Origin of the sequence: Microbacterium sp. SA156, from assembly GCF_049065455.1 — a bacterium.
In the GTDB taxonomy this organism is placed as follows: domain Bacteria; phylum Actinomycetota; class Actinomycetes; order Actinomycetales; family Microbacteriaceae; genus Microbacterium; species Microbacterium barkeri.
This window is the reverse complement of the sequence record NZ_JBAKGU010000011.1, coordinates 1-112,511: the sequence shown is the minus strand read 5'-3', so window position 1 is coordinate 112,511 and position 112,511 is coordinate 1. Positions and strand designations below refer to the sequence as shown.

Sequence of the window (112,511 nt, the reverse complement as noted above, 5' to 3'; positions counted from 1 at the left end):
TCGGTCTCCGCCGAGGAACTCGCGGCCACGTGCGGGATCTCGCGCGCGACGGCTCGCCGGTACCTCGAGCACCTCGTCGCCGAGGGGCGGATCGACATCGCCCACAGCTACGGGCGACGGGGCCGCCCGCGCGTGCTCTATCGGCTGGCCCCGGCGCCGTCAGGCTGACGGCACGCGCGCGTCAGCGGCTGTCGAGGGCGGGCCGCGGAGTCAGCATCAGGGCGGTGGCGATCGCCGCCGCGGTGAGACCGAGGACACCGGTGGCGAGCAGCGCGAGGCCGGCGGGCCAGACCGTATGGTGTTCGGCCTCGTAGGTGTATCCGTCGTACGTCCGGGTGAACTCGAGCGTTCCGCTGCTCGTCAGCACGATCCCGACGACGAGCGCGACGACCGGGATGCTCCATGCCAGCCCCCACGCCAGGCGTCGTCGGGCCGACCATGGGTCGTCGATCTGTTCGGCCGAGGCTGCATCGAGATCGAGTCGGTGCTGTTCGTGCTCGGGCGCGTCTGAATCCACGTCTGCACCCTATCGGCGAAGAGCGGCCTGAGGCATGGACACGACGGGCGGCGGCGCCTGCCGTCTGCCTCGGGTGCTTGCGGTCAGAAGGGTGGTGGTTCGTCGTCGGGTGGGGTGAAGCGGGCGACCGGTGGCGGGGTGTCGGTGTAGACGCGCCCGTTGGGGGAGGTCCATTCGAGCACGCCGCCTTCTGTCTGGGTGACGGTCCATTCGGTCATCTGCTCGAGCATGTGATGCGTTTCACAGAGGTACTCGAGATTGGCCACGTTCGTGGGCCCTCCCCGGGAGTGGGGGTGGGTGTGGTCGACGTCGACGTAGTGCTTCCGGATGGCCTGCCGGCATCCCGGGAACCGGCACCGCTCGTCCCGCGCCTTCAGGAACCGCCGCTGCGCGGTGGTGGGGAATCTCTGATCCACGGTGAGGAGGACGCCGGTGTTCGCGTCGGTGAACGCCCGGTTCCAGATGGTCGCGTCCGCGGCGATCTGCTTGGCGTCGATGATCGGGATCGGTCCTGCCCCGGCAAGGGTGGCGCCTTCGGTGCGGTGGGTGGGGTCGGCGAGCGCTTCGGCGGGGATGGTGATGTGCACGCTCCCGCGGATCGCGCCGAGCCCGACGGGCCTCATGGCCGACTTCCGTGCGGGCTCCGCGGCCGGGCCGAACGCCGAACCCGCGCCAGACGCAGAGCCCGTACCGTCCGCGGAGCCCGTGCCGGATGCTGAGCCCGTGACGTCCGTTGGGCTCGCGCCGAGTCCGACGTCCCCGGCTTTCGCATCGGCCGCGCCGCCCGTGCCGTCCCTGGTGGCGCCGAGTCCGGTGTCGGTGTCCTTGTCCTTCGCGTCCGCGCTGTTGCTCGGTTCGGGGAAGGTGGCGCCGTAGAGGTGGTCGTGGCCGGTGGGGGTGCCGGTGAGGGTGAGGTCGGTGAAGATGTCCGCCCGGATCTCATCCAAGGTGCGGTCATCCGCGAGGGCTATGGGGTCGCCGGCGCGGCGGGCGGCGGCGCGGGCGGCGAGGACGGTCTTGGCCATCTGGTCGATGCGGTCCATCATCCCGACCCCGAGCACGTTCGCGACCTCCGCGTCGAACGCGCCCATCGCGTCCTCCCCGGGACGGAACCCCACCCGCCGCCTCTTCCTGGCGGCCTTGTGGCGGTCGCTGATCGAGACCGGGTCCAGCTCCTGCGCGATCTTCCGCGCCACCTCCGCCAACGCGGCCGCGGTCATCGGCACCCGGTCCAACCGCTCCAGCACCCGCACCTCATACGTCGCCCGCACGGCAGGGTCATCGATCCGGTCCCCGCACAGCACGATCGTGCGCGCATGCGGGAGCGACACCGTCCCTTCCGCGAGCCGGTCCCGCACGACCGGGAACCGGGAGACGAGGTTCGCGGCGTCGTTCATCTGCCGCTCCACCGACCGGCCCGGGGTGTGCGTGGCCGCGGCGATCTCCTCCGCGATCGCCCGATGCGCCCACGCCCGCGACGAACCCCCGGCCGCGACCTGCCGCTCATGCTGCGCCCACGCCACCTGCGACGCCGACGCCAACGCCATCTGACGCGCCGCCTGCGCATGAGCGATCACCCGGTCCGCCGCCCGGATCGCCTCGATCGCCGACTCCACCGCCGCACGCTCCGAAGCCGTCGGGCACGGACCATCCCCTTCACCCCACACAGCCCCATCGCTCATGGAACCAGTGTCCCGCCCACCACGGACATTCGAAGACTCCTACGAGCCAGAACGAAGCACAAAAGGTCACAGAACGATAACGAAGCGAAGGGCCTCGGAGCCTCCGACAGGGGGGCGTGCACCGCGCAGCGCCAACCGAGATGTGGCTGACGGTGCGGATTCCTGGACCCGGGTCAGCTCAATGGATCCCGCCTCACACCGTCCGCTCGGCCCATCCCCATGCCTCGAGGGCGACCTCGATCTCGCGGCCATCGACCTCGACGACCGCCGTGCGCGCCGAGTCAGACAGATTCGCCGCGAGCACCACCTCGCGACCGTCGCGTCGCCCTCCGACCGCCCAGAGCAGACCGTCCGGACTCGCGCCGGACAGCAGCTCCGCGCCAGAGAGCGCCGCCAGGGCACGCATCGCCGATACTGCGGGAAGCACCGCACCGTCGGCGGTGTATAGACCGCGCGGCCCCCACTCCTCGAAGTAGGCGATGCTCGAAACGCCCGGAACGGCGAACGCCGCCGCGCTCGCGATGACCCACGCCGCGAGCTCCGAAGCGGTCTGACGGTCGCCGACACCGCCCGTGAACGCGGCGCCATACCCCTCCGCGAGGTCGTCGCGCGACGGCATCGGCGCGGGAGCGGTCGCGACGTTGTTGTACCGGGGTCGCAAGGTCACCGGACCGACGTGCACCGGCAAGCCGCGTGCGATCCGGACAGCCTGCTCGGCCGTGAGCCGCTGCATCGCGACCGACTCCACGAGCTGCTCGGTTCCGAGGGCGTGGAACAGCGGGGTCGACGCGAACACGACGCCGTCGGCATCCGCAGGGAGAGCGGCCTGCTCGCGGTTCAGCTCGGTGAAGTGCGAGCGAGCGCCGACGACAACGTGCGCCGACACACCCACACGCGAAAGAGCGCACCGCAGCGCGGACACATGGACCGACCGGGCCGTGTGCACCTGACGCGAGAACGCGGCGATCCGACGGATCTCGCGATCGGCGAGCGCGTCGACCGCGGCGTCGAGCGCGCGGACGGACACAGGGGAGAGGTCTTCGTCGTCCTGCGGGAGCACGAGGCGCACGTCGAGCGGTCGCTGTGGCACGCGATGAAGCGCCGCACGCCAGTTCGGGGCGGCGAGATCGAGCTCGACGAGGAGCGTCTCGCCGATCGGCGGGATGGCCGGTGCCGGGTCTGGTGCGGATGATGCGCACGTGAGGATCTCGGGGAACGCACCGGATGGCACGAGCCCGATCCGCGAGGACACCGCGTGATCCGGCTCAGGCTCGCCCGCGACCGAGATCTCGATCGACTGCCGCAGCTCCTGTCCCGCCGCGACCGGGTACGGGAACGGCAGGTCGAGCGGTCGGCTGTAGGTCTTGAAGGAGGCGTCCGTCCAGTTGCGCTGATCCTCCATCTCGAACACGTCGCCCGAGAACGCGACCGCCACATCCATCCCCGCATCGCGCCATCCGAGCCGGGTGATGTCGCGGACGGGCTGATGCGGGCTGATCGCGGTCGGGAACGCCGTGCGCTCGGAGGACCCGTCGGCGTGGACGACATCGAGGCCCGCGCCGGCGAGGTGCGGCGGATGGAGCGCGACGAGCCCCGTGCGATTCGTGAGCCAGTCGACAGCGGAGACGCCGCGCCATCCGATCGTCAGCCGGTCGCCGTCCGCCCGGACGCGGACCGCGCCCGAGATCGCCGCGCCGAAGTCATCGGCGTGCACGGAGATCTCGAGGGCGCCGGGCGACGCTGCGACCGCATCCACGTGCATGGCCGGCGTGTTCCAGTCGCGGTCGCGCGCCACGGCCCGGACGCTGCGGAGCACGACCCGGCCCCGCCATCGCACGTCCGCGAGCTCGTCGCCGCGTCGTTCGAGCGACCAGGGGCCGCTGCGCCAGGCCTCGGAGGGCGTGCGCCAGGAATCGTCGTGGGTCACGGAGCGTCGTCTCTCGAGAGCCGGTCAGAGGGTGGTCATGCCGCCGTCGACCGCGAACAGCGCTCCGGTCGCGAAGGCGCCGTCGTCGCTCGCGAGGAAGACCATGATCCCCTCGACGTCCGATGGGGCCCCCGCGCGGCCGAGCGGGATCCGGCCGATGATCGCGGCGCGCGCCTCGGGGTCGCTTGTGATCGTCGTCACGAGCGACGTCTCGGTGTACGCGGGGACGACCGTGTTCACGCGGATGCTGCGGTCGGCGTACGCGGCCGCGACCGTCCGGGCGAGACCGTGGATGCCCGCCTTCGACGCGCTGTAGGCGGTGAAGTCCCTGCCCTCGCCGTTGATGCCCGTCGGGCTCCCGGTGAGGATGATCGACCCGCCGCCCCGGGGAAGCATCGACCGGACCGCGTGCTTGACCGTCAGGAAGGTGCCCGTCAGGTTGACGTCGATCGTGCGCCGCCATACATCGAGGTCGAGGTCGGCCGCCGGCGCATCCTGGCCGAAGAGCTGCACGCCCGCGTTGGCGACGACGACGTCGGGCGACCACCCCGCGCCATCCAGTTCCGCGAACGCGGCCTCGACGCTCTGCTCCTGCGCGATGTCGACGGCGACGGCGCGTGCGCGATCCGCGCCGATCTGCGCAGCAGCGGCGGAACCGGCCTCCGCGTCGCGGTCGGCGATGACGACGCGCGCACCCTCAGCGGCGAAGCGGGCGGCCACGGCGAAGCCGATTCCCGTCGCCGATCCGGTGATGAGGGCGGTCTTTCCCTGGAGCCTGGTCATCGTCGTCCTATCGCTTGATCTCGTCGAGGTGCAGCATGCGCGCGAGGTTCTTGTCGAGCTCGTCGTCGCGGAAGATCTTCTTCCAGTCCTCCTTGATGATGCTCTCGCGTCCGTAGTCCATCGCGATGAGGCACGCGTCGCTGAAGGGGTTGTCGCCGCGCAGGCCGTTGGCGAGCGCGACCTGCGTGTGCCCGTAGAGGATGCTGCGCGCGGCCGCCTCGGGCACGCCCATCGTGTGCACGGCCTCCTGCAGCGCCTCGTTCAGCAGGTCCCCGATCATGCAGGCGACCGTCTCGACGAGGGTCGGCTCGAGCTGCGCGAGCTGCTTGACCGTCACCCAGTGCACGTCGATCACGGGAGCGTAGATCGCGCGGACGGTCGCCTCGACGATCTCCTTCTTCGCGGGGTCGTCCGACTCCACGGCGGCGATGGCGTCCTGCGGCGCCGCGATGCCGCCGAACGTGTCGGCCCACTGCTCGGGGGTCTCACGCTGGAGGAAGATCGACGGATGGCACGGGTGCGCGACCGCCTGGACGATATCCTCGCGCGTGGTGAGAAGGCCCGCATAGGCGGCGGCGGGGTCGAGGGTGAGGACGATCGTGCCGGGCCGGAGCTGCGGCACGAGCTCGGCGGTGACGGGGCCGAGCGCGAGGTCGGGGACGGCGAGGACGACGATCTCCGCGTCGGCGACGGCGGTCGCGGCGTCCGAGAGCGCACGCCCGGCCGCCCTCACGCGGTCCTGCCCGGCGGGCGAGTTCTCGACGTACCAGACCACGTGGTCGGTCTGCGCGAGGTTGTTCGAGACGCGGGTCCCCATCTTCCCCCCGGCGCCGAAGACGGCGATCCGATAGGTGCTCTGCGCTGTCGCGGTGTCGGTCATGACGTGCTCCTCAGATAGTCGAGGGCTCGACGGGTCCACGCCCGCTCGGCCCGGATGGTGGTGTCGGGATCGCCCTGCCAGGGCAGCCAGTGCTCGACGATCTCGTTGATGCCGCGCTCGCGCGGACGCACGACGCGCAGCAGGTGCTCGTAGTCGTGGAGACCGTCGCCGAGCGGGGAGCCGGAGTAGGTGAATCCCACCCAGCCCTCCTGCCGTGCGAAGGCGAAGTCCTTCACGTGGACGCTCTTCACATGAGCCGCGGCCGCCTCGATGCACTCCGTCGGCGATTCGAGGCGAGCGACGACGTTCGCCGGATCGAGGCAGATCCCGAGTGCGGGGCTGTCGATCCGCTCGATCAGTGCGACGAGCTGCCGCGTGGCGACCTGCTCGTACGTCTCGAGGGCGAGGACGAGTCCGGCCGCGCGGTAGGCGGGGAGGGCCGCCCTCAGCCAGGCCTCTGCCTCGGCCGGAGACGGGCGACTCTCGGGAGCATGCACCATGCTGCGCACGAGGTGCGCTTCGAAGAGCTCCGCGATGCGCGCGAACCGCTCGAGATGATCGGGCGCCACCCCCTTCGTGCCGAGCTCGATCGCCACCCCGAGCTCGCGCGCGACGCGGGCGGTCTCGCGGAGCTCGCGGTCGGACATCCGCTCGAGGGGTGCGTAGTCGCAGATCTGGAACAGGCCGACATCGAGATCGCGCGTCGCCTCGAGCGCGGCGCGGAGCGAGAGCGGCTCCGGCGCGCGCTCGGAGTGCTGCCAGAAGAAGGCGTAGGTTCCGAGCCCGATCACGACCGCGACCTCCCGAGCGCGTCTGCCTCGTCGATGACGGCGAGGAGGGCGTCGGGGTCGTGCGCGAAGCGGCCGAGGAAGAGCCCGTCGATGTCATCGCCGAGCCGAGTGAGGAGACCGGGGCCCGCCGAGCCGCCGTACACGACCGTCGAGCCGTCGCGGTCGGGGAGCTCGGCGAGTGTCGCCGTGAGTGCGCGGCCCACCGCGCGGGTGTGCTCCGCGGGCGCGGGCTCGGGCGCTCCGATCGCCCACACGGGCTCGTAGGCGGCGATGACCGGCCCCGCCGGGGCGTCCGCGAGGGCGGCGCGGAGCTGCGCGACCGTGGATTCGGCCGCGACGCCGGGGGCGACCGGCTCGGTCTCTCCGAGGCAGAGGACGGGTGTGAGTCCGTTCCGGAGAGCGGCGGCCGTCTTGCGTGCGACGACGCCGTCGTCCTCGCCGAACAGGCGCCTCCGCTCGGCGTGGCCGACCTCCGCGATCGACGCGCCGATCTCGGCGAGTTCGACCGGAGAGACCTCGCCCGTGTACGGCCCCGCGTCGTGCTCGGCGACATCCTGGGCGCCGATGCGGACCGGGGTCCCTGCGAACGCGGTGACGGCGGGGATGATCTGCGGGAAGGTCGGGATCACGAAGAGCTCGACGCGCCCGGAGCGGATGGCCTCATGCCGGCGCACGCGCTCGGCGACCGCGGCGAACCACGCGGTCGCCTGACGGTGACCGAAGTACATCTTCAGGCTCACCCCCACCCGGACACGCGCCATCAGCAGGAGCCCGTGTGCTCGAACTCGTCGATGACCGCGACCTTCGCCGCGGACGCGCTCGCGGTGTCGAAGCGGTAGGTGAGCCACTCCCGCACGAGGCGGCGGGCGAGCTCGATGCCCACGACGCGCTGGCCCATGGTGAGCACCTGGGCGTTGTTGGACAGCACGCCGCGCTCGACGCTGAAGCTGTCGTGGGCGGTGACGGCGCGGATGCCGGGAACCTTGTTCGCCGCGATCGCGACGCCCAGACCGGTTCCGCAGATGAGCAGGGCGCGGTCGGCGGAGCCGTCGGCGACGCGCTGCGCCGCCTCGATCGCGACGCGGGGGTACGGCGTGTGACCGTCTGCGCCCACGCCGACATCGACCACCGACGCGACGCCCGGGTTCTGCTCGAGGTCGCGCTTGAGGATCTCCTTGTAGTCGTAGCCGGCGTCATCGCAGCCGATCACGATCCGCAGCTGGTCGCTCATGAGCTCTCCTTCATCACGTCTGCATGTCTCGCTTCGCGCGGGTCTGGTGGGGCGATTCCGGCCGGATTCGAGACATGGTGGGTGGGGACCGGCCGATCGAGGACGTCGGCGACGGCCGTGACGATGAGCGCGAGCGAGTGTGCGCCCGGGTCCGGGGTGCCGATCGCCTTCTCCGCGTGCGTGCGCGAGCGGCCCATGCGGGGGAGGAGGTCGGCGGTGGCGGCGGCCGACTCGGTCGCGGCCTGCGCGGCGATGCGCCAGGCAGCGGCGAGCGCGGTGTCCCGGGCCACCGCGGCGGACAGCGCCTCGGCGAACGGGACCAGTGCGTCGACGAGCGTCTTGTCGCCGACCTGCGCCTTGCCGTACGCCATCACGCGGTCCGCCGCCTCCACGACGCCCTGCGCGATGGCGTCGGGGGACGGACGGTCGCTGTCTCCGAGGCGGTCGGCGACCGTCGAGAGGATGACACCCCACAGGGCGCCGGATGTCCCTCCCGCGCGATCCGACCAGGCATCGGCCGCACGCGCGAGCGTCGTGCCGGCGCCGGTTCCCTCCGCGAATGCCTGACGCGCGGCGTCGCGCGCAGCGCGGGAGCCCCGCTGCATCCCGATGCCGTGGTCGCCGTCGCCCGCGACCGCGTCCATCCGGCCGAGCTCGTCGACGTGGGCGTCCACGGTGTCCGCGATGGCCTCGATGATCGAGAGCACGCGCTGCGCGGCCCGTCGGGAGTCGGCACCCGCGACGAGGGGAGACGGTGCGGACGGGGCGGCGCCGCGATCGGCCGGGGCTGCGTCCTCCTCCGCGGTCGCGGGTGCGAGCGCTCCGCGGCGGTACGCGGGCGTGTCGACGGGCGTCTCCCAGAGGGCCGCGAGCTCGTCGTCGAGCCAGAAGAGCGTGAGGGATGTCCCGGCCATGTCGAAGGATGTGCAGTACTCGCCCACGTGCGGATCGACGACGTCGAGCCCCGCGCTCTCGAGCAGCTGCGCGATGCGGCGATAGACGACGAACATCTCCTCGTACTTGAGTGCGCCGAGCCCATTGAGGATGGGGATGACGCGCGCACCTCGGGGCGACTCGACGCCCTCCGGCAGCTCCGCGAGGAGACGCGCCACGAGCAGCTCGGCGAGGGCGTCGGCGGACGGCACGTCCGTCTCGTCGATGCCCGGCTCGCCGTGGATTCCGAGACCCACCGCCATCCGGTTCTCGGCGACCTCGAACAGCGGCTCGTCCGCGCCGGGGAGGGTGCAGCCCGTGAAGGCGACGCCGAACGATCGGGTGCGCTCGTTCGCCAGGCGGGCCGCCCGGGCGACCTCGGCGAGCGGGTACCCCGCCTCGGCGGCCGCGGCCGCGATCCGGAAGACGGTGAGGTCGCCCGCGATGCCGCGCCGGCGATGCCTTTCGGCCGGCGGCGCGGAGGAGATGTCGTCGGTGACCGTCACCGTCTCGCAGGGAATGCCCGCTTCGCGCAGCCGTTCCTGCGCCGCGTCGAAGTTCAGCACGTCGCCGGCGTAGTTGCCGTACGAGAAGAGGACGCCGCCGCCGCGGTGGGCGGCTCTCGCCACAGCCAGCACCTGCTGCGTCGAGGGCGATGCGAACAGGTTGCCCATCGCGGCGCCGTGTGCGAGGCCTCGGCCGACCAGACCCCCGAAGGCGGGGTAGTGGCCAGAGCCGCCGCCCACGACGACCGCGACCTCGCCCTGCGGCGAGGCGGTCGCCCGAACCACTCCGCCGGACACGCGGCGGACGCTGCGGCTGTTGGCCGCGACGAAGCCGTCGATCATCTCGTCCGCGAAATCGGCCGGGTCGTTCCAGAGGCGGGTCATCTTCGAGCTCCTTCGGAGAGGCGTTCTCTCATTGTGCACAACCGGTTGACCAATCACAAGTCCGCCGTGCCGTGATCCGAGCCTGGGCCGGAGGGTCGGTAAGTTGGGGACATGCCCGCCTATCCGGATGCCGCGTCGGACGACATCGCGTCTGCTCTGGGCACCCTGCCTTCGGGGAGCCCGGTGTCGGAGGTCGCACGGCGGTTGCTCGACCTCTTCACGAGCGGATCCATCGCGCCGGGCACGCGGCTTCCGCCCGAGCGCCAGCTCGCGGCGTCGCTCGGGGTCGGCCGCTCGGCCGTGCGCGAGGCGCTCGCCGCGCTCGAGATCCTCGGGATCGTCGACGTGCGCCCCGGGTCGGGGACGTACCTTCGCGGAGAGACGAGCGAGCTCCTCCCGCAGACCCTGCGCTGGGGGCTGCTCATCGGAGAGCGCAACACGGTGCAGCTGCTCGAGCTGCGCGCCGGGCTGGAGATCTACGTGGCTCGGCTCGCCGCGGGCCGGATGAAGCCGGAGCAGCACGCTGAGCTGGCCCAGCACGTGCGCTCCATGGCCGAGAGCCTCGACGATCTCGGCGCGTTCGCGCGCGCCGACCGCGAGTTCCACCAGACGCTCGCCGAGGAGGCCGGCAACGCCCTCCTCGTCGACCTGCTGCACGTCGTGCGATCTCTCCTGCAGGTCTACGCCGATCGCGCCGTCGACGATCGCGAGGCGGCGGCGGTCGCGCTCCGCGAGCACGAGGCGATCCTTCAGGCCATCCACGCGGCCGATGAGGATGCCGCAGCCTCGTCGATGGCCGTCCATATGGCGACGGCGAGCGACAGGCTCCGCGCCGAGCTCTGACCGGCGCGGAGCCGTCTCTCACTCCGCCACGAGACGGACGGCCATGAAGGGGCGGCCCGGCAGGTCGACGCGGAAGGCGCCCGTATGGGCGCCCGGCACCCGCTCGACAGTCATGTTCCATGTGTCGATGACGTCGATGCGCCAGGGTCGATCACCCGGGAGCACCAGGTTCCGGAACCGCGGGCGGTTGAAGCCGAAGTACCCGACCAGGTAGCGATCGGCGGCACCGCCCCACGGGACGTCCCAGTCGCTCGGCAGCGGATCGACGACGCCGCCGGGTGCCTCGCCGACGATCCGGTCGAGGAAGGCCATGCGCGCGGGCGCATGGCCCTTCAGGACCCCGCCCTTCGACCACCAGAGGACCTCATCGTCGGCGAGGTAGGTCTCGCCGTGCGCGACGTACCCGCCGCGGACGGCACCCTCCCAGCATCGGCGGATCAGCTCCTCTGCGGTGAGGTTTCCCCACCCCTGGTCGATGTCCCCCTCGTAGCCGACCTCGTCGATGACGACGGGCTTGCCCCAGCGGATGCGCCATTCGTCCGTGAACTCGGCTGTCCGGTAGACGTCCTGGCGCTGGACGCTCGCATGGGTGATCCACGGCCTCGAGTGGTCGTAGAAGGGACGGCAGTTGTGGATCGAGAGGAGATGCCCGTGCGGGTCCTCCTCGACGACGATCGCGGCGAGCCGCTCCCAGTCCTCCTCGCTCTTCGACCAGAGCAGGTCGTACTCGTTCGCCATCGACCACCACACGTTCGCGAACGCGGAGAGGCGGCGCACGACGTAGCGCACGACGCGGTCGTCGACGGCCGGGCCGAGATCGGCGAAGCCCCAGCGATCGTACGCGTGGAAGAGGATCAGGTCGGCCTCGATCCCGAGTTCGCCGAGCTGGCGGATGCGCGCCTCGAGCCGACGGAAGTGCGCGGGGTCGAAGCGCTCGAGATCGAACCCCGCCTGGAGCGATCCCGGGAACGGGAAGTCGTCAGGCTCGTTCTCGTTGTAGAGATACGACTTCGGGAACAGGCACATCCGCACCTTGTTGAAGGGGGAATCGGCGAGGGTGCGCAGGGTCTCCTCCTGCAGCTGCTCCGGCTGATGCGTCCAGGCGTACGCCGTCGTGCCGACCGGCCGGTAGCGGTCGCCATTCGCGTGGCGGAAGTGGAAGCCGTCGACGACGACCGGCCCCGGCGCACCGGACGCGACGACCGTGAAGCCCCCTGTCACCCCGTCGAGCGAGCGCGCGGTCGAGCGCGTCTCGAACGTCCAGTCGCCCTCCTCGTCGGCGAGGAGGCGGATGATCCAGACGCCCTCGCCGTCGTAGAAGCCGCCCGCGCGGAGTTCGCGGTCGCCGTGTCGGAACACCGCCTCGAGCTCGACGTCGAGGAACGGGTTGCCGTGCCGCGGGCCCTCGAGCCGGACTTCCGCGACTCCCCAGCGCGGAACGGGGGACGCGACCGATGCGGGCGCCGACGTGCGGGGAGCCGAGTCGTAGTCGGGGTCGGGCGCGACCGCGGGCAGGTACTCGCGCGTCGCGTCATCGCCATCCTCGATCGATGCAAGCGCGGCCCAGAGCCGATCCCGCTCCGCGGGGTCCTCGAGCTGCGGGACGAACCCCACGAGCTGCCCGAGCCGGGCGCCTCGGTACTGGGTCGCCATGGGCGATGCGGCGATCCCCGGCAGGAACGTCTCGAGCACCGCGCGAGCGGCTGGGCTGTCGAGTGCGTCTCCGAAGGCGGACGAACGGTGGAAGGGCATCAGGCCTCCTGTCCTGCGGCCAGCAGGGCGCGCCGCTGAGCGCGGCGCTCCTCCTGGCGGTCTGGGTCGGGAACGGGCGCGGCCATGAAGAGGCGCTGCGTGTACGGATGGACCGGCGCCGACGTCACCTGCTCGCCGCCTCCCTGCTCGACGATCTCACCCCGGTACATGACCGCGACGCGATGACTGATGTGACGGACCACGGCGAGGTCGTGGGTGACGAAGAGATAGGCGACGCCCGTGCGCTCCTGGATCTCGATGAAGAGATCGAGCACGCGCGCCTGCGTCGAGAGGTCGAGCGCCGAGACGGGTTCGTCGCACACGATGAGGCGCGGGGACAGCGCGAGGGCGCGGGCGATCGCGATGCGCTGCCGCTGACCTCCCGAGAACTCCCTCGGGAGCCGCGTGCGGGCGTCCGTCGGCAGACCGACCTGGTCGAGGAGGTCGCGGACGCGTGCCTTCGCCTCGCCTGCGCTGACGCCCTGGACGCCCAGCGGCTCGGCGAGGATCTGCTCGATCGTCATCGAGGGATTGAGCGACGAGTACGGATCCTGGAACACCACCTGGATCTCGCTCGCGAGCCCGCGTCGCTCCGCACGTGAGAGGTGCGAGATGTCACGGCCGTCGTAGACGACCGCGCCCTCCGTCACCGGCGCGAGGCCGAGCACGGCGCGGCCGAGGGTCGTCTTGCCCGAGCCGGACTCCCCGACGAGTCCGACGCACTCCCCGGGGCGGATGTCGAGGGAGACGCCCTTGAGCGCCCGGAACGGCTGGCCGCGCAGCCCCTTGCCCGGATACTCGACGACGAGGTCCGTGATCTCGAGGAGGGGAGCATCGTGGATCGGGGCGCTCATCGCGCACCTCCTGCCATCTGAAGCGGACCGCGGGCAGGACCCTCGTCGAGGATCGCCTCCAGCAGTGTCCTGGTGTACGGATGCTGAGCGTCCCGGAAGATCGCGCGCACGGGACCCTGCTCGACGAAGCGGCCGTCCTGCATGACCGAGACCCGGTCGCACAGGTCGGCCACCACCCCGAAGTTGTGGGTCACGAGCAGCATCGCCATGTGGCGCTCCTCCTGAAGACCGCGCAGCAGATCGAGCACCTCGGCCTGGACCGTGACGTCGAGTGCCGTCGTCGGCTCGTCTGCGATGATCAGCTCGGGATCGGTGGAGACCGCGCCGGCGATGAGGACCCGCTGCGCCATCCCGCCCGAGACCTGGAACGGATAGGCGGCGAACGTGCGCTTCGGGTCGGGGATCCCGACCCGGTCGAGCAGCGAGAGCGCCTTGTCCGTCGCGTCCTTCGAAGACATCCCGAGTCCGACGCGGAGCGGCTCGATGAGCTGGGAGCCGATCGTGAACGAGGGGTCGAGGTTCGACATCGGCTCCTGCGGGATGTAGCCGATGCGCCGCCCGCGGACATCCGTGTAGGCGCGCTCGCCGAGCTGCGTGAGCTCGATGCCGTCGAAGGCGATCGTGCCCGCCGTGACGCGCCCGCCACGCGGCAGCAGCCCGAGCACGGAGAACGCCGTCTGGGTCTTGCCCGAGCCGGATTCCCCGATGAGCCCGTGCACCTCGCCCTTCCGCACGTCGAGCGAGACGCCGTGCACGACCTCGATGGTCGAGCCGTTCGGCTGGTCGTATCCGACGCGCAGGTCGCGGATGCTGAGGAGCACGTCGTGCGTGCGGAGGGCCGATCGCGCGTCCTCCTCGTGCACGACGACCGGGGCGGTCTCGAACACCGGCGGCTCGTCGAGGTCGACGGGCGCATCGGCGCCGCTCATGGCGAACGATGTCGTGACCGCCGCGACCGATCCGGTCGCTCCCGACACGGCGCGGCGGCGCCGGCGTCGGACGGACACCGTGCGCTCGAGCTCGTCTCGCATCGCGTTCGCGAGGAGCGTCAGCGCGATGCACGTGAGCGCGATCGCGAGCGACGGCCAGAGCATGAGGATCGGCTGGGTGTAGATCTTCGTGAAGGCGTCATTGAGCATGGAGCCCCACGTGGGCACGGCAAGGTCGCCGAGCCCGAGGAACTCCAGGCCCGACTGGATGGCGATCGCGATGCCCGCGATGATCGCCGACTGGATGAGGATGGGTGCGCGAACGACGTTGAGGATGTGCCGGCCGATGATGCGGCCGTCGCCGAGTCCCGAGACGCGCGCGGCGTCGACGTAGAGCTCGCCGCGCACGGAGGTGACGCTCGCGTAGACCAGGCGGAAGAACGCGGGCGCCATGAGCACGCCGAACACGAGCATCGCGATCCACACGCTGGGACCGAGGACAGCGCGGGCCGCGAGGAGCACGACGATTCCGGGCATCGCCATGACGAGTGACGTGACCCAGGACGAGACGGCGTCGAACCAGCCCTGATAGTAGCCGGCGACCAGTCCCGACAGCACGCCGATGACGAGAGCCGTGACCAGTGCGACGAGCGCCGACGCGATCGAGATCTGCGTCGCGGCGAGAAGGCGCGACAGGACGTCGCGCCCTGCGGAGTCCGTGCCGAGCAGATGCGCGGCGCTCGGGGCCTGCAGGATGGCGGCGATGTCGGAGTAGTGCGGGTCCTGCGGGGCGATCGCCGGCCCCAGCACCGCGGCAAGCGCGATCACCGTGAGCACGGCGAGCGACACGACGGCGAGAGGCCGGCGGAGCAGGCGCCGGAGGAGAGCGGGGGTCGGGGTGGCGTTCATGAGAGTCGCACCTTCGGGTTGAGCGCTGCCTGCGCGAGGTCGATCGCGAGATTCACGACGACGACGATGATGGCCGTGATGACGACGATGCCCATCACGACGGGGATGTCGCCCTGGGTCGTGGCCGACACCGCGAGCTGGCCGATGCCGGGCAGGGCGAACACCTGCTCCACGATCACCGCGCCGCCGAGCATGCCGATGAACTGCACCGCGAGCACGGCGAGCGCGGGCCCCGCGGCGTTCCTCAGCACGTGCCGGTACACGACACGGTTCTCCGGCAGTCCGCGGCTGCGGAGCGTCCGGACATAGTCGCGACTGAGGGCGTCGAGGACCGACCCGCGGATCTGCTGGGCGACGGTCGCGATCGCGCCGATGGCGAGGGCGATCACCGGCAGCGTGATGGACGCCAGCCAGCCGCCGAGCGATGTGGCGATGGGCGTGTACCCCGTCGCCCGGAACCACCCCAGGTTGATCGCGAACAGCAGGACGAGCCCGAGCGCGATGAGGAACCCCGGAACGGCGAAGCCGACGACGGCGAGGAACTGCACGAGCCCGTCGACCAAGCCTCCCCTCCTCGCGGCGAGGACGCCGAGCACGACCGAGAGCACGGCGGCGATGAGCGTCGAGCCGATCACGATCGAGAGCGTGACCGGGAGACGGGTCTCCATGCTCACGGTGACGTACTGGCTGCTGAACCACGAGCGTCCGAGGTCGCCGGTGAGCGCGCGGGTGAACCAGTCCGCGAACTGCTCGACCAGCGGGCGATCGAGGCCGAGCTGCGCGGCCTTGGCTGCGACCGTCTCGGCCGTCGCACTCTGGCCGAGGATGCGGCGCGCGATGTCGCCGCCCCCGAGATAGAGCAGCGTGAACGCGACGACCGAGATGACGACGAGCATGATGGCGCCGGAGAGCAGGCGCCGGGCGATGAAGGTGGGCATCTTCGCTCCTGTCAGGAGCCCGGGCCGCCGCAGGAGGCGGCCCGGGCGGAGATCATTCGGCGGGGCGGATGTCGAAGATCGACGGGTACGCGTTGGTCGGGACCATCTCCACCGAGGTGCCAGGAGCAGACGCCATCACGCCATGGACGCGGTAGAAGGGGGCGAACCATGCCTGCTCGACGATGTACCGGTTGAGCTCGGCGGCCCCGGCCTCCTGTTCGGCCTCGTCGCCGAACTGGATGCGCTCCATGAGCGCGCTCGCCGTCTCGTCCTCGTAGTGGTACGGGTTGAAGATCGCGTTCGGCGCGAGCATGAACTGGATGAGCTGCCAGTCGGGGTTCTGCTCGAGGGCCATGTACGAGGCGGGGAACTTCGGTGCGAGCAGGTCTGCGATGAAGTTGTTGCCCGGGTCGGTGTACTCGATGGTGATTCCGATCTCGGAGAGCTGCTGGTCGATGAGAGAGTACGTCGACGCTCCGAGGAGAGCCGAGCTCGGCATCGAGATCGTGAAGCCGTCGGCATAGCCGGCCTCCGCCATGAGCTCGCGGGCCTTCTCGGGGTCGTAGGTGTAGTACTCGTCGAGCGCCTCGTCGTACGCCGCGCTGGTCGCGGGGAAGACCTGGGTCGTGACGGTGCCGTTGCCCTTCTGCACCGCCTCGAGCATCGCCTCGCGGTCGATCGCGTAGTTGATGGCCTGACGCACGCGGACGTCTCCGAGCGGCTCGCTGACCTCCCCTGCGCGGTCCAGCAGAAGCAGGCCCTGGAAGTCCAGCTCGTTGTAGTTGATGGTCCACCCCGCGCCCTCGACCTCGGCGAGGTTGTCGTTGGTCGAGAGGCGCACGGCGTCGGCCTCGTTCGCCTTGATGGCGTTCAATGCGGCCGTGGGGTCCTGGAAGACATTGATCGTGAGCGAGTCGTAGTACTGGACGTCCTTGTTCCAGTAGTCGGGGTTCGCGGTGTAGGCGTAGCTGGTGCCCGTGACGGTCGCCGCGGCGTCGAGCATGTAGGGGCCGGAGCCGACCGGCTCCGTCGTCAGGTCGCCCGACGCGATCGCCTCGCTGGACGCGATGAGGCCGGGATCGCGCGTGAGGTAGTCCAGGAACGCGGGATTCGGCGCGTTCATCGTGATGACGACGGTCTTCTCATCGGGTGCCTCGAAGGAGGCGACATCGGCGAAGTAGCCGGCGTCGGGGGAGGTGCCGTCCTTGAAGCGCTGGAGGTTCTCGACGACGACCTCCGCCGTGAGGGCGCTGCCGTCGGTGAACGTGACGTCGTCCCGCAGGGTCAGCGTGAGGACGGTGTTGTCGGCGTTGTAGGACCACTCGGTCGCAAGCCAGGGCTGGATCTCGCCCTCGGTGTCTGCGTAGAGCAGGGTGTCGTAGACCGCCTGGTAGTAGGGCGCGCGGTTGCCCCATTCGGCTCCTGCGGGGTCGAGCGTGACGGGCGGGGCGATCGCACCCAGCGTGAGTGATGTGTCGGTCTCGCCGCCGGCGCCGCCTCCGCTGCCGGAGCAGGCGGTCAGAGCGAGCGCGGACACGGCGAGGGTGGCTGCTGCGGCCTTCCAACGGATCATCATCGGTCCTTCGGGTAAGGGGCGAGCCTCCATCGGATCGCCGTTGCGGAGTACGCTAGCGCGAAACACAAGGGGTCGCTAGGTTTTGATCACGTTCAGTCGACCGGTTGACCAAATTGTGATCCATTCCGCCGCAGCGCCGCGGCGGGCTAGCGTGGGGAAGACGATGAAGACACCTGCACAGACCAGGCCTCGCGAGCGCCGACGGGGACCGTACGCGAAGACGGCCGCCGTCCGCACCGCCATCCTCGATGCAGCACTCGATGTGTTCGCGGAGTCCGGCTACCGCTCAGGATCCCTGCGCGAGGTCGCAGACCGGGTCGGAATGAGCGAGGCGGGGGTGCTGCACCATTTCCCCTCGAAGAGCGCTCTGCTCGCGGATGTCCTCGACCGGCGCGACGTGCGCGCCATGGAGGTCGTTCCGTTCGATCCGGATGACGGCGCGACCACGCTGCGCGGCCTCGTGCGCCTCGCAGAGTACAACGCGACGATCCCGGGGATCGTCAAGCTCTTCGCCGTCCTCTCCACAGAGGCCACGTCGCCGGAGCACCCGGCGCACGGCTATTTCATCGCTCGGTACGCCCGTACGCGGGAGAACCTGCGCAACGCGTTCGGAGCGCTCGAGCGGCAGGGCCGGCTTCGCGACGGCGTCTCTCCGGAGCGCGCGGCGATCGCGACGATCGCCATGATGGACGGCCTGCAGGTGCAGTGGCTGCTCGAGCCGGGACTCCTCGACATGGCAGCGCATCTCCGGCGCTTCTTCGAGGGATTCGTCGACGTCGACTTCGACGCGCCCCGCGGAGCACGTGCATGAGCGCGTTCCCGTTCAACGGGGGGTGTCCGCGTGATCGCCCCGGTCAGGTCGCGGCGCGCCCGCGCTCCGCGTCCTCTCCGATGAACCCGTCCGCGAGCGCCTCCGATGCGCGTGCGAGCAGCGCGACATCCGCTCCCACGAGCAGGAAGCGCGCGCCGGCCTCGGCGTAGGCGCGCGCAGCCGCGGGGTCGAACGCGTTTACGCCGCACGGCCGACCCACGGCCGCGGCCGCCTCGAAGACGCGCTTCACCGCGGCGACCACGTCGGGGTGCGTCTGCTGCCCGAGCAACCCCATCGACGCCGCGAGGTCGGCCGGGCCGACGAACACGCCGTCGATGCCCGGCGTCGCCGCGATGTCGGCGGCGTTGTCGACGCCCTCCGCGGTCTCGATCTGCACGTACACGGCGACATGCTCGGCCGCGTCGCGGAGGTAGCCGTCGACCCGGTTCCAGCGCGCCGAGCGCGCGAGGGCGCTGCCGACGCCGCGTCGCCCTGCGGGCGGGTACTGAGCGGCCTCGGCGACCGCACGCGCCTCGTCGGCGGTCGAGATCATCGGCACGAGGAGCGTCTGCACGCCGAGGTCGAGCACCTGCTTGATGACGACGGGGTCGGCCGACGGGATGCGCACGCCCGCGGTCACGGGGTACGCCGACACGGCGTGCAGCTGCGCGAGCACCGACTCGAGCCCGTTCGGGGCGTGCTCCATGTCGATGAGCACCCAGTCGAGTCCCGATCCCGCCATGATCTCGGCGGCGACGGGAGAGCCCGAGCACACCCATCCGCCGTACAGCGGCCGCGTCGCCTCCGCGAGCCGGTGCCGAAGGGTCGGATTCAGACGAAGCGGCATGAGATGGCTCCCATCGGGCCGTAATCGGCGAGCACGGAGTCGCCCCTGTCGATCCAGATGGGGCGCGTGAACGAGCCCGCGAGCACGATCTCGCCCGCCTCGAGACGCGCTCCGTGCTGGTGCAGCTTGTTCGCGAGCCACGCGACGCCCGTGCCGGGGTGATTGAGCACTCCGGCGGCGACGCCCGTCTCCTCGATCGTCTCGTTGCGGTAGAGCAGCGCCGACACCCAGCGCAGGTCGACGTCGTCGGGCCGAGTCGGGCTGCCGCCGAGCACGAGGCCGCCGTACGCCGCGTTGTCGCTGATCGTGTCGACGATCGTCCGCCCCTCCAGCTCGACGTGCGAGTTCAGGATCTCGAGTGCGGGCGTGACGTACTCGGTGGCCCGCAACACGTCGAAGAGGGTGCAGTGCGGGCCCTCGAGCGGCGCGCTCAGCACGAACGCGAGCTCGACCTCGATCCGCACGTTCGAGAAGCGGTCGTGCGGGATGCGCGCGCCGCTCTCCCAGACCGTGTCATCGAACATGACCCCGTAGTCCGGCTCGGAGATGCCCGTCGCCTGCTGCATCGCGCGCGACGTGAGCCCGATCTTCCGGCCGACGAGGCGCCGCCCTGCGGCGATCCGGCCGTCGCGCCAGATGCCCTGGATCGCGTACGCGTCGTCGACGGTCGCCTCCGGATGGCGCGCGGTGATGCGCGGGATGAGCGTCCGGTCGCGGTCGGCCGCGGCCAGCTCGTCGGCGATCGCCCGGATCGCCTCGGCCGAGAGGCTCACAGCTGGTGCCCCAGCTTGTACTCGCCCTGCTTCCACTCGGGCATCGCCTCGTCGTCGTCTCGTCGCGTGTACGAGAAGCCGTCGGCGCCGATCGTCACCGCCATCTCGCTCGCGTCGGTGCGGGCGCGCACGGGCTGCGGGTTGCCGTCGAGATCGAGCACGAGCGACGCATCGGTGTACCAGCTCGGCACGACCGGATTGCCCCACCAGTCGCGGCGCTGGTTGTCGTGCACGTCCCACGTGATGACGGGGTTGTCGGGGTCGCCGGTGTAGTAGTCCTGCGTGTACACCTCGACGCGATGGCCATCGGGGTCGCGGAGGTAGAGGTAGAACGCGTTCGAGACGCCGTGTCGCCCCGGTCCGCGCTCGATCGCGTCGGAGCGGCGCAGCGCCCCGAGCTTGTCGCAGATCGCGAGGATGTTGTGCTTCTCGTGCGTCGCGAAGCACACGTGGTGCATGCGCGGGCCGTCGCCGCCGGTCATCGCGGTGTCGTGCACGGTCGGCTTCCGGCGCATCCACGCCGCGTACACCGTGCCCTCCTCGTCCTGGATGTCCTCCGTGACGCGGAATCCGAGGCTCTGCATGTACGACACCGCCCGCGGGACGTCGGGCGTGACCTGGTTGAAGTGGTCCAGGCGCACGAGCTCGCCGGGGACATGCAGGTCGTACCGCCACGACATCCGCTCGACGTGGTCGGCCTGGTGGAAGAACTCGTACGGGAAGCCGAGCGGATCCTCGACGCGGACCGCGTCGCCGATGCCCTTCACGAAGCCCTCGGGTCGGCGCTCGACGCGGCACCCGAGCTCGGTGAAGAAGGCGACGGCGCGGTCGAGGTCCTCGGGTGAGCGCACGCGGTACGAGAACGCCGCGACCGCCGCGACCGGGCCCGTGCGGAGCACGAGGTTGTGGTGGATGAACTCCTCGGTCGAGCGCAGGTAGATCGTCGTGTCGTCCTCCTCGGTCACGTAGAGGCCGAGCACGTCGACGTAGAACGCGCGGGATGCCGCGAGATCGGTCACCACGAGCTCCATGTAGGCGCACCGGAGGATGTCCGGGGGAGCGGCAGCGGGGCGGGGGATCGGGTTCGCCGCGGCGATCGGCGCCTCCTGCGAGACGAAGTAGCCGGAGGAGGTGAGGGTCATGTCCTCGCGTCGGGTCATGTCATGCGTCCTTGCGTGAGCGGATGGCCGGGAGTCAGTTCCTGCCGAAGGTCGGGTTGTGCACCTCGCCGAGGGTGATGTGCACGGCCTGCTGGTCGGTGTAGAAGTCGATGGAGCGGTAGCCGCCCTCGTGGCCGAGCCCCGACGCCTTGACGCCGCCGAACGGCGTGCGCAGGTCGCGCACGTTGTTCGAGTTCAGCCACACCATGCCGGCCTCGACCGCCTGCGCGACGTTGTGGGCGCGCTTGAGGTCGTTCGTCCAGATGTACGCCGCGAGCCCGTACTTCGTGCCGTTCGCGAGCGCGAGCGCCTCCTCATCGGTGTCGAACGGCGTGATCGCGACGACGGGCCCGAAGATCTCCTCCTGGAAGATGCGCGCGTCGCGCGGGACGTCGGCGAACACGGTCGGCGCGACGAAGTTGCCGAACGCGAAGCCGTCGGGCTGCCCGCCGCCGGCGACGAGCCGACCCTCGCTCTTGCCGATCTCGACGTACGACATCACCTTCGCGTAGTGCTCAGGGTGCACGAGCGCGCCCACCTCGGTCGCGGGGTCGTGCGGGTAGCCGACCTTCACGCGCTTCGCCTGGGCCGCATACCGCTCGACGAACTCGTCGTACACGGCGCGCTGGACGAGGATGCGGCTGCCGGCCGTGCAGCGCTCGCCGTTGAGCGAGAAGACGCCGAAGATCGTCGCGTCGATCGCGGCGTCGAGGTCGGCGTCGGCGAATACGATCGCCGGGCTCTTGCCGCCGAGCTCCATCGAGAGCCCCTTGAGGTGCGGGGCCGCGTTCGCGAAGATGATCTGCCCCGTCCGGCTCTCGCCCGTGAAAGAGATGAGCGGCACGTCGGGGTGCTTCACGAGCGCGTCGCCCGCCTCCTCGCCCAGGCCGTTGACGAGGTTGAACACGCCGCGCGGCAGGCCCGCCTCCTCGAAGATGCCCGCCCACAGCGACGCCGAGAGGGGCGTGAACTCCGCCGGCTTCAGCACGACGGTGTTGCCCGTCGCGAGCGCGGGGGCGAGCTTCCAGGATTCGAGCATGAACGGCGTGTTCCAGGGCGTGATGAGCCCCGCGACGCCGATCGGCTTGCGGTTGACGTAGTTGATCTGGCGGCCGGGCACCTTGAAGGTGTCGTCCGCCTGCGCGACGACGAGGTCGGCGAAGAAGCGGAAGTTCTCGGCCGCGCGCCGCGCCTGGCCGAGAGCCTGCGTGATCGGCAGGCCCGAGTCGAAGGACTCCAGCTCCGCGAGCCGCGCATCGCGCGACTCGACGATGTCGGCGATGCGGTGGAGCACGCGGGAGCGCTCGCGCGGCAGCATGCGCGGCCAGGGGCCATCCGCGAACGCGCGGCGCGCAGCCGCGACCGCGCGGTCGACATCCGCCCTCTGCCCGGCGGCCGCCTGCAGGTACACGTCGTTCGAGACGGGCTCGAGAACGTCGAACGTGCCGCCGTCGACGGAGTCGACGAACTCCCCGTCGATGTAGTGCTGGATGCGCTCGGGCAGGTCCGCGGGCACGTGCCGGCGGTCGAGGGCGATGTCGGTCATGTCTCCTCCTCGGTGAGGGGCTTCGTTCGGTCGGTCTGCGTCTCGGCGGCGTGGCGCTGCGCGAGGAAGGCGTTCATGGTCGCCCAGCGGTGCTCCCGCGCCGCGAGCTCGATCTCGAGGGGCTCGGCGCCCGAGCGGATGAGCTCGAGGATGCGGTCGTGCTCGGCGACGGACTCGTGCGCACGGCCGGGGACGAAGGCGAAGCTCGAATCCCGCAGCCCGGCCATCCGCGTCCATCCGCGGTGCACGAGGTCGAGGATGTGCGGGTTGGGGCAGGGCTCGAAGAGCACCGCGTGGAACTCCTGGTTGATCACCGTGAAGCGGTGCGGGTCGAAGTCGTCGAGCAGCCGGCGCAGCCGCTCGTTGATCGCGCTCGCGCGGTCGAGGTCGGCGGCGTCGAGGAGCGGAGCCGAGAGCGAGGTCGCGACGCCCTCGACCACCCCGAGCGTCTGCATGGAGTGGAGGTACTCCGTCTCGTCGACGAGCGTCACGCGGGCTCCCACGTTGCGCTCGAACTCCACGATGCCCTCGGCCTCGAGGCGGCGCACGGCCTCGCGCACGGGGACGACGCTCATGTCGAGCGCGGCGGCGATCGAGCCGAGCACGAGACGGTAGCCGGGGCCGAACTCGTGCCGCTGGATCCGCTCGCGGATCCACTCGTACGCGCGCTGCGACTTGCTGAGGCCGGTGAGGGTGTCGGTCATGCTCTCATCCTCCCGTCCCGCGGGCGGCGTCGAAGCGCGCGCGCCACTCGGCGTTCATGGGGAAGAGGCCCTCGACCGGGTGCCCCGCGGCGACCTGCTCCGCGATCCAGGCGTCCTCGGCCTCCTGCGCGAGCGCCGCGTCGGCCACCTCCTCGGCGAGAGCGGGCGGGATGACGATCACCCCGTCGTCGTCGCCGACCACGATGTCTCCCGGGACGACGGTCGCGCCGCCGCACGCGATCGCGATGTCGGCGTCCCACGGCACGTGGCGTCGGCCGAGGACCGCCGGGTGCGGCCCCTGGCTGAAGACGGGCAGGTCCATCTCCGCGACGGCCGCGTAGTCGCGCACGCCTCCGTCGGTGACGACGCCGGCGGCCCCGCGCGCGAGGGCGCGCAGAGCGAGGATGTCGCCGAGCGTGCCCGAGCCGCGCTCGCCGCGGGCCTCGATCACGATGACCTCTCCCTCGCCGACGGCATCGAAGGCGCGCTTCTGCGCGTTGTAGCCGCCGCCGTGGCTGCGGAAGAGGTCTTCGCGGTGGGGCACGAAGCGCAGCGTCCGCGCGACCCCGACGAGCTTGACGCCCGGGCGGGTCGGCCGCACGCCGTCGATCGACACGCTGTCGAGACCGCGCTTGCGCAGCTGCTGCGAGAGCCCCGCGACGGGAGCCTCGAGGAGCTTGGCGCGCAGCGCGGGGTCGAGGGCGGGAGCAGGGGCGTCGAGCCCGGCGGCGGCGCGCGAGCCCCACGCCTCCTCGCGCTGGCGGTCGTCGACGGAGGGGAGGGATCCCAGCGCGGGATCGAACCGGGCGGAGCCCTCGACGACACGCGACACGAGTCGGCCGCTCGTCGGGGCACCCGGCGCGTCGTGCGCGTCGACCTCGACCTCGACGACATCGCCGGGGAGGGCGACCGACGAGCCCGCGGGGGTGCCGGTCAGGATGACGTCGCCCGGCTCGAGCGTGAGGTGCTGCGCGAGGTCGGCGACGAGCTGCCGGAAGGGGAAGAGGAGGTCGGCGGTCGTGTCGTCCTGCACGAGCTCGCGGTTGCGCCAGGTGCGCACGCGCAGGCGCGCCGGATCGACCGCGCGCGCGTCGATGAGGTCGGGGCCGATCGGCGTGTACCCGTCGCGGCCCTTGTTCCGCAGGTTCGAGCCCCTGTCGTTCGCGCGGAGATCGTAGAGCCCCCAGTCGTTGGCGGCCGTGACCCACGCGACGTGGTCCCACGCGTCGTCGATGCCGATCCCGCGCGCGGCCGTGCCGATCACGAGTGCGATCTCGCCCTCGAACGCGAGCAGCTCGGTCCCGGCGGGCCGTTCGACGGTCGCGCCGCTCTCGGCGAGCGAGCTCGACGGCTTGAGGAAGTACGAGGGTGCGGCAGGGCGCCGCCCGCGCTGGTCGGCGCGCGAGGGGTAGCTCAGGTGCACCGCGATGATCTTCCCGGGTCGGGGGAGGCGGCGGTCTTCGAGGCCCACGGGAGCTCCTTCGCTCGTCGAACGGATGTCGTGTACGAGATCATATACGATCCGATGCTCCGCGCAAGGGTGTTGTCGGAACGTATTCGAAATCGTATATTGTCCAGATCGACGGCGCGCAGACGCGCCATCCGACCTCGTCACATTGGAGTGCCAGATGTCCGCGCATCACCCGAACGGCGGGCCGCTCACGCCCACCGGCACCATCGCCTCGTCGGCCGACCGCCGCCGCGTCGCCATCGCGACCGTCGTCGGCACGACCGTCGAGTGGTACGACTACTTCATCTACGCCTCGGCCGCCGGCCTCGTGTTCGCGCAGCTCTACTTCGAGCCGGCGGGCCCGGGGCTCGGCACGATCCTGTCGTTCCTCACGGTCGGCATCAGCTTCCTCTTCCGCCCGCTCGGCGCGTTCCTCGCTGGCCACTTCGGCGACCGCTTCGGCCGCCGCATCGTCCTCGTCGTGACGCTCATCCTCATGGGAGCCGCGACTGTCCTCATCGGGCTCCTGCCGACCTACGCGCAGATCGGCGCGGCCGCGCCGATCCTCCTCATCGTCCTGCGCATCCTGCAGGGCGTCTCGGCGGGCGGCGAGTGGGGCGGCGCCGTGCTCATGGCCGTCGAGCACGCGCCGCGCGACCGGCGCGGCCTCTACGGCGCGATGCCGCAGATCGGCGTCCCGATCGGCCTCCTCCTCGCGAGCGCCATGCTCGCGATCATGAACGCCGTGTTCCCCGGCGACGCCTTCCTCGAATGGGGCTGGCGCATCCCGTTCCTCTTCTCGATCGTCCTCATCGTCGTGGGCTACTGGGTGCGCCGCCGCGTCGAGGAGAGCCCGGTCTTCACCGAGATCGCCGAGCGCAAGGAGCGCACGAGCGCGCCCGTCGTGAGGCTCTTCGCGCGCTTCGCGCCGCTCGTGGTGCTCGCGGCGCTCGTCTTCGCGGGCAACAACGCGGTGGGCTACATGACGACCGGCGGCTACGTGCAGAACTACGCGACGAACCCCGACGGGCCCGTCGGACTCGATCGCGGCGCGGTGCTGTGGGCGGTCACAGCCTCGTCGGTGACGTGGCTCGTCTCCACGTTCATCGCCGGCTGGCTGAGCGACGTGCTCGGTCGGCGCACGACGTACATCATCGGCTGGGTCGCGCAGGGCGCCGCGCTCTTCGCGCTCTTCCCGCTCGTGAACACCGGCAGCGCCCCTCTCCTCGCGCTCGGCCTGATCCTCCTGACGATCGGGCTGGGGTTCACCTACGGCCCGCAGTCGGCGTGGTACAGCGAGATGTTCCCCGCCTCCGTCCGCTTCTCGGGCGTCTCCATCTCCTACGCGATCGGCGCCATCCTCGGCGGGGCGTTCGCCCCGACGATCGCGCAGTGGCTGCAGCAGACGACGGGCTCGTCGACCTCGGTCACGTGGTACCTCGTCGGCATGACGGCCGTCGGCCTCGTCGCGACGCTGCTCCTGCGCGATCGCAAGGGCATCAACCTGCGCCCGACCGCGGAGGCCGAGCAGTCGGAGGGCATCTACGCCTGGGAGCGCTGACCCGCGCACGGAAGGAGGCCGCCCGGTGATCCGGGCGGCCTCCTCGGCGCCGACGCCTCAGCTGTTCACGCGGATGACCTCGCGCTGATACGGGGCGATGACCGACCGGCTCACGCGGAGGTCGAGCAGGAGGAATGGCCGCTCCTCGACGGGGCGCGCGGTCCAGCGCGCGAGGTGCTCGAGGTCGGCGAGGTCGCGCACCACCACCCCCTCGGCTCCCACCGCCGCGCCGAGCGCGGCGAAGTCGACGTCGGGGATGAGCATGGGCTCCTCGGCGAGGCCCTTGAGCCCGTAGAGGTTCACCTCGGCGCCATACGCCCCGTCGTTCCAGACGACGCACATGCCCCGGCCGCCCGCGGTCCGGACGGCGGTCTCGAGATCCGCGAGCGCCATGAGGCCGCCCCCGTCGCCGGTCGTGAGCACGACCGTCGCCGACGGCGCGGCCTGCACAGCGCCCGCGACGCTCGGGAACCCCAGACCGATCGACTGGTACGCGGTGCCGACCATGATCATCCGCTCGGGCGATGCGACCGGCCAGTACATGTTGGCCCACGCGATGAAGTGCCCGCCGTCGCTCACGACGATGCGGTCCTCGGGCAGGAGCTCGCCGATGCGCGCCGCGGCGCTGCGCGGGTCGAGCCGCCCATCGGCTGCCGTGCGCTCGCCCGGGTCCTGCGCGCGCAGGGGAGCGAGGTCGACGCTCTCGCGCCACCCCGAGGGCGTGGCCCCGTCGAGCGCGCGCACGAGGTGCTCGGCGATCACGCGCACGTCGCCCTGCAGGAACTCGCCGACGCGCGGATGGGTCGCCGTCGGCGCGACGTCGACCTGCGCGACGCGGGTTCCGGGCGAGAAGAGCTCGCCGAAGCGCATCGTGAACGGGCTGAGGGACGCGCCGAGAACGACGGCGACGTCGGCCTCGCGGATGAGCTCCATCGCCCCGGGGGCGCCGAAGCCTCCCGTCACGCCGAGATCGTGGCGCGGATCGGGGAAGACCCCGCGGCCGAGCGCCGTCGATGCCGTGATCGCCCCCGTCGCGTCGGCGAGTGCGCCCAGCGCGGCCCGCGCGCCGGCCAGGTGCGCACCGCGCCCTGCGAGCAGGAGCGGCCGCTCGGCCGCGGCGAGCGCCTCGGCGACGCGCGCGATCGCGGCGCGGGTGGCCGGCGACGGCTCCTGCGGCTGCGGCAGATGCAGCGGCGGCGTGGGCGGCACCTCGCCGGCCTCGAGGGTCGGCACGTCGTAGGGGATCGCGAGCACGACGGGGACGCGGTACGACAGCGCGTGCTCGATCGCGATCACGGTGCTCGCGGCGGCGTCCAGGCGTCCCGCGGTATACGTGCGGACGCCGACGGCCGAGGCGAGCGCGATCTGGTCGACGTCCCACGGGCGGGGTCCGGATGTCGGCTCGTCCCCGACGATGAGGACGAGCGGCACGCGCGCCTGCGCTGCCTCGGCGAGCGCGGTGAGGGTGTTCGTGAAGCCCGCTCCGTACGTCGTCGTCGCGGCGGCGATCCGTCCGGAGGCGCGATAGTGCGCGTCAGCCGCGACCACGGCGCCCGCCTCGTGGCGGACGGCGGTGAACGACGCGGACGTGTGCCGCAGGATGGCGTCCAGGAAGTGGGCGTTGCCGTTGCCCATGAGGCCGAACACCTGGTCGATGTGGCGGGCGAGGGCGACGGCGACGTGCTGGGAGACATGGGGCATGGCAGGGCCTTTCGAGACGAGGACGGGCGACGGTGCTCCGTATGTGTCTCGCTCGCGCCGCCGCGCGGCTTCGTGCCCCTTTTTCGAGCACCGGGCGCTCCCGCGGCCCGGACGCGACCATCCTATCGAATCGACGGGCAGATCGTATACGTTCTCTTGCCTCGACGGCGGATCCGGAGTACGCTCGGCTCATTCGATAAGAGAACGATGTGTTCGATTATCGAACTCGCGGCGCAGCAGCCTGCATCACCCACATCGACGTGAGGAGATCTCCCATGCAGTTCCACCACCATGGCTACGTCTCCGGCGATCCGCGCGTGCAGCCGGCCGCGGGTGTCGGCCTGGAGCGCCCGGAGGAGCTCCCCGACGTCGTCGACGTCCTCATCGTCGGCACCGGGCCCGCGGGCATCACCCTCGCGGCGCAGCTGTCGCAGTTCCCCGGGATCACGACGCGCATCATCGAGCGCCGCGGCGGACGGCTCGAGGTCGGCCAGGCCGACGGCATCCAGGCGCGCAGCGTCGAGACGTTCCAGGCGTTCGGCTTCGCGAACCGCATCATCGAGGAGGCCTACCGCATCACCGAGATGGCCTTCTGGAAGCCGGATGCCGCGCATCCCGAGAACATCGTGCGCACCGCGGTCGCGCCCGACGACCCGACCGGCATCAGCGAGTTCCCGCACCTCATCGTGAACCAGGCGCGCGTGCAGGACTACTTCCTCGAGGTCATGGCGCACTCGCCCACGAGGAACCGGCCGGACTACGGGTGGGAGTTCGTCGGGCTCGAGATCGGCGAGGGCGACCATCCGGTGTCGGTGACGCTGCGGCGCACCGTCGGCCCGGACCAGGGTGCCGAGCGCGTCGTCCGCGCGAAGTACGTCGTCGGCGGCGATGGGGCGCACAGCCGCGTGCGCGAGGCGATCGGCGCGACGCACCAGGGCGCGAAGGCGTTCCACGCGTGGGGCGTCATGGACGTGCTCGCCGACACCGACTTCCCCGACATCCGCCGCAAGTGCGCCATCCAGTCGCACGACGGCGGCAGCATCCTGCACATCCCCCGCGAGGGGAACCACCTCTTCCGCATGTACGTCGATCTCGGCGAGGTCCCGCCCGACGACGACGGCCGGGTGCGGCTGACGACGCAGGAGGAGGTCGAGGCCCGCGCCAACCAGATCCTCCACCCGTACACGCTCACCGTGCGGCACGTCGCATGGCGCAGCGTGTACGAGGTCGGCCACCGCGTCACCGATCGCTTCGACGACGTCGTCGAGCCGGGCTCGCGCACGCCGCGCGTCTTCATCATGGGCGATGCGTGCCATACGCACAGTGCCAAGGCGGGGCAGGGGATGAACGTGTCGATCCAGGACGGCTTCAACCTCGGGTGGAAGCTGGGCCACGTGCTCGAGGGCCGCGCGCCCGAGACCCTGCTCGCGACGTACTCCGCCGAGCGGCAGGTCGTCGCGCAGAACCTCATCGACTTCGACCGGAAGTGGTCGTCGCTCATGGCCGCGAAACCCGACGAGCTGGACGACCCCACCGAGCTCGAGCGCTTCTACGTGCAGACGGCCGAGTTCCCCGCGGGGTTCATGACCGAGTACGCGCCGTCCATGATCGTGGGGGAGGGCGTGCATCAGGCGCTCGCCGCCGGGTTCCCGATCGGCAAGCGCTTCCGATCGCACCCCGTGGTGCGGGTGTGCGACGGCAATCCCGTGCACCTGGGGCACCACGCGCGCGCGGACGGCCGTTGGCGCATCTACGTCTTCGCGGGGGCGGATGGCCTCGCGCGCGGGTCGGAGACGGTCGAGTTCGCCGAGTGGCTCGCGACCTCGTCGGCGTCGCCGCTCACCGCGACGCCCGCCGGCGCCGACCGCGATGCGTGGTTCGACGTGAAGGTCGTCTACCAGGAGGCGCATCTCGACGTCGATCCGGGACGCGTTCCCGACGTGTTCCGGCCTCGGACGGGGCCGTTCCAGGTCGTCGACCACGAGAAGGTGTACGCGGCCGATCCGGGCGACGACATCTTCGACGCGCGCGGCGTCGATCGCTCGGGAGCCGTCGTCGTGGTGCGGCCCGATCAGTACGTCGCGCACGTCCTCCCGCTCGCGGCGCGCGACGAGCTCGCCGCGTTCTTCGCCGGCTGCGCGGCGACCGCCGTCGGCGCCTGATCCGCTCCCGGTCAGGCCCCGTAGCGGCGCACCACGTTCGCGGCAGCGGACTGCAGGCGCGCGGCGATGGCCGACGCATCGCGCGGCAGCGACACGTGGATGACCGCGATCGCGGCGGGCGGCTGACCCGGCACGGTCAGCGGGACCGCGACCGAGTGCAGCGACGAGACGACCTCGTCGTGGCTGACGGCGTAGCCTCGCGCGCGGCTCTCCGCGATCTCCGTGCGCAGCCGGTCGTCGACGTCGGCGGGCCAGGACTCCTCGGGGATGGACAGGAGGATCGCCTTGCCGGGGCCGCCCCGCGTGATGGGATGGCGGTGGCCGGGGCGGTAGGAGACGACGGCGATCGTCTGCCGCGGCGATGCGCTCAGCAGTGTCACGGCCTCGTCGCGGTCGAGCTGGATCGCGAGGAGGCAGGTCATCCCGAGCTCGTCGGCGACCGCCTCGAGATCGGGGAGCGCGGCCTGGCGGAGATCGCGCGAGACGCCGGCCGCCAGGGCGGCGAGGCCCGCGGCGAGCGCGACCCTGCCCGATTCGTCGCGGGAGACGAGTCCGTGGTCCTCGAGCGTGCGCAGCAGACGGTAGGCGACCGAGCGGTGCACGTCGAGGCGCGCCGCGAGCTCGTCGATCGTCGGATCGCGCTCGGAGGCGGCGATCAGCTCGAGCAGCCGGATGCCGCGGCTCAGCGTCTGCGATCCAGGTGCGGGTGCCGCCATGGGTTCGAGACTAGGACATGTCCCGCAGGGCGCGTGCGAGGAGCTCGCGCACCTCGTCGTCGCTCGTCTGATCGAAGCGGTCGTACGCGGCGCCGACGGCCCACAGGCCCTCGGCCGCCCACGCGCACACCACCTCGTCGGCCTCGTGTGCGATGTCGTCGGCCGTCGTCCCGAGCGCGACGGGGACGGCGACGATGACGCGGGCGGGGGAGCCCGCGCGCACGGCCGCGACGGCGGCGCGCATGGTGGCGCCCGTCGCCAGGCCGTCGTCGACGAGCACGACCACGCGGCCGTCGATCCGCACGGGCGGGCGGCCGTCTCGGTACGCCCGCTGTCGGCGCCGCAGCTCGACCTCCTCATCGGCCCGCACGCCCGCCATCGCAAAGGGGTCGGCGATGGCCGGGTTCTCCACGGCGGCGAGGTCGTCGCGCCCGACCGCGGCGATCGCGCCCATGGCGACCTCGGGCTGTGCCGGATGGCCGAGCTTGCGCGCCACGAGCACGTCGAGCTCGGCCCCGAGCGCACGCGCGACCTCTGCCGCGACCGGCACGCCGCCGCGCGGGAGCCCCAGGACGAGGAGATCCGGCGTGCCGCGGAGATCCGCGAGCAGGTCGGCGAGCGCGCGGCCCGCCTCCGCGCGATCGGCGAAGCGGTCGGTCCGCATCCTGTCAGCGCTCCTTCCTGCCCTTCCGTGGACACCTCCCTTCTGCCATGATCCTCCGGAGGATGCAATGGGTGAAGTCGAGGGTTAAATCCGCGACGCGCCCACCTCGCGGAGGGCGAGGTGGCTTTACTGGAGGGCGGATGGGGAACGTCCTGGAGACCGAGGGGCTGCCCGCCGGACGGATCGGCGCGCAGAGGGATCGCGGGGCGACTGGGGCCTCATCTGCAGGGAGACGGAAATGCCTTTCATCCGCTATGACGTGTGCGCAGAGGTGGGGGACTCCCGGCGTCAGACGAGCCACAGCATGCTCGCCGAGACGCCCGGCTTCTCTCAGAACGCCCACACCCCGTTCGCGCGCGAATCCGAGACGCGCGGACGCGTGATCGGAGGAGGCGGCATGGCCGCCTGATTCCGAGCGCCGTCGGGACGACATCCCGCACGAGGTCGAGGGGAACGCGCTGGCGCGTTCCCCTCTCTCGTGCGGTTGACCCCTCGCGTCCGGTCCGGCTAGGGTCGGGTCAGTCCTCATCTACAACGTTGTAAAAGGAGCCAGATGACATCGCGCCGCTCTTCCCTTCTCCCGGCCGCGCTGCTGGCGGCCACGCTCGTCGCGAGCGCGGCCGTGCCCGCCGCGGCCGCGCCGCGCACCGAGCCGGAGCCGGCACCGACCGGAGGCATCTCGGTCACCGGGCAGACCGCGCCCATCCACGACCCGTCGCTCTTCATCGACGAGAGCGACGGCACGTGGTACGTGTACTCGACCGGAGAGGTCGGCCGCGCGAACGGCGGGACGATCCAGACCTGGTCGTCGCACGACGAGGGCGTCACGTGGGAGTACGACGGCAACGTCTGGGACGAGATCCCCACCTGGATCGACGACCACTTCGCCGACGGAGCACTGCCCGACAACCTGTGGGCGCCCGAGCTCTACGAGCACGACGGCACCTACTACCTCTACTACTCCGCGTCGCGCTTCGGCACGAACACCTCGGTCACGGCGCTCGCGACGAACACGACGCTCGACCCCGACGACCCCGACTACGCGTGGGTCGACCAGGGTCCCGTCATCGCGTCGCCCCAGCCCATCGCCGGCGGCAAGGAGTTCAACGCGATCGACGCCGGCATCATCGAGGACGCGGACGGGACGCCCTACATGGCGATCGGCTCGCACTGGTACGGGATCTTCCTCGTCGAGATCGCGTGGCCGAGCGGCAAGCCCGTGCCCGGCGCGCTCGAGAACGCCGTGCACCTCGTCGACCGCTTCGCCCCCGGCAATCGCGTCGAGGCGCCGTTCATCGAGGAGCACGACGGCTGGTACTACCTCTTCGTCTCCTTCGACGCCTGCTGCCAGGGTGCGGACAGCACCTATCACGTCGCGGTGGGGCGCTCGCGGTCGGTCACGGGCCCGTACCTCGACAAGGACGGCCGCGACATGCTCGGCGGGGGAGGGAGCACGCTGCTCGACACCCACGGCGCGATCGTCGGCCCCGGCGGGCAGTCCGTCGACGACGGCGTGCTCGCCTTCCACTACTACGACGCGGCCAACGAGGAGATCCCGTACTTCCCCCGTCTCGGTCTCCACCGACTCGCGTGGGAGGACGGATGGCCCGTGGTCGATCAGACGGCCGGGCTGCCCGAGATCGCCGTGCAGCCGGACGACGCGACGGCGCGCAAGAACGGATCGGCGCAGTTCGCGATCGAGGTCTCGGGAGCGCCGGCTCCGGTCGTGACGTGGGAGACATCCGCCGATGGCGGCGAGACGTGGCAGCCCGCGGCCGGCTCGACCGCGCAGCTCGCGACGGACGGCTCGGCGGCGTACCGCATCGAGAAGGCGCGCTCCGAGAGCGACGGGCTGCTCGTGCGCGCGACGGTCGAGAACGCCCACGGCCGGGTGCAGAGCGACGTCGCCCAGCTCTCGGTCGCGAAGCCCGGACGACGATGACCGCCTGAGGCGGCGGGCGCGTGCGGCGCCCGCCGCCTCAGCGCGCGGCGAACCGCGCCTCGACGGCGGCCGCCACGACGATGTCGTCGGGGCGGTAGCTCACGGAGGCCTCTGCGGCGTCGAACGCCGTCGCGCGCATCGCGCGAAGCGGCCGCGGGCCGCCGTCGGGGGCGAGGAAGCCCGGGTCGGCCACCTCGAGCGGGACGACGGAGTGCAGGCCGAGCGCCTCGGCGTACGCCTTCGCCCTCGCGACCGCGATGCCCACCGCCCGCGCGGCGACGTCGCGCTCGAGGGCGGCCCGCGTCTGCGCGGTGAGGTGCCAGTGCACCTCGCCGATCTCGACGTCGTCGAGCGCCGATGCGTCCGACACCCACGCCGACAGATCGCCGGCATCGGCGAACGTCGCCGTGAAGTCGACCGCGGCCGTGTGCACGGGGTCGAGGCGGACGCCGCCGTCGCCCCACGGGCGCTCGACGCGCACGGCGAGACGCGCGCTCGACCAGTCGAGGATCGACCCGGCCGCGCTCGCCGCGGCGATCCGCTCGCGGACCGTCTCGGACCGCGCGAGGACGCGCCGCACGACCTCGTCGCGCGCCGGCGCGTCGGCGCGCACGGAGAGATGGAGGGTCGCCCGCTCGGGGGCCCTGCGCTCCTCATCCTCGCCGCGCACCGTGATGATGACATCGCTCATGGCGCGACTCTACGCGGGCGCCCTCACACCTGCTCGAGCGGGATCCCGAGATAGGCCGTCTCGAGCCGCTCGAGCGCCGGGTGCGCGGGATCCCACGCGACCCCGTCGATGCTCGCGATGGGCCGCACACCGAATCCGGCATTCGTCGCGAACGCCGCGTCCATCCGGGGGAGATCCGCCGGCGTCACGGCTGCGGTCGAGCTCGGCACCGAGTGCGCGCGCAGCGCGTCGTCGAGAAGCGCCGCCGTGACACCGGGCAGCGCGTCGGCGGCCGGCCAGACGACGCCGCCGTCGCGCACGAACCCGAGGTTCCAGGTGGGCCCCTCCGCGAGCCGACCGGCGTCGTCGGCGAAGACGGCGTCATCCCACCCGTCGCGTTGCGCCTCGGCACGCGCGAGCAGAGCGCCGAAGAGGCCCGTGTGCTTGACGGCCGGGAGCTCGCGGGCGAAGCGGACCGTGCGCACGCGCAGGGCGGCAGGCCGCGCGGGGGCGGCAGGGCGCGGCGTCATGAGCACGCGGGGGCGAGCCTCCGCTCCGGGTCTCTCGACCCCGAGCCGCGGGTCGAACACCGTCACCCGCACGATGACGGGGTCCGGCTCGTCGGCGATCGCCGCGCGCAGCTGATCGCGCACGGTCGCGATGTCGAGCTCGGCGCGGAACACCGTGCGGCAGTCCCGCGCGAGCCGCGCGAGGTGCCGCGCGAGGCCGCGCACGCCGCCGCGCTCGACCCGCATCGTGGTGAAGTGGCCGAAGCCCGTGAGCGCGAGCGGCTGGAGATCGGCCGCCGACGCGGGCGCCCCGTCGAGCAGCTGCATGCGCCCAGTCTCGCACCCGTCCGCGCGTGCCCCAGAATGGTGTCGATGACGAAGGGACAGGCAGGCGAGCGCCGAGTGCTCCTCGTCGACAACTACGACTCGTACACGGGCAACCTGCTGCAGCTCATCTGGAGCGCGACGGGCGTGGAGCCGCACCTCGTGCAGAACGACGACGTCGACGTCGACCACCTGGCGAGGTACTCGCACGTCGTGCTCGGCCCGGGGCCCGGCACACCCCATCGCGCGAAGGACGTCGCGCGCGGCTTCGAGGTGCTCGAGCGCGCGGCGGTGCCCGTGCTCGGCGTGTGCTTCGGATTCCAGGCGATGGCGGTCGCGCTGGGAGGGCGCATCGTGCCGGCCCCGCGCCCCGCGCACGGGCGGATCGACCGCATCGCGCACGACGGGTCCGCGCTGTTCGCGGGCGTGAGCGAAGGGTTCGACGCCGTCCGCTACCACTCGCTCGTCGTGGCCGAGCCCGCTCCGGCTGCGCTGCGCGTGACCGCGCGCTCGGAGGACGCCCTCATCATGGCGGGGGAATGCGTCGAGCGCGGATGGTGGGGCGTGCAGTTCCATCCGGAGTCGATCGGGACCGGCGCGGGCGGTCGGATCGTCGAGAACTTCCTCGCACAGGAGCGCGCATGACGGGCTCGACGGGGCGCCCCGGCACGTGGCTCGCGTGGACGCGCACGCTGCCGCTCGAGGCCGACGCCGAGGCGATCTTCGCCGCGCTCCACGGCCCGGACGGAGGGACGGCGGTCTGGCTCGACAGCGCCCAGCAGGCGTACGGCATGGGCCGCTGGTCGATCATCGGCGCGCCGGAGGGGCCGCGCGATCACGTCGTGGAGTTCTGGGCGGCGGACGGCCGGGTGCGGATCGACGGGGCCGACGCGGGAGCCGGGATCGACCTGTGGGAGCTCCTCGCCGAGCGCCTCGAAGCGAACCCGGTCGATGCGCCGTCCGATCTCCCGTTCGCCGGCGGCTACGTGGGCGCGATCGGCTACGGCGTCAAGGACATCGGCGCGCGGCGGCCGACGCGCGAGCCCGACGCCCAGCTCGTGCACCTCAGCCGGTACGTCGTCGTCGACCACGTCGACGGCGTTGTGCAGGTCGTCGCGACCGGCCCCGCATCCGACGAGGCGGACGCGCGCTCCTGGATCGCCGCGACGGCCCGCCGGCTCGGCGAGCTCGCGCCGCTCGCGCCGCCGCTCGCGCCGCCGTCCGCGGGCGCTGCTGAGGCCTCCGTGACCCGCGCGCGCTACCGGCGCGACCTCGACGCCGTCCGCTCCTGGCTCCTCGCGGGGGACTCCTACGAGGCCTGCTACACCTACACGCTGCGGTGTCCGGCCGACGACGCGCCCTTCGAGGCCTACCGGCGGCTGCGGCGCGCCAACCCCGCTCCCTACGCGTCGTACCTGCGGCTGCCGGGCCGGACGATCCTGTCGTGCTCGCCCGAGCGCTATCTCACGGTCTCGCGCTCGGGCTGGGCCGAGACGAAGCCGATCAAGGGCACCGCGCGACGCCTCGCCGATCCCGCCGCCGACCGCGCGGCGGCGGCCGCGCTCGCCGCGGACCCGAAGACGCGCAGCGAGAACCTCATGATCGTCGACCTGCTGCGCAACGACCTGGGCCGGATCAGCGCCCCGGGCACCGTCGACGTGCCCCAGCTCATGGCCGTGGAGACGTATGCGACGGTGCACCAGCTCGTGACCACGGTGCGGGCGCGCCTGCTGCCGCGCCCCGCTGCGGGCGTGCGGGCCGCGGGGGCGCTGTTCCCGCCGGGGTCGATGACGGGTGCGCCGAAGCGGCGCACGGTCGAGCTGCTCGATGCGCTCGAGGCGGAGCCGCGCGGGGTCTACGCCGGGGTCATCGGCGCCTTCTCGCGCTGCGGCGCCGTCGACCTGTCGGTCGTCATCCGCACCGCGGTCGTCGCCGACGGCGTCGCGCGCATCGGCACGGGCGGCGCGATCACGATCGACAGCGATCCCGCGGCCGAGGCCGACGAGACCGTCGCGAAGTCGGCGGCGATGCTGCGCGCCTTCGGCTGCACGCACCCCTTCGAAGACGGTCAGAGTCGCGCGTAGATCGCGTGGATCTCCCGGATGATCCGCTCGACGCCGTCGGCATCGCGCTCCGAGAGCGCCTCGCGCAGCCGCCGGTACCCGTCGCCCATCGCCGCGAGCAGGTCGTCCGGCACCGACTCGACGCCGTGCACCGCTCGCGCGAGCGCGAGGTTGATGTCGCGCGACGCGAGCTGGAGCTGCCGGCTGCGCGACTGCTCGAGGAGGTCGAGGTAGAAGTCGTCGAGTCGCTTCCGATGGGCGTCGGCGTCGCCGGTCTCGGCGAGGATCGCGTCGAGGAGCGAGAGCGCCTGCGCGAGCTCCTCGTCGGTCATCCGCTCGGCCGCGAGGCGCCCCGCCCATCCGGCCTGGTTGCCCGCGTACTCGAAGGCGTCCCGGGCGATCTCGGGCGTCATCTCGGTCACGCGCGTGTATCTGCTCGCGACCATCTCGATGAGGCCGATGCGCTCGAGATGGAGGAAGGCCTCCCGCACCGGCATGCGGGACACGCCGAGCTGGGCGGCGACCTCGTCGTCCTTGATCTGGGCCCCGGGCGCGAGCTCTCCCGACACGATCGACGCGGCGATGCGCTCGAAGACGAGCTCGCTCAGTCGAGTGGGTGCCGGGGGCCGCAGGGGCGTGAAGTCGCTCATCGCGATACCGATATGACGCGCATGTTCGCAGTGTAGGGCCGCGCGCGCTCCGAGCGCGATACCCAGGTGCCCGTGGAGTCGCGGCGCGCTCGGCGCCGAGACTCCACGGGGCGCCGCATCAGTCGGCGTCGCCGACGAGGACGGCCTGAGCCTGGTCGACCGCGGTCTCGTGGCCCGCGTCGGCGCGCGCGAGCAGACGGCGTCCGCTCACGACGATGACGGCGGCGATGAGCGCGGCGATCGCCCCGAACACGTAGGGAGCGGTGTCGCCCCAATGCTCGGCGAGCACGGCCGCGAGGGGCGGCGCGGCGGCGCCGCCGAGGAAGCGCACGCCCGAGTACGACGACGACGCGATCGAGCGCGGGATGTCGGTCGCCTCCATCACGGTCTCCGTGAGGATCGTGTTCATGAAGCCGAACAGCAGCCCGCCCACGACGATGCACGTCACGAGCGCGGGCTTGCTGTGGACGAGGAGCCCCGCGACGACGAGGTCGACCGCGATGAGCGGGAGGATGATCGCGATCGCCGTCGTCCTGCGCACGACGCGCAGGAGCAGCGGCGCGCCCCAGATCGAGGTGATCGCGAGGCCGAGCCCCCAGCCGAAGAAGGTGAAGCCGATGCCGAGCGCCGAGAAGCCGAGCGGGAACGGCGAGTAGGCGAGCAGGACGAAGAACGCGATGTTGTAGAAGATCGCGGCCGTCGCGAGCAGGCCGAGTGCCGGCGTCGCGAGCGCGCGGAATGCCGCCGTGAGGCGCACGGGCTCCGGGCGGTCGGCCGGTGCCCTGAGCAGCACGGCGATCGCCATGATGGCGATGGCCATGAGGGTCGCGACGCCGAAGAAGGGAGCGCGCCAGGTCACCTCTCCGAGCAGACCGCCGACGAGCGGGCCCACGGCGAGACCGAGGCCGAGCGCGGCCTCGTAGAGCATGATCGCGTTCGCGCTGCCGCCGGCCGCCGCGCCGACGATCGTCGCGAGGGCCGTCGAGATGAAGAGCGCGTTGCCGAGGCCCCAGCCCGCGCGGAAGCCGATCACGGCGTCGACCGAGCCGCTGACAGCGCACAGGAACGCGAACACGAGGATGAACCCGAGCCCGATGAGGAGGGTGCGCTTGGCGCCGATGCGGCTCGAGACGAAGCTCGTGAAGAGCATCATGAGCCCCGTGATGACGAGGTAGCTCGTGAAGAGCAGCTCGCTCTCGGCGGGGGTCGCGTGCAGCTGCTCCGCGATCGCGGGCAGGATCGGGTCGACGAGGCCGATCCCCATGAACGCGACGACGCTCGCGAACGCGACCGCCCATACCTGCATCGGCTGGCGCCAGATCGACGCTGTCCTCTCTCCTGAGCTCATCGTTCCGAGCTCTCCTCTCCGTCCGCGGGCCGCGCGTCGGCCATCCGCCGCGTGAGCAGCTCGGCCGAGGTGCGCAGCGCCTGCCATTCGCTGTCGCTGAGATCCGCGAAGCGGGGGAGGAGCGCCTCGACGAGCTGCACGCGCCATGCGGCGTACGCCTGCTCGCCGCGCTCGGTGGCGGCCACGCGCACCGCGCGCGAGTCGTCGGGGTCGGGCTCGCGCGCGACGAGCCCCGCGTCGGCCATGCCGCCGATCAGGCGCGTGACGCCCGGCTGCGTGATGCGGCTGAGTCGAGCGAGCTCCCCGATGCGCAGCGGCCCCCGTTCGCGGAGGATCGCGAGGGTCCGCCACTGCGCGGCGGGCGCCTCGTTCCGGGTCTCGAGTGCCGCCACGCGGGTGAGCGCGTGCGCCGCGACGATGATGCTCTCGAGGTCCCGTGCGCGATCCATGTCAACAGCATACCGCAGTTATATAACTAAGGTATGGATATGGGGACGACGAAGCGACGAGCTGACGCCGCGGGCGTCAGCGGCGCTTGCGGCCGCGCGTGCCCTTGTCCTTCTTGCCGGGCTTCGGCGTGCCGGCGTACTTGTACTCCTTGCCGGCGATGGGGGAGTCCTCGGGGACGGCGCCGCCGCGCGAGGCGGTGCGGATGTCGCGGGCCTCGCCGATCGCGAGGGTGAGCGTGATCGCCCAGCTCAGCCAGGCGAGTGCGACGCGCCACGTGAACCGCTTGTCGTTCGATCCCTTCAGCAGCGAGTAGCCGCTCGTGATCGCGCCGAGGAGTCCGGTTCCCATGAGGTACTTGCGCATGCCCCCACGCTAGCGCGCGACCCGCGCGTGCGCAGAGGGCGCCGTGGGGCTTGCGGCGTCTCGCGCGCGCTGGTATCGGACGCGGCGCCGCGCCGTCAAGGGCGCCGCGGGGGAGCGGGGTCGGCCGCGCGGCGCTGGCTAGACTGGCGAACCGGATACTCAAGGAGCGTCATGGCCGAAGCGGATCTCGTCGTCGTAGCAAATCGCCTTCCCGTGGATCGGATCGAGGACGAGACCGGCCAGCCGGCCTGGCGTCGCTCCCCGGGCGGTCTCGTGACGGCTCTCGAGCAGGTCATGCACAAGGTCGACGGCGCGTGGGTGGGCTGGGCGGGCAAGCCGGGCCTCGACGTCGAGCCGTTCGACTTCGACGGCACGCACCTCGTGCCGATCCAGCTCAGCGCCGAGGAGCTCGAGGACTACTACGAGGGCTTCGCCAACGGGACGATCTGGCCGCTGTACCACGACGTCATCGCGACGCCGGTCTACAAGCGCCGCTGGTGGGACGCGTATGTCCGCGTCAACCGCCGCTTCGCCGAGGCCGCGGCCGAGGTGGCGTCGGAGGGCGGCTTCGTGTGGGTCCAGGACTACCAGCTCCAGCTCGTCCCGCAGATGCTCCGCGAGCTGCGGCCGGACGTCATCATCGGCTACTTCCACCACATCCCGTTCCCCGCCTACGGCCTCTACGCCCAGCTCCCGTGGCGCCGCCAGGTCGTCGAGGGTCTCCTCGGCGCCGACGTCATCGGGTTCCAGCGGGTCGCCGACGCCGGCAACTTCCAGCGCTCGGTGCGGCGCATCCTCCGCTACGCGACGAGGAGCGACACGATCACCATCCCGCAGCCGGACGGCACCGCGCGCACAGCGATCGCGAAGGCGTACCCGATCTCGATCGACGCGCAGTCCTTCATCGAGCTGGCCCAGGATCCGGCCATCCGCGCTCGTGCGAAGGAGATCCGCGAGCAGCTCGGCAACCCTTCCAAGGTGCTCCTCGGGGTCGACCGCCTCGACTACACCAAGGGAATCCGGCACCGGCTCAAGGCGTTCGGCGAGCTCCTGCAGGACGGCCGCGTGCAGGTCGGCGACGTCACGCTCGTGCAGGTCGCGAGCCCCAGTCGGCCGGGTGTCGAGGCGTATCAGGAGCTCCGCGACGAGATCGAGCTCACGGTCGGCCGCATCAACGGCGACTACGACACGATCCACCACACGGCCATCCGCTACCTCCATCAGGGATTCCCGCGGGAGGAGATGGTCGCGCTCTACCTGGCGGCCGACGTCATGCTCGTCACCGCCCTGCGCGACGGCATGAACCTCGTCGCGAAGGAGTACGTCGCCGTGCACTCGGACAACCGCGGCGTGCTCATGCTGAGCGAGTTCGCGGGGGCCGCCGACGAGCTCAGCAGCGCGCTGCTGGTCAATCCGCACGACATCGACGGCATGAAGGAGGCGATCATGCGCGCGATCGAGATGCCCCCGGCCGAGCAGTCGCGGCGGATGCGCAGCATGCGCCGGCGCGTGCTCGAGAACGACGTCGAGCGCTGGGGGCGCCGCTTCCTGGCCGACCTCGAGACCTACCGGGAGCGTCGCCGGTGACCGGCGCGGCGCCCGTCGGCGACCCGCGCGCGCAGGCGGCCATCGCGTCGGTCGCGCAGACGTCGCGGCTGCTCGTGGCCCTCGACTTCGACGGCACCCTCGCGCCGCTCGTCGACGAGCCGCTCACGGCGAGGGCCATCCCCGAGGCCACGGCGGCGGTGGCGGCCCTCGCGGCCGCCCCCGACACGATCGTGGCGTTCGTCTCGGGGCGCTCGCTCGCCGACCTCCGGGTGATCGCCGAGCACGACGACGCCTCGCCCGTGTGGCTCTCCGGCTCGCACGGCGCTGAGCACTGGCGGCCCGCGGGAGCGGCGCCCGCGGCCGCCGCCGACGACGCCGACGAGCGGGCCGCGGCCGCCGCGCTGGTCGACGMGGCCGAGACCGCCGTCGCGGGGATGACCGGCGCGTGGATCGAGCGCAAGGCGTTCGGCTTCGCCCTGCACACGCGGCTCGCCGACGACGCGACGACCGCGGCCGCGCAGGACGCGGTCGACCGCCTCGTGGCGGAGCGCGCACCGGGATGGCGTCGCCGGACGGGTCGGGACGTCGTCGAGTTCGCGTGGCGGCACGAGGGCAAGGACTCGGCCGTCGCCGCGCTGCGCGAGGCGACGGGGGCGACGGCCGTGCTCTTCGCGGGCGACGACGTGACCGATGAGGATGCGCTCCGCGCGCTCGGGGACGGCGACCTCGGCATCCGCGTCGGCGAGGGGGAGACCGCGGCCGCCGTGCGCGTCCCCGACGCCGCCGCTCTCGCCGCGCTGCTCAGCGAGATCGCGCGTCGTCGAGCATCCTGACCAGTCGCGCGCGCCGTGGTCGACCCACCTGCGCAGCGGCACGGCGGCGCCCTGCGCGGGGAATAGACTTCCAGCGTGAGCGATACCCCTGAGATCGACATCAAGCCCCGCAGCCGCGTGGTGACGGACGGCATCGAGGCCACGACGTCGCGCGGCATGCTCCGCGCCGTGGGCATGGGAGACGCCGACTGGGACAAGCCCCAGATCGGCATCGCCTCGAGCTGGAACGAGATCACCCCCTGCAACCTGTCGCTCGACCGGCTCGCGCAGGGCGCGAAGGAGGGCGTGCACTCAGGCGGGGGCTACCCGCTCCAGTTCGGCACCGTCTCGGTCTCGGACGGCATCTCCATGGGCCACGAGGGCATGCACTTCTCGCTCGTGAGCCGCGAGGTGATCGCCGACAGCGTCGAGACCGTCATCATGGCCGAGCGCCTCGACGGCACGGTCCTGCTCGCGGGCTGCGACAAGTCGATCCCCGGCATGCTCATGGCCAGCGCGCGGCTCGGGCTGTCCAGCGTCTTCCTCTACGCCGGCTCGATCGCGCCCGGCTGGGTCAAGCTCTCGGACGGCACCGAGAAGGACATCACGATCATCGACTCCTTCGAGGCCGTGGGCGCGTGCCGCGCGGGTCTCATGTCGGAGGAGGACCTCAAGCGCATCGAGTGCGCCTTCGCCCCGGGCGAGGGAGCCTGCGGCGGCATGTACACGGCCAACACGATGGCCTCGGTGGCCGAGGCGCTCGGCCTGAGCCTGCCCGGATCGGCCGCGCCGCCGGCGGCCGACCGTCGGCGCGACTACTTCGCGCACCGGTCGGGCGAGGCCGTCGTGGAGCTGCTGCGGCAGGGCATCACGACCAAGGACATCCTGACGAAGGAGTCGTTCGAGAACGCGATCGCGCTCGCGATGGCCCTCGGCGGCTCGACGAACGTGGTGCTGCACCTGCTCGCGATCGCACGCGAGGCCGAGGTCGAGCTGAGCCTGCACGACTTCAACCGCATCGGCGACCGCGTGCCGCACGTGGCCGACATGAAGCCGTTCGGAAAGTACGTCATGAACGACGTCGACCGCCACGGCGGCATCCCCGTCATCATGAAGGCGATGCTCGACGAGGGACTCATCCACGGCGACGCGCTCACCGTCACCGGCAAGACCGTCGCGGAGAACCTGCGCGAGCTCGACCCCGACCCGATCGACGGCACGGTCGTCCACCGCTTCGACGACCCGATCCACGCGACCGGCGGGCTCACCATCCTGCACGGCTCGCTCGCGCCCGAGGGGGCGGTCGTCAAGACCGCCGGCTTCGACGCGTCGGTGTTCGAGGGCCCCGCGCGCGTGTTCGAGCGCGAGCGCGGCGCCATGGACGCGCTCGCGAACGGCGAGATCGCCGCGGGCGACGTGGTGGTCATCCGCTACGAGGGCCCCAAGGGCGGCCCCGGCATGCGCGAGATGCTCGCGATCACGGCGGCCATCAAGGGCGCTGGCCTCGGCAGGGATGTACTACTCTTGACAGACGGTCGATTCTCAGGCGGCACAACCGGGCTGTGCATCGGCCATATCGCACCAGAGGCGGTGGACGCTGGTCCCATCGCCTTCGTGCGCGATGGTGATCTGATCAGGGTCGATATCGCGGCTCGCACTCTCGACCTACTCGTCGACGAAGCAGAGCTGAGCTCCCGCCGGGAAGGCTGGGAGCCCCTGCCCCCGCGCTACACCCGAGGCGTTCTGGCCAAGTACTCCAAGCTCGTGCGCTCCGCCGCGGAAGGCGCGACGACCGGCTGAGCCGGTCCCGGCCCCGCCGCGTCCGCTGAGCACCCACTCGACCAACAGCGAGGAAGCATCATCATGCCTGCCGAAACCGCACCGGCCGTTCCGCGGCCACCCGCTCGCACCTCCGCGCAAGCGCCCGTGCTCACGGGCGCCGAGGCGGTCGTCCGCTCGCTCGAGCTGCTGGGCGTCACCGACGTCTTCGGCCTTCCGGGCGGCGCCATCCTGCCCGTCTACGACCCGCTCATGTCGGCGGCCTCCCTGCGCCACATCCTCGTCCGGCACGAGCAGGGCGGCGGCCACGCGGCGGAGGGCTACGCCTCGGCCAGCGGCAAGGTCGGCGTGACGATCGCGACGAGCGGCCCGGGCGCGACCAACCTCGTGACCGCGATCGCCGACGCGTACATGGACTCGGTGCCGATGCTGGCCATCACCGGCCAGGTGTTCTCCACGCTCATGGGCACCGACGCGTTCCAGGAGGCGGACATCGTGGGCATCACGATGCCGATCACGAAGCACTCCTTCCTCGTGAAGGACGCCGCGGAGATCCCCGGCGCGATCGCCGCGGCGTACGAGATCGCCTCGACCGGCCGCCCTGGGCCCGTGCTCGTCGACATCACCAAGGACGCGCAGCAGGCCGAGGCGCCGTTCGTCTGGCCGCCCCGCTACGAGCTGCCGGGCTACCGCCCCGTCACGAAGGCGCACGGCAAGCAGATCCAGGCCGCCGTGTCGCTCATCGCGGAGGCGCGCAAGCCCGTCCTCTACGTCGGCGGCGGCGTCATCCGCGGCCGCGCTGCGGAGGAGCTGAAGACCTTCGCGGAGGCGACAGGCGCGCCCGTCGTCACCACGCTCATGGCGCGCGGCGCGTTCCCCGACTCCCACCCGCAGCACCTCGGCATGCCCGGCATGCACGGGGCGGTGCCGGCCGTGCTCGCCCTCCAGGAGAGCGACCTCATCGTCGCCCTCGGCGCGCGCTTCGACGACCGTGTCACCGGCAAGGCGGCGCTCTTCGCCCCGCACGCGAAGGTGGTGCACGTCGACATCGACCCCGCCGAGATCTCCAAGATCCGCACGGCCGACGTGCCGATCGTGGGCGACCTCAAGGAGGTGCTCGTCGATCTCGACACGGCGTTCCGCTCGACGACGCAGGGCGGCGCACCGGACTACGACGAGTGGTGGGCCTACCTGCGCGGCCTGCAGGATCAGTACCCGCTCGGCTTCGCCCCGACGACCGACGGGCTGCTCTCGCCGCAGCACGTCATCCAGCGGATCGGCGAGCTCACCGGCCCCGAGGCGGTCTACGCCGCGGGCGTGGGGCAGCACCAGATGTGGGCGGCGCAGTTCATCAAGTACGAGCGCCCGAATTCGTGGCTGAACTCCGGCGGCGCCGGGACGATGGGGTACTCGATCCCCGCCGCGATGGGCGCGAAGGTCGCCGAGCCGCACCGCGTGGTGTGGGCGATCGACGGCGACGGCTGCTTCCAGATGACGAACCAGGAGCTCGCCACGTGCGCGCTCAACGACATCCCGATCAAGGTCGCGATCATCAACAACTCGTCGCTCGGGATGGTGCGGCAGTGGCAGACGCTGTTCTACGACGGCCGCTACTCGAACACCGATCTCCAGACGGGCCACGACACCGTCCGCATCCCCGACTTCGTCAAGCTGGCCGAGGCGTACGGCTGCCTCGCGATCCGCGTCGAGCGGGAGGACCAGATCGACGACGCGATCCGCCTCGCGCTCGAGACGAACGACCGCCCCGTCGTGATCGACTTCGTCGTGAGCGCCGACGCCATGGTGTGGCCGATGGTGCCGCAGGGCGTCAGCAACAGCTACATCCAGTACGCGCGCGACCACTCGCCCGCCTTCTCCGAGGAGGACTGACATGTCGTCCCACGTGCTGAGCCTGCTCGTCGAGGACCGTCCCGGTCTGCTCACCCGCGTCGCGGGCCTGTTCGCCCGACGCGGCTTCAACATCCACTCCCTCGCCGTCGGCGTCACCGAGATCCCCGGGCTCTCCCGGATCACGGTCGTCGTCGACGTCGACGACCTCCCGCTCGAGCAGGTCACGAAGCAGCTCAACAAGCTCATCAACGTCGTGAAGATCGTCGAGCTCGACCCCGCCGCGTCGGTGCAGCGCGAGCACATGCTCGTGAAGGTGCGCGCCGACAACGCGTCCCGGTCGAACGTCCTCGAGGTCGTGAGCCTCTTCCGCGGCAACGTCGTCGACTACGCGCCCGACGCGCTCGTGATCGAGATCACGGGCGACCAGGGCAAGGTCGACGCCTTCCTCAAGGCCATCGAGCCCTTCGGCATCAAGGAGCTCGCGCAGTCGGGGCTGCTCGCCCTCGGCCGCGGCGGCAAGTCCATCACCGAGCGCGTCCTGCGCGGCTGATCAGAACCTCGGGCGGCGGTGCGCCGCCCGCGACGAACCCCATCCAAGGAGAGAAATACAGTGAGCACCGAGATCCTCTACGACGCAGACGCCGACCTGTCGATCATCCAGAACAAGAAGGTCGCGATCGTGGGCTACGGCTCGCAGGGCCACGCGCACGCGCAGAACCTCCGCGACTCGGGCGTCGAGGTCGTCATCGCGCTGAAGGACGGGTCGAAGTCGACGCAGAAGGCGCAGGAGGAGGGCTTCGAGGTCAAGAACGTCGCGGACGCCACCGCGTGGGCCGACCTCATCATGATCCTCGCGCCCGACCAGCACCAGCGCTCGATCTACGCCGAGTCGATCGCGCCGAACCTGTCCGAGGGCAAGACGCTCGCGTTCGCGCACGGCTTCAACATCCGCTTCGGCTACATCGACGCTCCCGAGGGCGTCGACGTGATCCTCGTCGCGCCCAAGGCCCCCGGCCACACCGTGCGCCGCGAGTTCGCGGCCGGCCGCGGCATCCCCGACATCATCGCGGTCGAGCGCGACGCGTCGGGCCAGGCCTGGGACGTCGCCCTCTCGTACGCGAAGGCGATCGGCGGCACGCGCGCCGGCGTCATCAAGACCACGTTCACCGAGGAGACCGAGACCGACCTCTTCGGCGAGCAGGCCGTCCTCTGCGGCGGCATGAGCCACCTCGTGCAGGCGGGCTTCGAGGTGCTCACCGAGGCCGGCTACCAGCCGCAGATCGCCTACTTCGAGGTGCTGCACGAGCTCAAGCTCATCGTCGACCTCATGTGGGAGGGCGGCATCGCCAAGCAGCGCTGGTCGATCTCGGACACGGCCGAGTTCGGCGACTACGTCTCGGGACCGCGCGTCGTCGACGCGCACGTCAAGGAGAACATGAAGGCCGTGCTCGCCGACATCCAGTCGGGCGCGTTCGCCAAGCGCTTCATCGACGACCAGGACGCGGGCGCGCCCGAGTTCCTCGGTCTGCGCGAGAAGGAGCAGCAGCACCCGATCGAGGCCACGGGCAAGGAGCTCCGCGCCCTGTTCGCATGGAAGCAGCAGGACTCGGACTACGTCGAGGGCTCGGCCGCGCGCTGATCTCCTGACCCGACCGACCCGGCCGCCGCCCTCACGAGGGGCGGCGGCCGATCTTTTTCGAGTTTTCTCCGCCCGCATGTCGATCTGCGTCTGGCTCGTTCGACGCGTCAGTGAGAGGGTCGAGAGGCGGCCTTCGCACCAGACCGAGGAGAACATCATGGGCAAGTACATGCTGATCATGCGCGACACCGACGAGGCTCTCGCCGCGTCGAAGGAGATCCCCTTCGAGCAGATCATCGCGGCGATGGGGGCCTACAACGAGTCGATGATGAAGGCCGGCGTCCTCGCCGGCGGCGAGGGGCTCACGGACGCCGCAGAGGGCGTCGTCGTCGACTTCTCGAGCCAGCCGCCGGTCGCGACCGACGGCCCGTACGGCGAGACGAAGGAGCTCTTCAACGGCTTCTGGATCCTCGACGTGCCGACGATCGAGGAGGCGGTCGAGTGGGCCAAGCGCGCGCCGCTCGGCCCCGGCAGCAAGCTCGAGGTGCGCCGCATCAGCGGCGTCGAGGACTTCCCCGCCGACAACGAGTGGATCCAGAAGGAGGCCGGGTGGCGCGAGCAGCTCGGCACCGAGTGATTCCATGAGCGACACGACGGATGCCGCCGCGCGCGCATCGCGCGCGGCGGCATCCGCGCGCAGGAGCGTCGAGGCCGTGTGGCGGATCGAGTCGGCCCGCATCGTCGCGACGCTCACGCGGTTCACGGGCGACTTCGCGGCCGCCGAGGACCTCGCGCAGGACGCCCTCGCGGCAGCGCTCGAGCAGTGGCCGCGCGACGGGGTCCCCGCCAATGCGGGCGCCTGGCTCGTCGCGGTCGCCAAGCGCCGGGCGATCGACGGATGGCGGCGGCGCGAGCGGCTCGACGAGCGCTACGCGGCGATCGCGCGGGAGCTCGAGAGCGCCGACGCGGACACCGAGCCGTACGATCCCGACGAGATCGACGACGACGTGCTGCGGCTCGTGTTCATCGCCTGCCATCCCGCGCTCTCGCGCGAGGCGCAGATCGCGCTGACCCTCCGCGTCGTCGGCGGTCTCACGACCGAGGAGATCGCGCGCGCCTTCTTCCTGCCCGTCGCGACCGTCCAGCAGCGCATCGTGCGCGCGAAGAAGACGCTCGCCGCGGTGAAGGCGCCGTTCGAGGTGCCGGGGCGGGAGGAGTTCGCCGAGCGGATGGGCACGGTGCTGAGCGTGCTCTACCTCGTGTTCAACGAGGGGCACGTCGCCAGCTCGGGCGAGCGGTGGCTGCGCGCGGATCTCGCGCACGAGGCGCTCCGACTCGGCCGCGTGCTCGCGGAGCTCGCGCCGCGCGAGCCCGAGGTGCACGGCCTCGTCGCCCTCATGGAGTTCACGGCCGCGCGGTTCCCCGCGCGACTCGGCCCCGACGGCGAGCCGGTGCTGCTCGACCGGCAGGACCGGACGCGGTGGGACCGGCAGCTCATCGCCCGTGGCAGGGCCGCGCTCGCCCGCGCGGATGCGCTCGGGCGAGGGCGCGGGGCATACGCTCTCCAGGCGGCGATCGCCGAGTGCCACGACGTCGCGACCTCCGTCGAGTCGACCGACTGGGAGCGCATCGTCCTCCTCTACGAGGCGCTCGCGCGCCTCGCCCCCTCGCCCGTCGTCGAGCTGAATCGGGCGGTCGCCGTCGCGATGGCGACCGGCCCGGCCAGCGCGCTGCGGATCGTCGACGAGCTCGACCGGTCGGGCGCTCTCGCCGGCTCGCACCTGCTGCCGTCGGTCCGCGGTGAGCTCCTCGCGCGCCTCGGCCGGAACGCCGAGGCGCGCGCGGCCCTCGAGGAGGCGGCGCGGCGGACGGCGAACGAGCGCGAGCGCGACGTGCTGCGCGCGAAGGCCGCTGCGCTGCCCGAGGGGTGATCAGCCGCGGGCGTCGAGCTCGGCGCGCGTCGGCGGGTCGGCGCCGGGGCGCGACACCGTCACCGCGGCGGCGTCGGCGCTGCGCCGCAGGAGGGACGTCAGGCGCGCGCTGTCGAGCGCGGCGACCGTCTCTCGCGCGCGCGACCCGGACGCGCCCGCATCGAGCAGGCCGTCGACGAGTGCGCCCATGAAGGTGTCTCCGGCTCCGACGGTGTCGACCACGTCGACGCGCGGCGCGGGGACCCGCACGACCCCGCTCGCGGTCGCCGCGAGCGCTCCCTCGACCCCGGAGGTGATCACGACGAGCGCGGGTCCCGCGGCGACCCAGGCACGTGCGACCTCCTCGAGGTCGGCTCCGGGATGCAGCCAGGCGACATCCTCGTCACTCGCCTTCACCGCGTCCGCGTGCTCGATGAGCGCGCGGACGCGGCGGCGGACGTCGTCTGCGTCCGTCACGAGGCTCGGGCGGATGTTCGGGTCGAACGTCACCAGCGCGCGGCCGCGTGCGCGCTCGACGAGAGCGAGCACGGCGTCGGCGCCGGGGGCGAGCGTCGTCGCGATCGATCCGACGTGGACGGCGCCCGGGATGTCCGCGCCCGCGGCGTCGACATCCCACTCGATCGCGAACGCGTAGCGCGCGGCGCCGGTCGCATCGAGGACGGCCGTCGCGGTGGACGTCCGTGCGGCCGCGCGTCCGGTCACCTCGACGCCGGAGTCCTCGAGCCACGCGCGCACGAGGCGGCCGCGGTCGTCGTCGCCCACGTGCGTGAGGAGACGAGGGCGGCGGCCGAGGCGTCCCAGGGTGATCGCGACGTTCGCGGGGCTCCCGCCCGGCTTCTCGTCGACGCTCCCGTCGCCGCGGTGCACGATGTCGACGAGGGCCTCTCCGACGACGAGGACGTCGGGGGATGCGCCGATGGGCGTCATGGGTTCTCCTTGGCGGATCAGAAGGCGGCGGCGTACGCCTCGTAGGTGGTGCCCTCGGGGTGCACCTCGGTGAAGAGCGCCTCGAACGGAGCGCCCTCGTCGGCGGTGACGGCCGCGTCGGGGTAAGCCGTCGTGACCTCGAAGATCGCACCGTCGGCGTCCCGCGCGAGGACGATCACCTCGGCGAGGTCGATGTCGGCCGTGCCCTCCGCGGTCACGACGCCCTCGACGGCCGTCGAGTACTCGTCGGACACCTCGGTCAGCTCGCCGACGACGAGGGGACCGTACTCCTCGATGGGCGCCTCGTCGTACTCCTCGACGACCGGGTCGATCACCTCGATGCCGTCGATCTCCTCATCGGCGGCCTCGAAGTATCCCGTCACGACGGTTGTGCCCGGCAGCAGAGTGCGCGGCGTCGAGCCGGCGTCGAGCACGTCGCCGTCGGCCGTGCGCGCCTCGACGTCGAGGAACGCGTACTCGTATGCGACGTCGCTCTGCGGCACCTCGAGCACCGCGACGTACCACCAGTAGTCGTCGTCGCCCCGCAGACGGCCGAAGGCGGTCTCGGTCGTCTCGATGTCGACGGTGATCGACTCGGCGGGCGGCTCGTACAGATCGGTCGGGCCGAGTGCCGGCGGGGACGAGATGAACGAGCCCACGGCGGCGAAGACCGACACGACGAGGACGACGATCGACGCGATCCCGCCCGCGACCGCGACGACGATCGCGGCGATGCTGAGGCCCCTGCCCTCCGCCCTGCGGACGAGGGCGACGATCGCCACGACGATCGCGGCGATGAGGAACAGCCACGACAGGCCGGTCACGACGGGGATGAGGGCGAAGACGAAGCCGACGCCCGCGAGCACGATCGCGGTGATCGCGAGGGCCATGCCGGGTCGGGGACCCGGGGCGGATGGGGGCGCTCCGTAGGCGGCGTAAGGCGAGCCGTAGGGCGGTGCGGGCGGAGCGCCATAGGGCGGTGCGGGCTGAGCGCCGTAGGGCGGAGCGCCGTAGGGCGGAGCGCCGTAGGGCGGAGCCGGCTGTGCGCCGTAGGGCGGAGCCGGCTGAGCGCCGTAGGGCTGAGCGCCGTAGGGCGGTGCGGGCGGCGCCGCGTACGGCGGGATCGGAGCCGGGGGCGGTGTCGGCGCTGCCGACGGCGGCTGCGGGGGAGGCGACGCGGGAGCCGGAGGGATGTCGGGCGTGCTGTCGTCGGTCACGAGCGCCTCCTCGATGGCTGGGCGGACGGCGGCGCCGTGCGCGGTGTCCCTCCATCATCGTGCATGCGCCAGGCGGTGCGGGAGCGTCGTCGGACGCTCCCGCACCGCCGACCCGCGCTCAGAGCCAGGGGCTCCAGCCGTCGTCGCCCTGCAGGTACGCCTCCCGCGTGTGCTCGCGAGCCTGCTCCTTCGTCAGCTGCGGTCGTCCGTCGGCGCCCGCGACGGCGGCCCCGTCGCCCCGGTTCCGGTACTCGGCGAACCGATCGTCCTGCCACCGCCATCCGCTCATGTCCGTCCACGCCGGCGTGGAGATGTGCGCACCGAGGTGCGAGTTGCGGACGACCATCGACGGGTCGACGTCGGGGTTGCTGCTCGGGTGCCACGGCCGACCGAGGAACACCGTGCCGGCGGCCGCGTCGGACGTGAACCGGCTGCCCTGGAAGAGGAAGCCCGCGACCCCCGCCGCGGTCGAAGGCGCCGCGACGTAGCCGTTCACGGTCTGGCCGCGGTCGAGGGAGTGGATCCGGCTGTCCTCGAACACGGCCGTGGCGCGTCCGTAGATGAAGTCCACGTCGCCCTCGATGTAGGAGTCGGTCACGTACACGCGCGAGGTCTGCGTGATGTGCGGGGTGTCGGCGAGGAACGTGTCCTGGTTGCCGAGCAGGCGCACGCCGTCGAGCACCGTGCGGTCGCCCACCGTGCGCAGCGCAAGCGCCTGGCTCTGCCCCTTCGCGGCCTCGTCGTAGGCGTTCTCGATCGTGAGGTCAGCGAGCGTCACATCGTCGGCCATCGCGGAGACGGTGGGCGAGCCGGTGTGCCCCTGCGTGCCGCCGTAGAACTTCTGCTGCCCGGCCGCGAGATCGTACGTGATCACGACGTCCTCGGCGATGCCCGTCGCGCCGCGGATCGTGAGCCCGTCGGCGTCCGGCCAGATCCGGACGACCTCGCGGTACACGCCGGGCTGCACGACGACCTCGACGGGATGATCCGCGCGTGCGGCGGCGCCGACGGCAGCGCTCACGCTCGCGAAGTCGCCCGTGCCGTCGAGCGCGACCGTGACCGAGTCGCCGACGGCCTCCTCGTCGCCGAGCGAGCCCGCATGCGCGGCGAGGATCGCGGGGATCTCCCGGGCGGGGTCGGGGTGGTACGCGTAGCGATCGGCGGGCTCGAACGTCGCGCCCGTGTCGTCGCGTCGACCGCGGGTGCCCGTGAACACGTTGTCCCGGGAGTCCACGGCCGAGCCGTCGCCGTAGGCCACGATGGGGTCCTCGCCGTTCTCGAAGTAGCTCTGCTCGACGACCACCTGCGATCCCTCGCGCGCGAGCATGCCGTAGCTCCCCGTGCCCTCGAGATGGTTGTTGTACGCGTGCGCGGCGGATGCCCCGCCGATGCTCGCGTTGCGCTGGTAGGTGTTCGAGAAGCGGTTGTGGTGCAGCGTGATCTCCGTCGCGACCTCCTCGGACCATCCGATCCCTACCGTCTTGTTGTGGTCGGAGAACGTGTTCCACGACAGCGTCACCGCCGTCGACCCCTTCCGCACGTCGACGAGGCCGTCGCCGAGGCGCGCGAAGTCGTTGTGGTCGATCCACACGTGCGTCGCGGCATCCATCCGGACGCCGTCGTTGTCGTTCTCGCGGGACTTGCCGTCCCAGTCGCCGGGGACGTACGAGTCGCGGAAGGAGAGGTTCCGCACGATGACGTTGGACGAGCCCCTGAGGAGGAGGCCGCCGCCGACGAGCGCGGCATCGGCGTCGGCTCCCGCGATCGTCTTGTCGTCGGCGACCTCGATCATCTCGCCGAACGGGACCTCGATGGCGCCCTCGACGAGGATGACGAGCGGATGGCGCGCGGCCGCGTGCCGGGTGAGCTCGTCGGCCGTGCGCACGGTCACGGTCGCGCCGCCCGCTCCGCCCGTCGTGCCCTGCGGCCGCTCGGGCGACGGGAGCGAGGCGAAGCCGGTCGCCGTGGGCGCCCACACCGGCCCGTCGGCGGTCGCATCGGCGGGCGCGCCGATCACGGCGAGCAGATCCGCTCCCGCATGCGCAGGGTCGAGCGGGTCGCGCCAGGTCTCGAGGACGCCGGAGCCGGCCCCCTCGGCGACCGCGCGGGCCGCGACCTCCGCGGGCTGGATCGGGCCATGCGGGCCGGCGGTCCCGGTCACGGCGCCCGCGAGGGGCAGATCCGGGTTCGCCGCGTTGTAGGCCGCGAGCACGTCGACCTCCGCGCCGTTCACCCAGGTGCCCGCGGCGTCGATGCCGGTGCCGCCGAAGTGGCCGATGATCCGGTCGGGGGTCACTCCCTCGGCGAGCTCGAAGGTGTTCTCGCGCGCGATGATGCTCGATTCGACGCCGACGCCCCACGAGTAGATGTAGTGGCCGGGGTCGGTCACCCGGTAGGTGTTGTCGTACACGTGCGCCTGCCCGAAGCGCACGCGGGGAGCGCGCTGGTTGAGGTCGACGAGCTCGTTGTGGTGCAGCGTGACCCGCAGCGCGCCGCGGTCGGTGATGCGATCGTCGCCGTTGCCCCAGAGGAGCGACTTGTCGTGCCCCTGCATCCGGCTCCACGAGATCGTGACGAGGTCGGCCGCGCGGACGACGTCGAGCAGGCCGTCGTGCCGCAGGAAGCGCTCGCCGAAGTAGACCGGCTGATCGGCGTCGACCGTGTCGCCGTCGTCGAGGGTGAGGTGGTCGAGCCAGACGTGCGTCGATCCCGAGACGACGAGGTTGTCCCATTCGGTCTTCCAGGTCTCGCCGTTCCACGTCGGGAAGCAGTCGTAGGCGTCGGAGATGCGGAGGTTCCGGATGATCACGTCGTCGACACCCGACACCTGGAAGGTGAATCCCGTGAGCGCGACGTCGCCCACGCCGATGACCGTCGTGTTCGAGCCGATGCGCGCCTCGATCTGCGCGCGCTGCACTGCCTGCGACGCCTTGCGCGCGTCTTCCAGCGCCCCCTTCGCAGGGCCGCTCCACACCGCGGGGTCGTATGCCGCCAGGTACGCGTCGAGCGAGTAGCCGTCTCGTGCGTACTCCTCGCACGCGATCCGCGTGCCGTCGGCGCGGGTGTTCGCGTCGATGTCCGCGACGACCCGGACGATCTTGGGCTCGTCGCCCGCAACGGCCGCGACGAGCTCGTCGCGGGTGCGGACGTCGATCACGCGGTCGGCCGGCGCGTCGGCCCCGCCGGTCGTCCCGCCGTCGAGGGAGGCCCATCCGTCGCCCGCGGGAAGCGTCTGCCGCTCCACGGGGACCGCAGGCGCCGGCGCGCCCTCCGCTGCGGGGGCGGCGCTCGGCTGGGCGTGCGCGGGCGCCGCGAGGAGGGATGCGCCGACGGCGGTCGCGAGGACGCCGACGGCGATCGGGGAGGGGTGTCGTCGAGGATGTCTCCAGGGCATGTTCGCTCTCCTTCGAGGGACCGGCGGTGCAGGCGCACCGGGCACGTCATCGTGCAGTAACCGGTTTCTCGAAAGCTAGCGACGCCCATGGGCGTCGTCAAGAGGGGCGGTCAGAGGCGCTCCTCGCGCACCTGCGCGATCGCCTCGGGCGCGAACGACGCCGTCGGCTCGTCGGCGTAGAGGTCGGCCTTCTGCGGCGCGATCGCGAGCGCCTCGACAGGCGCCGTCTCCGTCAGGACCTCGTCGAGGCCCTGCAGGGCGCTGAAGCGGCGCGCCTGGGTCACGACGTTCCGGTCGAGCGATCCGGCGAAGCGGTTGTACGCCTCGACGGTGGCGTTCAGGCGCTTCCCGAGCGTCGCGAGGTGCGCGCCGAGCGTGCCGAGGCGCTTGTGCAGCTCCTTGCCGACGAGGAAGATCTGCTGCGCCTCCTGCGCGAGCTGGTCCTGTCGCCACGCGTGACCCACCGTGCGCAGCAGGGCGACGAGCGTCGAGGGAGTCGCGATCACGACGTTGCGCTCGAACGCGTACTCGTACAGTGTCGCGTCCTCGTCGAGGGCGGCGGCGAGGAAGGGCTCGGCGGGGACGAACATCACGACGAACTCGGGCGACCCGGCCACCGCATCCCAGTACTCCTTCGCGCCGAGGTCGTCGATGTGCTTGCGGAGGTGGCGGGCGTGAGCCTGCAGTCGCTGCGCGCGCACCGCGTCGTCGGTCGCCTCCATGGCCTCGAGGTAGCCGCTGAACGCGACCTTGGAGTCGACGACGACGCGCTTGTCGCCCGCGAGGTGGATGACGAGGTCGGGCCGGAGCGCTCCGTCGTCGGTGACATGGTGGGACTGCTCGGCGAAGTCGACGTGGTTGAGCATGCCGGCGGCCTCCACGACCCGCCGCAGCTGGAGCTCGCCCCACCGCCCGCGCACCTGAGGAGCGCGCAGCGCGTTCACGAGGTTGCGGGTCTCCGAGCCGAGCGCCTCCGACGAGCGCCGCATGTGCGCGAGCTGCTCCGCGAGAGCGGCGTTCGCCTCGAGCCGCGCCCTCTCGGCGGTCGACACCTCGGTCTTGACGGTGTCGAGCGTCTCGCGGATGGGGGCGATGAGCCGCTCGACCGCCTCCTGCCGTCGGCGCAGCTCGGCCGCGCCCTCGCTCTGGCTGCGCGTGAGGCGCTCCTCGGCCTGCGCGAGGAAGCTCCGCGTGTTGGCCTCGAGCGCGCGCCGGCTGAGCGCGTCGAACTCGTCGGCGAGGCGCTTCTGGTCGGCGCGCAGCTCGTCGACCCGCTCGGCTGCGCGCGTGCGCTCCTCCGCGACGCGCGCCGCGGTCTCCGCGCGCGCCGACGCGACGTCGCGCTGCAGGCTCGCGATCTGCAGGCGGGCGGCGCCGAGCTCCGCGCGCTGCTCGGCGTCTGCCGCGCTCCCGCGCTGGCGGCCGACGACGAAGCCGAGCGCCCCGGCGAGGGCCGCGGCGATCACGGCGATGGCGATGACGAGGAGGATGTCCATACCGGCATTGTGCGCGAGGGGTCGGACATCCTCGGGCGCGCCGAGCGCGCGCCCCTCGCCGGTCAGGTGCGGACGGCGTCCTGCTGCTCCGAGTCCTCGCCGATCCTGCCCCGCGCGAGCCTGTTGATGACGAGTGCGATCGCGCCGTCGCCGGTCACGTTCGTCGCCGTGCCGAAGCTGTCGAGTGCGATGTACAGCGCGAACATGAGGCCGACCTCGGTCTCGCCGAAGCCGAGCATGCTCGTGAGCAGACCGGCGGCCGCGGCGATCGCGCCGCCGGGGACGCCGGGCGCCGCGATCATCATGACGCCGAGCATGAGGAGGAACGGCAGGTAGGACCCGAGCTCGACCGGCCCGCCCGTGATGAGCAGGATCGCGATCGAGAAGCAGGTGATCTTCACCATCGAGCCCGAGAGGTGGATGGTCGCGCACAGCGGCACGACGAACCCCGCGACCGCGTCGCTCACGCGATTGCGCTTGACCGACTCGAGCGTGACCGGGATGGTTGCGGCCGATGACGAGGTGCCGAGCGCCGTGCCGTAGGCGTCGCGCATGTTCCAGAGGGCCTTGAGCGGGTTGACGCCCGCGATCGCGCCCGCGGCCGCGTACTGGAGAAGGAGCACGACGAGCGTGAGCCCGAACGAGATGGCCGCGACCACCAGGAACCGGCTCACCACATCGGCGGCCTCGCCGCTCTTGGCGAGGTCCATGAAGATGCCGAAGATGTAGAGGGGGAGCGCCGGCACGATGACGTGGCGGATGAGCGACTCGATGATCGTGCGGAACTCGACGGCCGCCTTGAGGACGACCGATCCGCGGATGGCCGTGAGTCCGATGCCGACGACGAACGCGAGCACGAGCGCGGTCATGACGTCGAGTGCGGGCGGCAGCACGATCTCGGTCGCCGAACCGCTCGGGGCGGACGCGACCGTGAAGTACGGGGTGAGCCCGGAGCCGCCGCCCTCGGTGAGCGCCTCGAGACTCCGGTCGCTCATCACCGGGGTGAGGAGCCACCGGCTGGCGGCGTAGGCGAGGAGGCCGGCGAGGATGGTCGACGCGTACGCGATCGCCGCCGTCAGCCCGAGCCACCGGCCGGCGCCGCGTCCGAGCTCGGCGATCGCGGGCGTCACGAGCCCGACGATGATGAGCGGGACCGAGAATCCGAGCAGGCCCGAGAAGACCGAGTTGTAGGTGAGGAAGACGTTGCCGAGCCACTCCGGCATGACGGGCCCGGTGAGGATGCCCAGCGCGATCGCGATGACGATCCAGGCGAGGAGGGGGAGGCGGAGGAATGTCATCGGGATCCCGATCGGCCGTCGCGGCGCACCGGCCCGGCGCCGGCGCGTGCGGCCCGGTCGGCCGCGCAGGTCATCGTAGCCGCGTGGCCGCGGACATCGCGATCTGATAACCTTGACTGTCGCGCGCGTGCGCGCTCTTGGCGTGCCGCCGAGTGCCGCGTAGCGTGGGACAGCACAATCCAATCCACTGCCTCGGCTCATCCGGGGTGCCGTGCGTCGGCCAGCAGGCCCATGGCATCCGAGTCGCGAGGCCCGATCATCCCTCAACAAGGACAACCCACTACATGACTAACGCAACGACCGCCCCGGCCACCAAGCAGGTCGCGATCAACGACATCGGCTCTGCTGAGGACTTCCTGGCCGCGGTCGAGAAGACGCTCAAGTTCTTCAACGACGGCGACATCATCGACGGCACGATCGTCAAGATCGACCGCGACGAGGTCCTCCTCGATGTCGGCTACAAGACCGAGGGCGTCATCCCCTCGCGCGAGCTTTCCATCAAGCACGACGTCGACCCCAACGAGGTCGTCAGCGTCGGCGACCACGTCGAGGCCCTCGTCCTCCAGAAGGAGGACAAGGAAGGCCGTCTGATCCTGTCGAAGAAGCGTGCGCAGTACGAGCGCGCGTGGGGCGACGTGGAGAAGATCAAGGAGAACGACGGCGTCGTCACCGGCACGGTCATCGAGGTCGTCAAGGGTGGTCTCATCGTCGACATCGGGCTGCGCGGCTTCCTCCCCGCGTCGCTCATCGAGCTCCGCCGCGTGCGCGACCTGACGCCGTACCTCGGCCAGGAGATCGAGGCGAAGATCCTCGAGCTCGACAAGAACCGCAACAACGTCGTGCTCTCGCGCCGCGCGCTCCTCGAGGAGACGCAGTCGGCCACGCGCACGCAGTTCCTCAACAACCTGCACAAGGGCCAGGTCCGCAAGGGCGTCGTCTCGTCGATCGTCAACTTCGGTGCGTTCGTCGACCTCGGCGGCGTGGACGGCCTCGTGCACGTCTCGGAGCTGTCGTGGAAGCACATCGAGCACGCCTCCGAGGTCGTCGAGGTCGGCCAGGAGGTCACCGTCGAGATCCTCGAGGTCGACCTCGACCGCGAGCGCGTCTCGCTCTCGCTCAAGGCGACGCAGGAGGACCCCTGGCAGGTCTTCGCCCGCACCCACGCGATCGGCCAGATCACGCCGGGCAAGGTCACGAAGCTCGTGCCGTTCGGTGCGTTCGTCCGCGTCGCGGACGGCATCGAGGGCCTCGTCCACATCTCGGAGCTCTCGAACAAGCACGTCGAGCTCGCCGAGCAGGTCGTCTCGGTCGGCGAGGAGGTCTTCGTCCGCGTCATCGACATCGACCTCGACCGCCGTCGCATCTCGCTCTCGCTCAAGCAGGCGAACGACCTCGTCGACCCCAACGGCACCGAGTTCGACCCGGCGCTGTACGGCATGGCCACCGAGTACGACGAGAACGGCGAGTACAAGTACCCCGAGGGCTTCGACCCCGAGAGCGGCCAGTGGCTCGAGGGCTTCGACGAGGCCCGCGAGAAGTGGGAGCAGGAGTACGCTGCCGCCCAGGCTCGCTGGGAGTCGCACAAGGCCCAGGTCGCCAAGGCCCTCGAGGCCGAGGCCGAGGCCGGCGAGGAGTTCGGCGCGCCGACCTTCTCGAGCGAGTCGACCGGCGCCGGCACGCTCGCCGACGACGAGGCTCTCGCCGCTCTGCGCGAGAAGCTCTCCGGTCGCTGAATCCCGCTGACGCGGCGGATCTGGTCCGCTGACGCTGCGATCACACGGCAAAGGGCCGGCTCCTTCGGGAGCCGGCCCTTCGTCGTGCGCGCCGGCTACATGCCGACGACGCCCTCGAAGAGTCCGATGTCGTTGCCGTCCGGATCGCGGAAGACGGCCCACCAGCTCGTCTCGGTGATCGGCGTCTTCTCCATGACGACCGTCGCGCCGGCGGCCTGCGCCTTCGCCAGCACGTCGTCGATCGAGTCGACCTCGACGTATGAGCGCGGCTGCGTGAAGTCCGCGCTGCGCGGCGCGAGCCCTCCGCCCGAGATCTTGTTCGGCGCCTGCCACATGGGGTACTCCTCGAAGCCCGGAGGCGCCGAGATCTCCCATCCGAACAGCTCTCCGTAGAACGCCGCGGCGCGATCGAGGTCGGACACCGGGATGTCGATGTGGGTGATGTCTCCGTGGGGCATGGCGGTCCTTTCACAGCGGGTGGCGGTGGACGCGGTCACCGTACCGCCGCCGGCGGGGGAGGACAAGGGCACGGCCCGCGAGAGCGCACAGCGGACGCATAGAGAAGGGACACGCGGCACGGAGCCAGGGGCGCTATCTTCGGATCACGAACCCCGACAGGAGGTTGATCATGGGATTCCTCGACCGCATCAGGCAGGCTGCGCGCGACGTCATGGGCGACGAGCGCTCCTCGACCTCCGTCGATCAGGATCGCACGCGCAGCTACGCGCAGACCCCGCCTCCGCAGACGACCGCCTTCGGCACGATCGACGCCGACGGGCGGCCCGCCTCGCGCTCGTACACGACGGACACCACTCCGCCTCCGCCGGGCGCCGCAGGCCGGAGCGAGGACGAGATCGCCGTCGAGCGCTACCGCTACCTCCTCCGCACGGCCCCGCCCGAGACGATCGAGCAGGTGCACGCCGAGGCGTTCGGCCGGCTCACCGAGGCTCAGCGGCAGCAGGTCCTGGCGGATCTGTCGCAGACCCTGCCCCCGCAGGAGCGCCCTGCGAATGCGGATCCCGCGACGATGGCACGGGCCGCCACGCGGGCCGAGTACCTCAACCCGGGCACGATGGAGCGCACGCTGGGCGGCGGCCGTCAGGGCCCGGGACTCGGGACGATCGTCGGCGGATCCCTGCTCGGGACGGTCGCCGGCTACGTCGTCGGCTCGGCGCTCGTGAGCGCCTTCCTCGCGCCGTCCTTCGCCGGCGGGGAGGACGCCTCGGGCGGCGAGGCCGCGTCGGACGCCGGCGGCGCGGATGGCGCCGATGCGGCTGCCGACGGCGGCGCCGCCGACATCGGCGGCTTCGGAGATTTCGGAGGAGATTTCGGCGGCTTCGAGTTCTGACTCGCCGCCTCGGACTCGGGCTCTTTGGGAGAGGAGCCCGTGCTCGGATTCTCGGGAGAGGAATCCGTGGGAGAGAGAAGGGCGCCCCGGCCGGACCACCCCCAACCGGCCGGGGCGCTCGTTCGCGCACGCGCGCCGCGCGCCGACCTGACACGATGGGCAGATGAGCATCGCCACGAGAGCCCACGCGCCCATCCGGATGGTGGTGTTCGATCACGACGACAGCACCGGGAAGGTCCGCGAGGCGGTGCGGCCGCTGCGCGCATCGTCACGCCTCGAGTTCGTCGCCTGCGATGACGTCGACCAGTTCGTCCAGGCTCTCGCCGAGCCTGCCGAGCTCCTCGTCGTCATGACGCACGGCGACGAGGACGGGGGATTCCGCAGCGGTGGCGACGAGGAGCCGCATCCGCGCGAGCTCCTGCCCGCGCTGCGCTGCCGGGCCCTGCTGTCGTTCGTGTGCGACCATGGCGGCGACGCCCTGTGGGCCACCGACGCGAACGGCGCCGTGACGCGGCTCGTGAACGACCAGCTCGTGCACACCGCCGACATCCTGCGTATCCTCGATGTGCTCGGTGCGAACGACTTCGGGGCGAACCGCAGCGGACTGCTCGGGCTGCTCCGCGCGACGAGGAACCGCTTCCCGAAGATCAGCGCACGCTGGCGGATCGTCTCCGCATGAGGCCGCTCACTCGCCCGTGAGCTCCCGCGCATACGCTGCCGCCGAGCGGCGGTAGCGCGGCAGCGACGGGACGAGCGCCTCGATCGCCGTCCGCAGCGCCTCCGCGTCGCGGCCCGCGCTGTGCAGCGCGAGGGCGAGGAACACCTCCCGCGCGGCACCTGTCGCGGGGTGAGCAGGCGCGGCCTCGAGGAGGGCGATCGCGTCGTCGGCGCGGCCGAGGTTGCGCAGCGTCGATGCGCGCTGGATCGCGAGCTGCGCGGCCCGATCGGGGTCGAGGTCCGCGATCCCCGCGGCGGCAGCCCGCTCGTAGAGCTCGAGGGCCTCCGCCTCGCGGCCGACGCTGTCGTGCGCGCCGCCCAGCTCGAACGCCGCGAGCGCGGGATGCGGCGCATCCGCCGCGACCGCGGCCATCCGCTCGACGAGGGTGGATTCGTCGTCGTCGGCCCAGACGGCCGCGACCCGCTTCTCCCATTCCGCGTTCACAGGCGTGCGATCTCCTGGCGCGGGCGCAGCGCCACATCCGTGATGTGCGCGTCGGCGGGCAGGTCGACGACGTAGCGGACCGACGCCGCGACGGTCGCGGGGCGGATGTACCGCTCGGCGGTGTAGCTCTCGGCGGGGATCCCGGCGCGCAGCATGGGCGTGTCGGTCTGGCCGGGTGCGATCGTGACGACGCGCATGCGGTGCCTCTCCTCGTCGAGGCGCAGCACGTCGGCGACGGCTCGGAGGGCGTGCTTCGACGCCGTGTACACCGCACTGCCGGGCACCGGCCGCGTACCTGCTCCCGAGCCGATGAACACGACGGTCGCCGCGCTCGCGCGCAGCTGGGGCAGCAGAGCGCGCGTGAGGAGCGCGGGCCCCACGACGTTCGTCGACAGCATCCGCAGCCAGTCGTCCTCCGTCGCGTCCTCGACCGAGATGTGGTCGCCCACCGCGGCGGCGTGCACGAGGACATCGACGCGGTCGAGGTCGGAAGAGAGAGCGGCGAGCGCGTCGCGGTCGGTGACGTCCAGGCGGCGGGGCTCGGCGTGGGTCTCGGCCGCGAGCGCCGCGAGCGCGTCCTCGCGGCGTCCGAGTGCGATGACGCGGTGCGTGCGGACGAGGTCGCGCACGATCTCGGTGCCCATCCCGCCGGTGGCTCCCGTGACGATCGCGACGGGTCGGTTCTCGGTCATGTCGTGCTCCCGTGGTCGGATGCCGCGGCCGCGGCGATGAGGGACCGTGCGACGCGATCGGTCTCGCGCAGCATGGTGGGGTCGGTGCGCGGCATCGGGCTGATGATCGCGTCGTGCATGGTCTCGTCGATCGGGATGCCGGCCACGTGGAACGACGGGTCGACGGTGCCGTCGGCGTGCACGAGGCGCCCCGTGGCGGGCTCGATGTCGAATCCGCCGGTCGCCACGCCGCCCGACGCCCGGGACGGCGCCTCGAACGGGCGGACCCTGCCGTCCGCCGCGAGCGAGCGGACGAGCGGGTCCGCGGTCTCCGCCACGTCGTGGGCGTGCATCCACGCGTCCACGAGCACGGGGGCCGAGACCCCGGAGCCGGAGACCGCGGGCGAGGATGCGTGGAACGCGCCGTCGGCGGACGTCACAGCGGCGCCCGGGCCGATGAAGCGCACGATGCCCGCGCGCATGAGGGCGAGCAGCTGCCGGCTGCGGAACGCGGGCGGCCCCGATCCGACCATCCCGCCGACCGTCATCAGGGCTCGGAACCCCGCGGCGCGGGACTCCGCGTCGAAGCCGCCGAACGCGCCGATGCGGCTCACCACGCCGCGGGCGGACGCGATCGACCACAGCGCCGCCTTGAGCGGGCTGTCGAGGCCGCGCTCGGCCTCGGCGAGGTCGTCGAGGACGAACCGCTCGACCCAGGACGCGTACTCCGCAGGCGACGCCCACGTGGCGCCCTCGCCCGGCAGGATGGCCGCCGCCAGGTCGAGCCGATCGTCCGGATCGGCGACGAACGGGGAGACCGCGTCGGCGAGCACGGCGATCCGCTCGCGGGTCGCGGCGCCCGTCGCCTCGAGCGGAGCGGAGCGGATGGCGTCGAGGGCCGCGCGGAGATCCACGGCCTCCGGCTTCACGCGCGCGAGCGTCGTGTGGTAGTCGGCGAACGCGTCGCGCAGGATGAGCGGCCACACACGTCCGTCGAAGTCGATGGGGCGGGGGACAGCCGTCCAGTCGACGGCGCGGAGGTGGTGCTGAGGAGCCCGCGGCGGGAGGGAGCCGTACAGCGTCTTCGCGCGGAACGGCACCCCGCGCCGCGACGTCACGTGGAGCAGGGGCTCGCGCCCCGACGGCTCGTATCGGAGGCCGCCCGGAGCGCCGGCGTCGTCGGCGAAGCGCCCGCCGCGCCCGACGCTCAGCAGGGCCATGGCGTCGAAGAAGCCCATGCCGAGCCCCCGCACGATCGCCTCGGCGCGGTCGGGCACCCTGTCGAGGGACTGATCGGCGGGCGAGTCGGGGCGGACCCAGATGAGGGAGGGGTGCGCGTCGACCGCACCGAGGATCCTGCGTTCCTCGGCGGTCACCGTGCGCTCGAGCCATCCGGTCGCCGCGACGACCGCGTCGGCCGCGATCTCCCGATCGCCGAGGTCGAGGATGTCGCGCCCGTCGTGACGCCGGGCGCCGACCACGCGGGCGACGTGCTCGTGGACGCGCACGCCCGCGGGGAGGGTCGCCTTCGCATGCGCGAGGCACCACGCGATGTACTCGCCGTAGAGGGCGCGCGACGGATGCGACTCCGGGCGCTGCGCGCGCAGCTCGGCGCCGTACTCATCCGCGAGGCCGGGACGGACCGGCACACGGGCGAAGGCGGCGGCGTGCGCCTCAGGGATGCGCGAGACGACGGCATCCGCGCCGCCGTGAGCGCCGTGCCGGACGAGCTGGCACCACTCGTAGAGGGTCGGGCCGGGGCGGATCGGGCCGGCGATGCTCGCGGCGTCGTCCGTGAAGAGCGTCACGGCGTCGGCGAGCGTGTTCATGCACAGCTCGCGCGGCTGGTCGGTGCGCCAGATCCGGCCGGCTCCGATCTGCGTGTCGTCGATGAGGTGCACGTCGAGCGCGGCGCCGCGAGGGAGGTTCGCGCCGATCCGCTCGAGCAGCGAGACCCCGCGGGGTCCGCCGCCGACGATCGCGATGACGGGTCGGGCAGTGGTGGGCATCCCCTCCATTCTCGCGCGCTCCTAGACTGGCGGCATGCCACTGGTAGCACTGACGGGCGGGATCGCGTCAGGCAAGTCGACCATCGCGCGCCGGCTCGCGGAGCACGGCGCGGTCATCGTGGACGCCGACGCGCTCGTCCGAGAGGTGCAGGCGCCCGGCCAGCCCGTGCTCGCGGCGATCGCCGCGGAGTTCGGCGACGACGTGCTGACGGAGGACGGCGCACTCGACCGTGCGGCGCTCGGCGCGATCGTGTTCGGCGACCGGGAGCGGCTCGCGCGCCTCAACGCGATCGTCCACCCGGCCGTCAAGGTCGAGTCGCAGCGCCGCTTCCGCGCCGCGCTCGATGCCGATCCGGACACCGTGGTCGTCTACGACGTACCCCTGCTCGCCGAGGCGCGCGGGGCGGGGGAGTGGGATCGGATCGTCGTCGCGCATGCTCCGGCGGACGTGCGCCGTCGTCGCCTGGTGACCGAGCGGGGCATGAGCGAGGCAGACGCCGCCGCCCGGATCGCCAGCCAGGCCGGCGACGACGAGCGGCTCGCCCTCGCGGATGTCGTCATCGACACGTCGGGCTCGCTCGACGAGACGCTCGCCCAGGCCGACGCGCTCTGGCGATCTCTCACGGGCGGCCCGTGATCGACCTCAACGCCGACCTCGGCGAGAACGCGCCGGATCGCGTCGTGAGCGACGACGACGCGATGCTCGCGGTGGTCACGAGCGCGAACGTCTCGTGCGGCGCGCACGCGGGAACACCCGACGGGATCCGCGCGACGCTCCGCGCGGCGGCCCGGCGCGGCGTCGTCGTCGGCGCGCATCCTGGCTACGAGGACCGAGCGGGATTCGGACGTCGCCCCGTCGAGATCGGCGCGGCCGCGCTGCAGGAGAGCATCGAGCGCCAGCTGCACGACCTGCAGGCTCTCGCCGACGGCGCGGCCATCCGCTATGTCAAGCCGCACGGCGCGCTGTACAACGCCGCCGCGTCCGATCCGGTGCGCGCTGCCGCCGTCGCCGCGGCCGTCCGCGCGGTCGATCCGCGGCTCGTCGTCCTGGGCCTGCCCGCCAGCGCCCTCCTCGCGGCGGCAGCACGCGCGGGGCTCGCCACCGCCACCGAGGCGTTCGCCGACCGCGGCTACCTGCCCTCGGGCGCGCTCGCACCACGCGGCGAGGCGGGAGCGCTCCTGCACGACCCCGATGTCGTCGCCCAGCGGGTCCTGCGCCTCGCGCGGGACGGCGAGATCGAGGCCGTCGATGGGACCGTCATCCGCGTCCGCCCCGCCTCGGTCTGCGTGCACGGCGACAGCCAGGGGGCCGTCGCCATGGCGACGGCGGTGCGCGCCCTGCTCGAGCGCGAGGGCATCGCGATCGCCCCCTTCGCCGGCCGCCCATGAGGCGCATCCTCACGGCATCCGACCGTGCCCTCCTCGTCGAGGTGGACGACCTCGAGAGCGCGGTCCGGCTCCACGCGGCGCTCGAGGCGGCGCCGCCCGTCGGGGTCGTCGAGCTCGTCCCGGCCGAGCGCACCGTGCTCGTGCGCTGCGAGCCGCGGCGCCTGCCCGAGGTGCGGATCGCGCTCGAGCGGATCGCGCTCGCGGCGCGCACGGCCGCCGCCGACCGCCGCGTCGAGATCCCCGTGCACTACGACGGCGAGGACCTCGACGAGGTCGCGGAGCACCTCGGCCTCTCGCCCGCCGAGGTCGCTGCCCGCCACCAGACGGCCACCTGGCGCGTCGCGTTCACGGGGTTCGCGCCGGGCTTCGGCTACCTCGTGGGCGACGACCCCGTGTTCGACGTGCCGCGGAGGGCGTCGGCTCGCGCGCGCGTCCCTGCGGGAGCGGTCGCGCTCGCCGGCCGGTACTCGGGCGTCTACCCGCGGGAGAGCCCGGGCGGCTGGCAGCTGATCGGGCGCACCGACGCCGCGCTCTGGGACCTCGACCGGGATCCGCCCGCGCTCCTGCTCCCGGGAACGACCGTGCGCTTCGTCGAGGCCTCGCGCGCGCATCCCGCGACCGCGGCCGACCGACGCAGGGGACGTCCGGCTCCGCTCGGAGCGCGCGCGGTCGACATGCCGGGCGATCGCGGCATCGCCGCTGCCGTCGAGGTCATCGAGCCGGGGCTGCAGCTCCTCGTTCAGGATCTCGGCCGACCGGGTCGCGCGCACCTCGGCGTCTCCGCGTCGGGCGCTGCCGACCGCGGGGCCCTTCGCGCGGCCAACGCCGCGGTCGGCAACGGGCACGGCGAGGCCGGCCTCGAGCTGCTCGGCGGCGGAGTGCGGCTGCGCCTCCGCGGCGCGGGCGTCCTCGCGCTCGCGGGCGCGGAGGTCGACGCCGCGCTCGTGCACGACGACGGCGGGAGCGAGCCGGTGCCGCGCGGCGCGCCGACCGCCTTCCGCGAGGGCGACGAGCTCGTGACGGGCTTCGCGACGCGCGGTGTGCGCGCCCTCGTGGCGTTCCGAGGCGGTCTCGCTCTCACTCCCGTGCTCGGCAGCCTCGCGACCGACACCCTCGCCGGCATCGGGCCGCGCGAGCTCGGCGGACGCGCTCTCCGAGCGGGCGATGTCGTCCCGCTGCGCGGGCTCTCCGGGGTCCGCAAGGCCGTGGCACCGTGGTCACCCGCGCCGTGTGCTCTTCCCGCCCCTGGCGAGACCGTCGAGCTGCGGGTCGTGCTCGGGCCGCGCGACGACTGGTTCGCGGCGGACGCCCTCGACGCGCTCCTCGGCGACGAGTGGGCGGCGACGTCCCGCTCGGATCGGGTCGGGATCCGCCTCGAGGGGGCGCGGCCGCTCGCGCGCGCCGTGCCGGGCGAGCTCCCGAGCGAGGGGACGGAGACGGGGGCCGTCCAGGTGCCGCCGCACGGCCATCCGGTCGTCTTCCTGCCCGACCACCCGCTCACCGGCGGCTATCCCGTGATCGCCTCGGTGGTGGCCGCCGACCTCGACCTGGCGGGGCAGATCCCGCCCGGCGCGCGCGTGCGCTTCCGGCTCTCCGGCGCCGATGTCGGACGCCCCTCCTAGGCTGGAGGCATGCAGACCACACGCAGCGTCCGGCCCTTCGAGGTGGTGAGCGAGTACCAGCCCAGCGGCGACCAGCCCAAGGCGATCGCCGAGCTCGCCGCGCGCATCAACGCGGGTGAGACCGACGTGGTCCTGCTCGGCGCGACCGGAACGGGCAAGTCCGCGACGACCGCGTGGCTCATCGAGCAGGTGCAGCGCCCCACGCTCGTCCTCGCGCACAACAAGACCCTCGCGGCGCAGCTCGCGAACGAGTTCCGCGATCTCCTGCCGAACAACGCGGTCGAGTACTTCGTGTCGTACTACGACTACTACCAGCCAGAGGCGTACGTCCCGCAGACCGACACCTTCATCGAGAAGGACTCGTCGATCAACGCGGAGGTCGAGCGGCTGCGGCACTCCACGACGAACACGCTGCTGAGCCGCCGCGATGCCGTCGTCGTGAGCACGGTGTCCTGCATCTACGGCCTCGGCTCGCCCGAGGAGTACCTCCGCGCGCTCGTCGCGCTCCAGGTGGGGGAGCGCTACGACCGCGACGCGATCATCCGCCAGTTCGTGGCGATGCAGTACAACCGCAACGACGTCGACTTCTCGCGCGGCAACTTCCGCGTCCGCGGCGACACGATCGAGATCATCCCCGTGTACGAGGAGTTCGCCATCCGGATCGAGCTGTTCGGCGACGAGATCGAGGCGCTCTACAAGCTGCACCCGCTCACGGGCGATGTCATCGAGCGCATGGACGCGGTCGCGATCTTCCCCGCGACGCACTACGCGGCCGGCACCGACACCGTGCAGCGGGCGATCAAGACCATCGAGGAGGAGCTCGCCGAGCGCCTGCAGGAGTTCGAGAAGCAGGGCAAGCTGCTCGAGGCGCAGCGGCTGAAGATGCGCACGACCTTCGACCTCGAGATGCTGCAGCAGCTCGGCTTCTGCTCCGGGATCGAGAACTACTCGCGCCATCTCGACCAGCGCGCGCCGGGCGAGCCGCCGCACACCCTGCTCGACTTCTTCCCCGACGACTTCCTCCTCGTCATCGACGAGTCGCACGTCACGGTGCCGCAGATCGGCGCGATGTACGAGGGAGACGCATCCCGCAAGCGCACGCTCGTCGAGCACGGCTTCCGCCTGCCGAGCGCGATGGACAACCGGCCGCTGCGGTGGGACGAGTTCAAGGAGCGCATCGGGCAGACGGTCTACCTGTCGGCGACCCCCGGCAAGTACGAGATGGGCGTGGCCGACACGGTCGTGGAGCAGATCATCCGCCCGACGGGCCTCGTCGACCCGCGGATCGTCGTCAAGCCGTCCAAGGGGCAGATCGACGACCTCCTCGAGCAGATCCGCCAGCGCGTCGACCGCGACGAGCGCGTGCTCGTCACGACGCTCACGAAGAAGATGGCGGAGGAGCTCACCGACTTCCTCGGCGAGCACGGCGTCCGCGTCCGGTACCTCCACTCCGACGTCGACACGCTGCGGCGCGTCGAGCTGCTCACCGAGCTGCGTCAGGGCGTGTACGACGTGCTCGTCGGCATCAACCTGCTGCGCGAGGGGCTCGACCTCCCCGAGGTCTCGCTGGTCGCCATCCTCGACGCCGACAAGGAGGGCTTCCTGCGCTCGGGCACCTCGCTCATCCAGACGATCGGGCGCGCCGCGCGCAACGTGTCCGGCGAGGTGCACATGTACGCCGACAGCATCACCGACTCGATGCGCAAGGCGATCGACGAGACCGAGCGGCGGCGCGAGATCCAGATCGCCTACAACCGCGAGCACGGGATCGACCCGCAGCCCCTGCGCAAGAGGATCGCCGACATCACCGACTCCCTCGCGCGCGAGGAGGCCGACACCGCGAGCCTGCTCTCGAAGCGGGACTCCGCGCGCACCAAGACCGGCAAGGGGCGCGCGCCCACGCCCGTGCGCAAGCGCGAGGGCATCGCCGCGGAGGGGGCCATGCAGCTCGAGGAGGCGATCGCCGACCTCACGCAGCAGATGCTCGTCGCCGCCGAGGAGCTCAAGTTCGAGCTCGCCGCGCGGCTGCGCGACGAGGTCCAGGACCTCAAGAAGGAGCTCAGGCAGATGGAGAAGGCCGGGCACGCGTGAGCGCGCGGTCCGCGTCGGGCGGGGCCCGGCGCGGACGCGGCTGCACTCAGTCCTCCGGGCAGTAGAGCACGCCGTCGCGCTCGACGTGCTCGACGCGCGTTCGACCGCAGTGCGTGCACGGCGCGCCGGGTCCGTCGCCGAGCTGCGCGGGTCCGGCGATGCGGATGAGCACGTCGTTGGCCCACTCGTAGATGCCGCCCGCGTCGCGGATGCGCTCCCGGAGATGCGGGTGGTGGTGCGTTCCGCTCTCCATGATGATCATCTCCTCTCCCTCCAGTGTGCGCCTCCCCGGGCGCGGAGGACAGGGGATGCGCGGCACCGCTCGCCACGCGCGGATCTTCGAATCCGCTGAGCGAACACGTCGAACAAACGTCCAGATGTCCGTGGGGGTCCGTAGGATTGGATCGTGCCCATCATCCCCGTCGCCTCGCCCGGAAAGATCAGTGTCCGCGGTGCCCGCGTGCACAATCTCAAGAACGTCGACCTCGACATCCCGCGCGACGCGCTCGTCGTGTTCACCGGCCTGTCGGGCTCGGGGAAGTCGAGCCTCGCGTTCGACACGATCTTCGCGGAGGGGCAGCGGCGCTACGTCGAGTCGCTGAGCGCGTACGCGCGCCAGTTCCTCGGCCAGGTCGACCGCCCCGACGTCGACCTCATCGAGGGCCTGAGCCCCGCGGTGTCGATCGACCAGAAGTCGACGAACCGGAACCCGCGCTCGACCGTCGGCACGATCACCGAGATCTACGACTACCTGCGCCTCCTGTGGGCGCGCATCGGCGTGCCGCACTGCCCGCAGTGCGGCGAGCGGATCCAGCGCCAGACCGTGCAGCAGATCGCCGACCAGCTGATGACCCTCGAGGAGGGCACGCGCTACCAGATCGTCGCGCCCGTCGTCACGCAGAAGAAGGGCGAGTTCGTCGACCTCTTCAAGGAGCTCGCGGCCAAGGGCTACTCGCGCGCGGTCGTCGACGGCGAGCTCGTGCAGCTGGCTGAGCCGCCCGTGCTCAAGAAGTCGTACAAGCACGACATCGCGGTCGTCGTCGACCGTCTCGTCGCTCGCGCCGACATCCTCGGCCGCGTGACCGACTCCGTCGAGACCGCGCTCGGCCTCGCGGGCGGCGTCCTCCAGGTCAACTTCGTCGACGAGGAGGGCGACGACGCGTGGCAGTCGTTCTCCGAGAAGCTCGCCTGCCCCAACGGGCACGCGCTGCAGCTCACCGAGATCGAGCCGCGCACGTTCTCGTTCAACGCCCCGTTCGGCGCCTGCCCCGCGTGCTCGGGTCTCGGCACCCGGATGTCCGTCGACGTCGAGCTCATGCTCGGCGATGAGGAGCTCTCGATCCGCGAGGGCGTCATCGTGCCGTGGACGACGCAGGGCAAGGGCCTCTTCCAGTACTACGAGCGTCTCCTCGAGGGCCTCGCCGACGAGATGAGCTTCTCGCTCGACACCCCGTGGCGGGCGCTCCCGCAGATCGTGAAGGACGCGGTCCTGCACGGGCAGGACTACAAGGTCAACGTGCGGTTCAAGAACCGCTGGGGCCGCGAGGTCCGGTACGCGAGCGGCTTCGAGGGCGTCGTGCCCTACATCGAGCGCCAGTACGCGCAGGCCGAGACCGACACCACGCGCGCGCGGTGGGCGGAGTATCTGCGCGAGGTCCCCTGCCCCGTGTGCGACGGCGCGCGCCTCAAGCCCGAGGTGCTCGCGGTCAAGGTGGGCGGCCGGTCGATCGCCGAGACGGCTGACCTCAGCCTCGAGGACACGCTCGCGATGATGAACCAGGTCACGCTGACCGACCGCGAGAAGCAGATCGCCGCGCAGATCCTGCGCGAGATCCGCGTCCGCCTCGAGTTCCTCATCCAGGTCGGCCTCAACTACCTCACGCTGAGCCGCGCCGCCGGGTCGCTCTCGGGCGGGGAGGCGCAGCGCATCCGGCTCGCGACGCAGATCGGGACGGGCCTGACGGGCGTGCTCTACGTGCTCGACGAGCCGTCGATCGGCCTCCACCAGCGCGACAACCGGCGACTCATCGAGACGCTCGTCACGCTGCGCGACCTCGGCAACACGCTCGTCGTCGTCGAGCACGACGAGGAGACGATCGAGGCGTCCGACTGGGTCGTCGACATCGGCCCGCGCGCGGGCATCGGCGGGGGAGAGGTCATCCACTCCGGTCCGTTCGAGGCGCTCGTCGAGGACGAGCGGTCGCTCACGGGCGACTACCTCGCCGGCCGGCGGATGATCGAGATCCCGCGCAAGCGCCGCCGGATCGACCGCAAGCGCATGCTCTCGGTCGTCGGAGCCCGTGCGAATAACCTCAAGAATGTGACCGCCGAGTTCCCGCTGGGCGTGCTCACGGCGGTCACCGGCGTGAGCGGGTCGGGCAAGTCGACCCTCGTGAACGACATCCTCTACGAGGTGCTCGCCCAGCGCCTCAACGGCGCCCGCACCGTGCCCGGCAAGCACACGCGCGTCACGGGCCTCGAGCACCTCGACAAGGTCGTGCACGTCGACCAGGCGCCGATCGGGCGCACGCCGCGGTCGAACCCCGCGACCTACACAGGCGTCTTCGATCGCATCCGCAACCTGTTCGCGGAGACGCCGGAGGCCAAGGTGCGCGGCTACAAGGCCGGCCGCTTCAGCTTCAACGTCAAGGGCGGGCGGTGCGAGGCGTGCTCGGGCGACGGCACGCTCAAGATCGAGATGAACTTCCTCCCCGACGTCTACGTCGACTGCGAGGTGTGCCACGGCAAGCGCTACAACCGCGACACCCTGCAGGTGCACTACAAGGGCAAGAACATCGCCGAGGTCCTCGAGATGTCGATCGCCGAGGCCGAGGAGTTCTTCGAGCCGATCCAGGCCATCCACCGGTACATGAAGACGCTCGTCGACGTGGGGCTGGGCTACGTCCGGCTCGGGCAGGCGGCGACGACCCTCTCCGGCGGCGAGGCGCAGCGCGTCAAGCTCGCAACCGAGCTGCAGAAGCGCAGCAACGGGCGCTCGATCTACGTGCTCGACGAGCCGACGACGGGTCTGCACTTCGAGGACGTCCGCAAGCTCCTCGAGGTGCTGAACGGGCTCGTCGACAAGGGCAACAGCGTCATCGTGATCGAGCACAACCTCGACGTCATCAAGTCGGCCGACTGGATCGTCGACCTCGGCCCCGAGGGCGGCTCGGGCGGCGGAACGATCGTCGCGACGGGCACGCCCGAGCAGGTCGCGAAGACCGACGGCAGCCACACGGGCGCGTTCCTCGCCGAGGTGCTCGGGATGGCCGAACGGCAGCGCAAGGCCGGCTGACATGGCCGACCAGCTCCCGTACAAGCCGAAGCCGGGGGAGATCCCCGTGAACCCCGGCGTGTACCGCTTCCGCGACGCGCACGGGCGGGTGCTCTACGTCGGGAAGGCGAAGAACCTCCGGCAGCGGCTGTCGAACTACTTCGCGCCGCTGCACACGCTCCACGAGCGCACGCGGCGGATGGTCACGACCGCGTCGTCTGTGGAGTGGACCGTCGTGCCGACCGACGTCGACTCGCTGCAGCTCGAGTACCAGTGGATCAAGGAGTTCGACCCGCCGTACAACGTCCGCTACAAGGACGACAAGTCGTACCCGTTCCTCGCGATCACGCTGGGCGACGAGGCGCCGCGCGTGATGGTGACGCGCAACCGGCGCATCCCCGGCGCGAAGTACTTCGGGCCGTACCCGAAGATCTGGGCCGTGCGCGACACGATCGACCTGATGATCAAGGTGTTCCCGATCCGCACGTGCAGCGACGCGTCCTACAAGCGCGCGATGCAGACGGGGCGGCCGTGCTTCCCCGGGCAGATCGGCAAGTGCGGCGGCCCCTGCTCGCAGCGCGTGACGATCGAGGAGCACCGCGCGATCGTCGACGACTTCATCGCGTTCATGAACGGCGGCGACGAGCGCTTCACGCGCGAGCTGACCGCGCGGATGAAGGCGGCGGCGGCCGCGATGGACTACGAGCAGGCGGCGGTGTACCGCGACAAGCTCGCCTCGATCGACGCCGTCCTCAACAAGAGCGCGCTCGTGCTGCCCGAGGACACCGAGGCGGACCTGTTCGGCGTCGCGGAGGACGAGCTCTCCGCGGCCGTCCACCACTTCGTGATCCGCGGCGGCCGCGTGCGCGGCGTCCACTCGACGACGATCGACAAGGAGCTCGACATCTCGGGCCCCGACCTCGTCGACCAGATCCTCCAGCGCGTGTACGGCGATGCGGCGCCCGCCGACATCCCGCGTCGCGTGCTCGTGCCCGTCCTCCCGCCCGATGCGGCGGAGATCGAGGAGTGGCTCTCCGGCAAGCGCGGCCGCCGCGTGGAGGTGCTCGTGGCGCAGCGCGGCCAGCGCGCCGAGCTGCTGCGCAATGCGACCCTCAACGCCACGCAGGCGCTCATGCGGCACAAGACGCGGCGCACGAGCGACTACGCCGCCCGCTCGCAGGCGCTCAGCGATCTGCAGGAGGCGCTCGGGATGGACGAGGCGCCGCTGCGCATCGAGTGCTACGACATCTCGCACCTGCAGGGCACGAACGTCGTGGCGTCGATGGTCGTGTTCGAGGACGGGCTGCCGCGCAAGGACCAGTACCGGTCGTTCTCGATCGCCGAGACCACCGACGACACCGACTCGATGCACCAGGTGCTCATGCGCCGGCTCGCGTACCTCGACCGCCCCGAGGAGGTCGAGCCCGACGCCGCGGAGCTCGCGACGAGCGGCGAGGACGGCGTCGTCACGGCCCCCGCGAAGCGGCGGCGATTCGCGTACCCGCCGCAGCTCCTCATCGTCGACGGCGGGCAGCCGCAGGTCGCGGCCGCCGCCCGCGCGCTCGCGGACTCGGGCCACGAGGAGATCGCGCTGTGCGGGATCGCGAAGCGCCTCGAGGAGCTCTGGCTGCCGGGGGAGGACTACCCCGTGATCCTCCCGCGCACGTCGGAGGCGCTCTATCTCGTCCAGCGTCTGCGCGACGAGGCGCACCGGTTCGCGATCACGCACCAGCGCAAGCGGCGGCGTCGCGACATCCGCACGGTGCTGAGCGAGGTGCCGGGGCTCGGCGACGCGCGCATCCGCTCCCTGCTCCGGCACTTCGGCTCGGTGGCCGCCCTCCGCGAGGGGACGATCGAGCAGATCGAGGAGCTCCCGGGGATCGGCCCGAAGCTCGCGACGACGATCTACGAGCACCTGCACCGCGAGGATGCGCGCGAGGCCGCCGTCGACGCGGCAGGAGCGGATGATCGCTAGGCTGGCGTCGATGACGGAGACAGCGGGCGAGGTCCTGATCGTGACCGGGATGAGCGGCGCGGGCCGCTCGACGGTCGCGAACGCCCTCGAGGACCTCGACTGGTACGTCGTCGACAACCTGCCCCCGCAGATGCTGCGCCCGCTGCTCGACCTCTCCGGGCGCCTCGGCGACCAGCTGCCGCGGATCGCGGCGGTCGTCGACGTGCGCGGCCGCGACCTCTTCGCCGAGCTGCCGGCGGCCACCCAGGCGCTGCGTGAGCGCAACAACCTCCGGATGCTCTTCCTCGACGCGTCGGACGACGTGCTCGTGCGCCGCTTCGAGGCCGTGCGCCGGCCCCATCCGCTGCAGGGCGACGGGACGCTGCTCGACGGCATCCGCCGAGAGCGCGAGATCCTCGCTCCCGTGCGCGGCAGCGCCGACATCATCATCGACACCTCGAGCTACAACATCCACCAGCTCGCCACGCACGTGACCGACCTCCTCCGCGAGGAGGGGGCGCCGCGGCACCGCGTCACCGTCATGAGCTTCGGGTTCAAGTACGGTCTGCCGCCCGACGCGGACCTCGTCGCCGACATGCGCTTCCTCCCCAACCCGTTCTGGAACGACGACCTCCGCGCGCTCACCGGGCAGGACCCCGCGGTCAGCGACTACGTGCTCGATCAGGAGGGTGCGCGCGCGTTCCTCGACGCGTACGCTGAGGCCCTGACACCCGTGCTCGAGGGCTACCAGCGCGAGAACAAGAGCCACTCCACGGTCGCCGTCGGGTGCACGGGCGGCAAGCACCGCTCCGTCGCGATGGCGCTGGCGCTGGCGGAGCGGCTGAAGGACGTCCCGGGTGTAGCGGTCCGCGTGCGGCACCGCGATCTCGGGCGCGAGTAGACGGCGCCGACGGCGCCATAACCCCGTCGGCTGGGAGTTCGCACCCGGTCGCCGCGGGGGTATGGCGGCTAAGCTTGACCCTTGCGCCAAAATGGCCGAATCACCGTCTTCGAGAGTGGGGAAATCCGTGTCACTGACCGCCGATGTCAAGGCAGAGCTGATCACCGTCAGGGACCCGCGTCCTTCGGTTCGGATCGCTGAGACGACGGCGCTGCTGCGATTCTCGGGCGGCCTCCACTCCATCGCCGGCCGCGTCGCGGTCGAGGCCGAGGTCGACTCGCCCCACCTCGCTCGCCGCGTCGCGCGCGACATCGCCGAGATCTACGGCGTCCGCCCCGAGATCGCGCACATCCAGGGCTCGGGGTCGCGCGACGGCGAGCACTTCGCGGTGCGCGTCGTCGACGGAGGTGAGACGCTCGCGCGGCAGACCGGCCTGCTCGACCAGCGCCGCCGCCCCGTGCGCGGTCTCCCCAACCGGCTGACCACCGGCACGCGCGACGACCTGGCCGCCATCTGGCGCGGCGCCTTCCTCGGCGCCGGCAGCCTGTCCGAGCCGGGGCGCTCGGCGTCGCTGGAGGTCGCCTGCCCGACCGGCGAGGCCGGCATGGCCATCGTCGGAGCGGCCGGGCGCATCGGCATCTCCGCGAAGGCGCGCGAGGTGCGCGGCGTCCCGCGCGTCGTCATCCGCGAAGCCGAGGGCATCCGCGGCATGCTGCAGGCGATCGGCGCCGTCAAGGTCGCGGCCGAGTGGGACCAGATGCGGCAGCGCCGCGAGGTGCGCGCTGGCGTCAACCGGCTCGTGAACTTCGACGACGCCAACCTCCGCCGCTCGGCGCAGGCCGCCGTCGCCGCGTGCGCGCGCGTCGAGCGCGCCCTCGAGATCCTCGGTGAGGACGTTCCCGATCACCTCCGCGAGGCCGGCACGCTCCGACTCGCGCACCGCGACGCGAGCCTCGACGAGCTCGGCCACCACGCCGACCCGCCGCTCACGAAGGACGCCGTCGCCGGCCGCATCCGCCGTCTGCTCGCGATGGCCGACAAGCGCGCCGAGCAGGAGGGCATCCCGGGCACGCAGGCCGCGGTGCCCGTCGGCGCGGAGTAATCCGGCGTCAAGGCCCATCCCCGGTCCTCCCCGCGTCATTAGGATGTGAGGGAACCCTCCGTCCGCGCAGCGGGGAGGCACCGGACAGCGCCGCTCGGCGGCGCCGAGAGATGGGAAGAATCGACGCATGGCGAAGTACACGCTCCCGGAGCTCACCTACGACTACGCAGCCCTCGAGCCGCACATCAGCGGCCGCATCATGGAGCTGCACCACTCCAAGCACCACGCGACGTACGTCGCCGGCGCCAACACCGCGCTCGAGCAGCTCGCGGAGGCCCGTGCGAAGGGTGAGTTCGCGAACGTCAACAAGCTCGAGAAGGACCTCGCGTTCAACCTGGGCGGGCACACCAACCACTCGATCTTCTGGACGAACCTCACGCCCGAGGGCCAGGAGCGCCCCGAGGGCGAGATCGCCGCGGCGATCGACGAGTACTTCGGCGGGTTCGAGGGCTTCCAGGGCCAGTTCAACGCGGCCGCCCTCGGCATCCAGGGGTCCGGCTGGGCGGGCGTCTTCTGGGACTCGATCGGCCAGCAGCTGATCATCCAGCAGTTCTTCGACCAGCAGTCGCAGTTCGCGGCGGGCACGGTCCCCGTCCTGCTGCTGGACATGTGGGAGCACGCCTTCTACCTCGACTACCAGAACGTGAAGGCGGACTACGTCAAGGCGTTCTGGAACATCGTCAACTGGGACAACGTGCAGCAGCGTCTCGCCGCCGCACGCGAGAAGACCGCCGGTCTCCTGGTAGCGTCCTGAGTGACACGGCCGTCCGACGCGGGGTGCGAGCCCGCCCGGACGGCCTTCCCCTCCACAGCGCCTGTGCGGGCGCACCAACGATATTCAGGAGAAGACCCAGTGTCTGTTCGGATCGGAATCAACGGCTTCGGTCGTATCGGCCGCAACTACCTCCGCGCGGCTCTCGCGCAGGGGGCTGACCTCGAGATCGTCGCCGTCAACGACCTCACCGACAACAAGACCCTCGCGCACCTGCTCAAGTACGACTCGATCCTGGGCGTGCTCGACCAGGAGGTCACCTACGACGAGACGTCGATCACGGTCGGCGGCCGCAAGATCGCCGCCCTCGCGGAGCGCGACCCGGCGGCCCTGCCCTGGGGCGAGCTCGGCGTCGACATCGTCATCGAGTCGACCGGTCGCTTCACGAACGCCGACGACGCGCGCAAGCACATCGAGGGCGGCGCGAAGAAGGTCATCATCTCGGCTCCCGCGAAGGGCGAGGACGCGACGTTCGTCCTCGGCGTGAACGAGGACCAGTACGACCACGAGAACCACCACATCATCTCGAACGCGTCGTGCACCACGAACTGCCTCGCTCCCCTCGCGAAGGTGTTCAACGACAAGTTCGGCATCGTCCGCGGCCTCATGACCACGGTCCACGCGTACACGGCGGACCAGAACCTCCAGGACGGTCCGCACTCGGACCTCCGCCGCGCCCGCGCCGCCGCGCTCAACATCGTGCCGACCTCGACCGGCGCGGCCAAGGCCATCGGCCTCGTGCTGCCCGAGCTCAAGGGCAAGCTCGACGGCTTCGCGCTCCGCGTGCCGGTCCCCACCGGCTCGATCACCGACCTCACGGTCGAGACCGAGCGCGAGCTCACGCTCGACGAGATCAAGGCCGCCTACAAGGAGGCCGCGGAGGGCCCGCTCAAGGGCATCCTCAAGTACACCGAGGACGAGATCGTGTCGAGCGACATCACGCACGACCCGCACTCGTCGATCTTCGACGCCGGCCTGCTCCGCGTGCTCGGCACGCAGGTCAAGCTCTCGTCGTGGTACGACAACGAGTGGGGCTACTCGAACCGCCTCGTCGACCTCACCGAGCTGGTCGCCTCGAAGTTCTGACAGACGGACAGCTCCCGGGAAGCCCGTCGGCATGTGGTGTGCACCCGTGCCGGCGGGCTTCCCGCCTGTAGATTGAGAAACGATGTCACTGCGAACACTCGATACCCTCGGCGATCTCGCCGGCAAGCGCGTCATCATCCGATGCGACTTCAACGTCCCGCTCGCGGACGGCGTCATCACCGATGACGGCCGCCTCCGCGCGTCGCTGCCCACGCTGACCGCCCTGCTCGACGCGGGCGCTCGCGTCGTGGCGGTCTCGCACCTCGGGCGCCCCAAGGGCGAGCCCGACCCCCAGTACAGCCTCAAGCCGGTCGCGGACCGTCTCGCCGAGCTGCTCGACCGCCCTGTCGCCTTCGCGACGGACACGGTCGGCGACTCCGCGCGCGAGACCGCCGGCGCACTCGAGGACGGCCAGCTCGCCGTGCTCGAGAACCTGCGCTTCAACGCGGGCGAGACCGCGAAGGACGACGCAGAGCGCGGCGCCTTCGCCGATCAGCTCGCCGAGCTCGCCGACGTGATGGTGTCCGACGGGTTCGGCGTCGTGCACCGCAAGCAGGCGAGCGTCTACGACCTCGCCCAGAAGCTCCCGAGCGCCGCCGGCCTGCTCATCGCCAAGGAGCTCGAGGTGCTGGACACCCTGACCGAGAGCCCCGTGCGCCCGTACACGGTCGTGCTCGGCGGATCGAAGGTGTCCGACAAGCTCGGCGTCATCGACCACCTGCTCCCGCGTGTCGACCGCATCCTCATCGGCGGCGGCATGCTCTTCACGTTCCTCGCCGCGCAGGGCCACAAGGTCGCGTCGAGCCTCCTCGAGGCCGACCAGATCGAGACCGCCCAGGGGTACATCCGCACGGCGGAGGAGAAGGGCGTGCAGCTGATCCTCCCGACCGATGTGGTCGTGGCCTCGAAGTTCGGCGCCGACGCGGAGCACGTCGTGACCGCGGCCGACGCGATCGAGGAGTCGCCCTTCGGCGCCTCGGGCCTCGGGCTCGACATCGGACCGGAGACCTCGGCGGCGTTCGCCGAGGCCATCCGCGGCTCGAAGACCGTGTTCTGGAACGGCCCGATGGGCGTGTTCGAACTCGAACCGTTCGCGGCGGGCACGAAGGCCGTGGCGCAGGCGCTCACCGAGGTCGACGGACTCAGCGTCGTCGGCGGCGGAGACTCCGCGGCCGCCGTGCGCCAGCTCGGGTTCGACGACTCCGCGTTCGGTCACATCTCGACCGGCGGCGGCGCCAGCCTCGAGTTCCTCGAGGGCAAGAAGCTTCCCGGACTGGAGGTGCTCGGATGGGCGTGACGAAGAGGACCCCGCTGATCGCGGGGAACTGGAAGATGAACCTCGACCACCTGCAGGCGGTCGCGCTCGTGCAGAAGCTGCACTGGGCTCTCAAGGACGCCAAGCACGAGGACGGCAGCGTCGAGGTGGCGGTCTTCCCGCCGTTCACCGATCTGCGCAGCGTGCAGACGCTCCTCGACGCAGACAAGATCGCGTTCACGCTGGGCGCGCAGGACCTGTCGACGCACGACGAGGGCGCCTACACGGGCGAGATCTCGGGCGCGTTCCTCAAGAAGCTCGCCGTGTCGCAGGTCATCATCGGGCACTCGGAGCGCCGCGAGTACCACGCGGAGACCGACGAGGTCGTCGCCGCGAAGGTCCAGGCCGCGCTGCGCCACGAGCTCGTCCCGGTGATCTGCGTGGGCGAGACGAGCGAGGATCTCGAGAAGCACGGCGCGAGCGCCGTGCCGGTCGCGCAGCTCGAGAAGGCGATCGCGGGCGTGCCCGCCGACGCGGAGATCGTCGTCGCCTACGAGCCGGTCTGGGCGATCGGATCGGGCCAGGCCGCGACGCCGCAGCAGGCGCAGGAGGTGTGCGCGAAGCTCCGCGAGGTGCTCGCCGACAGGCTCGGCGCCGACACCGCGGCGCGCACGCGCGTGCTCTACGGCGGCTCGGTCAAGGCGGCCAACATCGCGAGCTTCATGCGCGAGCCCGACGTCGACGGCGCGCTCGTCGGCGGAGCCAGCATCAAGGTCGACGAGTTCGCCTCGATCATCCGCTTCGAGAAGCACGTCGGCGTGTGAGCGCATGCGGCCCGGGCGCGTGCGCTTGGGCCGCATGCCCCTCGCCGTATACTGAACTCCTGTGCGCGGCGCACGCGCGCACTCACGAAAGGCTCTCCGTGGAAGTTCTCGAGTTCATCCTCCAGGTCATCCTGGGCGTCACCAGCCTCCTGCTGACGCTGCTCATCCTCCTGCACAAGGGCCGCGGCGGCGGGCTCTCCGACATGTTCGGCGGCGGGATGTCGCAGGCCGTGGGCTCGTCGGGCCTCGCCGAGCGCAACCTGAACTACCTGACCGTCATCCTCGCGCTGGTGTGGTTCCTCTCCATCGTCGGCCTGGGCCTCATCACCAAGTTCCAGGTGATCTGATGGCCGTCGGCGGCAACGCGATCCGCGGGACGCGCGTCGGATCGGGCCCTATGGGCGAGCAGGACCACGGCCACCACGCCGATCGCGTGGCGGTGTCGTACTGGGATGCGCTCGGCAACGAGACCGTGCGGTACTACGCGGCGGGCGTGGCCGAGGAGGAGATCCCCGACGTCATCGACCATCCGCACTCCGGACTGCCTGCGGGGCGCGACCGCGAGAACCCGCCGGAGGCCTCGCGCAACGAGCCCTACAAGACGCACCTCGCGTACGTGAAGGAGCGCCGCACGGACGAGGAGGCCGAAGAGCTCCTCGGCGACGCGCTGCAGAAGCTCCGCGAGAAGCGCGGCCAGTAGACCATCTGCGAGAAGGCCCCCGATCCTGAGGATCGGGGGCCTTCTCGTTGCGCTCGCGATGCGTTTCGCCTCGCTTCGCTCGCTCAACGACCGGAGGCGGCTCGCTGCGCTCGCGGAGCGTTTCGCCTCGCTTCGCTCGCTCAACGACCGGAGGCGGCTCGCTGCGCTCGCGATGCGTTTCGCCTCGCTTCGCTCGCTCAACGACCGGACGCGGCTCGCTGCGCTCGCGATGTCTAGTCGGGGTCGATGAGGTCGTCGGGCACCTCGGCGGCCGCGGCCGCATCGGTGAACACGATCGTCTGCTCGGTGCCGTACGCGCCCGCCGCCGGCACGGACGCGTAGCTCGCGCCCGCCATCACGAGCCCGAGAGCCGACGCCTTGTCGGCGCCGGCCAGCACCATCCACACCCGCGCGGAGCCGTTGATGACGGGGCGGGTGAACGTGACGCGCTCGGGCGGCGGCTTGGGGGAGTCGCGCACCGGCAGCACCACGGCGTCGGTCACCGCGACCTCACCGCGATCGGGGAAGAGCGAGGCGACGTGGCCGTCGGGGCCGACGCCGAGGAAGCACACGTCGAACGCGGGGAAGCGGCGCTCCTCGGACGACGCGAAGCGCGCGAGCTCGTCCGCGTAGGCCGTCGCCGCCTCGTCGAGGGTGACCCCGTCGTCGGCTGCGGCCGGCTCGTGGACGTTCTCGGCCGGGATGGCGATGCGGTCGATGAGCGCCGCGCGGGCCTGACCCGCGTTGCGCTCGGCATCGCCGCGCGGCACGAACCGCTCGTCGCTCCACCACAGGTGGACGAGCGACCAGTCGATGTTGTCCCGCCAGGGGTGCGCGGCCGTCGCCTCGAGGACCGCGATGCCCATCGAGCCGCCCGTGAGCGACACGTGCACGGGGCGCGAGAGCTGGGTGAGCTGCGCGAGCAGTCCCACGAAGCGGTTCGCGACGTGCTCCGCGAGCGCGGGCTTGTCGGGCTGGACGACGACCCGCGTGTCGGCGTCGGCCATCAGAACTCCTCCGTGGGCGGCCCCAGGCGCTCCCAGCCGTCCGTGAGGACGCGGCCGTACAGCAGGTCGGGGTCGAGGCGACGCAGCTCCTCGGCGATGCACTCGCGCAGCGAGCGGCGGGGGAGGAGGAGCACGTGGTCGGGCTGGCCCGGCTGGGTGAGGCGCGCGTGCGTCGCGCTCGTGCGCTCGAGCACGATGTCGCCTCCCGCGCGGCGCAGCACGACGGAGTGGATGCCGTGGTTCCAGCGCTCGGGCGCCTCGTAGCACCACTCGACGGGCACGTCGAGCGCCATCCCGAGCCAGGCGGCGAGGAGGGCGGTCGACGGAGACGTCGAGGCGCCGCGCACCTCGACGGCCGTGACGGGCTCGAACGGCGGCTGGTCGAGCACCGCAGCGAGCTGCTCGCGCCAGCGCGTGAGGCGGGTCCACGCGAGGTCGGTGTCGCCGGGCGTGTAGACGAGGTCGAGCTGGCGCAGGCGGTCCGGCGCGTACGGAGCGGTGGACGTGTCGGTGATGCGCCGCTGGGCGATGCGGCCGAGCGCGTCCTTGCCGGGGCGTGCGGGCGGCTCGTCGGGCCACCACACGACGACGGGCGCGTCGGGCAGCAGCAGGCCGGTGATGAGGGTCTCCTCGTTGCTCGCCGCGGGGCCGAATGCGCGCAGCACGATGACCTCGCTCGCGCCGGCGTCGCCGCCCACGCGGATCTCGGCGTCGAGCCTCGCCTCGCCGCGCGGGTCGGTCACGAGCACGATGACGCGCATCGGGTGCTCGCGCGACGCGTCGTTCGCGGCGTCGATGACGGCCTCGTCCAGCGTCCGCTTCGACTTGATGATGAGCGTGAGCACGCGGCCGAGAGCGACCGCGCCGCCCTCCTCGCGCACGGAGACGAGGCGCTTGGCGACCTCGCTGACGCTGGTGTCGGGAAGGTCGATGATCACGGGCGCCTCCAAACGCGGCCGTCGCGGGCGAGGAGCGCGTCGGCGGATGCCGGCCCCCACGACCCGGAGTCGTACTGCTCGAGCGGCTCGTCGAGCGAAGCCCAGTACTCCTCCACGGGGTCGAGGATGCGCCAGGACAGCTCGACCTCCTCGTGGCGGGGGAACAGGGGCGGGTCGCCGAGCAGCACGTCGAGGATGAGCCGCTCATACGCCTCGGGGCTGGCCTCGGTGAACGCGTGGCCGTACCCGAAGTCCATCGTGACGTCGCGGACGTTCGTGCCGGCGCCCGGGACCTTCGAGCCGAAGCGCAGCGTCACGCCCTCGTCCGGCTGCACGCGGATGACGAGCGCGTTCTGGCCGAGCTCGCTCGTCTGGCCGCGCGAGAACAGGTGCTCGGGGGCGCGCTTGAACACGACCGCGATCTCGGTCACACGACGCCCGAGGCGCTTGCCCGTGCGGACGTAGAACGGCACTCCGGCCCAGCGGCGGGTGTTGATGTCGAGCTTGATGGCCGCGTACGTCTCCGTGCGCGACTCCGGGCTCATCCCGTCCTCCTCGAGGAAGCCGGTCACCTTCTTCCCGCCCTGCCATCCGCCCGCGTACTGCCCGCGCGCGGTCGCCGTGGAGAGGTCGGCCGGCAGCGTGACGGCCGCGAGCACCTTCTCCTTCTCCGCGCGCAGGTGCTCAGCGGAGAGGCTGATCGGCTCCTCCATGGCGGTGAGGGCGAGCAGCTGCAGCAGGTGGTTCTGGATGACGTCGCGCGCCGCGCCGACGCCGTCGTAGTAGCCCGCACGACCGCTCACGCCGATGTCCTCGGCCATCGTGATCTGCACGTGGTCGACGTAGTTGCGGTTCCAGATCGGCTCGTACAGCTCGTTCGCGAAGCGCAGCGCCAGGATGTTCTGGACCGTCTCCTTGCCGAGGTAGTGGTCGATGCGGAAGATCGAGTCGGCGGGGAACGCGGCCTCGAGGGCGTCGTTGAGCTCGCGCGCGGACTCGAGGTCGTGGCCGAACGGCTTCTCGATCACCACGCGGCGCCAGCGGTTGTCGTCGGGCTTGTCGTCCACGAGCCCCGACTCGAGCAGCTGCTGCGCGACGACGGGGAACGACTTCGGCGGGATCGACAGGTAGAACGCGTGGTTGCCCATCGTCCCGCGCTCGACGTCGAGGGTGTCGACGGTCTCGCGCAGACGGCGGAATGCCGCGGGGTCGTCGAACTCGCCCTGCACGAAGCGGATGCCCTGCGCGAGCTGCTGCCAGGTCTCCTCGCGGTACTCGGTGCGCGCGTGCTGCTTGACGGCCTCCTGCACCACCTGGGCGAAGTCCTCGTCCTCCCAGTCACGGCGGGCGAACCCGACCAGTGCGAAGCCGGGGGGCAGCAGGCCGCGGTTGGCCAGGTCGTACACCGCGGGCATGAGCTTCTTGCGCGAGAGATCGCCGGTGACACCGAAGATCACGAGGGCACTGGGCCCCGCGATGCGGTTGAGGCGGCGGTCATCGGGATCGCGCAGCGGATTGACGCCGCGCGAGATGTCAACGGTCATGAAAGGGGGGACTCCTCTTGCCCTTACTGCGCTGCTTCGAACAGCGAGAGAACCTCGGTCTGGGGATCGGTGAGAGTGAGCGTCACGACGGGCCGGCCGAGCGCGGCCAGGACCTTCGCGTCGCCGTCGGCCTGCGCCTCGATGAGCTGCCCGAACGTGAAGGGGAGACCGGGGATCTCGAGGTCGACCGGCGTGCGCTCCGTGATCTGCACGAAGACGCCCTGCGCGGGGCCGCCCTTGTGATACTGCCCGGTCGAGTGGAGGAACCGCGGCCCCCACCCGAAGGTCGCGGGGCGACCCGAGTCGGCGGCGACCATCTCGCGCAGGCCGTCGAGCTGCGGCACCTCGGTGCGCGCGACGTAGGCCTGGATCGAGACGTACCCGTCCTCCGGCAGACGCGCCCACAGCGCGTCCAGGACGCCCGCGATCGTCCCCGACTCGGCGAGTGCGGGGTCGCTCACGCGCACCTCGACGCCGTCCTCCGTGAAGGCGGGGGCGGCGGGCTCGGGACGCTGCGCGAGAAGTCCGCGCGCGGCCTCCTTCGCCGACTCGACGTCGGGCTGATCGAACGGGTTCACCCCGATGAGACGCGACGCGACCGCGATCGCGTACTCCCACACGAGGAACTGCTCGCCGAGCGCTCCGCTCACGAGCACCTCGCCGGGGTTGTGGTGCGGCGCATCGTCGACGTCGTCGACGATGCGCACGAGCTGCATGTCGGACGGCGTCTGCTCGACCTCGGGGGAGACCGGGAGGAGGACGACCGGCAGGATGCCCTTGCCGTCCTTGCCTGTGGACTCGGCGAGCAGCTGCTCGATCCAGTCGGGGAGTCCCTCGAGGCGCGTGCCGTCGGCGATGAGGCCGAGCTTGTCGCGGCGCGGCTCGGTCGCGGCGATCGCCGCTCCCAGCACGAGAGCGGGGTTCGACGGCGAGTCGATCGCGACGTCGAGCATCACGGCTTCCGCTTCGTCGAGCAGCCGCTCGATGTCCGCGCCGGCGAGGCCGCTCGGCACGAGGCCGAACGCCGTGAGGGCGGAGTAGCGGCCGCCCACCTCGGGGTCGGCGGCGAAGACGCGATAGCCGGCCTCTCGGGCAGCCGTGTCGAGCGGCGAGCCCGGGTCGGTCACGACGACGATGCGCTCTGCGGGGTCGATGCCGAGATCGCGGAAGGCGGTCTCGAAGACGCGGCGGTGCGCGTCGGTCTCGACGGTCGAGCCGGACTTCGACGAGACGACGAGCGCCGTGCGCTCGAGGCCGCCGTCCAGAGCGGCCAGCACGTCGCCCGGGGAGGTCGAGTCGAGGATGCCGAGCTCGACGCCGGCCGAGCGCGCGATCACCTCGGGGGCGAGCGACGAGCCGCCCATCCCCGAGAGGACGATGCGGTCCACACCGCGCGCGCGGAGGTCGTCGCGCAGGGCGACGATCTCGGCCACGAGCGGGCGCGAGTTCGCGACGGCCTGGACCCAGCCGAGCCGGCGCGCCGCCTCGCCCTCCGCCGAGGAGCCCCACAGGGTGGGGTCCTCGGCGGTGATGCCCGATGCGACGAGATCCGCGACGAGGCCGGGAACGGCCTCCTCTGCGGCGGTCCTCGCCGCACCGGACACGCGGATGGCGAATGTCACTTGGCGGACTCCAGTGCGGTGCGCACGGTCTCCTGGAGGTCGTGCCACGACGCGATGAACTTCTCGACGCCCTCGTCCTCGAGCACCTGGGTCACGTCGGCGAAGTCGACGCCCACGCCCGCGAGCGCGGAGAAGACCTCGCGCGCGTCCTCGTACGCGCCCGTCACGGTGTCGCCCGTGACGACGCCGTGATCGAACGTGGCCTGGAGCGTCTTCTCGGGCATCGTGTTGACGACGCCCGGGGCGACGAGCTCGGTCACGTAGAGGGTGTCGGGAAGCGCCGGGTCCTTGACGCCGGTCGAGGCCCACAGCGGACGCTGCAGGTTCGCGCCGGCGGCGAGCAGGCCCTTCGCGCGGTCCTCCGCGAACTTCTGCTCGAACAGCTCGTACGCCAGGCGCGCGTTGGCGAGGCCGGCCTTCGACTTGAGCGCGAGCGCCTCGTCCGTGCCGATCGCCGCGAGGCGCTTGTCGACCTCGGTGTCCACGCGCGACACGAAGAACGACGCGACGGAGTGGATGCCCGACAGGTCGTGCCCGGCCTCCTTCGCCTTCTCGAGGCCGGCGAGGTAGGCGTCGATGACCTCGGCGTAGCGCTCGAGGCTGAAGATCAGCGTGACGTTGACGGAGATGCCCGCGCCGATCACCTCGGTGATGGCGGGCAGGCCCGCCTTCGTCGCGGGGATCTTGATGAGGACGTTCTCGCGGTCGACGGCCGCGTGGAGCTGCTTCGCCTGCGCGATCGTGCCCTCGGTGTCGTGGGCCAGGTCGGGGGAGACCTCGATCGACACGCGCCCGTCCACGCCGTTCGTGCGGTCGTAGATCGGACGGAAGATGTCGCAGGCGTCGCTCACGTCGGTCGTCGTGAGCGCGAAGATCGCGTCGTCGGCCGAGGCGCCCGCCGCGGCCTGCGCCGCGATCGAGTCCTCGTAGCCCACGTGCGCCGAGATCGCGCCCTGGAAGATCGTCGGGTTCGTCGTGATGCCGACGACGTCGCGCGTCTCGATGAGCTCGTGCAGGTTGCCCGACGTGATGCGCGAGCGCGACAGGTCGTCGAGCCAGATGCTGACGCCGGCGGCGGACAGGTCTGCGGTGGGGGAGGTCATGCGTTCTCCTTGAGGGTCTCGCGTGCGGCCGCCACGACGGCGTCCGCGGTGATGCCGAACTTCTCGAACAGCGTCTTGTAGTCGGCGGAGGCGCCGAAGTGCTCGATGGAGACCGAGCGGCCCTTGTCGCCGACGATGCCGCGCCACGTGAGCGCGACGCCCGCCTCGACCGAGACGCGCGCGGTGACGGACGAGGGCAGCACGCTCTCGCGGTACTCCTCGCTCTGCTCGGCGAACCACTCGAGCGACGGCGCGGACACGACGCGCGCGTTCACGCCGTCGGCCGCGAGGCGCTCGCGCGCCTCGACGGCGAGCTGCACCTCGGAGCCCGTCGCGATGAGGATGACATCGGGCGTGCCGTTCGGCGCCTCGGCCAGGACGTAGGCGCCCTTGACGGCGTGAGCCGCGGAGGCGAACACGTCGCCGCGCGCCTCCCCGTCGCCGCGCTCGTAGACGGGGATGTTCTGACGCGTGAGCGCGATGCCCGCGGGGCCCTGACGGCGACGCAGGATCTCGAGCCACACGACGCCCGTCTCGTTGGCGTCCGCGGGACGCACGACGGCGAGGTTCGGGATCGAGCGGAGCGTCGCGAGCTGCTCGACGGGCTGGTGCGTCGGGCCGTCCTCGCCGAGGGCGACGGAGTCGTGCGTCCAGACGAACACGCTGGGCACGTTCATGAGCGCCGCGAGACGGACCGCGGGGCGCATGTAGTCGCTGAAGATGAGGAACGTGCCGCCGAAGGCGCGCGTCGGGCCGTGCAGGACGATGCCGTTGAGGATGGCGCCCATCGCGTGCTCGCGGATGCCGAAGTGCAGCACGCGGCCGTAGGGGTTGCCCGACCACTCGTGCGTCGACCACTCGGCGGGGATGAACGACGCGGCGTCCTTGATCGTCGTGAGGTTCGACTCGGCGAGGTCGGCGGAGCCGCCCCACAGCTCGGGCAGCTCGGCCGCGAGGGCGTTGATGACCTGGCCCGACGCGGCGCGCGTGGACACGTCCTTGCCCGCCTCGAACACGGGAAGCGCGCTCTCGATGCCCTCGGGCAGCTCGCCCGCCTGCAGGCGGTCCCACAGCGCCTTGCGCTCGGGGTTCGCCTCGGCCCACGCGTCGAACGCCTTCTGCCACTCGGCGTGCGCGGCGGCGCCGCGCTCGAGGAGCTGGCGCGTGTGCGCGATCACGTCGTCGGCGACCGCGAAGTGCTCCTCGGGGTCGAACCCGAGGACCTTCTTCGTCGCGGCGAGCTCCTCGGCGCCGAGCTTCGCGCCGTGGATCTTGCCGGAGTTCTGCTTGCCCGGCGAGGGGTAGCCGATGATCGTCTTCAGGATGATGAGCGACGGCTTCGAGGTCTCGGCCTTGGCCGCCTCGATCGCCGCGAACAGCTCCTGCACGTCCTCGACGTACTCGCCCGACTTCTTCCAGTCGACCGTGAGCACCTGCCAGCCGTACGCCTCGTAGCGCGCGGCGACATCCTCGGTGAAGGCGACGTTCGTGTCGTCCTCGATCGAGATCTGGTTCGAGTCGTAGATCGCGATGAGGTTGCCGAGCTGCTGGTGGCCCGCGAGCGAGCCGGCCTCGCTCGTGACGCCCTCCTGCAGGTCGCCGTCGCCCGCGATCACGTAGATGTGGTGGTCGAACGGGCTCTCGCCCGCCGGCGCCTCGGGGTCGAACAGGCCGCGCTCGTAGCGCGCCGCGTACGCAAAGCCGACCGACGAGGCCAGGCCCTGACCGAGCGGGCCGGTCGTGATCTCGACGCCCTTCGTGTGGCCGTACTCGGGGTGGCCGGGGGTCAGCGAGCCCCACGTGCGCAGTGCCTTGAGGTCGTCGAGCTCGAGCCCGAAGCCGCCGAGGTACAGCTGCACGTACTGGGTCAGCGAGGAGTGGCCAGCGGACAGGATGAACCGGTCGCGACCGGGCCACTGCGTGTCCGCAGGGTCGTGCCGCAGCACCCGCTGGTACAGGAGGTACGCCGCGGGAGCGAGGCTCATCGCCGTTCCCGGGTGGCCGTTGCCGACCTTCTCCACGGCGTCTGCCGCCAGCAGGCGTGCTGTGTCCACAGCGCGCCGATCGATCTCATCCCAACGCAGTTCCGACACCGGACCGCCTTTCGTGGTGGGGCTTGTGCGCCCGGCTCTCGGTCCGCGGATCCCGTAACACAGGCGAAGCAGACGGCACTCGGGCGCGCGTTTCTGGCCCCAGCATAGCCTCGCGGCGGATGGGGCGTGCCGGTCTGTGACGACCGGTTGCGCCGAGTGTGGCAGAGCGCTGTGACGCGCGGGTGACGTGCGTCTCACGACGCCGGCCGCACGGGTGTGAGGAGGATCCGGGCGGCGCGCCGATGGCCTAGAATCGGATGTGCCTGTGCCAGCCGAGGGGAGACGTGAGCGCATGTCCACGACGATCGTCGATTCGGATCGGACCTCGCGTCAGCGTCTCGGCCGGAAGATCCGCGCGTACGTCGCGCTCACGAAGCCGCGCGTGCTCGAGCTGCTGCTCGTGTCGACCGTGCCGGTCATGTTCCTCGCCGCGAACGGCGTCCCGAACCTCTGGCTCGTGCTCGCGACCGTCATCGGCGGATCGCTGAGCGCCGGGTCCGCGGCCGCGTTCAACATGTACATCGACCGCGACATCGACGCGCACATGGCGCGCACCGAGAACCGGCCGATCGTGACGGGGGAGATCTCGCCCCGCAGCGCGCTCGTGTTCGCGTGGACCCTCGCGATCGTCTCGACCGTCTGGTTCCTGGCGACGACGAATCTCCTGACGGCGTCGCTGTCGGCGTTCGCGATCTTCTTCTACGTCGTGATCTACACGATGATCCTCAAGCGCCGCACCGAGCAGAACATCGTCTGGGGCGGCATCGCCGGGTGCTTCCCGGTGCTCATCGGCTGGGCCGCCGTCACGAACGGCCTGGACTGGGCGCCCTTCATCCTCTTCGCGCTCGTGTTCCTGTGGACGCCGCCGCACTACTGGCCGCTCTCCATCAAGTACGCGGTCGACTACGAGAACACCGACGTCCCGATGCTCGGGGCCACGCGATCGGGATCACAGGTCGGCCTGCAGATCATCCTCTACGCATGGGCGACCGTCGCGTGCTCGCTCCTGCTGATCCCGGTCGCCGGCATGGGCCTCGTGTACTCGGTGTCGGCGCTCGTCTTCGGCGGCTGGTTCATCTACGAGTCGCACCGGCTCTACAACCGCACGGTGCTCGAGCAGGACGGCGAGAGCCGACCGCGCCCGATGCGCGTCTTCCACGCGTCGATCACGTACCTCACGCTCGTCTTCGTCGCCGTCGCGGTCGACCCGCTGCTGCCGTTCTGACGCGTCCGGCGCGCGCAGGGGTAGCGTTCTGAGTGATGACGAACCCTCCCGCGCAGCCGCCGACCCGCTCCATCCCGATCTCCGACCGCCGCCGGTGGGAGGCGTTCTGGGTCTGCGTGAGCGTGTCGGGCTTCACGATCCTCGACATCTCGAAGGTCAACGTCGCGCTCCCTGCGATCGAGACGGCCTTCGGCGCCGGATCGACCGAGCTCCAGCTCGTCGTCTCGGGATACATCCTCGCGTTCGGGCTCGTGCTCGTGCCGATGGGTCGCCTCGGCGACCAGCGGTCACGCAAGTCGCTCCTGCTCATCGGCCTCGTGCTCTTCACGCTGTCGAGCGCCGCGTGCGCGCTCGCGGGCGACATCTGGGTGCTGCTGGCAGCGCGGCTCCTGCAGGGCGTGGCAGCGGGCATCCAGATGCCGCAGGTGATGGGCACCATCCAGCAGCTGTTCACGGGCAGGGAGCGGGGCACCGCCTTCGGTCTCTTCGGCGCGATGATCGGCCTCGCCACGGCCTTCGGCCCCACGATCGGCGGCCTCCTCATCGCGGTCGGCGGGGAGGCCGACGGATGGCGATGGATCTTCTGGATGAACGTCCCCCTGTTCGCGATCGCGTTCGGGCTCGTCCTGTGGCTGCTGCCGGAGCTGCGCAGGCCGAGCCGCGACCCGGTCTCGCTCGACCCCATGGGCGTGCTCCTCTTCGGCGTCGCGGTCGTCGCGCTCATGCTGCCCTTCCTCTTCACGACGGGTTCGCCTGACGACGCCCCCGAGCGGTGGTGGACGCTCGTCGTCTTCGTGCTGTTCGCGGCCGCCTTCGTCGCGTGGGAGCGCGGATACGAGCGCAGGGGCGGCTCGCCCCTCATCACGCTGCGCCTGTTCCGCGTGTCGTCGTTCCGCAACGGCACGATTATCATGGCCGCGTACTTCACGGGCCTGCCGGCCCTGTTCCTGCTCACGACCCTCTTCCTGCAGACCGGCCTCGGCGTGTCCGCGCTGCACGCCGGCATGGTCACGATCGGGTTCGCCCTCGCGAGCGCCGTCTCGTCGTGGTTCGGCGGTCAGCTCGTCGGGCGCTTCGGGCGCCCCGTGGTCGTCGTCGGCCTCGTCCTCGTGCTCGCGACGGTCGTCGGGCTCGCCGTGACCGCGCTGTTCATCCCGCCGGCCGCCACGCCCTGGGCGATGGCCGCGGTGATGGTCGTGGGCGGCCTCGGCGGCGGCATGGTCATCTCGCCCAACCAGACGCTCACTCTCGCCGAGATCCCGCCCGTGCAGGGCGGCGTCGCCGGATCGATCGGGCAGCTCGGACAGCGCGTCGGCACCGCGATCGGCACGGCGGTCGGTCTCTCGCTCTTCTACGCGACGATCTACCGCGAGACGGCCGAGAAGCCGGCGCTCGAGGTGTACCACGACGCCTACGCGATCGGGCTCATGTCGGTCGCGCTCTTCGTCGCGGTCGCGTTCGCTGTCGCCCTCATCGACATGGGGTCGCGACTGCGCCGCGACCGGTCGGGAGCCGGAGAGGCCTGAGCCGCCCCGGCACCCGACCTGCGCCCTCAGCGGATCTCGGCGGGCTCCGAGATGGCCGGCGCGGTGTGCACGTGCGCGGCCGGCTCATCGTCGGCGGGCTCGTCGTCGATGGGCTCGTCCTCGGCGGACGCCGCCGGGGCCTGCGCTTCGGCGGCGCGCGGCGCGACGAGGGCCTTCGCGGCGGCGAGGGCGAGCGCGAGGATCAGCCCGACGGCGCCCGCGCCCACGAGCCCCGCAGCGAGGGTGATCCAGGCCTGGCCGACGTACACCTCCACGCCGGTCGCCGTGCCGTTCAGGAGCATCTCCTCCATGGTGCCGATGCGGGGCAGAGACAGCGCGAGGCCGCCCGCGATCGCGAGCACGGATGCGAGCACGAGCGTCCAGTACGCGGCGCTGCGGGTCAGACGGGCGGGGTGAGTCATGATCCTCCTCTGTGCGCCGCATCTCGGCGCGGGGTCCACCCTCGCGACCTGGCCAGGGCGCCGTCGATGCGCGGGCTATGCGTCCTCTGTGAACCGCGGCTCTGGTGGTCGCGCCCTCGCGGGCCTATCGTGCCGCCCATGGGCATCAGGATGGAGAACGTCGGCATCGCCGTCCGCGACATCGAGGTCGGCATCGCCGTCCGCGACATCGAGGAGGCGATCGCGTTCTTCCGCGATCTCGGCCTCGCCGTCATCGGGCGCGACGAGGTGAGCGGCGAATGGGCGGACACGGCGGTGGGACTCGACGGCAACCACGCGCGCATCGCGATGCTCGAGACGCCGGATGGGAGCGGACGGCTCGAGCTCTTCGAGTACCTCCACCCCGATGCGCTCGAGACGGAGCCGACCCTCCCGAACGAGATCGGGATGCACCGCGTCGCGTTCTCGGTCGACGACCTCGACGCGGCGCTCGAGATCGCCGCCCGGCACGGCTGTCGCCCGCTGCGCGGCGTCGCGGACTACCAGGGGGTCTACCGCCTGACCTACCTGCGCGGCCCGAGCGGCATCCTCGTGATGCTCGCGGAGGAGCAGCGGCGCTCTCGCTAGTCTGGACGCGACGCCGATCGGAAGGAGTCCTGTGTTCTCATACGATCCGTACGCCGAGCTCGCGACGCTGCGCAGCTTCGCGCCGCTCGCGCTCACGAGCACCGACATCGCCGAGGGGCAGCCGCTGCCTCTCGCGCAGTGGGGATCCGCCGGCGGCGGCTCCGACACGTCGCCCCAGCTCAGCTGGTCGGGCGCGCCGGAGGGAACGCGGTCGTACGCCGTGTCGTGCTTCGACCCGGATGCGCCCACGGGCGCCGGCTACTGGCACTGGGCGGTCTACGACGTGCCCGCCGACGTGACGTCGTTCGCGACGGGCGAGGCGGGGCGCACGCCCGGCATCACCCTGCGCAACGAGGCGGGGGTCCCCGGCTACATCGGCGCGGGGCCGCCTCCGGGCACGGGGGTCCACCGCTACTTCTTCGTCGTGGACGCCCTCGACGTCGAGCACCTCGACATCACGTCGGACGCGACGCCGTCGATCCTCGGATTCCAGCGTCATTTCCACTCGCTGGCCCGCGGCATCCTCGTCGCGACCGCGACGGCCGATTAGTCGCGGGGGAGCGCAGCGGGCGTCTTCATCCGCAGCACGACCACCGTGAACGTCGCTGCCGACAGCGCGGCGAGCACCATGTGGATGCCGACGAGCAGCTCGGGCAGGCCGTTCCTCGCCTGGATCACTCCCACGAGGATCTGCACGCCGATCGCGAGCAGCAGCACGGCCATCCAGCGGCGCGTCGGCAGGCGGAGCGTCCAGGCGGCCGCGAGGAGCACGACGACGAGCCCGAGCAGGATGTAGCCGGGCCAGGAGTGCACGTGGGCGAGGACCGTCGCGTCGAACCCGCGGCGGATCACCTCGGCGTCGCCCGAGTGCGGGCCGGAGCCGGTCGTCAGGACGCCGAAGAGGATCGTCACCGCGAGCACGAGGGACGTGACGTGCGTGAGGATCAGGTACCAGCGGGGGACCGCGAGGCTGCGCGGTCCCGGTGCGTCGTACGCGCGGACGAGGAACGCCGCGGTCAGGCACACGAGGGTGAGCGACGCGGCGTAGTGGAAGCCGACGATGAAGGGGTTCAGCCCCGTCCACACGGTGATGCCGCCGACCACGGCCTGCGCGACGATGCCGCCGAGCACGATCGCCGCGAGCGCGAACAGATCGCGGCGCTCGGTGCGCATCCGCCACACGAGCACGAGCACGGCGAGGGCGACGAGGCCGACGACGCCCGTCATCGTGCGGTTGCCGAACTCGATGAGTCCGTGCACGCCCATCTCGGGGGTCGGAACGAGCGACTCCGGCGTGCACAGCGGCCACTCCGAGCAGCCCAGGCCCGACCCCGTGAGGCGCACGGCGCCGCCCGTGCCGATGATGACCGTCTCGGCGATGAACGACAGCCAGGCCGCGACGCGCACGCGCGCGTCGACCGCGGTCGGAAGCCAGGAGACGAACCGCGTGCGCAGGTCGGCGGCGGCGGATGGTGCGGTGTCGGCGGGCATGGCGAGGCGCCTCCTGCGGTTCGCCTGAGCGTCCGGCGCGAACGGCGCCGAACGAGGCGGAACCTGTAGAATCGTGGGTGACTGAGGATGCGGGCGCGTGCGCTCAGCGCATCCACTAACAGTGTAGGCGCGAGCGATCGCGCCGGAAGCCGGGTCCCACAGACGGCCGCTCCGCTCCGAGCGACCGGGGCGGATGACACCGCTGCGAGACCCCTGAGGAGAGTGTGAAGCGTCATGTCTGATGTGCTGATCGACCGCCCCGAGCTCGAAGGACTGGGGGTGTACGAGTTCGGATGGCACGATGCCGACGCGGCTGGCGCGAGCGCCAGGCGCGGCCTCAGCGAGGCCGTCGTGCGCGACATCTCGGCCCTCAAGAGCGAGCCGGAATGGATGCTCAAGAACCGTCTCAAGGGCCTCCAGCTCTTCGGACGCAAGCCGATGCCGACGTGGGGCGCCGACCTCAGCGAGATCGACTTCGACAACATCAAGTACTTCGTCCGCTCCACCGAGAAGCAGGCGCAGTCCTGGGAGGACCTCCCCGAGGACATCAAGAACACGTACGAGCGCCTCGGCATCCCCGAGGCCGAGCGCCAGCGCCTCGTCGCGGGCGTCGCGGCTCAGTACGAGTCGGAGGTCGTGTACCACCAGATCCGCGAGGACCTGGAGGCGCAGGGCGTCATCTTCATGGACACCGACACCGCGCTGCGCGAGCACCCCGAGTTCTTCGAGGAGTACTTCGGCACGGTCATCCCGGCCGGCGACAACAAGTTCGCCGCGCTGAACACGGCCGTCTGGTCGGGCGGCTCGTTCGTCTACGTGCCCAAGGGCGTCCACGTCGAGATCCCGCTCCAGGCCTACTTCCGCATCAACACGGAGAACATGGGCCAGTTCGAGCGGACGCTCATCATCGCCGACGAGGACTCGTACGTCCACTACATCGAGGGCTGCACGGCTCCCATCTACAAGAGCGACTCGCTGCACTCGGCGGTCGTCGAGATCATCGTGAAGAAGAACGCCCGCGTGCGCTACACGACGATCCAGAACTGGTCGAACAACGTCTACAACCTCGTCACCAAGCGCGCGATCGCGCACGAGGGCGCGACGATGGAGTGGATCGACGGCAACATCGGCTCCAAGGTGACGATGAAGTACCCGTCGATCTTCCTCATGGGCGAGCGCGCCAAGGGCGAGACCCTCTCGGTCGCCTTCGCGGGCCCCGGCCAGCACCAGGACGCGGGCGCGAAGATGATCCACATGGCGCCGTACACGCAGTCGTCGATCGTCTCGAAGTCGATCGCCCGCGGCGGCGGCCGCGCCGGCTACCGCGGCGAGGTGCGCGTCGACGCGAACGCGCACCACTCGGCGAACACCGTGCGCTGCGACGCGCTCCTGGTCGACACGATCTCGCGCAGCGACACCTACCCGGCGATCGACATCCGCGTCGACGACGTGCAGCTCGGCCACGAGGCGACCGTCTCGAAGGTCAGCGAGGAGCAGCTGTTCTACCTCATGAGCCGCGGCCTCCCCGAGGACGAGGCGATGGCCATGATCGTGCGCGGGTTCATCGAGCCGATCGCGCGCGAGCTGCCCATGGAGTACGCACTGGAGCTCAACAAGCTCATCGAGATGGGCATGGAAGGATCGGTCGGCTAGATGACGACCCCGACGCAGGCGCCGGAGCAGACGGCGCAGGACACGCACGCTCACGTGGACCCGGCCGCGGCTCTCCGCGACGACGCCGTCGTCCCCGTCCAGACGCGCTCGGAGCGGCTCCGCTCCTACGAGCCGGCCGACTTCGGCACGCCCACGGGCCGCGAGGTCAACTGGAAGCACACGCCCGTCGACCGCATCGCGCCGCTCTTCGCGGTCGCCGACGCGAACGACGGCGTGACCACGACCTTCGTCTCGGGCGGGCAGTACGCCGCGGCACCCCTCGCCGCCGGCACGGCGCCGCGCGGCGAGTTCTTCGAGCCCGAGGACCTGCCGGCCGCCGTGGCCTGGCAGGGGGCCGCCGAGGCGCTGCACATCCGCGTTCCGCGCGAGGAGGAGGTCGCCGAGCCGATCGTCGTCCTCGTCGACGGCCAGGGCGCTGACCGCCGCGCTGACGCGCACATCGTGATCGAGGCGCTCGAGCTGTCGAAGGCCACCGTCGTGCTGCGGCACACGGGCACGGCCCAGTACGCGCAGAACGTCGAGATCCTCGTGCGCGACGGCGCCCAGCTCACGGTCGTCTCGGTGCAGCAGTGGGACGACTCGGCCGTGCACGCCGCTGCCCACCAGGCGCGCGTCGACCGCGACGCGACGCTCCGCCACGTCGTCGTGAGCTTCGGCGGCGGCGTCGTCCGGGTGAACCCGAACGTCGAGCTCGCCGGCCAGGGCGCGAACGGCGAGGTCTACGGCCTCGCGTTCGCCGACGACGGCCAGCACCTCGAGAGCCAGGTCTACCTCTTCCACAAGGGCCCGGAGACGACCGGCGACGTGCTCTACAAGGGCGCGCTGCAGGGCCTCACGGCCCGCTCGGTCTGGATCGGCGACGTGCTCATCGGCCCCGACGCGACCGGGACCGACTCCTACGAGGCGAACCGCAACCTCATCCTCACGAACGGGGCGCGCGCGGACTCGATCCCGAACCTCGAGATCCAGACCGGCGACATCAAGGGCGCCGGCCACGCGTCCGCGACCGGTCGATTCGATGACGAGCAGCTGTTCTACCTCCAGGCGCGCGGCATCACCGAGGCCGAGGCGCGCCGCCTCGTCGTCCTCGGCTTCCTGAACGAGATCGCGCAGAAGATCGACGTGCCGGGCCTGCAGGACGAGCTCGTCGCCGCGATCGAGAAGGAGCTCGCAGACGGGGCGGCGGCATGACCGCGTCCCGTGTGTGCTCGTTCAGCGAGCTCGAGCCCGACACCGCGCTGAGGGTCGTCGTCGACGGCGTGCCGATCGCGGTCGTGCGCGACTCGAACGACGAGGTGCACGCGATCGGCGATGTCTGCACGCACGGCGACATCTCGCTGTCCGAGGGCTTCGTCGAGGGCGAATCGCTCGAGTGCTGGGCCCACGGCTCGGCCTTCTCGCTCCGCACGGGCAAGCCCCTGAACCTCCCCGCTTACGAGCCCGTCCCGGTCTACGTCGTCCAGATCGACGGCGACGACGTGCTCATCGACCCGAATGTGAAGAAGGAAATCTGAAATGGCAGTCCTCGAGATCCGCGACCTGCACGTGACGGTCGAGACCGATGAGGGTACGACGCCCATCCTCAACGGCGTCAACCTCACCGTGAAGACGGGCGAGACCCACGCGATCATGGGCCCCAACGGCTCGGGCAAGTCGACCCTCGCGTCGACCATCGCCGGTCACCCGAAGTACACCGTGACCTCCGGCTCGATCACGCTCGACGGCGAGGACGTCCTCGAGATGTCGGTCGACGAGCGCGCCCGCGCCGGCCTGTTCCTCGCGATGCAGTACCCGGTCGAGATCCCCGGCGTGACGGTGACGAACTTCCTCCGCACCGCCAAGACCGCGCTCGACGGCGAGGCGCCGGCGATCCGCACGTGGACCAAGCAGGTCAAGGAGGGCATGAAGAACCTCCGGATGGACGACAGGTTCGCGCAGCGCAACGTCAACGAGGGCTTCTCGGGCGGCGAGAAGAAGCGCCACGAGATCCTCCAGCTCGAGCTCCTCAAGCCGCAGCTGGCCATCCTCGACGAGACCGACTCGGGGCTCGACGTCGACGCGCTCAAGATCGTCTCGGAGGGCGTGAACCGCGCCAAGGAGAACACCGGCCTCGGCGTCCTCCTCATCACGCACTACACGCGCATCCTCCGCTACATCAAGCCGGACTTCGTGCACGTCATGGTCAAGGGCCAGGTCGTCGAGGAGGGCGGGCCGGAGCTCGCCGAGCGCCTCGAGAACGAGGGCTACGACCGGTACTTCGCCCCCGGCGAGCCGATCGAGGCGTAGGCTCGCGACATGTCCGCGACCCTCACCCCGGAGAAGTACGACGAGGTCATCGAGGCCCTCAAGGAGGTCATGGACCCCGAGCTCGGCGTCAACGTCGTCGACCTCGGGCTCATCTACGACCTCGCGTGGGACGACGAGAACGACGCGCTCGTCATCCACATGACGCTCACGAGCGCCGGGTGCCCGCTGACCGACGTGCTCGAGGAGCAGACGGCCCAGGCCCTCGATGGCGTGGTCGACCGCTTCCGCATCAACTGGGTGTGGATGCCGCCGTGGGGTCCCGAGCGGATCACCGACGACGGGCGCGACATGATGCGCGCCCTCGGATTCGCGATCTGAGACCGACCGACACGGAACGACCCGGAGCCGCGGCTCCGGGTCGTTCCGCGTCTAGGCTCGAAGGGTGACCACCCCCCTCGACGCCCTGCCCCTGGAGACCCTGCGCACCCGAACGAGCACGAAGTGGGCGACGTACCCCGCCGACGTCCTGCCGCTCTTCGTGGCCGAGACGGACTTCCCGCTCGCCCCGGCCATCTCGCAGGCGCTCACCGCGGCGGTCGAGCGCGGCGACACGGGGTACGTGCCCCCGCGCACGCGCTATCCGGAGGCGTTCGCGGGCTTCGCGAGCCGCCGCTACGGCTGGGAGGTCGATCCCGCGCGCGTGCGCACGACGTGCGACGTCATGATGGGCGTCGCCGAGGCCATCCGCGCGGTGGCCGCCCCCGGCGAGGGCGTCATCGTCACGCCGCCGGTCTACCCGCCCTTCTTCGCGGTGCACGAGGAGTCGGCCACCGAGGCCATCCGCGTCCCCCTGGTTCGCACCGACGCCGGCTGGCAGCTCGACCTCGACGGCATCGACGCGGCGTTCGCGGCCGGCGCGAAGGCCATCCTGCTCTGCAACCCGCACAATCCGACCGGCACGGTGCACGCGCGCGAGGCGCTCGCGGAGCTGGCCGAGATCGCCGCGCGCCACGGCGCGTGGGTGATCAGCGATGAGATCCACGCGCCGCTCGTGCTGCCCGGCGCGGAGTACACGCCGTTCCTCGCGGCGAGCGAGACGGCGGCCGAGGTCGGCATCGCCCTCACGAGCGCGAGCAAGGCGTTCAACCTCGCGGGGCTCAAATGCGCGCATTTCGTCACGGCCTCCGACGCCGCGCACGCCGTCGTGAGCCGGATCCCCATGGAGGTCGAGTGGCGCACGGGGCTGTTCGGCATCCTCGCGGGGATCGCGGCGTTCGAGGACGGCGACGGATGGCTGGACGCCCTGATCGCGCGACTCGACGCCAACCGCGCCCTGCTCGCGGACCTGCTCGCGGAGCACGTGCCCGGCGCGCGCTATCTGCCGGGCGACGCCGGCTTCCTCGCCTGGGTCGACCTCGGCGCGCTCGGATGGGGCGACGACCCGTCGCGGCGCATCCTCAAGGACGCGAAGGTCGCGCTCAACCCCGGACCGTCCTTCGGCGCGGAGGGCGCGGGATTCGCGCGCATCAACTACGGCACCGGACCGGAGATCCTCGAGGCGGCCATCCGGCGCATCGGCGCGCTCATCGCGTCGTGAGCGGGGTCGATCCCCGCGCCGCCGCGTCGGGGCAGGTGCCGGTCGTGCCCGCGACCGCGGGGCCGAGCATCTGGCGGAGGCCGTACCTCCTCACGACGCTCGGCGCGGTGGCGCTCATCTTCCTCGCCGCGCTCCAGTCCCTCGCCGTCACCACGGTGATGCCGGTCGTGGCGAGCGACCTGAACGGCGAGGCCCTGTACGCTGTCGCGTTCTCGGGGACGTTCGCGACCGCGGTGATCGGGATGGTCGCGGCCGGCGCGTGGTCGGATCGGACGGGGCCCGTCGCACCGCTCTTCACGGCGGCGCTGTTCTTCGTCGCGGGCCTTGCGATCGACGCGCTCGCGGGCGACATGACGACGCTCGTCGTCGGGCGGCTCATCATGGGACTCGGCTCGGGAGGCCAGGTCGTCGCGCTCTACGTCGTCGTCGCACGCGTCTTCCCCGCGCAGGTGCAGGGTCGGGTCATGGCGGCGTTCTCGGCCGCGTGGATCGTCCCCTCGCTCGTCGGCCCGCTGCTTGCGGGCGCGGTCACCCAGTACCTCCACTGGCGGTGGGTCTTCGCGGGGATCGCGATCCTCACGGTCGCGGCCTTCGCGATGATCGCGCCCAGCCTGCGGGGCCTTCGCACGTCTCCGGAGGAGCCGCACATGGGCGGCATCGCGCGACGCCTCCTGTTCGCGGTCGTCGTCGCGGTCGGGGCCCTCGCGCTCAGCTTCTCCGGCGAGATCGAGGGCGCGCTCGGCTGGCTCGCGGCGGCCGCATCGCTCCTCGTCGTCGCGGCGGCCATCCTGCCGCTCCTGCCGGCGCGGACGATCCGCCTCGCTCGCGGACTGCCGAGCGTCATCGTGATGCGCGGGCTCATCGCGGGTGCGCTCTTCGGCGCCGAGATCTACGTGCCGTACCTGCTCATCGATCGCTTCGGGTTCTCTCCGACGACGGCGGGGGCCGGTCTCACCGTCGCGGCGCTCACCTGGGCTGCGTCGGCGGAGCTGTCGGGGCGATTCGGAGATCGGATGGGGAACCGCCGCATCGCGCTGCTGGGCGCCGCCCTGCTCGCGGTCGCCCTCACCGCGTGCATGCTCACGGCCGCGCTCGGCCTGCCGGCCTGGGTGCCGATCGGCTTCTGGGGCTTCGCGGGACTCGGCATGGGCCTCGTCTACCCTCGGCTCACCGTGCTCACGATCGCCTACTCATCGGCTCGCAACCAGGGGTTCAACTCCTCGGCGCTCCAGATCAGCGACTCGGTGGGGGCGTCGGCGACGATGGCGGTCATGGGGCTCGCGTTCACGGCCCTCGGGGGCGCGTCGGGCGCGTTCGCCGCGGTCTTCGGCATCGGGCTCCTGCTTGCGCTGGCCGCGCTCGTCCCCGGGCTGCGCCTGGGCCACGCGCGCGAGGTCTGAGCGCGCTCAGCCGGCGCCGAGACCCGCGAGGATCACCGCGACGCCGTGCCGGAAGTCGGCATCCGCTGCGTCGGCGCCGTCACCCGGCACGACACCCAGCTCGGCGGCCTGCAGCCGCTGCTGCACGAGCGACGCGTGCCCGAGGACGAACGGGAGCAGGATGGCGGCCCCGCGGTCGGCGTCGTCCTGCGGGAGCGTCCGGGCGAGCGCCTCGGCGAGCCGTCGGCGGGGGGCGTCTTCGCCGAGCGCGAGCGCCTGCGTGCTCAGCACGACCTCGGCGCCGTCGCGATGCGCGAGAAGCGCGTCGCGGAGGGCGAGCGCGACCTCGGCCGGTGAGGCGTCGTCGTCGACCTCCGCCGCCCGCACGATGCGATCCGCGAGCGCGGCGAGGAGCACCTGCTTGCTGTCGAAGTGCCAGTAGAGCGCGCTGGCGCGCACGTCGAGCTCGGCCGCGAGCCGCCGCATGGTGAGATCACCCAGTCCGTGGGTGTCGAGGATGCGCAGGGCGGCCTCGACGATGCCGGCGCGATCGTTGCGGGCTGTCGTCGCGTCGGCCATGCCCATGAGTATACTGAACGCCGTTCACGTGAACGCTGTTCAGGACGCGTTCCCCGCCGACAGGAGACCCCCATGACCGTGCCGAGCCGTTTCGAGGGCCGCGACATCGCGCGCATCGCCGTGTTCGCCGCTCTCATCATCGCCCTCGGCCTGGTCGGCCCGATCCCGGGCCCGGTCGGCGTGCCGATCACGGCGCAGACGCTGGGCGTGATGCTCGCCGGCGTGGTGCTCGGATGGCGGAACGCGGCCGCCGCGGTGCTCGTGGTCGTCGTGCTGACGGCGGTGGGGCTCCCGGTCCTCGCCGGCGGGCGCGGCGGGCTCGGCGTCTTCGCCGGCCCCACGGCGGGGTATCTGCTCGGCTGGATCCCGGGCGCTGCGGTCGTCGGGCTCATCGCGCACGCGGGCCGTCGCTTCGCGTGGTGGCGGGTGGCCGTCGGCGCCGTCGTCGGCGGGATCGGCGTGATCTACGCGATCGGCGTGCCGGTGCAGGCCCTCGTGATGGGCCTGCCCCTCGGCGATGCTCTCGTCGCGAGCGCCGTGTTCCTGCCGGGCGATCTCATCAAGGCCGCCGTCGCGACGGTGCTCGCGGTCGCGCTGCACCGCGCCTATCCCGTCGCGTTCCCTCGGCGCACGCCGCAGCCCGCCCTGCAGGCCGCCGGTGAGTGACGCGCGCGGGGTCATCCGCCTCGATCGCGTGTCGGTCGAGGTCGGCGGCGCGCGCATCCTGCAGGACGTCTCCGTCGAGCTGCCGCAGCGCCGGATCGCGGTGATCGGCGCGAACGGCTCGGGCAAGTCGACGTTCGCTCGGGTGCTCGACGGACTCGTCGCGCCGACGTCGGGCGTCGTCTCGGTCCACGGCATCGACGTCGTGCGCGAGCCGAAGCGGCTGCGCGAGGCCGTGGGATTCGTGTTCACCGACCCCGACGCGCAGATCCTCATGCCCACTCCGGCCGAGGACGTCGCCCTCTCGCTCAAGGGGAGCGGGCTCTCGCGCGGCGAGGTCGCCGCGGCCGTCGCCCGCGAGCTCGAGCGGCACGGACTCGACGCGCACGCCGACCAGCCCGCCTACAGCCTGTCCGGCGGCCAGAAGCAGCTGCTCGCGCTCGTCTCGGTGCTCATCCGCCGCCCGCGCCTCATCATCGCCGACGAGCCGACGACCCTGCTCGACCTCGGCAACGCGCGTCGCATCGCGGACATCCTCATCGACGAGGTCGTCGCGCAGACCGTGATCGTCACGCACGACCTCGAGCTCGCTGCGCGGTGCGACATCGCGCTCCGGTTCGCGCACGGCCGCCTGATCGAGGTCGGCGAGCCTGACGGCGTGATCGCACGCTACCGAGCGGAGTTCGCGGGGGAGCGCGCGTGATCTCCCTGTACCGGCCCGGCGGCAGCGTCATCCATCGGATGCCCGCGGGCGCGAAGCTCGCGGTCATGGCCGCGCTCGCGCTGGCGATCTCGCTGTGGCCGCACACGCCCCTCACCGCGGTCGCCGCGCTGGTCCTCGTCATCGGGCTCTTCGCCCTCGGCGGCTTCGGGCCACGCGAATGGCTGCGGCAGGTCTGGGCGCTGCGGTGGATCGTCGCCTTCATGGCGGTGACGCAGCTCGTGTTCCTCGGGCCGACGCTGGCCCTCGTCAACACGGTGCGCGTCGCGTCGGTCGTGCTCCTCGCGGCGCTCCTCACGCTCACGACCCGCACGGACGAGCTCCTCTCCGCACTCGAGCGCCTCCTGCGACCGCTCTCGCGGTTCGGCGCGGATCCGTGGCGGATCGCGTTCACGCTCTCCCTCACGATCGCGCTCGTGCCCGTCGTGGCCGACTTCGCACGGCGCATCCGCGAGGCACAGCGCGCGCGGGGCGTGAGGCTCGGATTCCGGGCCGTGCTGCCGCTGCTCGTGATGTCGCTGCGCCATGCCGACGGCGTGGCCGACGCGCTGACCGCCCGCGGGGTCGCGTGATGCCCGTGCGCGTGGGGGAGCACCTCGTCCACGGCGCGGTCGTCGACGCTCAGACGCGGTGCGCGCACTGGCACGGACCGCGCGACGTCCTCGCCATCCGCTTCCCGTGCTGCCGCCGCTGGTATCCGTGCCACTCCTGCCATGAGGAGGCGGCCGGCCACCCGGGCGAGGTGTGGCCCGCGGATGCCGCGGGTGAGCACGCGCTCCTGTGCGGCCGCTGCGGCGAGACGTCGACCATCGCGGAGTACCTCTCGTCCTCGACGTGCGCGCGCTGCGGCGGGGCCTTCAACGAGCGCTGCCGCCTCCACCACGACCTCTACTTCGCGTAGGCGCCTCTCCCAGGAGGCTGAGCGGCGCCCCCGCCTATACTGGGAGGCTGGCCGTTCGGCCGCAGAACCCCCGGAGAGAAACTGGTGCCGCTGTGCTCGCCGTGCACGACCTCGAGATCCGCGTCGGAGCCCGACTCCTCATGTCGGGAGTGGACTTCCGCGTCGGCCCCGGCGACAAGGTCGGGCTCGTCGGCCGCAACGGGGCGGGCAAGACGACCCTGACGAAGGTGCTCGCCGGCGATCTCATCCCCTCCGACGGCACGGTCACGAAGTCGGGCGAGATCGGCTACCTGCCGCAGGACCCGCGCTCCGGCGACCCCGAGGAGACCGCGCGCACGCGCATCTTCAACGCGCGCGACCTCGGCGACCTGGCCGCGGGCATCCGCGAGTCGTCGGAGCGGATGGCGGATGACGACGCCGCCGTCGCCGAGAAGGCGATGAAGCGCTATGCGCGCCTCATGGAGCGGTTCGAGGCGCTCGGCGGCTACGCCGCCGAGGCGGAGGCCGCGTCGATCGCGCACAACCTGTCGCTTCCCGACCGCATCCTCGATCAGCCCCTCAAGACGCTGTCAGGCGGTCAGCGGCGTCGCATCGAGCTCGCGCGCATCCTGTTCTCCGACGCCGAGACGATGATCCTCGACGAGCCCACAAACCACCTCGACGCCGACAGCGTCATCTGGCTGCGCGAGTTCCTCAAGACCTACAAGGGCGGGCTGATCGTCATCAGCCATGACGTCGAGCTCGTCGGGGAGACCGTCAACCGGGTCTTCTACCTCGACGCGAACCGCCAGGTCATCGACATCTACAACATGGGCTGGAAGCACTACCAGCGCCAGAGGGTCGCCGACGAGGAGCGCCGCAAGAAGGAGCGCGCGAACGCCGAGAAGAAGGCGTCGGTGCTGCAGCAGCAGGCAGCGCGCTTCGGGGCGAAGGCGTCGAAGGCCGCGGCCGCGCACCAGATGGTCGCACGGGCCGAGAAGCTCCTCGCGGGTCTCGAGGAGGTGCGCCAGGAGGACCGGGTCGCCAAGCTCCGCTTCCCGAAGCCCGCGCCGTGCGGCAAGACGCCGCTCATGGCGTCGAGCCTGTCGAAGTCGTACGGCGCACTCGAGATCTTCGCGGGCGTCGACCTCGCGATCGACCGCGGCTCGAAGGTCGTCGTGCTCGGTCTCAACGGCGCCGGCAAGACGACGCTCCTGCGCATCCTCGCGGGCGTCGACAAGAGCGACACGGGTCGCATCGAACCCGGACACGGCCTGAAGATCGGCTACTACGCGCAGGAGCACGAGAACCTCGATGTCAAGCGGTCGGTGCTCGAGAACATGGTCTCGGCGGCACCGAACCTCAACGAGACAGAGGCGCGCAAGGTGCTCGGGTCGTTCCTGTTCACGGGCGACGACGTGCACAAGCCCGCCGGAGTGCTCTCGGGCGGCGAGAAGACGCGACTCTCGCTCGCGACGCTCGTCGTGTCGTCTGCGAACGTGCTGCTTCTCGACGAGCCCACCAACAACCTCGACCCCGCGTCGCGCGATGAGATCCTCGGAGCGCTCGCGCACTACGAAGGCGCCGTCGTGCTCGTGTCGCATGACGAGGGCGCGGTCGAGGCGCTGAACCCCGAGCGCGTCCTGCTGCTGCCCGATGGCGTCGAGGACATCTGGAACAAGAGCTACCTCGACCTCATCACCCTCGCGTAGGGCCGGAGCGGCGCTCGCGTAGCGGGCCGATCAGCGGCCGTCGATGAGGGCGTCCTCCTCGTCGGCGTCGCGATCGCGTCGTCGCGCGCGGCGAGGGGGCGTCGGATCGTCATCGTCCTCGTCGCCGAGCGCGTCATCGCGCCGTGCGCGGACCTCGGTGCGGATCATGTAGCCGATGAAGACGAACCCCATGATCGCGAAGAGGATCCACTGGATCGCGTACGACAGGTGCGGCCCCGGGTCGATCTCGGGTGCCTCGAGCGCGTGCGGGCGCGTCGCGGGCGCCGGATCCTCCGAGACCATGAGCCCGTAGGCGTCGACGATCGTGGCGTCGCCCGCGAGCTCCGCGACGGATGGGAGATGGATGGTCGGGAGCTGCCCCTCGGGCGCGCTGCGGCCGGAGGAGGGAAGCGGCTCGCCCGGCTTGAGGCGCACGGTCACCTCGACCTGCCCCTCGGGCGGGGCCGGGACGGCGTCGGGCAGGGCCCCCTCTCCGGGCGGGAGCCAGCCCCGGTCCACGACGAGGATCCGCCCGTCGTCCACGGCGAACGGCACGAGCACCTCGAACGCGCTCGTCCCGCCCTGGGCGCGGTTGCGGACGAGGAGCTGCTCGTCGGCGAGGTACTCGCCCGTGAGGACGACCGGCCGCCACTCGTCGCCCGGGTCGAAGCCCTCGCCGGGCGGGAGGACCTCGTCGAGCGGGGCCGTCGGCGCGTCGTAGTTCCGCTCGATGAGCGCGTTCGCCGCGGACCGCTGCTCGTTGCGGTCGAACTGCCACTGCGACAGGAACGCGCAGGCGACCGCGAAGAGGATGGCGATGAGGACGTACACGCCCCACCGGCCGAGCCGCGAGCGGATCACGAGGGCTCTCCCATCCCGACGCCCTCGACGACCTCGAGGGGGAAGTCACGGCTCGCGAGGAAGTCCCGCAGGAAGTCGACGTGCGCGTCGCACGCGAGCCAGGTCTTCCGGCGGTCGGCCGCGTGGATCTTCGGATTGCGCCAGAGGATGCTCCAGGTCGCGCTCTCGCGGCACCCGGCGCGCGAGCACACGGGTTCGTCGAACCCGCCGCCGAATCCGATCACGCGCGGCCGTCCTCGTCCTCGTCGGCGCGAGCCGCGCCATCCGCTCGGCCGCTCTCGGAGATGCGGAAGACGCCGGGGCTCCCGGGCGCCTCGGAAGGCGTCGAAGCCGCGGGGAGCGCCTGCTGCTCGGGCGCCTGCGCATGCGCGACGCGGCCGGCCTGAGCGGCGTTCGCGATCACGACCGCGATGTAGGGGAGCACGACGGCGCCGATGGCGAAGAGGAACGTGTACCAGCCGTAGGGCACGACGACCACCATGAGGACGAGGCAGAGCGTGCGCACGCCCATCGTCAGGAGGTAGGTGCGCATGCGGTGCGACTCGTCATCGCGGGGAGCGCGATCGAGGGAGGTCGCCGACTGCGGCTGCGGCTTGCGGATCTTCACGGTGCTCTCAGCCTACTTCGCGCCGCCGCGCGCGGGCCGTGAGACGGCGGGAGCGCGGCCCGCATAAGCTGGTCCGGTTCCATCGGCCCAGAACACCGGGAGTCCAGCTGTGACCACTGATCGCGTCGTCCTCGTCACCGGCGGCAACCGCGGCATCGGCCGCGCCATCGCCGAGCGCTTCGTGTCGGAGGGGTACCGGGTCGCCGTCACGGCGCGCAGCGGCGAGGGGCCCGAGGGCGCGCTCACGGTCCGCGCCGACGTGACCGACTCCGCATCGCTCGACGCCGCGTTCACCGAGGTGGAGGAGAAGCTCGGCAACGTCGAGATCCTCGTCGCGAACGCCGGCATCACGAAGGACACGCTCATGCTGCGGATGAGCGAGGAGGACTTCGACGCGGTCGTGGGCACGAACCTCGGCGGGTCGTTCCGCGTCGTCAAGCGCGCGCTCAAGGGGATGATCCGGGCCCGCTTCGGGCGCGTCATCCTCATCTCGAGCGTCGTCGGGCTGTACGGCTCGGCCGGCCAGGTGAACTACGCGTCGTCCAAGAGCGCCCTCGTCGGCTTCGCGCGCTCGCTCACACGCGAGCTCGGCGCCCGCGGGATCACCTCGAACGTCGTCGCCCCGGGGTTCATCGAGACCGACATGACGGCCGAGCTCCCCGAGGAGACGCAGGCCGAGTACCGCAAGGCCATCCCGCTCGGCCGCTACGGAAGCGCCGACGAGGTCGCTGGCGTGACGGCCTGGCTCGCGTCGGACGCCGGGTCGTACATCTCCGGCGCCGTCATCCCGGTCGACGGCGGACTCGGCATGGGGCACTGAGCCCGCTCGTCACGGCAGCAGCGGGATGACCTCGCACAGGTCGACCGGACCGATGGCGAGGGGCGCCGCCTGACGCACCGCCGGCTTCGCGTTGAAGGCGATGCCGAGCCCGGCGGCCGCGATCATCCGGAGGTCGTTCGCGCCGTCGCCGATCGCGATCGTGCGGCGGAGGGGCACGTCGTGCTCCTCCGCCCAGGCGCGCAGCGACGCCGCCTTCGCGTCGGCGTCGACGATCGCGCCGTCGACCTCGCCCGTGAGCACGCCGTCGTCGGCTCGCAGCCGGTTCGCGCGCCAGACATCGACGCCCAGGTCGGGTGCGACGGTGTCGAGGATCTCGTGGAACCCGCCCGAGACGACCCCGACCATCCCGCCCCGCTCGTGCACGGCGGCGACGAGCTCGCGCACTCCCGGTGTCGGCTCGATGCGCGCGAGCACGCGCGCGAAGGATGCGACCGGCACGCCGGCGAGCGCCTTCACGCGCGACCGCAGGCTCTCGGAGAAGTCGACCTCGCCGCGCATCGCGGCCTCGGTGGCCGCCGCGACCTCGGGGCCGCGACCGGCCTCGTCGGCGATCAGCTCGATCACCTCATTGCGGATGAGCGTGGAATCGGCATCGAGGACGACGAGAAAGCGGGTCACGATCAACGAGGGTAGCGGGCGCGCCACGGACGAGCCGACCCGAGCGCCTCGGTAGGCTGGAGGCATGCTCCCCGTGCTCTCGTTCGACGGCGTCGTGGTGCGCCGCAGTGGTCGCAACATCGTCGACGGCATCAGCTGGACCGTCAACGACGACGAACGCTGGGTCGTCCTCGGCCCCAACGGCGCCGGAAAGACCACCCTCCTGCAGATGGCCGACGCGTACCTGCACCCGACCTCCGGCACCGTCGACATCCTCGACGAGCGCCTCGGGCGCACGGATGTCTTCGAGCTGCGTCCGCGCATCGGCTTCGCCTCGAGCGCGCTCGCCAAGCGGATCCCCGCGGAGGAGACTGTGCTGAACACGGTGCTCACGGCGGCGTACTCGGTCACCGGCCGGTGGAACGAGGAGTACGAGGGGATCGACGAGCGCCGCGCCCTGCGCGTGCTCGCCGAGTGGCGACTCGACCACCTCGCCGACCGCGAGTTCGGCACGCTCAGCGACGGGGAGCAGAAGCGCGTGCAGATCGCCCGCGCGATCATGACCGACCCCGAGCTGCTCCTCCTGGATGAGCCCACGGCGAGCCTCGACCTCGGAGCGCGCGAGGTCCTCCTCGAGCTCCTCAGCGGCTACGCGGCCGCTCCCGGGACGCCGGCGATGATCATGGTGACGCACCACGTCGAGGAGATCCCCGTCGGCTTCACGCACGTGCTCCTGCTGCGCGACGGCAAGGCGGTGGCCGCGGGCCCGATCCGCGACACGCTCACGGCCGAGAACCTCACCGCGACGTTCGGTCTCGACATCACGGTCGCCGAGCAGGACGGACGGTACGCGGCTCGCGCGGTGTCCGCGTCCGACGTCTGATAAGCTTGGGCTTTGGTGCTTCTGCGCCCGCAGACTTTCTCATCCGATCGAATCGATCCCGCAAGGACAACCATGAAGACTGACATCCACCCGACGTACCAGCCGGTCGTTTTCCGTGACCTCGGCTCGGGCGAGACCTTCCTCACCCGTTCGACCGCCACGAGCGACAAGACGATCGAGCTCGACGGCGTCGAGTACCCCGTCATCGACGTGGAGATCTCGTCGGCGTCGCACCCGTTCTACACGGGCAAGCAGCGCATCATGGACTCGGCCGGCCGCGTCGAGAAGTTCAACCAGCGCTTCAAGGGCTTCGGCGGCTCCAAGTAAGTCGTCTCGTCCACGAGGAAAGGCCCCGCTTCGGCGGGGCCTTTCCTCGTCTCGGTCACTCGTCGATCTCGATCGTGACGGTGCCGTCGTCGAAGTCGATGACGCCCGGCCCCTTGTCCGGAGAGGGCGCGGGGACGGGCACGATCTGGAGAGCGCGCCACGCCTCATCCGCTTCGTGCGCGCTGGGGCGCCAGACGGCGTCGAACCCGCCGCCGATGGCGGAGACGGGGTACTTGCGACGCAGGCGATCATCGTCCATGGGCTCACCCTAGGCGGTCCGTCGGGCGGCGGCGAGGTCGCGCACCCGCCGGAGTCAGGCGACGAGCGCCCAGACGCCGGCGACCGCGGAGGCGGCCGCGAGCACGAGGGCGGCGCCGATGAGCACTGCGTGCACGGTGTAGAAGGCCGTCCTGCGGCCCTGCTCATCGCGTGCACGGGGGTCCGCTGTCACCCGCTTCCAGAAGCGCGGCCACACCACGACGTTGAAGACGGCGTTGACGAGGAGCAGCACGGCGAGGAGGACGGTCACCCTGCGAGTCTACGAGCCGGTTTGTAGGCTCGACGCCATGGCCATCCGCATCCGCCCCGTCGCTCCGCAGGATCTCGCCGATGTCGAGCGGATCGAGAACGAGGCGGATCGCCTGCTCGTCGACCTGCTCGCCCCGGAGCGGTGGGATCCGGCGCCGGCCGGGGCGGATCGGGTTGCGCAGCCCGGGTTCCTCCTGGTCGCGGAGGGTGACGCGCTCGTCGGGTTCGCGCATGTGCTCGAGGTGGACGGAGCCGCGCATCTCGAGCAGCTGTCGGTGCTGCCCGCCTTCGGTCGTCAGGGGATCGGGCGTCGCCTCGTCGATGCCGTGAAGGACGAGGCGCGGCGGCGCGGACACGCATCCATGACCCTGCGGACCTTCGCGGAGGTGCCCTGGAACGCGCCGTTCTACGCGAGGTGCGGGTTCATCGAGGAGCAGCCGACGACGGCGTTCGAGCGAGGTCTCGTGGCCACGGAGCAGCGGCTCGGGCTGGACCGGCTCGGTCGTCGGATCCAGATGCGCGCCGTATTGCATCGGTCATAGATTCGATCGAGAGTTATCCACAGTTTGGGATTGTTCGGTGGAATGTCCGATGGGGTGGGTAGTGTGGGGGTATGTCGAGGACGATGCCGCGGGAGGATGCGGGGGTGGGTTGGGAGCTCACCCCGGCGGAGGTCGCGGTGACGCGTTCGGCGGTGGAGCGGGCGCGTCGGGCGCGGGCTTTGCGGGCGGAGGCGGATGCGCTGGAGATTGAGGCGCTGGCTGAGGCGGGGGAGGTCGCGCGGGCGCAGCTGGAGAGGTCGGGGGCGGCCTCGTCGCGGTATGACTTCCCGTTCCGGGCGATGGCGGGGGAGTTCGCGGCGGCTCTGGGGGAGTCGAAGGGGCGGATGCAGACCCGCATCTCGGATGCGATGGTGTTGGTGGGGTCGTTCCCGGAGACGTTCGCGGCGCTGGAGGGTGCGCGGATCACGGGTCGGCACGCGGACGTGATCCGGCAGGTCGGGATGCGGCTGCCGGATGGGCTGCGGGAGGTGTTCGAGGCTGCGGCCGTCGGGTACGCGGAGGGTGCGACGCCGTTCGAGACGCGGGTGTTCGCGGAGGCTCTGGCGGAGAGGTTGGATCCGCGGTCGTTCTCGGATCGGCATCGGTCGGCGATGGCGCGGCGGGGTGTGTGGGTGAAGGTGCTCCCGGATGGGACGCAGGCGCTGGAGATCGTGGGCGAGGCGACCCGGATCCAGGCGATCGCCCGGGCCCTGCGCCAGCAC

109 protein-coding genes (1 of these 109 running past the window's edge) are annotated in these 112,511 nt (G+C 71.6%); 55 read left to right on the top strand and 54 right to left on the bottom strand.

The annotated features are described in order from the left end of the window. Nucleotides 1–168 carry the 3' end of a response regulator gene (locus tag ACOWU6_RS11820; protein ID WP_324011681.1) on the top strand. The gene continues 555 nt to the left of window position 1, outside the view, so only the last 168 of its 723 coding nucleotides appear in the window; the start codon falls outside the window, past its left edge; its stop codon occupies nt 166–168. A 13-nt stretch (nt 169–181) separates the two neighbouring features. Here ACOWU6_RS11820 and ACOWU6_RS11815 read toward each other — a convergent pair whose 3' ends face one another. The 9 genes from ACOWU6_RS11815 to ACOWU6_RS11775 all read right to left on the bottom strand — a co-directional run bounded on the left by ACOWU6_RS11815 (nt 182) and on the right by ACOWU6_RS11775 (nt 9,634). Continuing rightward, nucleotides 182–517, bottom strand: coding sequence for a hypothetical protein (locus ACOWU6_RS11815; protein ID WP_421075798.1), 336 nt, complete (start codon nt 515–517; stop codon nt 182–184). A gap of 83 nt (nt 518–600) precedes the next feature. Further along, nucleotides 601–2,064, bottom strand: a complete 1,464-nt coding sequence (locus tag ACOWU6_RS11810; protein WP_421075822.1) for a DUF222 domain-containing protein — start codon at nt 2,062–2,064, stop codon at nt 601–603. 328 nt (nt 2,065–2,392) lie between these two features. After that, nucleotides 2,393–4,126 carry a hypothetical protein gene (locus ACOWU6_RS11805; protein ID WP_421075797.1) on the bottom strand — a complete coding sequence of 578 codons (1,734 nt, stop codon included), beginning with the start codon at nt 4,124–4,126 and terminating at the stop codon, nt 2,393–2,395. 24 nt (nt 4,127–4,150) lie between these two features. Further along, nucleotides 4,151–4,909: an SDR family NAD(P)-dependent oxidoreductase gene (locus ACOWU6_RS11800; RefSeq protein WP_421075796.1), complete on the bottom strand. Its 759-nt coding sequence runs from the start codon at nt 4,907–4,909 to the stop codon at nt 4,151–4,153. Between the two features lie 7 nt (nt 4,910–4,916). Further along, nucleotides 4,917–5,789, bottom strand: a complete 873-nt coding sequence (locus tag ACOWU6_RS11795; protein WP_421075795.1) for a phosphogluconate dehydrogenase C-terminal domain-containing protein — start codon at nt 5,787–5,789, stop codon at nt 4,917–4,919. Next, nucleotides 5,786–6,580 carry a sugar phosphate isomerase/epimerase family protein gene (locus tag ACOWU6_RS11790; protein WP_421075794.1) on the bottom strand — a complete coding sequence of 265 codons (795 nt, stop codon included), beginning with the start codon at nt 6,578–6,580 and terminating at the stop codon, nt 5,786–5,788. The genes ACOWU6_RS11795 and ACOWU6_RS11790 overlap by 4 nt, the downstream gene beginning before the upstream one ends. Then, complete coding sequence (locus tag ACOWU6_RS11785; protein WP_421075793.1) at nt 6,577–7,341, bottom strand: triose-phosphate isomerase family protein; 765 nt, start codon at nt 7,339–7,341, stop codon at nt 6,577–6,579. Before ACOWU6_RS11785 ends, ACOWU6_RS11790 begins: the two co-directional genes overlap by 4 nt. Continuing rightward, nucleotides 7,341–7,811: a ribose-5-phosphate isomerase gene (locus ACOWU6_RS11780; RefSeq protein ID WP_421075792.1), complete on the bottom strand. Its 471-nt coding sequence runs from the start codon at nt 7,809–7,811 to the stop codon at nt 7,341–7,343. Before ACOWU6_RS11780 ends, ACOWU6_RS11785 begins: the two co-directional genes overlap by 1 nt. Beyond that, nucleotides 7,808–9,634: a dihydroxyacetone kinase family protein gene (locus ACOWU6_RS11775; protein ID WP_421075791.1), complete on the bottom strand. Its 1,827-nt coding sequence runs from the start codon at nt 9,632–9,634 to the stop codon at nt 7,808–7,810. Before ACOWU6_RS11775 ends, ACOWU6_RS11780 begins: the two co-directional genes overlap by 4 nt. 111 nt (nt 9,635–9,745) lie before the next feature. Between ACOWU6_RS11775 and ACOWU6_RS11770 the strand changes: the two genes are divergently transcribed. Beyond that, on the top strand, nt 9,746–10,477 hold the full coding sequence (locus ACOWU6_RS11770; protein ID WP_421075790.1) for a FadR/GntR family transcriptional regulator: 732 nt from the start codon (nt 9,746–9,748) through the stop codon (nt 10,475–10,477). 18 nt (nt 10,478–10,495) lie between these two features. Here ACOWU6_RS11770 and ACOWU6_RS11765 read toward each other — a convergent pair whose 3' ends face one another. From ACOWU6_RS11765 to ACOWU6_RS11745, 5 genes are read right to left on the bottom strand one after another with little or no spacing between them, the layout of a single operon-like run. Beyond that, the gene (locus ACOWU6_RS11765) at nt 10,496–12,229 is read right to left on the bottom strand and encodes a DUF5605 domain-containing protein (RefSeq protein ID WP_421075789.1); all 1,734 of its coding nucleotides are present in this window, start codon (nt 12,227–12,229) and stop codon (nt 10,496–10,498) included. Further along, a complete protein-coding gene (locus ACOWU6_RS11760; RefSeq protein ID WP_421075788.1) occupies nt 12,229–13,083 on the bottom strand; it encodes an ATP-binding cassette domain-containing protein in 855 nt (284 codons plus the stop codon). Before ACOWU6_RS11760 ends, ACOWU6_RS11765 begins: the two co-directional genes overlap by 1 nt. Then, a complete protein-coding gene (locus ACOWU6_RS11755; protein ID WP_421075787.1) occupies nt 13,080–14,921 on the bottom strand; it encodes a dipeptide/oligopeptide/nickel ABC transporter permease/ATP-binding protein in 1,842 nt (613 codons plus the stop codon). Before ACOWU6_RS11755 ends, ACOWU6_RS11760 begins: the two co-directional genes overlap by 4 nt. Next, the gene (locus tag ACOWU6_RS11750) at nt 14,918–15,859 is read right to left on the bottom strand and encodes an ABC transporter permease (protein ID WP_421075786.1); all 942 of its coding nucleotides are present in this window, start codon (nt 15,857–15,859) and stop codon (nt 14,918–14,920) included. The genes ACOWU6_RS11755 and ACOWU6_RS11750 overlap by 4 nt, the downstream gene beginning before the upstream one ends. Nucleotides 15,860–15,911: 52 nt before the next feature. Next, nucleotides 15,912–17,435, bottom strand: coding sequence for an ABC transporter substrate-binding protein (locus tag ACOWU6_RS11745; RefSeq protein ID WP_421075785.1), 1,524 nt, complete (start codon nt 17,433–17,435; stop codon nt 15,912–15,914). A 163-nt stretch (nt 17,436–17,598) separates the two neighbouring features. On the opposite strand from ACOWU6_RS11745, the gene ACOWU6_RS11740 reads away from it, so the two are divergent. Further along, nucleotides 17,599–18,246: a TetR/AcrR family transcriptional regulator gene (locus ACOWU6_RS11740; protein WP_421075784.1), complete on the top strand. Its 648-nt coding sequence runs from the start codon at nt 17,599–17,601 to the stop codon at nt 18,244–18,246. Nucleotides 18,247–18,289: 43 nt separating this feature from the next. Here ACOWU6_RS11740 and ACOWU6_RS11735 read toward each other — a convergent pair whose 3' ends face one another. From ACOWU6_RS11735 to ACOWU6_RS11710, 6 genes are read right to left on the bottom strand one after another with little or no spacing between them, the layout of a single operon-like run. Next, complete coding sequence (locus ACOWU6_RS11735) at nt 18,290–19,093, bottom strand: HpcH/HpaI aldolase family protein (RefSeq protein WP_421075783.1); 804 nt, start codon at nt 19,091–19,093, stop codon at nt 18,290–18,292. Beyond that, nucleotides 19,078–19,866: a 2-oxo-hept-4-ene-1,7-dioate hydratase gene (gene hpaH / locus ACOWU6_RS11730; protein ID WP_421075782.1), complete on the bottom strand. Its 789-nt coding sequence runs from the start codon at nt 19,864–19,866 to the stop codon at nt 19,078–19,080. Before hpaH ends, ACOWU6_RS11735 begins: the two co-directional genes overlap by 16 nt. Then, nucleotides 19,863–21,026, bottom strand: coding sequence for a 3,4-dihydroxyphenylacetate 2,3-dioxygenase (gene hpaD / locus ACOWU6_RS11725; protein ID WP_324011673.1), 1,164 nt, complete (start codon nt 21,024–21,026; stop codon nt 19,863–19,865). Before hpaD ends, hpaH begins: the two co-directional genes overlap by 4 nt. Nucleotides 21,027–21,060: 34 nt before the next feature. Then, nucleotides 21,061–22,572, bottom strand: a complete 1,512-nt coding sequence (gene hpaE, locus ACOWU6_RS11720; RefSeq protein WP_421075781.1) for a 5-carboxymethyl-2-hydroxymuconate semialdehyde dehydrogenase — start codon at nt 22,570–22,572, stop codon at nt 21,061–21,063. Then, nucleotides 22,569–23,276 (bottom strand): GntR family transcriptional regulator, encoded by a 708-nt coding sequence (locus tag ACOWU6_RS11715; RefSeq protein ID WP_271173991.1) that lies wholly within the window; start codon nt 23,274–23,276, stop codon nt 22,569–22,571. Before ACOWU6_RS11715 ends, hpaE begins: the two co-directional genes overlap by 4 nt. 4 nt (nt 23,277–23,280) lie before the next feature. After that, entirely contained in the window at nt 23,281–24,747 is a 1,467-nt protein-coding gene (locus ACOWU6_RS11710; protein WP_421075780.1) for a fumarylacetoacetate hydrolase family protein, read from the bottom strand. A 157-nt stretch (nt 24,748–24,904) separates the two neighbouring features. On the opposite strand from ACOWU6_RS11710, the gene ACOWU6_RS11705 reads away from it, so the two are divergent. After that, nucleotides 24,905–26,287 carry an MFS transporter gene (locus ACOWU6_RS11705; protein WP_421075779.1) on the top strand — a complete coding sequence of 461 codons (1,383 nt, stop codon included), beginning with the start codon at nt 24,905–24,907 and terminating at the stop codon, nt 26,285–26,287. A 57-nt stretch (nt 26,288–26,344) separates the two neighbouring features. Here ACOWU6_RS11705 and ACOWU6_RS11700 read toward each other — a convergent pair whose 3' ends face one another. Then, nucleotides 26,345–27,988 carry a thiamine pyrophosphate-binding protein gene (locus ACOWU6_RS11700; protein ID WP_421075778.1) on the bottom strand — a complete coding sequence of 548 codons (1,644 nt, stop codon included), beginning with the start codon at nt 27,986–27,988 and terminating at the stop codon, nt 26,345–26,347. A gap of 275 nt (nt 27,989–28,263) precedes the next feature. Here ACOWU6_RS11700 and ACOWU6_RS11695 point away from each other — a divergent pair, with 275 nt between their 5' ends. Further along, nucleotides 28,264–30,150: an FAD-binding monooxygenase gene (locus tag ACOWU6_RS11695; RefSeq protein WP_421075777.1), complete on the top strand. Its 1,887-nt coding sequence runs from the start codon at nt 28,264–28,266 to the stop codon at nt 30,148–30,150. A gap of 11 nt (nt 30,151–30,161) precedes the next feature. On the opposite strand, the gene ACOWU6_RS11690 is transcribed toward ACOWU6_RS11695, so the two are convergent. Both ACOWU6_RS11690 and ACOWU6_RS11685 read right to left on the bottom strand, forming a co-directional pair. Continuing rightward, nucleotides 30,162–30,866, bottom strand: coding sequence for an IclR family transcriptional regulator (locus ACOWU6_RS11690; RefSeq protein WP_421075776.1), 705 nt, complete (start codon nt 30,864–30,866; stop codon nt 30,162–30,164). A 10-nt stretch (nt 30,867–30,876) separates the two neighbouring features. Further along, the gene (locus ACOWU6_RS11685) at nt 30,877–31,530 is read right to left on the bottom strand and encodes a phosphoribosyltransferase (RefSeq protein WP_421075775.1); all 654 of its coding nucleotides are present in this window, start codon (nt 31,528–31,530) and stop codon (nt 30,877–30,879) included. Nucleotides 31,531–31,768: 238 nt separating this feature from the next. On the opposite strand from ACOWU6_RS11685, the gene ACOWU6_RS11680 reads away from it, so the two are divergent. Both ACOWU6_RS11680 and ACOWU6_RS11675 read left to right on the top strand, forming a co-directional pair. After that, nucleotides 31,769–31,939, top strand: coding sequence for a hypothetical protein (locus tag ACOWU6_RS11680; protein WP_271173998.1), 171 nt, complete (start codon nt 31,769–31,771; stop codon nt 31,937–31,939). A 144-nt stretch (nt 31,940–32,083) separates the two neighbouring features. Further along, the gene (locus ACOWU6_RS11675) at nt 32,084–33,472 is read left to right on the top strand and encodes a glycoside hydrolase family 43 protein (protein ID WP_421075774.1); all 1,389 of its coding nucleotides are present in this window, start codon (nt 32,084–32,086) and stop codon (nt 33,470–33,472) included. A gap of 37 nt (nt 33,473–33,509) precedes the next feature. Here the strand turns inward: ACOWU6_RS11675 and ACOWU6_RS11670 are convergent, their stop codons facing one another. Further along, nucleotides 33,510–34,163, bottom strand: coding sequence for an SIMPL domain-containing protein (locus tag ACOWU6_RS11670; protein ID WP_421075773.1), 654 nt, complete (start codon nt 34,161–34,163; stop codon nt 33,510–33,512). A 23-nt stretch (nt 34,164–34,186) separates the two neighbouring features. After that, nucleotides 34,187–34,978: an aminotransferase class IV gene (locus ACOWU6_RS11665; RefSeq protein ID WP_421075772.1), complete on the bottom strand. Its 792-nt coding sequence runs from the start codon at nt 34,976–34,978 to the stop codon at nt 34,187–34,189. A gap of 45 nt (nt 34,979–35,023) precedes the next feature. Here ACOWU6_RS11665 and ACOWU6_RS11660 point away from each other — a divergent pair, with 45 nt between their 5' ends. Together ACOWU6_RS11660 and ACOWU6_RS11655 are read left to right on the top strand one after the other, a co-directional pair. Continuing rightward, a complete protein-coding gene (locus ACOWU6_RS11660) occupies nt 35,024–35,620 on the top strand; it encodes an anthranilate synthase component II (protein ID WP_421075771.1) in 597 nt (198 codons plus the stop codon). Beyond that, a complete protein-coding gene (locus ACOWU6_RS11655; RefSeq protein ID WP_421075770.1) occupies nt 35,617–37,059 on the top strand; it encodes an anthranilate synthase component I family protein in 1,443 nt (480 codons plus the stop codon). Before ACOWU6_RS11660 ends, ACOWU6_RS11655 begins: the two co-directional genes overlap by 4 nt. On the opposite strand, the gene ACOWU6_RS11650 is transcribed toward ACOWU6_RS11655, so the two are convergent. The 4 genes from ACOWU6_RS11650 to ACOWU6_RS11635 all read right to left on the bottom strand — a co-directional run bounded on the left by ACOWU6_RS11650 (nt 37,044) and on the right by ACOWU6_RS11635 (nt 39,849). Continuing rightward, the gene (locus ACOWU6_RS11650; protein WP_421075769.1) at nt 37,044–37,688 is read right to left on the bottom strand and encodes a GntR family transcriptional regulator; all 645 of its coding nucleotides are present in this window, start codon (nt 37,686–37,688) and stop codon (nt 37,044–37,046) included. The genes ACOWU6_RS11655 and ACOWU6_RS11650 overlap by 16 nt on opposite strands. Before the next feature lie 118 nt (nt 37,689–37,806). After that, nucleotides 37,807–39,036, bottom strand: a complete 1,230-nt coding sequence (locus ACOWU6_RS11645) for an MFS transporter (RefSeq protein WP_421075768.1) — start codon at nt 39,034–39,036, stop codon at nt 37,807–37,809. Then, nucleotides 39,033–39,485 carry a MarR family winged helix-turn-helix transcriptional regulator gene (locus ACOWU6_RS11640; protein WP_421075767.1) on the bottom strand — a complete coding sequence of 151 codons (453 nt, stop codon included), beginning with the start codon at nt 39,483–39,485 and terminating at the stop codon, nt 39,033–39,035. Before ACOWU6_RS11640 ends, ACOWU6_RS11645 begins: the two co-directional genes overlap by 4 nt. A gap of 76 nt (nt 39,486–39,561) precedes the next feature. After that, entirely contained in the window at nt 39,562–39,849 is a 288-nt protein-coding gene (locus ACOWU6_RS11635) for a hypothetical protein (protein WP_271174007.1), read from the bottom strand. A 171-nt stretch (nt 39,850–40,020) separates the two neighbouring features. On the opposite strand from ACOWU6_RS11635, the gene otsA reads away from it, so the two are divergent. The 8 genes from otsA (at nt 40,021) to ACOWU6_RS11595 (ending at nt 49,349) form a co-directional block, all read left to right on the top strand. Beyond that, entirely contained in the window at nt 40,021–41,436 is a 1,416-nt protein-coding gene (gene otsA / locus ACOWU6_RS11630; protein WP_271174008.1) for an alpha,alpha-trehalose-phosphate synthase (UDP-forming), read from the top strand. Then, nucleotides 41,433–42,230 carry a trehalose-phosphatase gene (gene otsB / locus ACOWU6_RS11625; protein ID WP_421075766.1) on the top strand — a complete coding sequence of 266 codons (798 nt, stop codon included), beginning with the start codon at nt 41,433–41,435 and terminating at the stop codon, nt 42,228–42,230. Before otsA ends, otsB begins: the two co-directional genes overlap by 4 nt. A 75-nt stretch (nt 42,231–42,305) precedes the next feature. Next, nucleotides 42,306–44,009 (top strand): dihydroxy-acid dehydratase, encoded by a 1,704-nt coding sequence (ilvD, locus tag ACOWU6_RS11620; RefSeq protein WP_271174010.1) that lies wholly within the window; start codon nt 42,306–42,308, stop codon nt 44,007–44,009. Nucleotides 44,010–44,072: 63 nt separating this feature from the next. Further along, nucleotides 44,073–45,878 carry an acetolactate synthase large subunit gene (locus tag ACOWU6_RS11615; RefSeq protein WP_282979799.1) on the top strand — a complete coding sequence of 602 codons (1,806 nt, stop codon included), beginning with the start codon at nt 44,073–44,075 and terminating at the stop codon, nt 45,876–45,878. A gap of 1 nt (nt 45,879) precedes the next feature. After that, nucleotides 45,880–46,389, top strand: coding sequence for an acetolactate synthase small subunit (ilvN, locus tag ACOWU6_RS11610; RefSeq protein ID WP_271174012.1), 510 nt, complete (start codon nt 45,880–45,882; stop codon nt 46,387–46,389). Between the two features lie 60 nt (nt 46,390–46,449). After that, a complete protein-coding gene (gene ilvC / locus ACOWU6_RS11605; RefSeq protein WP_271174013.1) occupies nt 46,450–47,478 on the top strand; it encodes a ketol-acid reductoisomerase in 1,029 nt (342 codons plus the stop codon). A 157-nt stretch (nt 47,479–47,635) separates the two neighbouring features. Further along, the gene (locus ACOWU6_RS11600; protein WP_271174014.1) at nt 47,636–48,055 is read left to right on the top strand and encodes a YciI family protein; all 420 of its coding nucleotides are present in this window, start codon (nt 47,636–47,638) and stop codon (nt 48,053–48,055) included. A 4-nt stretch (nt 48,056–48,059) separates the two neighbouring features. After that, nucleotides 48,060–49,349, top strand: a complete 1,290-nt coding sequence (locus ACOWU6_RS11595) for an RNA polymerase sigma factor (protein ID WP_421075765.1) — start codon at nt 48,060–48,062, stop codon at nt 49,347–49,349. Here the strand turns inward: ACOWU6_RS11595 and ACOWU6_RS11590 are convergent, their stop codons facing one another. The 5 genes from ACOWU6_RS11590 to ACOWU6_RS11570 all read right to left on the bottom strand — a co-directional run bounded on the left by ACOWU6_RS11590 (nt 49,350) and on the right by ACOWU6_RS11570 (nt 57,681). Beyond that, nucleotides 49,350–50,276, bottom strand: a complete 927-nt coding sequence (locus ACOWU6_RS11590; protein ID WP_421075764.1) for a carbohydrate kinase family protein — start codon at nt 50,274–50,276, stop codon at nt 49,350–49,352. A 17-nt stretch (nt 50,277–50,293) separates the two neighbouring features. Beyond that, a complete protein-coding gene (locus ACOWU6_RS11585; RefSeq protein ID WP_421075763.1) occupies nt 50,294–51,493 on the bottom strand; it encodes a hypothetical protein in 1,200 nt (399 codons plus the stop codon). Nucleotides 51,494–51,611: 118 nt separating this feature from the next. Continuing rightward, the gene (locus tag ACOWU6_RS11580; RefSeq protein WP_421075762.1) at nt 51,612–54,887 is read right to left on the bottom strand and encodes a pectinesterase family protein; all 3,276 of its coding nucleotides are present in this window, start codon (nt 54,885–54,887) and stop codon (nt 51,612–51,614) included. 110 nt (nt 54,888–54,997) lie between these two features. Beyond that, nucleotides 54,998–56,383 (bottom strand): DNA recombination protein RmuC, encoded by a 1,386-nt coding sequence (gene rmuC / locus ACOWU6_RS11575; RefSeq protein WP_421075761.1) that lies wholly within the window; start codon nt 56,381–56,383, stop codon nt 54,998–55,000. A 62-nt stretch (nt 56,384–56,445) separates the two neighbouring features. Beyond that, on the bottom strand, nt 56,446–57,681 hold the full coding sequence (locus ACOWU6_RS11570; RefSeq protein WP_421075760.1) for a dicarboxylate/amino acid:cation symporter: 1,236 nt from the start codon (nt 57,679–57,681) through the stop codon (nt 56,446–56,448). Nucleotides 57,682–57,965: 284 nt separating this feature from the next. Here ACOWU6_RS11570 and rpsA point away from each other — a divergent pair, with 284 nt between their 5' ends. Then, on the top strand, nt 57,966–59,414 hold the full coding sequence (rpsA, locus tag ACOWU6_RS11565) for a 30S ribosomal protein S1 (RefSeq protein WP_271174021.1): 1,449 nt from the start codon (nt 57,966–57,968) through the stop codon (nt 59,412–59,414). A gap of 95 nt (nt 59,415–59,509) precedes the next feature. Here the strand turns inward: rpsA and ACOWU6_RS11560 are convergent, their stop codons facing one another. Beyond that, on the bottom strand, nt 59,510–59,872 hold the full coding sequence (locus ACOWU6_RS11560; RefSeq protein WP_271174022.1) for a VOC family protein: 363 nt from the start codon (nt 59,870–59,872) through the stop codon (nt 59,510–59,512). 170 nt (nt 59,873–60,042) lie between these two features. Between ACOWU6_RS11560 and ACOWU6_RS11555 the strand changes: the two genes are divergently transcribed. Beyond that, nucleotides 60,043–60,762, top strand: a complete 720-nt coding sequence (locus ACOWU6_RS11555; protein WP_421075759.1) for a hypothetical protein — start codon at nt 60,043–60,045, stop codon at nt 60,760–60,762. A 163-nt stretch (nt 60,763–60,925) separates the two neighbouring features. Then, nucleotides 60,926–61,441, top strand: a complete 516-nt coding sequence (locus tag ACOWU6_RS11550) for a hypothetical protein (RefSeq protein ID WP_421075758.1) — start codon at nt 60,926–60,928, stop codon at nt 61,439–61,441. 6 nt (nt 61,442–61,447) lie between these two features. Here the strand turns inward: ACOWU6_RS11550 and ACOWU6_RS11545 are convergent, their stop codons facing one another. The 3 genes from ACOWU6_RS11545 to ACOWU6_RS11535 are packed head-to-tail and all read right to left on the bottom strand — an operon-like array spanning nt 61,448 to nt 64,604. Beyond that, complete coding sequence (locus ACOWU6_RS11545; RefSeq protein ID WP_324011620.1) at nt 61,448–61,924, bottom strand: tetratricopeptide repeat protein; 477 nt, start codon at nt 61,922–61,924, stop codon at nt 61,448–61,450. Continuing rightward, nucleotides 61,921–62,616, bottom strand: coding sequence for an SDR family oxidoreductase (locus tag ACOWU6_RS11540; protein WP_421075757.1), 696 nt, complete (start codon nt 62,614–62,616; stop codon nt 61,921–61,923). Before ACOWU6_RS11540 ends, ACOWU6_RS11545 begins: the two co-directional genes overlap by 4 nt. Then, entirely contained in the window at nt 62,613–64,604 is a 1,992-nt protein-coding gene (locus ACOWU6_RS11535) for an FAD/NAD(P)-binding protein (protein WP_421075756.1), read from the bottom strand. Before ACOWU6_RS11535 ends, ACOWU6_RS11540 begins: the two co-directional genes overlap by 4 nt. Nucleotides 64,605–64,638: 34 nt before the next feature. Between ACOWU6_RS11535 and coaE the strand changes: the two genes are divergently transcribed. From coaE to uvrB, 4 genes are read left to right on the top strand one after another with little or no spacing between them, the layout of a single operon-like run. After that, nucleotides 64,639–65,241 carry a dephospho-CoA kinase gene (gene coaE / locus ACOWU6_RS11530; protein WP_282979816.1) on the top strand — a complete coding sequence of 201 codons (603 nt, stop codon included), beginning with the start codon at nt 64,639–64,641 and terminating at the stop codon, nt 65,239–65,241. Beyond that, nucleotides 65,238–65,993: a 5-oxoprolinase subunit PxpA gene (pxpA, locus tag ACOWU6_RS11525; RefSeq protein WP_421075755.1), complete on the top strand. Its 756-nt coding sequence runs from the start codon at nt 65,238–65,240 to the stop codon at nt 65,991–65,993. Before coaE ends, pxpA begins: the two co-directional genes overlap by 4 nt. After that, entirely contained in the window at nt 65,990–67,615 is a 1,626-nt protein-coding gene (locus tag ACOWU6_RS11520; RefSeq protein WP_421075754.1) for a carboxyltransferase domain-containing protein, read from the top strand. The genes pxpA and ACOWU6_RS11520 overlap by 4 nt, the downstream gene beginning before the upstream one ends. A 9-nt stretch (nt 67,616–67,624) precedes the next feature. Continuing rightward, nucleotides 67,625–69,706, top strand: a complete 2,082-nt coding sequence (uvrB, locus tag ACOWU6_RS11515) for an excinuclease ABC subunit UvrB (protein WP_271174030.1) — start codon at nt 67,625–67,627, stop codon at nt 69,704–69,706. A 46-nt stretch (nt 69,707–69,752) separates the two neighbouring features. On the opposite strand, the gene ACOWU6_RS11510 is transcribed toward uvrB, so the two are convergent. After that, the gene (locus ACOWU6_RS11510) at nt 69,753–69,968 is read right to left on the bottom strand and encodes a hypothetical protein (protein ID WP_421075753.1); all 216 of its coding nucleotides are present in this window, start codon (nt 69,966–69,968) and stop codon (nt 69,753–69,755) included. A 144-nt stretch (nt 69,969–70,112) separates the two neighbouring features. Here ACOWU6_RS11510 and uvrA point away from each other — a divergent pair, with 144 nt between their 5' ends. The 10 genes from uvrA to ACOWU6_RS11460 all read left to right on the top strand — a co-directional run bounded on the left by uvrA (nt 70,113) and on the right by ACOWU6_RS11460 (nt 81,574). Then, entirely contained in the window at nt 70,113–73,001 is a 2,889-nt protein-coding gene (uvrA, locus tag ACOWU6_RS11505; RefSeq protein WP_282979820.1) for an excinuclease ABC subunit UvrA, read from the top strand. 1 nt (nt 73,002) lies between these two features. Continuing rightward, nucleotides 73,003–74,955 (top strand): excinuclease ABC subunit UvrC, encoded by a 1,953-nt coding sequence (gene uvrC, locus ACOWU6_RS11500; RefSeq protein WP_282979821.1) that lies wholly within the window; start codon nt 73,003–73,005, stop codon nt 74,953–74,955. Between the two features lie 10 nt (nt 74,956–74,965). Further along, nucleotides 74,966–75,835, top strand: a complete 870-nt coding sequence (gene rapZ, locus ACOWU6_RS11495; protein ID WP_271174034.1) for an RNase adapter RapZ — start codon at nt 74,966–74,968, stop codon at nt 75,833–75,835. Between the two features lie 127 nt (nt 75,836–75,962). Further along, complete coding sequence (whiA, locus tag ACOWU6_RS11490; RefSeq protein ID WP_271174035.1) at nt 75,963–76,937, top strand: DNA-binding protein WhiA; 975 nt, start codon at nt 75,963–75,965, stop codon at nt 76,935–76,937. 127 nt (nt 76,938–77,064) lie between these two features. Beyond that, nucleotides 77,065–77,691 (top strand): superoxide dismutase, encoded by a 627-nt coding sequence (locus ACOWU6_RS11485; RefSeq protein ID WP_271174036.1) that lies wholly within the window; start codon nt 77,065–77,067, stop codon nt 77,689–77,691. A 99-nt stretch (nt 77,692–77,790) separates the two neighbouring features. Continuing rightward, complete coding sequence (gap, locus tag ACOWU6_RS11480) at nt 77,791–78,795, top strand: type I glyceraldehyde-3-phosphate dehydrogenase (RefSeq protein ID WP_271174037.1); 1,005 nt, start codon at nt 77,791–77,793, stop codon at nt 78,793–78,795. A gap of 82 nt (nt 78,796–78,877) precedes the next feature. After that, complete coding sequence (locus ACOWU6_RS11475; protein WP_271174038.1) at nt 78,878–80,092, top strand: phosphoglycerate kinase; 1,215 nt, start codon at nt 78,878–78,880, stop codon at nt 80,090–80,092. Then, nucleotides 80,083–80,874: a triose-phosphate isomerase gene (gene tpiA / locus ACOWU6_RS11470; RefSeq protein ID WP_271174039.1), complete on the top strand. Its 792-nt coding sequence runs from the start codon at nt 80,083–80,085 to the stop codon at nt 80,872–80,874. The genes ACOWU6_RS11475 and tpiA overlap by 10 nt, the downstream gene beginning before the upstream one ends. Nucleotides 80,875–80,972: 98 nt before the next feature. Further along, nucleotides 80,973–81,221, top strand: coding sequence for a preprotein translocase subunit SecG (gene secG, locus ACOWU6_RS11465; protein ID WP_271174040.1), 249 nt, complete (start codon nt 80,973–80,975; stop codon nt 81,219–81,221). After that, on the top strand, nt 81,221–81,574 hold the full coding sequence (locus ACOWU6_RS11460) for an RNA polymerase-binding protein RbpA (RefSeq protein WP_271174041.1): 354 nt from the start codon (nt 81,221–81,223) through the stop codon (nt 81,572–81,574). The genes secG and ACOWU6_RS11460 overlap by 1 nt, the downstream gene beginning before the upstream one ends. 233 nt (nt 81,575–81,807) lie before the next feature. On the opposite strand, the gene pgl is transcribed toward ACOWU6_RS11460, so the two are convergent. The 6 genes from pgl to tkt are packed head-to-tail and all read right to left on the bottom strand — an operon-like array spanning nt 81,808 to nt 89,881. Beyond that, a complete protein-coding gene (gene pgl / locus ACOWU6_RS11455; RefSeq protein WP_324011608.1) occupies nt 81,808–82,581 on the bottom strand; it encodes a 6-phosphogluconolactonase in 774 nt (257 codons plus the stop codon). Continuing rightward, the gene (locus ACOWU6_RS11450; RefSeq protein WP_421075752.1) at nt 82,581–83,519 is read right to left on the bottom strand and encodes a glucose-6-phosphate dehydrogenase assembly protein OpcA; all 939 of its coding nucleotides are present in this window, start codon (nt 83,517–83,519) and stop codon (nt 82,581–82,583) included. Before ACOWU6_RS11450 ends, pgl begins: the two co-directional genes overlap by 1 nt. Then, the gene (gene zwf / locus ACOWU6_RS11445; protein WP_271174045.1) at nt 83,516–85,063 is read right to left on the bottom strand and encodes a glucose-6-phosphate dehydrogenase; all 1,548 of its coding nucleotides are present in this window, start codon (nt 85,061–85,063) and stop codon (nt 83,516–83,518) included. The genes ACOWU6_RS11450 and zwf overlap by 4 nt, the downstream gene beginning before the upstream one ends. A gap of 23 nt (nt 85,064–85,086) precedes the next feature. Beyond that, nucleotides 85,087–86,685: a glucose-6-phosphate isomerase gene (locus tag ACOWU6_RS11440; protein WP_421075751.1), complete on the bottom strand. Its 1,599-nt coding sequence runs from the start codon at nt 86,683–86,685 to the stop codon at nt 85,087–85,089. Beyond that, entirely contained in the window at nt 86,682–87,788 is a 1,107-nt protein-coding gene (tal, locus tag ACOWU6_RS11435) for a transaldolase (RefSeq protein ID WP_271174047.1), read from the bottom strand. The genes ACOWU6_RS11440 and tal overlap by 4 nt, the downstream gene beginning before the upstream one ends. Next, complete coding sequence (gene tkt / locus ACOWU6_RS11430) at nt 87,785–89,881, bottom strand: transketolase (RefSeq protein ID WP_282979824.1); 2,097 nt, start codon at nt 89,879–89,881, stop codon at nt 87,785–87,787. Before tkt ends, tal begins: the two co-directional genes overlap by 4 nt. Nucleotides 89,882–90,173: 292 nt before the next feature. On the opposite strand from tkt, the gene ACOWU6_RS11425 reads away from it, so the two are divergent. Continuing rightward, a complete protein-coding gene (locus ACOWU6_RS11425; protein ID WP_271174049.1) occupies nt 90,174–91,106 on the top strand; it encodes a heme o synthase in 933 nt (310 codons plus the stop codon). Between the two features lie 35 nt (nt 91,107–91,141). Then, a complete protein-coding gene (locus ACOWU6_RS11420; RefSeq protein ID WP_282979825.1) occupies nt 91,142–92,632 on the top strand; it encodes an MFS transporter in 1,491 nt (496 codons plus the stop codon). A gap of 26 nt (nt 92,633–92,658) precedes the next feature. Here the strand turns inward: ACOWU6_RS11420 and ACOWU6_RS11415 are convergent, their stop codons facing one another. Then, nucleotides 92,659–93,054, bottom strand: coding sequence for a dinucleotide-utilizing enzyme (locus ACOWU6_RS11415; RefSeq protein WP_421075750.1), 396 nt, complete (start codon nt 93,052–93,054; stop codon nt 92,659–92,661). A gap of 138 nt (nt 93,055–93,192) precedes the next feature. On the opposite strand from ACOWU6_RS11415, the gene ACOWU6_RS11410 reads away from it, so the two are divergent. Together ACOWU6_RS11410 and ACOWU6_RS11405 are read left to right on the top strand one after the other, a co-directional pair. Further along, the gene (locus ACOWU6_RS11410) at nt 93,193–93,660 is read left to right on the top strand and encodes a VOC family protein (RefSeq protein WP_421075749.1); all 468 of its coding nucleotides are present in this window, start codon (nt 93,193–93,195) and stop codon (nt 93,658–93,660) included. Nucleotides 93,661–93,691: 31 nt separating this feature from the next. After that, nucleotides 93,692–94,210: a YbhB/YbcL family Raf kinase inhibitor-like protein gene (locus tag ACOWU6_RS11405; RefSeq protein WP_271174053.1), complete on the top strand. Its 519-nt coding sequence runs from the start codon at nt 93,692–93,694 to the stop codon at nt 94,208–94,210. Here ACOWU6_RS11405 and ACOWU6_RS11400 read toward each other — a convergent pair. Then, nucleotides 94,207–95,151 (bottom strand): COX15/CtaA family protein, encoded by a 945-nt coding sequence (locus ACOWU6_RS11400; protein ID WP_421075748.1) that lies wholly within the window; start codon nt 95,149–95,151, stop codon nt 94,207–94,209. The genes ACOWU6_RS11405 and ACOWU6_RS11400 overlap by 4 nt on opposite strands. Nucleotides 95,152–95,385: 234 nt before the next feature. Between ACOWU6_RS11400 and sufB the strand changes: the two genes are divergently transcribed. The 7 genes from sufB (at nt 95,386) to ACOWU6_RS11365 (ending at nt 102,069) form a co-directional block, all read left to right on the top strand. Then, complete coding sequence (gene sufB / locus ACOWU6_RS11395) at nt 95,386–96,804, top strand: Fe-S cluster assembly protein SufB (RefSeq protein WP_271174055.1); 1,419 nt, start codon at nt 95,386–95,388, stop codon at nt 96,802–96,804. Beyond that, a complete protein-coding gene (gene sufD / locus ACOWU6_RS11390) occupies nt 96,805–98,016 on the top strand; it encodes a Fe-S cluster assembly protein SufD (RefSeq protein WP_271174056.1) in 1,212 nt (403 codons plus the stop codon). After that, nucleotides 98,013–98,339, top strand: a complete 327-nt coding sequence (locus ACOWU6_RS11385) for a non-heme iron oxygenase ferredoxin subunit (protein ID WP_271174057.1) — start codon at nt 98,013–98,015, stop codon at nt 98,337–98,339. The genes sufD and ACOWU6_RS11385 overlap by 4 nt, the downstream gene beginning before the upstream one ends. Nucleotide 98,340: 1 nt before the next feature. Beyond that, entirely contained in the window at nt 98,341–99,111 is a 771-nt protein-coding gene (gene sufC, locus ACOWU6_RS11380; RefSeq protein WP_271174058.1) for a Fe-S cluster assembly ATPase SufC, read from the top strand. 9 nt (nt 99,112–99,120) lie between these two features. After that, nucleotides 99,121–99,450, top strand: coding sequence for a metal-sulfur cluster assembly factor (locus ACOWU6_RS11375; protein ID WP_271174059.1), 330 nt, complete (start codon nt 99,121–99,123; stop codon nt 99,448–99,450). 64 nt (nt 99,451–99,514) lie between these two features. Beyond that, nucleotides 99,515–100,669: a MalY/PatB family protein gene (locus ACOWU6_RS11370; protein WP_282979832.1), complete on the top strand. Its 1,155-nt coding sequence runs from the start codon at nt 99,515–99,517 to the stop codon at nt 100,667–100,669. Further along, nucleotides 100,666–102,069, top strand: coding sequence for an MFS transporter (locus ACOWU6_RS11365; RefSeq protein ID WP_421075747.1), 1,404 nt, complete (start codon nt 100,666–100,668; stop codon nt 102,067–102,069). The genes ACOWU6_RS11370 and ACOWU6_RS11365 overlap by 4 nt, the downstream gene beginning before the upstream one ends. A 6-nt stretch (nt 102,070–102,075) precedes the next feature. Here the strand turns inward: ACOWU6_RS11365 and ACOWU6_RS11360 are convergent, their stop codons facing one another. Continuing rightward, a complete protein-coding gene (locus ACOWU6_RS11360; RefSeq protein ID WP_282979835.1) occupies nt 102,076–102,627 on the bottom strand; it encodes a TetR family transcriptional regulator in 552 nt (183 codons plus the stop codon). 72 nt (nt 102,628–102,699) lie between these two features. Between ACOWU6_RS11360 and ACOWU6_RS11355 the strand changes: the two genes are divergently transcribed. From ACOWU6_RS11355 to ACOWU6_RS11335, 5 genes are all read left to right on the top strand, one after another. Beyond that, complete coding sequence (locus tag ACOWU6_RS11355; protein ID WP_421075746.1) at nt 102,700–103,293, top strand: biotin transporter BioY; 594 nt, start codon at nt 102,700–102,702, stop codon at nt 103,291–103,293. Further along, nucleotides 103,286–103,993 carry an energy-coupling factor ABC transporter ATP-binding protein gene (locus ACOWU6_RS11350; protein ID WP_282979837.1) on the top strand — a complete coding sequence of 236 codons (708 nt, stop codon included), beginning with the start codon at nt 103,286–103,288 and terminating at the stop codon, nt 103,991–103,993. The genes ACOWU6_RS11355 and ACOWU6_RS11350 overlap by 8 nt, the downstream gene beginning before the upstream one ends. After that, the gene (locus ACOWU6_RS11345) at nt 103,990–104,583 is read left to right on the top strand and encodes a CbiQ family ECF transporter T component (RefSeq protein WP_421075745.1); all 594 of its coding nucleotides are present in this window, start codon (nt 103,990–103,992) and stop codon (nt 104,581–104,583) included. Before ACOWU6_RS11350 ends, ACOWU6_RS11345 begins: the two co-directional genes overlap by 4 nt. Then, nucleotides 104,583–104,912 carry a CHY zinc finger protein gene (locus tag ACOWU6_RS11340; protein WP_421075744.1) on the top strand — a complete coding sequence of 110 codons (330 nt, stop codon included), beginning with the start codon at nt 104,583–104,585 and terminating at the stop codon, nt 104,910–104,912. The genes ACOWU6_RS11345 and ACOWU6_RS11340 overlap by 1 nt, the downstream gene beginning before the upstream one ends. Nucleotides 104,913–105,004: 92 nt before the next feature. Beyond that, on the top strand, nt 105,005–106,603 hold the full coding sequence (locus ACOWU6_RS11335; RefSeq protein WP_421075743.1) for an ABC-F family ATP-binding cassette domain-containing protein: 1,599 nt from the start codon (nt 105,005–105,007) through the stop codon (nt 106,601–106,603). Between the two features lie 30 nt (nt 106,604–106,633). Here ACOWU6_RS11335 and ACOWU6_RS11330 read toward each other — a convergent pair whose 3' ends face one another. The 3 genes from ACOWU6_RS11330 to ACOWU6_RS11320 are packed head-to-tail and all read right to left on the bottom strand — an operon-like array spanning nt 106,634 to nt 108,071. Continuing rightward, the gene (locus ACOWU6_RS11330; protein WP_421075821.1) at nt 106,634–107,461 is read right to left on the bottom strand and encodes an SURF1 family protein; all 828 of its coding nucleotides are present in this window, start codon (nt 107,459–107,461) and stop codon (nt 106,634–106,636) included. Then, a complete protein-coding gene (locus ACOWU6_RS11325) occupies nt 107,461–107,688 on the bottom strand; it encodes a hypothetical protein (protein ID WP_421075742.1) in 228 nt (75 codons plus the stop codon). Before ACOWU6_RS11325 ends, ACOWU6_RS11330 begins: the two co-directional genes overlap by 1 nt. Further along, a complete protein-coding gene (locus ACOWU6_RS11320; protein WP_282979844.1) occupies nt 107,685–108,071 on the bottom strand; it encodes a DUF3099 domain-containing protein in 387 nt (128 codons plus the stop codon). The genes ACOWU6_RS11325 and ACOWU6_RS11320 overlap by 4 nt, the downstream gene beginning before the upstream one ends. Before the next feature lie 109 nt (nt 108,072–108,180). Here ACOWU6_RS11320 and fabG point away from each other — a divergent pair, with 109 nt between their 5' ends. Then, nucleotides 108,181–108,891 (top strand): 3-oxoacyl-ACP reductase FabG, encoded by a 711-nt coding sequence (gene fabG, locus ACOWU6_RS11315; RefSeq protein WP_421075741.1) that lies wholly within the window; start codon nt 108,181–108,183, stop codon nt 108,889–108,891. Between the two features lie 9 nt (nt 108,892–108,900). On the opposite strand, the gene serB is transcribed toward fabG, so the two are convergent. Further along, on the bottom strand, nt 108,901–109,536 hold the full coding sequence (gene serB, locus ACOWU6_RS11310; RefSeq protein ID WP_421075740.1) for a phosphoserine phosphatase SerB: 636 nt from the start codon (nt 109,534–109,536) through the stop codon (nt 108,901–108,903). 58 nt (nt 109,537–109,594) lie between these two features. Here serB and ACOWU6_RS11305 point away from each other — a divergent pair, with 58 nt between their 5' ends. Both ACOWU6_RS11305 and ACOWU6_RS11300 read left to right on the top strand, forming a co-directional pair. Then, entirely contained in the window at nt 109,595–110,392 is a 798-nt protein-coding gene (locus ACOWU6_RS11305) for an ABC transporter ATP-binding protein (RefSeq protein WP_282979847.1), read from the top strand. Nucleotides 110,393–110,464: 72 nt separating this feature from the next. Then, complete coding sequence (locus ACOWU6_RS11300; protein ID WP_271174074.1) at nt 110,465–110,719, top strand: type B 50S ribosomal protein L31; 255 nt, start codon at nt 110,465–110,467, stop codon at nt 110,717–110,719. Between the two features lie 55 nt (nt 110,720–110,774). Here the strand turns inward: ACOWU6_RS11300 and ACOWU6_RS11295 are convergent, their stop codons facing one another. Continuing rightward, the gene (locus ACOWU6_RS11295; RefSeq protein WP_421075739.1) at nt 110,775–110,978 is read right to left on the bottom strand and encodes a hypothetical protein; all 204 of its coding nucleotides are present in this window, start codon (nt 110,976–110,978) and stop codon (nt 110,775–110,777) included. Nucleotides 110,979–111,032: 54 nt separating this feature from the next. Then, complete coding sequence (locus tag ACOWU6_RS11290) at nt 111,033–111,248, bottom strand: SCO4848 family membrane protein (RefSeq protein ID WP_271174076.1); 216 nt, start codon at nt 111,246–111,248, stop codon at nt 111,033–111,035. A gap of 37 nt (nt 111,249–111,285) precedes the next feature. On the opposite strand from ACOWU6_RS11290, the gene ACOWU6_RS11285 reads away from it, so the two are divergent. Beyond that, entirely contained in the window at nt 111,286–111,789 is a 504-nt protein-coding gene (locus ACOWU6_RS11285) for a GNAT family N-acetyltransferase (protein WP_421075738.1), read from the top strand. 104 nt (nt 111,790–111,893) lie between these two features. After that, on the top strand, nt 111,894–112,511 hold a 618-nt coding region (locus ACOWU6_RS11280; protein WP_421075737.1), incomplete at its 3' end, for a DUF222 domain-containing protein.

Bases quoted from the DNA above. Each gene is read 5' to 3' on its own strand.
- ACOWU6_RS11535 (WP_421075756.1), bottom strand. From the start codon at position 64,604: ATGCCCACCACTGCCCGACCCGTCATCGCGATCGTCGGCGGCGGACCC.
- ACOWU6_RS11460 (WP_271174041.1), top strand. From the start codon at position 81,221: ATGGCCGTCGGCGGCAACGCGATCCGCGGGACGCGCGTCGGATCGGGC.
- ACOWU6_RS11770 (WP_421075790.1), top strand. From the start codon at position 9,746: ATGCCCGCCTATCCGGATGCCGCGTCGGACGACATCGCGTCTGCTCTG.
- ACOWU6_RS11780 (WP_421075792.1), bottom strand. From the start codon at position 7,811: ATGAGCGACCAGCTGCGGATCGTGATCGGCTGCGATGACGCCGGCTAC.
- ACOWU6_RS11615 (WP_282979799.1), top strand. From the start codon at position 44,073: ATGCCTGCCGAAACCGCACCGGCCGTTCCGCGGCCACCCGCTCGCACC.
- ACOWU6_RS11800 (WP_421075796.1), bottom strand. From the start codon at position 4,909: ATGACCAGGCTCCAGGGAAAGACCGCCCTCATCACCGGATCGGCGACG.
- ACOWU6_RS11555 (WP_421075759.1), top strand. From the start codon at position 60,043: ATGGGATTCCTCGACCGCATCAGGCAGGCTGCGCGCGACGTCATGGGC.
- ACOWU6_RS11485 (WP_271174036.1), top strand. From the start codon at position 77,065: ATGGCGAAGTACACGCTCCCGGAGCTCACCTACGACTACGCAGCCCTC.
- ACOWU6_RS11375 (WP_271174059.1), top strand. From the start codon at position 99,121: ATGTCCGCGACCCTCACCCCGGAGAAGTACGACGAGGTCATCGAGGCC.
- tpiA (WP_271174039.1), top strand. From the start codon at position 80,083: ATGGGCGTGACGAAGAGGACCCCGCTGATCGCGGGGAACTGGAAGATG.
- ACOWU6_RS11520 (WP_421075754.1), top strand. From the start codon at position 65,990: ATGAGGCGCATCCTCACGGCATCCGACCGTGCCCTCCTCGTCGAGGTG.
- ACOWU6_RS11735 (WP_421075783.1), bottom strand. From the start codon at position 19,093: ATGCCGCTTCGTCTGAATCCGACCCTTCGGCACCGGCTCGCGGAGGCG.
- ACOWU6_RS11695 (WP_421075777.1), top strand. From the start codon at position 28,264: ATGCAGTTCCACCACCATGGCTACGTCTCCGGCGATCCGCGCGTGCAG.
- ilvN (WP_271174012.1), top strand. From the start codon at position 45,880: ATGTCGTCCCACGTGCTGAGCCTGCTCGTCGAGGACCGTCCCGGTCTG.
- rpsA (WP_271174021.1), top strand. From the start codon at position 57,966: ATGACTAACGCAACGACCGCCCCGGCCACCAAGCAGGTCGCGATCAAC.
- ACOWU6_RS11580 (WP_421075762.1), bottom strand. From the start codon at position 54,887: ATGCCCTGGAGACATCCTCGACGACACCCCTCCCCGATCGCCGTCGGC.
- ACOWU6_RS11660 (WP_421075771.1), top strand. From the start codon at position 35,024: ATGACGAAGGGACAGGCAGGCGAGCGCCGAGTGCTCCTCGTCGACAAC.
- ACOWU6_RS11420 (WP_282979825.1), top strand. From the start codon at position 91,142: ATGACGAACCCTCCCGCGCAGCCGCCGACCCGCTCCATCCCGATCTCC.
- zwf (WP_271174045.1), bottom strand. From the start codon at position 85,063: ATGACCGTTGACATCTCGCGCGGCGTCAATCCGCTGCGCGATCCCGAT.
- ACOWU6_RS11700 (WP_421075778.1), bottom strand. From the start codon at position 27,988: ATGCCCCATGTCTCCCAGCACGTCGCCGTCGCCCTCGCCCGCCACATC.
- ACOWU6_RS11715 (WP_271173991.1), bottom strand. From the start codon at position 23,276: ATGACCGACACCCTCACCGGCCTCAGCAAGTCGCAGCGCGCGTACGAG.
- ACOWU6_RS11655 (WP_421075770.1), top strand. From the start codon at position 35,617: ATGACGGGCTCGACGGGGCGCCCCGGCACGTGGCTCGCGTGGACGCGC.
- sufB (WP_271174055.1), top strand. From the start codon at position 95,386: ATGTCTGATGTGCTGATCGACCGCCCCGAGCTCGAAGGACTGGGGGTG.
- ACOWU6_RS11645 (WP_421075768.1), bottom strand. From the start codon at position 39,036: ATGAGCTCAGGAGAGAGGACAGCGTCGATCTGGCGCCAGCCGATGCAG.
- uvrC (WP_282979821.1), top strand. From the start codon at position 73,003: ATGGCCGACCAGCTCCCGTACAAGCCGAAGCCGGGGGAGATCCCCGTG.
- ACOWU6_RS11705 (WP_421075779.1), top strand. From the start codon at position 24,905: ATGTCCGCGCATCACCCGAACGGCGGGCCGCTCACGCCCACCGGCACC.
- tal (WP_271174047.1), bottom strand. From the start codon at position 87,788: ATGACCTCCCCCACCGCAGACCTGTCCGCCGCCGGCGTCAGCATCTGG.
- ACOWU6_RS11300 (WP_271174074.1), top strand. From the start codon at position 110,465: ATGAAGACTGACATCCACCCGACGTACCAGCCGGTCGTTTTCCGTGAC.
- ACOWU6_RS11640 (WP_421075767.1), bottom strand. From the start codon at position 39,485: ATGGATCGCGCACGGGACCTCGAGAGCATCATCGTCGCGGCGCACGCG.
- ACOWU6_RS11810 (WP_421075822.1), bottom strand. From the start codon at position 2,064: ATGGCGTTGGCGTCGGCGTCGCAGGTGGCGTGGGCGCAGCATGAGCGG.
- ACOWU6_RS11560 (WP_271174022.1), bottom strand. From the start codon at position 59,872: ATGCCCCACGGAGACATCACCCACATCGACATCCCGGTGTCCGACCTC.
- ACOWU6_RS11305 (WP_282979847.1), top strand. From the start codon at position 109,595: ATGCTCCCCGTGCTCTCGTTCGACGGCGTCGTGGTGCGCCGCAGTGGT.
- ACOWU6_RS11760 (WP_421075788.1), bottom strand. From the start codon at position 13,083: ATGAGCGCCCCGATCCACGATGCTCCCCTCCTCGAGATCACGGACCTC.
- ACOWU6_RS11680 (WP_271173998.1), top strand. From the start codon at position 31,769: ATGCCTTTCATCCGCTATGACGTGTGCGCAGAGGTGGGGGACTCCCGG.
- hpaD (WP_324011673.1), bottom strand. From the start codon at position 21,026: ATGACCCGACGCGAGGACATGACCCTCACCTCCTCCGGCTACTTCGTC.
- ACOWU6_RS11550 (WP_421075758.1), top strand. From the start codon at position 60,926: ATGAGCATCGCCACGAGAGCCCACGCGCCCATCCGGATGGTGGTGTTC.
- ACOWU6_RS11295 (WP_421075739.1), bottom strand. From the start codon at position 110,978: ATGGACGATGATCGCCTGCGTCGCAAGTACCCCGTCTCCGCCATCGGC.
- ACOWU6_RS11400 (WP_421075748.1), bottom strand. From the start codon at position 95,151: ATGCCCGCCGACACCGCACCATCCGCCGCCGCCGACCTGCGCACGCGG.
- ACOWU6_RS11385 (WP_271174057.1), top strand. From the start codon at position 98,013: ATGACCGCGTCCCGTGTGTGCTCGTTCAGCGAGCTCGAGCCCGACACC.
- ACOWU6_RS11475 (WP_271174038.1), top strand. From the start codon at position 78,878: ATGTCACTGCGAACACTCGATACCCTCGGCGATCTCGCCGGCAAGCGC.
- ACOWU6_RS11675 (WP_421075774.1), top strand. From the start codon at position 32,084: ATGACATCGCGCCGCTCTTCCCTTCTCCCGGCCGCGCTGCTGGCGGCC.
- rmuC (WP_421075761.1), bottom strand. From the start codon at position 56,383: ATGGACATCCTCCTCGTCATCGCCATCGCCGTGATCGCCGCGGCCCTC.
- hpaE (WP_421075781.1), bottom strand. From the start codon at position 22,572: ATGACCGACATCGCCCTCGACCGCCGGCACGTGCCCGCGGACCTGCCC.
- rapZ (WP_271174034.1), top strand. From the start codon at position 74,966: ATGACGGAGACAGCGGGCGAGGTCCTGATCGTGACCGGGATGAGCGGC.
- pgl (WP_324011608.1), bottom strand. From the start codon at position 82,581: ATGGCCGACGCCGACACGCGGGTCGTCGTCCAGCCCGACAAGCCCGCG.
- ACOWU6_RS11635 (WP_271174007.1), bottom strand. From the start codon at position 39,849: ATGCGCAAGTACCTCATGGGAACCGGACTCCTCGGCGCGATCACGAGC.
- ACOWU6_RS11570 (WP_421075760.1), bottom strand. From the start codon at position 57,681: ATGACATTCCTCCGCCTCCCCCTCCTCGCCTGGATCGTCATCGCGATC.
- ACOWU6_RS11745 (WP_421075785.1), bottom strand. From the start codon at position 17,435: ATGATGATCCGTTGGAAGGCCGCAGCAGCCACCCTCGCCGTGTCCGCG.
- ACOWU6_RS11795 (WP_421075795.1), bottom strand. From the start codon at position 5,789: ATGACCGACACCGCGACAGCGCAGAGCACCTATCGGATCGCCGTCTTC.
- ACOWU6_RS11285 (WP_421075738.1), top strand. From the start codon at position 111,286: ATGGCCATCCGCATCCGCCCCGTCGCTCCGCAGGATCTCGCCGATGTC.
- ACOWU6_RS11510 (WP_421075753.1), bottom strand. From the start codon at position 69,968: ATGATCATCATGGAGAGCGGAACGCACCACCACCCGCATCTCCGGGAG.
- ACOWU6_RS11540 (WP_421075757.1), bottom strand. From the start codon at position 62,616: ATGACCGAGAACCGACCCGTCGCGATCGTCACGGGAGCCACCGGCGGG.
- ACOWU6_RS11690 (WP_421075776.1), bottom strand. From the start codon at position 30,866: ATGGCGGCACCCGCACCTGGATCGCAGACGCTGAGCCGCGGCATCCGG.
- ACOWU6_RS11600 (WP_271174014.1), top strand. From the start codon at position 47,636: ATGGGCAAGTACATGCTGATCATGCGCGACACCGACGAGGCTCTCGCC.
- ACOWU6_RS11740 (WP_421075784.1), top strand. From the start codon at position 17,599: ATGAAGACACCTGCACAGACCAGGCCTCGCGAGCGCCGACGGGGACCG.
- ACOWU6_RS11785 (WP_421075793.1), bottom strand. From the start codon at position 7,341: ATGGCGCGTGTCCGGGTGGGGGTGAGCCTGAAGATGTACTTCGGTCAC.
- otsA (WP_271174008.1), top strand. From the start codon at position 40,021: ATGGCCGAAGCGGATCTCGTCGTCGTAGCAAATCGCCTTCCCGTGGAT.
- ACOWU6_RS11590 (WP_421075764.1), bottom strand. From the start codon at position 50,276: ATGACGCCCATCGGCGCATCCCCCGACGTCCTCGTCGTCGGAGAGGCC.
- ACOWU6_RS11355 (WP_421075746.1), top strand. From the start codon at position 102,700: ATGACCGTGCCGAGCCGTTTCGAGGGCCGCGACATCGCGCGCATCGCC.
- uvrB (WP_271174030.1), top strand. From the start codon at position 67,625: ATGCAGACCACACGCAGCGTCCGGCCCTTCGAGGTGGTGAGCGAGTAC.
- ACOWU6_RS11670 (WP_421075773.1), bottom strand. From the start codon at position 34,163: ATGAGCGATGTCATCATCACGGTGCGCGGCGAGGATGAGGAGCGCAGG.
- sufC (WP_271174058.1), top strand. From the start codon at position 98,341: ATGGCAGTCCTCGAGATCCGCGACCTGCACGTGACGGTCGAGACCGAT.
- ACOWU6_RS11665 (WP_421075772.1), bottom strand. From the start codon at position 34,978: ATGCAGCTGCTCGACGGGGCGCCCGCGTCGGCGGCCGATCTCCAGCCG.
- ACOWU6_RS11750 (WP_421075786.1), bottom strand. From the start codon at position 15,859: ATGCCCACCTTCATCGCCCGGCGCCTGCTCTCCGGCGCCATCATGCTC.
- ACOWU6_RS11360 (WP_282979835.1), bottom strand. From the start codon at position 102,627: ATGGCCGACGCGACGACAGCCCGCAACGATCGCGCCGGCATCGTCGAG.
- ACOWU6_RS11340 (WP_421075744.1), top strand. From the start codon at position 104,583: ATGCCCGTGCGCGTGGGGGAGCACCTCGTCCACGGCGCGGTCGTCGAC.
- ACOWU6_RS11410 (WP_421075749.1), top strand. From the start codon at position 93,193: ATGGGCATCAGGATGGAGAACGTCGGCATCGCCGTCCGCGACATCGAG.
- ACOWU6_RS11775 (WP_421075791.1), bottom strand. From the start codon at position 9,634: ATGACCCGCCTCTGGAACGACCCGGCCGATTTCGCGGACGAGATGATC.
- ACOWU6_RS11595 (WP_421075765.1), top strand. From the start codon at position 48,060: ATGAGCGACACGACGGATGCCGCCGCGCGCGCATCGCGCGCGGCGGCA.
- ACOWU6_RS11425 (WP_271174049.1), top strand. From the start codon at position 90,174: ATGTCCACGACGATCGTCGATTCGGATCGGACCTCGCGTCAGCGTCTC.
- ACOWU6_RS11755 (WP_421075787.1), bottom strand. From the start codon at position 14,921: ATGAACGCCACCCCGACCCCCGCTCTCCTCCGGCGCCTGCTCCGCCGG.
- ACOWU6_RS11415 (WP_421075750.1), bottom strand. From the start codon at position 93,054: ATGACTCACCCCGCCCGTCTGACCCGCAGCGCCGCGTACTGGACGCTC.
- coaE (WP_282979816.1), top strand. From the start codon at position 64,639: ATGCCACTGGTAGCACTGACGGGCGGGATCGCGTCAGGCAAGTCGACC.
- ACOWU6_RS11650 (WP_421075769.1), bottom strand. From the start codon at position 37,688: ATGAGCGACTTCACGCCCCTGCGGCCCCCGGCACCCACTCGACTGAGC.
- sufD (WP_271174056.1), top strand. From the start codon at position 96,805: ATGACGACCCCGACGCAGGCGCCGGAGCAGACGGCGCAGGACACGCAC.
- ACOWU6_RS11685 (WP_421075775.1), bottom strand. From the start codon at position 31,530: ATGCGGACCGACCGCTTCGCCGATCGCGCGGAGGCGGGCCGCGCGCTC.
- ACOWU6_RS11765 (WP_421075789.1), bottom strand. From the start codon at position 12,229: ATGCCCTTCCACCGTTCGTCCGCCTTCGGAGACGCACTCGACAGCCCA.